Annotated in this window: 107 protein-coding genes, 3 tRNA genes, 3 rRNA genes, 1 other RNA gene, 3 pseudogenes and 1 other annotated feature (2 of these 118 cut by a window edge); of the genes and pseudogenes, 26 read left to right on the top strand and 91 right to left on the bottom strand. The window is 43.6% G+C overall.

Features of this window, described 5'->3' with window-relative positions:
• The 13 genes and pseudogenes from IGI69_RS03485 to IGI69_RS03425 all read right to left on the bottom strand — a co-directional run.
• On the bottom strand, positions 1-222 hold the 5' portion of the coding sequence (locus IGI69_RS03485; RefSeq protein WP_230523965.1) for a heavy-metal-associated domain-containing protein. The gene continues 12 nt to the left of window position 1, outside the view; the window shows 222 of its 234 coding nt (coding positions 1-222); the start codon lies at positions 220-222; its stop codon lies off the left edge, out of view.
• Positions 223-367: 145 nt separating this feature from the next.
• Positions 368-1,221 (bottom strand): annotated as a pseudogene (gene lgt / locus IGI69_RS03480) (prolipoprotein diacylglyceryl transferase).
• Positions 1,206-1,544, bottom strand: a complete 339-nt coding sequence (locus tag IGI69_RS03475) for a hypothetical protein (protein ID WP_431399578.1) — start codon at positions 1,542-1,544, stop codon at positions 1,206-1,208. Before IGI69_RS03475 ends, lgt begins: the two are co-directional and overlap by 16 nt.
• 228 nt (positions 1,545-1,772) lie before the next feature.
• Positions 1,773-2,477 carry a Crp/Fnr family transcriptional regulator gene (locus IGI69_RS03470; protein WP_148131368.1) on the bottom strand — a complete coding sequence of 235 codons (705 nt, stop codon included), beginning with the start codon at positions 2,475-2,477 and terminating at the stop codon, positions 1,773-1,775.
• Between the two features lie 144 nt (positions 2,478-2,621).
• Positions 2,622-3,194 (bottom strand): Dps family protein, encoded by a 573-nt coding sequence (locus tag IGI69_RS03465; RefSeq protein ID WP_002292150.1) that lies wholly within the window; start codon positions 3,192-3,194, stop codon positions 2,622-2,624.
• Between the two features lie 534 nt (positions 3,195-3,728).
• Positions 3,729-3,935 (bottom strand): annotated as a pseudogene (locus IGI69_RS03460) (IS256 family transposase); the annotation flags it as partial.
• 175 nt (positions 3,936-4,110) lie between these two features.
• On the bottom strand, positions 4,111-4,875 hold the full coding sequence (locus IGI69_RS03455; RefSeq protein WP_002318452.1) for an ABC transporter permease: 765 nt from the start codon (positions 4,873-4,875) through the stop codon (positions 4,111-4,113).
• Positions 4,872-5,525 (bottom strand): ABC transporter ATP-binding protein, encoded by a 654-nt coding sequence (locus tag IGI69_RS03450; RefSeq protein WP_002307505.1) that lies wholly within the window; start codon positions 5,523-5,525, stop codon positions 4,872-4,874. The genes IGI69_RS03455 and IGI69_RS03450 overlap by 4 nt, the downstream gene beginning before the upstream one ends.
• 83 nt (positions 5,526-5,608) lie before the next feature.
• Positions 5,609-6,031: a cupin domain-containing protein gene (locus IGI69_RS03445; protein WP_002307506.1), complete on the bottom strand. Its 423-nt coding sequence runs from the start codon at positions 6,029-6,031 to the stop codon at positions 5,609-5,611.
• 773 nt (positions 6,032-6,804) lie between these two features.
• A pseudogene (locus IGI69_RS03440) lies at positions 6,805-7,146 on the bottom strand (DNA topoisomerase); the annotation flags it as partial.
• Positions 7,147-7,352: 206 nt separating this feature from the next.
• Entirely contained in the window at positions 7,353-7,946 is a 594-nt protein-coding gene (locus tag IGI69_RS03435; protein WP_438739724.1) for an HD domain-containing protein, read from the bottom strand.
• Positions 7,947-8,143: 197 nt separating this feature from the next.
• Complete coding sequence (locus IGI69_RS03430; RefSeq protein ID WP_060792976.1) at positions 8,144-8,524, bottom strand: DUF7006 family protein; 381 nt, start codon at positions 8,522-8,524, stop codon at positions 8,144-8,146.
• A 485-nt stretch (positions 8,525-9,009) separates the two neighbouring features.
• Entirely contained in the window at positions 9,010-10,503 is a 1,494-nt protein-coding gene (locus tag IGI69_RS03425) for a helix-turn-helix domain-containing protein (RefSeq protein ID WP_121259908.1), read from the bottom strand.
• A gap of 531 nt (positions 10,504-11,034) precedes the next feature.
• On the opposite strand from IGI69_RS03425, the gene IGI69_RS03420 reads away from it, so the two are divergent.
• Complete coding sequence (locus IGI69_RS03420; protein WP_438739721.1) at positions 11,035-11,502, top strand: hypothetical protein; 468 nt, start codon at positions 11,035-11,037, stop codon at positions 11,500-11,502.
• A 70-nt stretch (positions 11,503-11,572) separates the two neighbouring features.
• Here the strand turns inward: IGI69_RS03420 and IGI69_RS03415 are convergent, their stop codons facing one another.
• The 3 genes from IGI69_RS03415 to IGI69_RS03405 form a co-directional block, all read right to left on the bottom strand.
• Entirely contained in the window at positions 11,573-12,418 is an 846-nt protein-coding gene (locus tag IGI69_RS03415; protein ID WP_270788188.1) for a MucBP domain-containing protein, read from the bottom strand.
• A 54-nt stretch (positions 12,419-12,472) separates the two neighbouring features.
• Entirely contained in the window at positions 12,473-14,452 is a 1,980-nt protein-coding gene (locus IGI69_RS03410; RefSeq protein ID WP_438739719.1) for a MucBP domain-containing protein, read from the bottom strand.
• 395 nt (positions 14,453-14,847) lie between these two features.
• Entirely contained in the window at positions 14,848-15,321 is a 474-nt protein-coding gene (locus IGI69_RS03405; protein WP_010747557.1) for a DUF1456 family protein, read from the bottom strand.
• Positions 15,322-15,580: 259 nt separating this feature from the next.
• On the opposite strand from IGI69_RS03405, the gene IGI69_RS03400 reads away from it, so the two are divergent.
• Positions 15,581-16,030, top strand: coding sequence for a DUF305 domain-containing protein (locus IGI69_RS03400; protein WP_270788186.1), 450 nt, complete (start codon positions 15,581-15,583; stop codon positions 16,028-16,030).
• A 132-nt stretch (positions 16,031-16,162) separates the two neighbouring features.
• Here IGI69_RS03400 and hisIE read toward each other — a convergent pair whose 3' ends face one another.
• From hisIE to hisG, 8 genes are all read right to left on the bottom strand, one after another.
• A complete protein-coding gene (gene hisIE / locus IGI69_RS03395) occupies positions 16,163-16,795 on the bottom strand; it encodes a bifunctional phosphoribosyl-AMP cyclohydrolase/phosphoribosyl-ATP diphosphatase HisIE (RefSeq protein WP_010747556.1) in 633 nt (210 codons plus the stop codon).
• Positions 16,796-16,833: 38 nt separating this feature from the next.
• Positions 16,834-17,592, bottom strand: a complete 759-nt coding sequence (gene hisF / locus IGI69_RS03390) for an imidazole glycerol phosphate synthase subunit HisF (protein WP_005225205.1) — start codon at positions 17,590-17,592, stop codon at positions 16,834-16,836.
• Entirely contained in the window at positions 17,589-18,308 is a 720-nt protein-coding gene (hisA, locus tag IGI69_RS03385; RefSeq protein ID WP_015509107.1) for a 1-(5-phosphoribosyl)-5-[(5-phosphoribosylamino)methylideneamino]imidazole-4-carboxamide isomerase, read from the bottom strand. The genes hisF and hisA overlap by 4 nt, the downstream gene beginning before the upstream one ends.
• Entirely contained in the window at positions 18,305-18,928 is a 624-nt protein-coding gene (gene hisH, locus IGI69_RS03380; protein ID WP_074934506.1) for an imidazole glycerol phosphate synthase subunit HisH, read from the bottom strand. The genes hisA and hisH overlap by 4 nt, the downstream gene beginning before the upstream one ends.
• Before the next feature lie 65 nt (positions 18,929-18,993).
• On the bottom strand, positions 18,994-19,587 hold the full coding sequence (gene hisB, locus IGI69_RS03375; RefSeq protein WP_005225202.1) for an imidazoleglycerol-phosphate dehydratase HisB: 594 nt from the start codon (positions 19,585-19,587) through the stop codon (positions 18,994-18,996).
• Entirely contained in the window at positions 19,584-20,642 is a 1,059-nt protein-coding gene (hisC, locus tag IGI69_RS03370) for a histidinol-phosphate transaminase (protein ID WP_270788185.1), read from the bottom strand. The genes hisB and hisC overlap by 4 nt, the downstream gene beginning before the upstream one ends.
• Entirely contained in the window at positions 20,639-21,919 is a 1,281-nt protein-coding gene (gene hisD / locus IGI69_RS03365; protein ID WP_284592019.1) for a histidinol dehydrogenase, read from the bottom strand. Before hisD ends, hisC begins: the two co-directional genes overlap by 4 nt.
• Positions 21,916-23,475 (bottom strand): ATP phosphoribosyltransferase, encoded by a 1,560-nt coding sequence (gene hisG, locus IGI69_RS03360; RefSeq protein ID WP_010747551.1) that lies wholly within the window; start codon positions 23,473-23,475, stop codon positions 21,916-21,918. Before hisG ends, hisD begins: the two co-directional genes overlap by 4 nt.
• Positions 23,476-23,988: 513 nt before the next feature.
• Here hisG and IGI69_RS03355 point away from each other — a divergent pair.
• Positions 23,989-24,627 (top strand): CPBP family glutamic-type intramembrane protease, encoded by a 639-nt coding sequence (locus IGI69_RS03355; RefSeq protein WP_270788182.1) that lies wholly within the window; start codon positions 23,989-23,991, stop codon positions 24,625-24,627.
• A 157-nt stretch (positions 24,628-24,784) separates the two neighbouring features.
• Here the strand turns inward: IGI69_RS03355 and IGI69_RS03350 are convergent, their stop codons facing one another.
• The 3 genes from IGI69_RS03350 to IGI69_RS03340 all read right to left on the bottom strand — a co-directional run bounded on the left by IGI69_RS03350 (position 24,785) and on the right by IGI69_RS03340 (position 26,514).
• Positions 24,785-24,949: a hypothetical protein gene (locus IGI69_RS03350; protein ID WP_164888623.1), complete on the bottom strand. Its 165-nt coding sequence runs from the start codon at positions 24,947-24,949 to the stop codon at positions 24,785-24,787.
• Between the two features lie 116 nt (positions 24,950-25,065).
• A complete protein-coding gene (locus IGI69_RS03345) occupies positions 25,066-25,908 on the bottom strand; it encodes a Cof-type HAD-IIB family hydrolase (protein WP_074934501.1) in 843 nt (280 codons plus the stop codon).
• A gap of 222 nt (positions 25,909-26,130) precedes the next feature.
• Positions 26,131-26,514 carry a DUF7006 family protein gene (locus tag IGI69_RS03340; RefSeq protein WP_015509099.1) on the bottom strand — a complete coding sequence of 128 codons (384 nt, stop codon included), beginning with the start codon at positions 26,512-26,514 and terminating at the stop codon, positions 26,131-26,133.
• Between the two features lie 229 nt (positions 26,515-26,743).
• Here IGI69_RS03340 and IGI69_RS03335 point away from each other — a divergent pair, with 229 nt between their 5' ends.
• Positions 26,744-26,956, top strand: a complete 213-nt coding sequence (locus IGI69_RS03335) for a helix-turn-helix transcriptional regulator (protein ID WP_015509098.1) — start codon at positions 26,744-26,746, stop codon at positions 26,954-26,956.
• Positions 26,957-26,975: 19 nt separating this feature from the next.
• Positions 26,976-27,452: a hypothetical protein gene (locus IGI69_RS03330; RefSeq protein ID WP_270788180.1), complete on the top strand. Its 477-nt coding sequence runs from the start codon at positions 26,976-26,978 to the stop codon at positions 27,450-27,452.
• 438 nt (positions 27,453-27,890) lie between these two features.
• Here the strand turns inward: IGI69_RS03330 and IGI69_RS03325 are convergent, their stop codons facing one another.
• The 6 genes from IGI69_RS03325 to IGI69_RS03300 form a co-directional block, all read right to left on the bottom strand.
• Complete coding sequence (locus tag IGI69_RS03325; RefSeq protein ID WP_115231884.1) at positions 27,891-28,547, bottom strand: HAD family hydrolase; 657 nt, start codon at positions 28,545-28,547, stop codon at positions 27,891-27,893.
• A gap of 265 nt (positions 28,548-28,812) precedes the next feature.
• Positions 28,813-29,427 carry a hypothetical protein gene (locus IGI69_RS03320; RefSeq protein ID WP_005225192.1) on the bottom strand — a complete coding sequence of 205 codons (615 nt, stop codon included), beginning with the start codon at positions 29,425-29,427 and terminating at the stop codon, positions 28,813-28,815.
• 232 nt (positions 29,428-29,659) lie between these two features.
• Positions 29,660-30,925 carry a CapA family protein gene (locus IGI69_RS03315; protein ID WP_270788177.1) on the bottom strand — a complete coding sequence of 422 codons (1,266 nt, stop codon included), beginning with the start codon at positions 30,923-30,925 and terminating at the stop codon, positions 29,660-29,662.
• A gap of 281 nt (positions 30,926-31,206) precedes the next feature.
• Entirely contained in the window at positions 31,207-31,338 is a 132-nt protein-coding gene (locus tag IGI69_RS03310; RefSeq protein ID WP_010747544.1) for a hypothetical protein, read from the bottom strand.
• Positions 31,335-33,473, bottom strand: coding sequence for a ferrous iron transport protein B (gene feoB, locus IGI69_RS03305; protein ID WP_438739712.1), 2,139 nt, complete (start codon positions 33,471-33,473; stop codon positions 31,335-31,337). Before feoB ends, IGI69_RS03310 begins: the two co-directional genes overlap by 4 nt.
• Entirely contained in the window at positions 33,473-33,940 is a 468-nt protein-coding gene (locus tag IGI69_RS03300; protein WP_010747542.1) for a FeoA family protein, read from the bottom strand. Before IGI69_RS03300 ends, feoB begins: the two co-directional genes overlap by 1 nt.
• Before the next feature lie 357 nt (positions 33,941-34,297).
• Here IGI69_RS03300 and nrdH point away from each other — a divergent pair, with 357 nt between their 5' ends.
• The 3 genes from nrdH to nrdF all read left to right on the top strand — a co-directional run bounded on the left by nrdH (position 34,298) and on the right by nrdF (position 37,842).
• Positions 34,298-34,522, top strand: a complete 225-nt coding sequence (nrdH, locus tag IGI69_RS03295) for a glutaredoxin-like protein NrdH (RefSeq protein WP_005225182.1) — start codon at positions 34,298-34,300, stop codon at positions 34,520-34,522.
• A gap of 97 nt (positions 34,523-34,619) precedes the next feature.
• Positions 34,620-36,779, top strand: coding sequence for a class 1b ribonucleoside-diphosphate reductase subunit alpha (gene nrdE, locus IGI69_RS03290; protein WP_005225181.1), 2,160 nt, complete (start codon positions 34,620-34,622; stop codon positions 36,777-36,779).
• A 97-nt stretch (positions 36,780-36,876) separates the two neighbouring features.
• A complete protein-coding gene (gene nrdF / locus IGI69_RS03285) occupies positions 36,877-37,842 on the top strand; it encodes a class 1b ribonucleoside-diphosphate reductase subunit beta (RefSeq protein WP_010747541.1) in 966 nt (321 codons plus the stop codon).
• A gap of 59 nt (positions 37,843-37,901) precedes the next feature.
• Here nrdF and IGI69_RS03280 read toward each other — a convergent pair whose 3' ends face one another.
• From IGI69_RS03280 to IGI69_RS03255, 6 genes are all read right to left on the bottom strand, one after another.
• A complete protein-coding gene (locus IGI69_RS03280; protein WP_050979035.1) occupies positions 37,902-38,957 on the bottom strand; it encodes an alpha/beta hydrolase in 1,056 nt (351 codons plus the stop codon).
• 90 nt (positions 38,958-39,047) lie between these two features.
• Positions 39,048-39,764 carry an MIP/aquaporin family protein gene (locus IGI69_RS03275; RefSeq protein WP_005225178.1) on the bottom strand — a complete coding sequence of 239 codons (717 nt, stop codon included), beginning with the start codon at positions 39,762-39,764 and terminating at the stop codon, positions 39,048-39,050.
• A complete protein-coding gene (glpO, locus tag IGI69_RS03270) occupies positions 39,757-41,586 on the bottom strand; it encodes a type 1 glycerol-3-phosphate oxidase (RefSeq protein WP_010747539.1) in 1,830 nt (609 codons plus the stop codon). The genes IGI69_RS03275 and glpO overlap by 8 nt, the downstream gene beginning before the upstream one ends.
• A gap of 3 nt (positions 41,587-41,589) precedes the next feature.
• Positions 41,590-43,110, bottom strand: a complete 1,521-nt coding sequence (gene glpK / locus IGI69_RS03265; protein ID WP_005225176.1) for a glycerol kinase GlpK — start codon at positions 43,108-43,110, stop codon at positions 41,590-41,592.
• 131 nt (positions 43,111-43,241) lie between these two features.
• A complete protein-coding gene (locus tag IGI69_RS03260; protein WP_438739710.1) occupies positions 43,242-44,684 on the bottom strand; it encodes a helix-turn-helix domain-containing protein in 1,443 nt (480 codons plus the stop codon).
• Complete coding sequence (locus tag IGI69_RS03255) at positions 44,674-45,981, bottom strand: NAD(P)/FAD-dependent oxidoreductase (RefSeq protein ID WP_201691507.1); 1,308 nt, start codon at positions 45,979-45,981, stop codon at positions 44,674-44,676. Before IGI69_RS03255 ends, IGI69_RS03260 begins: the two co-directional genes overlap by 11 nt.
• A gap of 136 nt (positions 45,982-46,117) precedes the next feature.
• On the opposite strand from IGI69_RS03255, the gene IGI69_RS03250 reads away from it, so the two are divergent.
• Positions 46,118-46,942, top strand: a complete 825-nt coding sequence (locus IGI69_RS03250; RefSeq protein WP_010747536.1) for a DUF92 domain-containing protein — start codon at positions 46,118-46,120, stop codon at positions 46,940-46,942.
• Between the two features lie 61 nt (positions 46,943-47,003).
• On the opposite strand, the gene IGI69_RS03245 is transcribed toward IGI69_RS03250, so the two are convergent.
• From IGI69_RS03245 to IGI69_RS03235, 3 genes are all read right to left on the bottom strand, one after another.
• Positions 47,004-47,714 carry an MgtC/SapB family protein gene (locus IGI69_RS03245; protein WP_008377072.1) on the bottom strand — a complete coding sequence of 237 codons (711 nt, stop codon included), beginning with the start codon at positions 47,712-47,714 and terminating at the stop codon, positions 47,004-47,006.
• 232 nt (positions 47,715-47,946) lie between these two features.
• Positions 47,947-48,648 carry a glucosamine-6-phosphate deaminase gene (gene nagB, locus IGI69_RS03240; RefSeq protein WP_005225171.1) on the bottom strand — a complete coding sequence of 234 codons (702 nt, stop codon included), beginning with the start codon at positions 48,646-48,648 and terminating at the stop codon, positions 47,947-47,949.
• A 156-nt stretch (positions 48,649-48,804) separates the two neighbouring features.
• Positions 48,805-49,407, bottom strand: coding sequence for a LysM peptidoglycan-binding domain-containing protein (locus tag IGI69_RS03235; protein WP_010747535.1), 603 nt, complete (start codon positions 49,405-49,407; stop codon positions 48,805-48,807).
• A 234-nt stretch (positions 49,408-49,641) separates the two neighbouring features.
• Between IGI69_RS03235 and IGI69_RS03230 the strand changes: the two genes are divergently transcribed.
• Complete coding sequence (locus tag IGI69_RS03230; RefSeq protein WP_010747534.1) at positions 49,642-50,031, top strand: YxeA family protein; 390 nt, start codon at positions 49,642-49,644, stop codon at positions 50,029-50,031.
• A gap of 316 nt (positions 50,032-50,347) precedes the next feature.
• Here IGI69_RS03230 and glnA read toward each other — a convergent pair whose 3' ends face one another.
• From glnA to IGI69_RS03200, 6 genes are all read right to left on the bottom strand, one after another.
• Positions 50,348-51,688, bottom strand: coding sequence for a type I glutamate--ammonia ligase (gene glnA / locus IGI69_RS03225; RefSeq protein ID WP_005225167.1), 1,341 nt, complete (start codon positions 51,686-51,688; stop codon positions 50,348-50,350).
• Between the two features lie 59 nt (positions 51,689-51,747).
• A complete protein-coding gene (locus IGI69_RS03220; RefSeq protein ID WP_005225166.1) occupies positions 51,748-52,128 on the bottom strand; it encodes a MerR family transcriptional regulator in 381 nt (126 codons plus the stop codon).
• Between the two features lie 291 nt (positions 52,129-52,419).
• Positions 52,420-53,664 carry a GTPase HflX gene (gene hflX, locus IGI69_RS03215; protein ID WP_005225165.1) on the bottom strand — a complete coding sequence of 415 codons (1,245 nt, stop codon included), beginning with the start codon at positions 53,662-53,664 and terminating at the stop codon, positions 52,420-52,422.
• A complete protein-coding gene (gene miaA / locus IGI69_RS03210) occupies positions 53,661-54,578 on the bottom strand; it encodes a tRNA (adenosine(37)-N6)-dimethylallyltransferase MiaA (RefSeq protein ID WP_010747466.1) in 918 nt (305 codons plus the stop codon). Before miaA ends, hflX begins: the two co-directional genes overlap by 4 nt.
• The gene (locus IGI69_RS03205) at positions 54,575-55,324 is read right to left on the bottom strand and encodes a glycerophosphodiester phosphodiesterase (protein ID WP_010747465.1); all 750 of its coding nucleotides are present in this window, start codon (positions 55,322-55,324) and stop codon (positions 54,575-54,577) included. The genes miaA and IGI69_RS03205 overlap by 4 nt, the downstream gene beginning before the upstream one ends.
• Before the next feature lie 223 nt (positions 55,325-55,547).
• Complete coding sequence (locus IGI69_RS03200) at positions 55,548-56,066, bottom strand: hypothetical protein (RefSeq protein WP_005231097.1); 519 nt, start codon at positions 56,064-56,066, stop codon at positions 55,548-55,550.
• A 175-nt stretch (positions 56,067-56,241) separates the two neighbouring features.
• On the opposite strand from IGI69_RS03200, the gene clpP reads away from it, so the two are divergent.
• On the top strand, positions 56,242-56,832 hold the full coding sequence (clpP, locus tag IGI69_RS03195) for an ATP-dependent Clp endopeptidase proteolytic subunit ClpP (protein WP_005225161.1): 591 nt from the start codon (positions 56,242-56,244) through the stop codon (positions 56,830-56,832).
• Positions 56,833-56,893: 61 nt separating this feature from the next.
• Here the strand turns inward: clpP and IGI69_RS03190 are convergent, their stop codons facing one another.
• The 3 genes from IGI69_RS03190 to IGI69_RS03180 all read right to left on the bottom strand — a co-directional run bounded on the left by IGI69_RS03190 (position 56,894) and on the right by IGI69_RS03180 (position 61,037).
• On the bottom strand, positions 56,894-57,487 hold the full coding sequence (locus tag IGI69_RS03190; protein ID WP_230209426.1) for a gamma carbonic anhydrase family protein: 594 nt from the start codon (positions 57,485-57,487) through the stop codon (positions 56,894-56,896).
• A gap of 62 nt (positions 57,488-57,549) precedes the next feature.
• Entirely contained in the window at positions 57,550-59,307 is a 1,758-nt protein-coding gene (locus tag IGI69_RS03185) for an ABC transporter ATP-binding protein (protein WP_010747463.1), read from the bottom strand.
• Complete coding sequence (locus IGI69_RS03180; RefSeq protein ID WP_010747462.1) at positions 59,304-61,037, bottom strand: ABC transporter ATP-binding protein; 1,734 nt, start codon at positions 61,035-61,037, stop codon at positions 59,304-59,306. Before IGI69_RS03180 ends, IGI69_RS03185 begins: the two co-directional genes overlap by 4 nt.
• Before the next feature lie 401 nt (positions 61,038-61,438).
• Here IGI69_RS03180 and IGI69_RS03175 point away from each other — a divergent pair, with 401 nt between their 5' ends.
• Together IGI69_RS03175 and rnjA are read left to right on the top strand one after the other, a co-directional pair.
• The gene (locus tag IGI69_RS03175) at positions 61,439-61,651 is read left to right on the top strand and encodes a DNA-directed RNA polymerase subunit epsilon (protein ID WP_005225157.1); all 213 of its coding nucleotides are present in this window, start codon (positions 61,439-61,441) and stop codon (positions 61,649-61,651) included.
• A gap of 1 nt (position 61,652) precedes the next feature.
• Positions 61,653-63,332: a ribonuclease J1 gene (gene rnjA / locus IGI69_RS03170; RefSeq protein ID WP_005225156.1), complete on the top strand. Its 1,680-nt coding sequence runs from the start codon at positions 61,653-61,655 to the stop codon at positions 63,330-63,332.
• Positions 63,333-63,476: 144 nt separating this feature from the next.
• Here rnjA and IGI69_RS03165 read toward each other — a convergent pair whose 3' ends face one another.
• From IGI69_RS03165 to ezrA, 10 genes are all read right to left on the bottom strand, one after another.
• The gene (locus IGI69_RS03165) at positions 63,477-63,677 is read right to left on the bottom strand and encodes a cold-shock protein (protein ID WP_005225155.1); all 201 of its coding nucleotides are present in this window, start codon (positions 63,675-63,677) and stop codon (positions 63,477-63,479) included.
• Between the two features lie 199 nt (positions 63,678-63,876).
• Positions 63,877-64,569 (bottom strand): RadC family protein, encoded by a 693-nt coding sequence (gene radC / locus IGI69_RS03160; RefSeq protein ID WP_010747461.1) that lies wholly within the window; start codon positions 64,567-64,569, stop codon positions 63,877-63,879.
• A gap of 82 nt (positions 64,570-64,651) precedes the next feature.
• Positions 64,652-65,326: an HAD family hydrolase gene (locus tag IGI69_RS03155; protein ID WP_121259944.1), complete on the bottom strand. Its 675-nt coding sequence runs from the start codon at positions 65,324-65,326 to the stop codon at positions 64,652-64,654.
• Positions 65,319-66,632 carry a bifunctional folylpolyglutamate synthase/dihydrofolate synthase gene (locus tag IGI69_RS03150; RefSeq protein ID WP_015509046.1) on the bottom strand — a complete coding sequence of 438 codons (1,314 nt, stop codon included), beginning with the start codon at positions 66,630-66,632 and terminating at the stop codon, positions 65,319-65,321. The genes IGI69_RS03155 and IGI69_RS03150 overlap by 8 nt, the downstream gene beginning before the upstream one ends.
• A gap of 147 nt (positions 66,633-66,779) precedes the next feature.
• Positions 66,780-69,425 carry a valine--tRNA ligase gene (locus tag IGI69_RS03145; protein ID WP_016611927.1) on the bottom strand — a complete coding sequence of 882 codons (2,646 nt, stop codon included), beginning with the start codon at positions 69,423-69,425 and terminating at the stop codon, positions 66,780-66,782.
• Between the two features lie 522 nt (positions 69,426-69,947).
• Positions 69,948-70,183: a binding site (T-box leader), on the bottom strand.
• 57 nt (positions 70,184-70,240) lie between these two features.
• On the bottom strand, positions 70,241-70,732 hold the full coding sequence (gene tpx, locus IGI69_RS03140) for a thiol peroxidase (protein ID WP_438739706.1): 492 nt from the start codon (positions 70,730-70,732) through the stop codon (positions 70,241-70,243).
• Positions 70,733-70,797: 65 nt separating this feature from the next.
• Complete coding sequence (locus tag IGI69_RS03135; protein ID WP_005225148.1) at positions 70,798-71,451, bottom strand: redox-sensing transcriptional repressor Rex; 654 nt, start codon at positions 71,449-71,451, stop codon at positions 70,798-70,800.
• A gap of 154 nt (positions 71,452-71,605) precedes the next feature.
• Entirely contained in the window at positions 71,606-72,814 is a 1,209-nt protein-coding gene (thiI, locus tag IGI69_RS03130) for a tRNA uracil 4-sulfurtransferase ThiI (RefSeq protein ID WP_005225147.1), read from the bottom strand.
• 47 nt (positions 72,815-72,861) lie between these two features.
• A complete protein-coding gene (locus IGI69_RS03125; RefSeq protein WP_034695677.1) occupies positions 72,862-74,004 on the bottom strand; it encodes a cysteine desulfurase family protein in 1,143 nt (380 codons plus the stop codon).
• Positions 74,005-74,190: 186 nt separating this feature from the next.
• Positions 74,191-75,912: a septation ring formation regulator EzrA gene (gene ezrA, locus IGI69_RS03120; protein WP_005225145.1), complete on the bottom strand. Its 1,722-nt coding sequence runs from the start codon at positions 75,910-75,912 to the stop codon at positions 74,191-74,193.
• Positions 75,913-76,270: 358 nt separating this feature from the next.
• On the opposite strand from ezrA, the gene IGI69_RS03115 reads away from it, so the two are divergent.
• Entirely contained in the window at positions 76,271-77,620 is a 1,350-nt protein-coding gene (locus tag IGI69_RS03115; protein WP_010747453.1) for an aspartate kinase, read from the top strand.
• A 71-nt stretch (positions 77,621-77,691) separates the two neighbouring features.
• On the opposite strand, the gene IGI69_RS03110 is transcribed toward IGI69_RS03115, so the two are convergent.
• The 3 genes from IGI69_RS03110 to IGI69_RS03100 form a co-directional block, all read right to left on the bottom strand.
• Positions 77,692-78,216 (bottom strand): haloacid dehalogenase, encoded by a 525-nt coding sequence (locus IGI69_RS03110; RefSeq protein ID WP_034695349.1) that lies wholly within the window; start codon positions 78,214-78,216, stop codon positions 77,692-77,694.
• Between the two features lie 95 nt (positions 78,217-78,311).
• On the bottom strand, positions 78,312-79,172 hold the full coding sequence (locus IGI69_RS03105; protein ID WP_005225142.1) for a Cof-type HAD-IIB family hydrolase: 861 nt from the start codon (positions 79,170-79,172) through the stop codon (positions 78,312-78,314).
• An 8-nt stretch (positions 79,173-79,180) separates the two neighbouring features.
• The gene (locus IGI69_RS03100; RefSeq protein WP_010747451.1) at positions 79,181-80,011 is read right to left on the bottom strand and encodes a DUF72 domain-containing protein; all 831 of its coding nucleotides are present in this window, start codon (positions 80,009-80,011) and stop codon (positions 79,181-79,183) included.
• Between the two features lie 88 nt (positions 80,012-80,099).
• On the opposite strand from IGI69_RS03100, the gene IGI69_RS03095 reads away from it, so the two are divergent.
• On the top strand, positions 80,100-81,068 hold the full coding sequence (locus tag IGI69_RS03095; protein ID WP_005225140.1) for an asparaginase: 969 nt from the start codon (positions 80,100-80,102) through the stop codon (positions 81,066-81,068).
• Positions 81,069-81,118: 50 nt separating this feature from the next.
• On the opposite strand, the gene IGI69_RS03090 is transcribed toward IGI69_RS03095, so the two are convergent.
• The 6 genes from IGI69_RS03090 to IGI69_RS03065 all read right to left on the bottom strand — a co-directional run bounded on the left by IGI69_RS03090 (position 81,119) and on the right by IGI69_RS03065 (position 87,875).
• The gene (locus tag IGI69_RS03090; protein ID WP_438739703.1) at positions 81,119-81,877 is read right to left on the bottom strand and encodes an acyl-ACP thioesterase domain-containing protein; all 759 of its coding nucleotides are present in this window, start codon (positions 81,875-81,877) and stop codon (positions 81,119-81,121) included.
• Positions 81,878-81,892: 15 nt separating this feature from the next.
• Complete coding sequence (locus tag IGI69_RS03085) at positions 81,893-82,723, bottom strand: fructosamine kinase family protein (RefSeq protein WP_438739701.1); 831 nt, start codon at positions 82,721-82,723, stop codon at positions 81,893-81,895.
• Between the two features lie 16 nt (positions 82,724-82,739).
• The gene (locus tag IGI69_RS03080; RefSeq protein ID WP_438739699.1) at positions 82,740-83,519 is read right to left on the bottom strand and encodes a tyrosine-protein phosphatase; all 780 of its coding nucleotides are present in this window, start codon (positions 83,517-83,519) and stop codon (positions 82,740-82,742) included.
• A gap of 157 nt (positions 83,520-83,676) precedes the next feature.
• Positions 83,677-85,065 carry an L-cystine transporter gene (locus IGI69_RS03075; protein ID WP_010747447.1) on the bottom strand — a complete coding sequence of 463 codons (1,389 nt, stop codon included), beginning with the start codon at positions 85,063-85,065 and terminating at the stop codon, positions 83,677-83,679.
• 345 nt (positions 85,066-85,410) lie between these two features.
• Positions 85,411-86,739, bottom strand: coding sequence for an aminopeptidase C (locus tag IGI69_RS03070; RefSeq protein WP_005225135.1), 1,329 nt, complete (start codon positions 86,737-86,739; stop codon positions 85,411-85,413).
• Positions 86,740-86,858: 119 nt separating this feature from the next.
• Positions 86,859-87,875, bottom strand: a complete 1,017-nt coding sequence (locus tag IGI69_RS03065; RefSeq protein WP_270788168.1) for an acyltransferase family protein — start codon at positions 87,873-87,875, stop codon at positions 86,859-86,861.
• Between the two features lie 164 nt (positions 87,876-88,039).
• Here IGI69_RS03065 and IGI69_RS03060 point away from each other — a divergent pair, with 164 nt between their 5' ends.
• Entirely contained in the window at positions 88,040-88,429 is a 390-nt protein-coding gene (locus tag IGI69_RS03060) for a GntR family transcriptional regulator (RefSeq protein WP_005225133.1), read from the top strand.
• Complete coding sequence (locus tag IGI69_RS03055) at positions 88,426-89,814, top strand: hypothetical protein (RefSeq protein WP_010747445.1); 1,389 nt, start codon at positions 88,426-88,428, stop codon at positions 89,812-89,814. The genes IGI69_RS03060 and IGI69_RS03055 overlap by 4 nt, the downstream gene beginning before the upstream one ends.
• A gap of 90 nt (positions 89,815-89,904) precedes the next feature.
• Here IGI69_RS03055 and IGI69_RS03050 read toward each other — a convergent pair.
• Positions 89,905-89,978 (bottom strand) — tRNA-Asn (locus IGI69_RS03050).
• Between the two features lie 194 nt (positions 89,979-90,172).
• Here IGI69_RS03050 and IGI69_RS03045 point away from each other — a divergent pair.
• Positions 90,173-90,245, top strand: a tRNA-Thr gene (locus IGI69_RS03045).
• A 94-nt stretch (positions 90,246-90,339) separates the two neighbouring features.
• On the opposite strand, the gene IGI69_RS03040 is transcribed toward IGI69_RS03045, so the two are convergent.
• Complete coding sequence (locus IGI69_RS03040; protein WP_010747444.1) at positions 90,340-90,579, bottom strand: hypothetical protein; 240 nt, start codon at positions 90,577-90,579, stop codon at positions 90,340-90,342.
• A 638-nt stretch (positions 90,580-91,217) separates the two neighbouring features.
• On the bottom strand, positions 91,218-91,652 hold the full coding sequence (locus tag IGI69_RS03035; protein ID WP_005225130.1) for a universal stress protein: 435 nt from the start codon (positions 91,650-91,652) through the stop codon (positions 91,218-91,220).
• Between the two features lie 392 nt (positions 91,653-92,044).
• Here IGI69_RS03035 and IGI69_RS03030 point away from each other — a divergent pair, with 392 nt between their 5' ends.
• Positions 92,045-92,401: an iron-sulfur cluster biosynthesis family protein gene (locus tag IGI69_RS03030; protein WP_438739696.1), complete on the top strand. Its 357-nt coding sequence runs from the start codon at positions 92,045-92,047 to the stop codon at positions 92,399-92,401.
• A 48-nt stretch (positions 92,402-92,449) separates the two neighbouring features.
• Here IGI69_RS03030 and IGI69_RS03025 read toward each other — a convergent pair whose 3' ends face one another.
• Positions 92,450-93,100 (bottom strand): HAD hydrolase-like protein, encoded by a 651-nt coding sequence (locus IGI69_RS03025; protein ID WP_010747442.1) that lies wholly within the window; start codon positions 93,098-93,100, stop codon positions 92,450-92,452.
• Between the two features lie 166 nt (positions 93,101-93,266).
• Between IGI69_RS03025 and IGI69_RS03020 the strand changes: the two genes are divergently transcribed.
• A complete protein-coding gene (locus IGI69_RS03020; RefSeq protein ID WP_438739694.1) occupies positions 93,267-93,959 on the top strand; it encodes a transposase in 693 nt (230 codons plus the stop codon).
• A 26-nt stretch (positions 93,960-93,985) separates the two neighbouring features.
• On the top strand, positions 93,986-94,852 hold the full coding sequence (locus tag IGI69_RS03015; protein ID WP_311776546.1) for an IS3 family transposase: 867 nt from the start codon (positions 93,986-93,988) through the stop codon (positions 94,850-94,852).
• A gap of 245 nt (positions 94,853-95,097) precedes the next feature.
• On the opposite strand, the gene IGI69_RS03010 is transcribed toward IGI69_RS03015, so the two are convergent.
• The 6 genes from IGI69_RS03010 to IGI69_RS02985 form a co-directional block, all read right to left on the bottom strand.
• A tRNA-Asn gene (locus IGI69_RS03010) sits at positions 95,098-95,171 on the bottom strand.
• Between the two features lie 11 nt (positions 95,172-95,182).
• Positions 95,183-95,298 (bottom strand): 5S ribosomal RNA (gene rrf, locus IGI69_RS03005).
• Between the two features lie 80 nt (positions 95,299-95,378).
• Positions 95,379-98,293, bottom strand: a 23S ribosomal RNA gene (locus tag IGI69_RS03000).
• Positions 98,294-98,522: 229 nt separating this feature from the next.
• Positions 98,523-100,081, bottom strand: a 16S ribosomal RNA gene (locus IGI69_RS02995).
• The 16S, 23S and 5S rRNA genes sit together here with 1 tRNA gene alongside, the layout of an rRNA operon.
• A 566-nt stretch (positions 100,082-100,647) precedes the next feature.
• Positions 100,648-101,010, bottom strand: a complete 363-nt coding sequence (locus IGI69_RS02990) for a hypothetical protein (RefSeq protein WP_005227664.1) — start codon at positions 101,008-101,010, stop codon at positions 100,648-100,650.
• Between the two features lie 67 nt (positions 101,011-101,077).
• Entirely contained in the window at positions 101,078-101,458 is a 381-nt protein-coding gene (locus tag IGI69_RS02985) for a CvfD/Ygs/GSP13 family RNA-binding post-transcriptional regulator (RefSeq protein WP_005227662.1), read from the bottom strand.
• Positions 101,459-101,551: 93 nt separating this feature from the next.
• Between IGI69_RS02985 and IGI69_RS02980 the strand changes: the two genes are divergently transcribed.
• Positions 101,552-102,733, top strand: coding sequence for a MalY/PatB family protein (locus tag IGI69_RS02980; protein ID WP_270788099.1), 1,182 nt, complete (start codon positions 101,552-101,554; stop codon positions 102,731-102,733).
• A gap of 90 nt (positions 102,734-102,823) precedes the next feature.
• Here IGI69_RS02980 and IGI69_RS02975 read toward each other — a convergent pair whose 3' ends face one another.
• Complete coding sequence (locus IGI69_RS02975) at positions 102,824-103,411, bottom strand: peptidylprolyl isomerase (RefSeq protein WP_005227659.1); 588 nt, start codon at positions 103,409-103,411, stop codon at positions 102,824-102,826.
• A 140-nt stretch (positions 103,412-103,551) separates the two neighbouring features.
• Between IGI69_RS02975 and IGI69_RS02970 the strand changes: the two genes are divergently transcribed.
• From IGI69_RS02970 to IGI69_RS02960, 3 genes are all read left to right on the top strand, one after another.
• Positions 103,552-104,529, top strand: a complete 978-nt coding sequence (locus IGI69_RS02970) for an NAD(P)/FAD-dependent oxidoreductase (RefSeq protein WP_010748839.1) — start codon at positions 103,552-103,554, stop codon at positions 104,527-104,529.
• A gap of 5 nt (positions 104,530-104,534) precedes the next feature.
• Positions 104,535-105,176 (top strand): bis(5'-nucleosyl)-tetraphosphatase (symmetrical) YqeK, encoded by a 642-nt coding sequence (gene yqeK, locus IGI69_RS02965; RefSeq protein ID WP_010748838.1) that lies wholly within the window; start codon positions 104,535-104,537, stop codon positions 105,174-105,176.
• 108 nt (positions 105,177-105,284) lie between these two features.
• The gene (locus IGI69_RS02960; protein WP_010748837.1) at positions 105,285-105,794 is read left to right on the top strand and encodes a phosphatidylglycerophosphatase A family protein; all 510 of its coding nucleotides are present in this window, start codon (positions 105,285-105,287) and stop codon (positions 105,792-105,794) included.
• Between the two features lie 25 nt (positions 105,795-105,819).
• On the opposite strand, the gene IGI69_RS02955 is transcribed toward IGI69_RS02960, so the two are convergent.
• The 10 genes from IGI69_RS02955 to IGI69_RS02910 all read right to left on the bottom strand — a co-directional run bounded on the left by IGI69_RS02955 (position 105,820) and on the right by IGI69_RS02910 (position 114,304).
• Positions 105,820-106,491 carry a TIGR01906 family membrane protein gene (locus IGI69_RS02955; RefSeq protein ID WP_010748836.1) on the bottom strand — a complete coding sequence of 224 codons (672 nt, stop codon included), beginning with the start codon at positions 106,489-106,491 and terminating at the stop codon, positions 105,820-105,822.
• Positions 106,488-107,258 carry a TIGR01457 family HAD-type hydrolase gene (locus IGI69_RS02950; RefSeq protein WP_010748835.1) on the bottom strand — a complete coding sequence of 257 codons (771 nt, stop codon included), beginning with the start codon at positions 107,256-107,258 and terminating at the stop codon, positions 106,488-106,490. The genes IGI69_RS02955 and IGI69_RS02950 overlap by 4 nt, the downstream gene beginning before the upstream one ends.
• A 1-nt stretch (position 107,259) precedes the next feature.
• Positions 107,260-107,880 carry a YutD family protein gene (locus IGI69_RS02945; protein ID WP_005227649.1) on the bottom strand — a complete coding sequence of 207 codons (621 nt, stop codon included), beginning with the start codon at positions 107,878-107,880 and terminating at the stop codon, positions 107,260-107,262.
• A 90-nt stretch (positions 107,881-107,970) separates the two neighbouring features.
• The gene (locus IGI69_RS02940; RefSeq protein ID WP_010748834.1) at positions 107,971-109,353 is read right to left on the bottom strand and encodes a bifunctional metallophosphatase/5'-nucleotidase; all 1,383 of its coding nucleotides are present in this window, start codon (positions 109,351-109,353) and stop codon (positions 107,971-107,973) included.
• Positions 109,354-109,986: 633 nt separating this feature from the next.
• Positions 109,987-110,073, bottom strand: an RNA gene (gene ffs / locus IGI69_RS02935) — signal recognition particle sRNA small type.
• Positions 110,074-110,102: 29 nt separating this feature from the next.
• Positions 110,103-110,609: a tRNA adenosine(34) deaminase TadA gene (gene tadA, locus IGI69_RS02930; protein WP_438739691.1), complete on the bottom strand. Its 507-nt coding sequence runs from the start codon at positions 110,607-110,609 to the stop codon at positions 110,103-110,105.
• 131 nt (positions 110,610-110,740) lie between these two features.
• Positions 110,741-111,076: a hypothetical protein gene (locus IGI69_RS02925; RefSeq protein WP_005227636.1), complete on the bottom strand. Its 336-nt coding sequence runs from the start codon at positions 111,074-111,076 to the stop codon at positions 110,741-110,743.
• Positions 111,077-111,144: 68 nt separating this feature from the next.
• Positions 111,145-112,512 carry an RsmB/NOP family class I SAM-dependent RNA methyltransferase gene (locus tag IGI69_RS02920; protein WP_270788097.1) on the bottom strand — a complete coding sequence of 456 codons (1,368 nt, stop codon included), beginning with the start codon at positions 112,510-112,512 and terminating at the stop codon, positions 111,145-111,147.
• A gap of 139 nt (positions 112,513-112,651) precedes the next feature.
• Positions 112,652-113,401: a YczE/YyaS/YitT family protein gene (locus tag IGI69_RS02915; protein ID WP_081116963.1), complete on the bottom strand. Its 750-nt coding sequence runs from the start codon at positions 113,399-113,401 to the stop codon at positions 112,652-112,654.
• 99 nt (positions 113,402-113,500) lie between these two features.
• Entirely contained in the window at positions 113,501-114,304 is an 804-nt protein-coding gene (locus tag IGI69_RS02910) for a MerR family transcriptional regulator (protein ID WP_438741488.1), read from the bottom strand.
• A gap of 106 nt (positions 114,305-114,410) precedes the next feature.
• On the opposite strand from IGI69_RS02910, the gene IGI69_RS02905 reads away from it, so the two are divergent.
• On the top strand, positions 114,411-115,343 hold the 5' portion of the coding sequence (locus IGI69_RS02905; protein WP_010748829.1) for an ABC transporter ATP-binding protein. 801 nt of this gene lie beyond the right edge of the window; the window shows 933 of its 1,734 coding nt (coding positions 1-933); its start codon is at positions 114,411-114,413; its stop codon lies beyond the right edge, outside the window.

Genomic DNA, 115,343 nt, shown 5'->3' with positions numbered 1-115,343 from the left:
GACTTTTGTTTTAAGGACCGGATAGCCTACGTTTTCGATAGCTTTTTGAATCTCTTCAATCGAAGTGACAGCTGAATCAAAATTGGTTTTGACTTTGCTGGAGTTGAATAATACTTTAATGCTGTCTTTATCAATACCGTTAACTGATTTCAAGGCACCTTCAATTTTTTGCATACAACTTGGACAAGACAACGTTTCTAATTGCAATATAGCTTTTTCCATAATTCCTATCTCCTTTATGTGTTTTTATTTTATCGCAGCAGATTAATGAACACTGCCTTTTCCTCTTTACAACTGTAGTATAGCTCACTTTTAGCAAACGAAAATTGACGCATATCAAGTTTTGCACTTCTTTTTATCTTTTTGCTCAATTCACCATCTTAATAGTCTTTTTCTGCCCCTTATTGCCATCAGAATAATAAGAAATTGGTGGATAGTCTTGTCTGCGTATAAACCATACTACAATCGCGCCAATAAACAGGGCCAGAGACAAGGCTTGCGAAACGCGGATCCACTCGCCAATCCATAAACTGTCCGTTCGCATACCTTCAATGAAGAACCGACCCACTGAGTACCACAAAACGTAACTCAAAGCGACTTCTCCTTGACGCAAAAGCTGTTTTCGGTTCCGTATAGTGACGATGAGGACAAAGCCCAACAAACTCCACAATGACTCGTATAAAAAAGTCGGATGGTAGTAGGTACCATTGATATTCATTTGTTCAATGATAAATTCAGGTAAATAAAGATTTTCCAAGAATTGACGAGTAACCGGTCCACCATGAGCTTCCTGATTCATAAAATTGCCCCAACGACCAATGGACTGGGCTAACAATACATTGGGCGCTAAAATATCAAGAACGAGTGCCAAAGAAGTACCTTTTTTCTTTGCATACCAATATAGCGTACCCCCTCCTGCAATCAATCCCCATAAATCGCAATGCCGCCATTCCAAATCGCAAGGATTTGTCCTGGATTTTGCAGATAATAACCAAGTTCAAATAACACATAATAAAGCCGAGCGCCGAGGAGTCCAATCGGAATTGCCCATAAGGCCATATCGATAATGGTATCCTCTTCCAGTCCTTTTTTCTTTGCTTCCTTGGTGCTCAACTGGAGAGCCGCTAATATGCCCGCTGCAATAATGACTCCATACCAATGAATCACAACAGAACCAATCTCCACCGCATGGGGATTCAAAACGCCTAATACGAATTCCATTCTATTTGCTCCATTTCTTCAATTTTTCGCGTCATTCTAGTCATGGTGATGCTGAACAAGATTCCGGCTAAGCTCCATGGAAACCAAACGGTGAATACACTTTTATCTCCCTGGTCACTCGCTTCGTAATACGCCACTTTTCCGTGTCCGATTACGCCGGCTCCTTTTACAACTTCCTCTTCTTTTTCCATAGCTAACCTATCTGCCTCAACAACGTTAGACGTTTTTGCTTCGCCGCCAATCGTGTTCTTGGTGAAAGGGACGACAAAGAATGCATCCGCTACTGACAACGTGATGGCAACTATCACCCAAAAATAATGCACATTCACCCCTACTTATTTTTACGTTTTGTTCGACAACCCTATCTTAAAGAAAAATAAAGCAAAAAAACTTGAGGGTTATCATGTTTGTACTTTTATTTTTCCAATGAATGAAGGTCGTTCTGTCTTAAAAAAGCCAAAAACGGACAGATGGAAGCAAAAGCACTGAGTTCTGTCCCGTTGTTAATAAAGAGCGACAGAACACCAACGTGTAGAAAAAAGTGTGTCCGATTATTCGCTGTAAAGCAATAAATCATCTAAATCCTGAATCTTGATCCTTTTCCCAGACAGCTGTTGAATCAATCCCTCGTCCTCCAATTCTCCAAATTTGCGACTGATGGTCTCAGGTGTCGTTCCTAAATAGGAAGCAATGTCCTTTTTTGCCATCGGCAGGGTGATGGTGGGAGAGTTGCCCATTTCAGGTTCCACATTTTCTGCCAAAAACAAAACTAAACGGGTAATGACACTCTCCACGGCTACTTGTGCGGTTTGACGTTCGGAGCTTTCTAACCGCTGCGACATCTCTCCTAGCAGCTTTAACGAAATTGCAGGATACTCTTTTAGAAACTCTTGTACATCATGTTGTTGAATCATGCAGATAGACGTGTCTCGAGTAGCTTCTGCGTATTCCTCGTGCACAGCATCAGGATTGAACAACGTCCATTCTCCCGTAAAGTCACCCGGATTCAAAATACGAACTAGTTGCTCTTTGCCAGAATCAGACAAGCGATAGATGCGGACTTTTCCGCGATTCACAATATACAAGGCATCATCTTTTTCTTGCGAGCGAAACAGAAACTCCCCTTTTTGATACTGTTTCGTGTGGGCTTTTTCAGCAATGTAATTCATCGCGCTATCCTCTAAGTGATTGAATATTGGAACCAAGCGGATACAGGCTGCGTGGTCGCCAATTTCATGATGGGTATGTTTAGTCAATTCATTCTCCCCCTTTATTTATTTTGTTTATATTCGCTGCTTTTATTATATAAGTCTCTTACTACAAAAAAATTGATGCACATCAAGAAAATGGAAAAAGGACTGGAAAGAATTCCAATCCCTAAATCAGCTTCTACTTTTACCTTAATCTTCATCCTCATCAAGAGCGTCATCATCTTCTAATGCTTCTTTACCAATGAACGCTTGCAGCATCCAAATGTTCTTGTCTAAGTCATTTTTAAAAGCAATCAATGTATCTTCTAAAGCATCGTCACCCTCGTCTTGAGCTAAACGAATCGCGCGAATAGTTAGGTCACGAGTGCTTCTGAAGTCCTCGATAATATTTTCAACCATGTCTTCTGCTTTAGCGTATTTATTAACTGCATCTTCCGAAAGCATCGAATATTTTTCAAATTCAACCGTTGTCGAAGCAGGTTTATGCCCAGAAGTAATTAGACGCTCCGCAAGTTTGTCGAACCATTTTTCATTTTCGTTATACAACTCTTCAAATTTTTCATGCAACGTAAAGAAATTGGCTCCTTTTACATACCAGTGATATTGGTGCAGTTTCACATGTAATGTATGCATGTTGCCTAAAAGATGATCCGCAATGGCCGCTGCATTAATTTTCGTATGATGAACATGTTCCTTGTGTTCTTGTTCTTCTTGCAATCTTTCTTGGGGTGTTCTTTCTTGAGTAGCTTTATTTTCAGTCATGATTTATTCCTCCTATAATTTTGGTTTGTTTAAAATAGCTTTCTTTGATTCCTCCTTTTTCTTTACTGAATTTAGTATAGGATAGATTTCCGTTAAAAAAATTGACGCTCATCAAGAAAAGTATTTCTTAATAGACGCCAGGCTTCTCTATTAAATTCAACTGAAATAATCAAAGGAATGAAGTCGTTCCCTCCAAACAAAAATTTCATTAAAGTAGGGCCTAAAAAAAGAATAGCAACTATACTTTGTCAAGAGACCTGAATGCTATTTTTTTGCTTGTTATTCTTCAATTACCAAATGTCTTGCCTTGCAGTATATTTAATGCTCTTTCTCACTAGTGTTGCATGCAACACTAGTGAGAAAGAGTATTAATAAGATTAACCTAGAAGAATAACTTTACTTTATTTATGTCATACCATAAATAAAAATTGAAAAGAATTTTTTATTTATTTTTAGTAGATCGATTAATAGGAGTTTTAGCTTGGGAGCGTCAATAATTTTGTGTAAATGGTTCTTTCCTACTGTAGATTGTTTCTAATTCTCCATCGGTTGACTCAGCATTTGTTCGAGCTCGCCTTCGGCCTGTTGGAAACCTTTATGACTGCGACCTAGGAATTTTTGGTTGTGAGTATCAAAAGACGAGACTAAGAAACGTTCCATCGACTCTTCATTTTGGAACTGTTCCTTGCGGTGGCTGTATTTCTTGATTTGCTTATTAAAGGATTCAATCAATCCAGTTGCTGCACTATATAAAAAATTTCATCATAGTTTCGCCCTAGTTGTTCCAAAGATTCGATGACAAAAATATCCTTCTTCCTTAAAAAATGAAGTTCTTTTTGCAATTATTCTCGTGAGGTCTTCTTTTAACTACATAAAATTGTAACCACTGGTTTTAAGAGTAGTGTATCATCCCAAATCATATAATTAATTGACTGCGATTGTTATAAAACTCACGGTAAGCCATATAACTAGCAATAAACGAAGAAATCGCAGTAACTGAAATCAACATAAACATCACAACAATTTGGTAACGAATCGCTTGAACAGGATCAATTCCCGCAAAAATCAACCCTGACATCATACCTGGTAGGCTGACAAGTCCAACCGTTTTTGTTCGGTCAATAGAAGGAGCCATGCCCGTTTTGACGCTTTCTCTTACAATACTCATGGACGCTTGTTTTTTATTGGCTCCCAATGCCAATTTTTCCAATACCTGTTGGCGTTGGTCCGTAAATTTTGAATTCAAAGACCGATAGGTCACTCCAATCGCAGTCATGGCGTTGCTGGCAATCATGCCTGTAATTGGAACGATTTGGGAAGGGGACCAGTCAATGACTCCTGAAAAAACAAGAATGAGTAAGGACAAGGCTGTTCCTACTCCAATAGCCGTCGTTGAAATTTTAAAAGAGCGGTTGATCCCCTCACTGCGTGTATGGGCGTTATAAGAAGCGTTGAACACAATGAACAAAACCATCGCTAAAGTGAGAAAGTTGTTATCCACTCGTAATACGTAGCTCAATACATATCCAATAAGGAATAATTGAACGACAGCGCGAATTCCCGCAATAAAAATGTCGTTTCCTAATCCCAATTTCTCTTTGTAATCAATCAACAAGGCAACTATCAAGAGGACAGAGGATAAAAGCAAAGAAAGATTACTGATTTCCAAATTGTTTGTCATTTCGATTCCTCCATTTTTCCACCTTTGATAGTAATCAGACGAGAAGCTTGGTCGATTTCTTCCTGGTTGTGAGTGACGGCCAACACCGTAGTTTGTTGGTCTTTCATCATGTCTCGGACTAAATCAAGGACAATCGCTCTGTTTTCTTGGTCCAATGAACTGGTAACTTCATCCAGGAGCAACACTTTCGGTTGATACATCAAATTTCGGACCAATGCAACCCGTTGTTTTTCCCCTCCTGATAGTTCCTTGACCTCTTTCGATAAGTAAGTTTCAGGTATTTGAACTCGTTCTAACAATTTTTTTGCACGTTCCCGATCAAATCCTTCTTCTCTTATGCGGGCAGGAAAAGACAAGTTCTCTTGAACTGTCTCATCGAATAGAGAAGCGTTTTGAAAGAAATAAGAGACTTCTTTTCTATACTCCACAGGATCGATTTTTTGCAGATCCGTACCTCGATAATAAATTTTTCCGGAAGTTGGGGAAAGCAGCGTACCAATTAATTTCAAAAGGGTACTTTTTCCACTTCCAGAAGGACCAGAAAAAACAATCACTTCCCCTTTGTTTACTGTAAAAGAGATATCTTGAAGGATTTGGTTTCCGTTTGCCTGAAAACCAACCTTCTCTAATTGAAACAATGAATCACTCATACCACATCTCTCCTTTATAAAAAAGCCCTGCACCAGTGGACCATCCATACGGGTGCAGGGCTTTTGTTTCATCCTAGTGTACCTCAGTGTTCGTTTGGATCGTTTTTGGCGTCTTCATGAGTAGGGTGAACCGTTCCTTCAAGGTGATCTGGACCAGCATAAATGGTATACAGTCTGAGCGGCTTATCACCGGTGTTTTCGATGTTGTGCCACATGTCCGCCGGAACAAATACGGCGTCATCATCCATCACTTTTTGTTGAACATGTAAGTTATCTTTAGAAGGCCCCATTTTACACACGCCTTCTCCTTCTTCAATACGGATAAATTGGTCAATGCCTTCGTGCACTTCCAAACCGATGTCATCGCCCGGTTGAATGGACATTACGGTGACTTGCAGTTTACTGCCTGTCCAAATGGTCGTCCGGTAATTATCATTTCCTGTGGTGGCGTCTTCAATATTAATGATATACGGCTTCTTCCCATGATCCTTGTAGTCTATTTCCATCTTCCATTCCTCCTAGTCTTTTTACTAAAACAATGATACCTACTTCTTATTTATAATAATTCTAATTAATGGTACCACATCTAAAATTCTATGCAAAAAATTGGCTTTTTGGAGAGCGATTCTAAACAAAGACCATATAACGCGCAATTACAATTGGTACCCCTTAATCCTCAGCACATAAAGGAAAAAATATGGAATCAAAAAATAACCGATATGTACTCTGGTTATGACTTGAATCAGGGAGAATTTCAGAGACGACACATCATACTTTTTTAGTTTGCACTTGTAAACTAACTAGCGTATATTAAGTTTATGCTCACTATCAAGCGTTGTCAATCCTTTAGAATCTTATCAATTTCGAAAGAAAGTAGCAAGGTTATTGATTGTGACTGTAAAAGTGGGGTGGTCCTATAAGCACATTAAACTATCTTCTCTAATTTATCATGCTATTTAAATTCTGTTTTTTCATGAGAATTTTTGTCCAAAACTTGTTAAAATGATTTTAAAAAATACTTACATACACAATCCCCAAAAAACACTAATGTCATTTCAGTCAAAAAAGATACCGCAGAAAATTTCCACCTGAGATTCAATACGATATTACTCTCTTGACAGCCAGCTTAATTCCTTAGTTGAATAGATTATTAAAGTGCACAAAAAAACAATGCGGCGTTTGTTATATTTTCTGGTATAAGCGACGGTGCTATAAACTTTTTTGCAGATTAAAAATCATATGAATTTAACTCCAGTAATAAGAGTTTAAGTGCCAATGCATGTTTGATTTCTTCGTTGCGTTGGTAAATCAAGAACAAAGTCGGGGTTTGGACGCGTCCAACGCTAAACACGCCTCTCATGCCGTTTTTCTGCATATAAAGCGTGTAAAGACGGGTGAGATTGATTCCTACCAGCCAATCAGCGATTTGTCGGGTTTCTGCTTCTTTGTAAGTGGAATAAAACGCCTGTCCGTCCTTCAGATTTTGAAATCCTTTTTTGATTTCGCTAGTTTCAAGCGAGTTGATCCATAAACGTTTAATGGTTTTCCGGCTATTTCCCGAAAGGTTGATAATCAAGCGGGCGATTGCTTCACCTTCTCGGTCGCTGTCGGTCGCAATCACGATTGTTTCCGCTTCGTCTAAATGCTTTTTGACGATCTTGTATATATTGATGTAAGAATAGACACTGTTACGATAAAATACTTTGTAAAAATATACCCTACTTCCCCGATACTCATAACCATTCCTTCTCTTCTAGTACATTTGGTGTTCATTTTGATGATGCTCTTCTACTTCGGCTCATGTTTAGCAGCTTATTGATTTTTGCTTTATTGCTTCAGCCAACCTTTATTTACGGCATCATCTATAAGTTTTCTAACATAGTCCCAAACTTCTGGCATAATTTCTTTGATGACCTCGTTTCGTTTTAATTCGCGTTCACCATCAATGTTATTTTCTAACCAGGTATTCCCGTCACAGTAGTATATCTGCAAGACAGGCTGTAACCTATCGATTGCCGCTGCATATTTTGCTTCTACGGTTGCCATCTCCTCAAACTCTTCCCACAAATCCATAAATTCATCATATTGTTCTCTCGGTAATGTAGAAAATAAACTTGTAGCTGCTTCCCGTTCTCGCTGTACTTTATCCAGGTACCCAGCTTCATCATAACAATAGGTATCACCTGCTTCGATTTCTACCATATCATGAATAATTAACATTTTGAGTACTCGCAACAAATCCACTTGCCCTTCGGTTGCGACATGTTCTGCAAGCAATAGTGCACATAATGTCAAATGCCAGGTGTGCTCTGCATCATTTTCCCGTTGGTTTCTATCATAGATCAGTGTCGATTGTCTAAGGATGGCTTTAAGCTTGTCAGCTTCGACAATAAACTGGATCCTCTTTTCTATTGCATTCATCTGTGACCTCCAATTATTTGTTGAATGAATTTATATCAAAGGTACAGCTTTTTTCCACAATGCCTCCAAAGTTGCATAAAAAACTGCAGCCTTTTCTTTTGGTAAAACAATTACTCCTGCACAAACCTTAATGAAAGGCTCCTTTCAAACTTCCTATAACACTTTTTCCTCACGAATGATCTTTGTTGTTACTTCAACTACTCCACGGAAAAATGCAATGAATGGGGCGTAGGCGCGATCAATGTCAGCCCACATCTTTCTTTAAAATAGGTTTTTCTATCTTGTTTCGCCACTTGCAAAATTTCTGCCTCAGCAAAAGGGACCACATTGTCACTCCCCCGCAATTCACTGCATTCCAAAATAATCAAAATCTCTGCTTCTAATGTATTGATTCTCGCATACTGTTCAAAAAAGTTTTCGTGATTGATTTCTTGGATCGCTCGTTTGATTTCGAAGCAATTGGCAAGAATCTTTTCTTTGAGTTCTGGAAACTCTTCCTTGAAAAAAAGCCGCTCCGTTTCTTCCATGTAGAAGTTTAAATATTCTTCCATTGAATGGATCTTAAATGCTGACTCCATCTTTAGTCCTCCTGTTCTATTGATTGGTGAATCTTATGTAAAATCCTGTTTATGTGTTTATCGTTGGAACGAATACGTCGATGCGTACTCTATGGAAATATTGAAAGGAAATCGACCTTTAGGCTGAAATCACTAGCATTACGTTAAATAGAGGATTCGAACACTCTTTCTTACCTTCGCTTTTTCGTAAAACGTTTCTGTTGACCGAGATCTTTATGCCTGCATTATTACATGTTTTTTAGGAAAGGAGACGCCAATCATTTGTTTGTTAGAAGCAAATAAAGTCCTGTTAGATACCTTCGGGTTGGATCGTATCAATTTTAGTTTCATAAAAGTAAACAAGCCCAATAGCCGATTGAGCGATTGACAAACTACATAGGAAATCTGAGAAACGCTGTGCAAAACTTTTCGCTTCCTACTAAAAAAAGGGAGGATTCTCTGGTTTTGAGAATCCTCCTTTTTTTCATACTGTGAAATCCACAGTTTTACGTATGTTTTTGACTAAACTCATTCTGGAACTTTTCAACTGCTTCAATCAGTTCAAGCCAGCGATCCCCCGTTGGAAAACTATTCCATTTAAAAAATTGGACGTTGGGATTTTGGTCAATAAAAGCTTGCCGATTGACGGGATAATCTGTCACGACAAAATCGGGATTTTCGGAAACAAATGAAAGTGTGTACCCAAACCAGCGCTTCAATCGTTCCTTTTGTCTGATTTCTTGGATTTTTCCGAATTTTGATTCGTGAAAAATACGAACCGTAGAACGATCAATTTTCGCTACCAGAGAAAGAAGCATACTATATTGAAAAAGCAAGCGATTGTTCGCTTCATACATGGTTGAAAAAATTGGTGATTGTTGCGCTAACGATTCGTACATCTCCTGAACAAACGGAAAAATCTTAGGAAAGACACGGCGATAATCTTTGTCCGTGGTGCTTTTTCCAAAGGCATCGATCTTATTTTTCGATGCAAAAAGAAGCGAAACCGAATGAATATTCAAGGCATTGACCAACAGATAATCAATATTGCTTTCAGAAACGAGAAAAACTTTCTGAGCGTTTTCCGCAAATAGCCTTGCTGCAGCGATTGCTCGTGGAGAAAAATGATCCCCAATTGTTAACTGACTAGGAATCTCTTCAGGTAAGTACGTCGTCATGACAGAAAACATATAATACAAGAAGAGAAATTCTGTTTCTGGAAGCCCATTTAGAATCAAATTGTCTCTTAGCAATGGCTTGATCAGCTCTTCTTTAAATTCTTCAAAGGAAATCGTCAGATGCCTCATCTCCCTCATCTCTTGAGGAATCTCTTTTACAGGAAAGCCTCTTTTAAAACGATAAATACTTAACGCCAACAATTGAACAAATTTCTCCTGATCAATCCCGCGATAAAAACTGGGATAACTTGTCAACTTTTTCTTCAATGTACTGACACTTTGTTTCGTCAATCCACTATAACGCACGTTCGTTGCATCATAGATCTGCCAATACATGATGTGGAAAAAATGCCGAATGCGGTATTCTTCGCCCACAAAAAGCGGTTTTCTTTTTAGGTTCAATCGAATGTGATAATTTTCAAGAATCGTTTCTACTTCCTTTAGTTTTCTTTGAACCGTGCGATTGCTGACATAATGTTGTTGGGCGGTTTCTTCCAGCGACACATACTTATCACTAAAGAGTCTGTCTAAAATTTGAAATGGCATGCTTTCTTCTAGCATGACCGAATAAAGCTTAGACAAAAGAAAATTCGGCGCAAAATAAAGCGTCATCTCTCTACCTTCATGCAACGCAATCTCAAAATAAGGATACGCCGTTTGCAAATCGAGTGCTCGCTCAAAAACTAAGACGATTCGTCGTTTTGATAAGTTTGTCTTTTCAGCAAGAACATTTAGTTTTTCACGCTCCACAGCCTGCTCAAAAAAATGCGCAAACAATTCATAAACATCTTGGTCTAATTTAGTTAAAAGAAATTTATACATAATAATACCTCTTAACTTTATTTTTAAGGTAATTATACTCCTTTCACGATCTATTTTCATTCAGTGTGTATTCATTGACTACTTATTTCATTTTATAAGAAGCTGTCTCTGAAACTATCACCTTCTGAATCATTTAGGATAAGCAAAATCATGGCTACAACTACTTAGAACTACGAGTTACTACGTCTGGAGAACATTGCTCTTTCTAACAGCTAGTTTAAGACGACAAAACAGTCCAAAGCGCTATTTATCAAAAAATTATTTTATAATAATAAAAGTAAAAAACCGTATATTTTGCTACGATAATAAGAGAGTCGGTTTTTAGGAGTATTTACAATCGAAGAGTTAGGTAGCCTTTGAGCATTTCAACAATTCCAAAAGCTTTTACTTTCTATCAATTACGCTTATATAAAGTTGAAAATTAGTACAGTTATTTTTAAAGTATCTTCGCCATAATCAAGCTAACTTCTTACATTAATTAAAAAGAATGGGGGGACAGGTGTTCATGCTTCGCTGAATGAACTGAAATCAATGAAAATATCAAAAAAAATAGTATGGTCAAGTGTTGCTAGTATTCTCGTTCCAATTTTAATAAGTCTCGCTGTCTTTGTCTCCCCTAGTAATAAACCTGGGATCGTTGTCTCAAATGACTTTGGAAAGATCACAGTTCCGTTGCGAATAAGTAGAATCTATTTAACTCAAACAAACACTGTCTTCTATCAGCCTGAAATACGCTCAGCCAAAACAGTTCTGGAGGAGGCGAATTTATTAGGAGAAAGCACACTTTCGATAAAAATCGGTGAGGAAGAAAAAGAAATTGTTTCTTATATTGATGCCAATGTTAAGAACTTCTCTCTAGAACTAAACGTGGAAGACTATGACAAAACAACAGGAAAATTAGTCTTGACTATTGCCTATCGTGATGGCTTGAATGATGAATTCAAGAACGTAACATTCGAAAGATTACTGATAAAAACCTATATTCTCGCTCATATTTAAATAGGGTTAAACAAAGAGTATCCAGAAAACAATCAATTCTGGATACTCTTTCCTCTCTATTGAAAAGCTTTTAATTTTCAGTTTTTCTTTTTCGTCTCAAAATTACTACGAAAGAAAACAGAACAGTGATGACTCCCAAAAAGCCCATGATTCGTTGACCTGTAAGTTGTTCTCCTGTTGCAGGCAACTTATTTTTTGATTTGGTTTGTGTGTTTGTTTGCTTGCTGTTATTTCCTGAGCTATTCCCGTTCTCTTCGTCCGGCGTCTTGTTTTCTGATTCTGGTGTATCTTTTCCTGAATCTTCTCCCGGTTCATTCTCTTTATCAGCACTGTAAACATAAATAACTTCTTGGACGGCATCACTGAAGGTACCTTTTGCATTTTTAGGCGTCTTTGAAACCCGCCAGCCAGATATTTCTTTGGCGTTGCTTTCATAAGACAAGCCAACTTTTCCATTAAGGATCGTTGGTTCAGCTAATTGATTTCCTTCCATGTCTTCATATCTTACGATAACCAGTGCTGCATCACTACGTTCATAAACATAGGTAACTTCTTGCGCATTTTCACTATAAGTCCCATTAGCGTTAGTTGGCATTTGGGAAACGTACCAGCCTGGGATGGCTTTAGCTTTACTTGTATAAGGTAAACCTATTTTGCCACTCAATACCGTCGGTGCAGATAGTTGATTCCCTTCTGTATCTTCATACTTGACCGTCACTGGCGCTGCATCACTACGTTCATAGACATAAATGACTTCTTGTGCCGTTTCGCTAAATGTACCTGTAGCATTGCTTGGCGTTTGAGCTACAAACCAGCCTGGGATCGCTTTGGCTTCACTTTCATATGGCAACCCTATTTTGCCATTCATTACGGTTGGTGCTGCCAATTCATTGCCTTCTGTATCTTCATACTTCACAGTAACTGGCGCTGCATCACTACGCTCATAGACATAAACGACTTCTTGTACCGTTTAGCTGTAAGTCCCGTTAGCGTTAGTTGGTGTTTGAGAAACGTACCAGCCATTGATTGCTTTAGCTTCACTTGTATATGGCAGACCTATTTTGCCACTTAATACCGTCGGTGCAGATAGTTGATTCCCTTCTGTATCTTCATACTTGACAGTAACTGGCGCTGCATCGCTACGTTCATAGACATAAATTACTTCTTGTGCCGTTTCGCTAAATGTACCTGTAGCATTGCTTGGCGTTTGAGCTACAAACCAGCCTGGGATCGCTTTGGCTTCACTTTCATATGGCAACCCTATTTTGCCACTCAATACTGTCGGGGCGGATAGTTGATTCCCCTCTGTATCTTCATACTTCACAGTAACTGGCGCTGCATCGCTACGTTCATAGACATAAATTACTTCTTGAGCACTTTCACTGTAAGTCCCATTGGCGTTTTCTGGCATTTGGGATACGTACCAGCCTGGGATTGCTTTGGCTTCACTTTCATATGGCAAACCTATTTTGCCATTCATTACGGTTGGTGCTGCCAATTCATTGCCTTCTGTATCTTCATACTTCACGGTAACTGGCGCTGCATCACTACGTTCATAGACATAAACGACTTCTTGCGCGACATCACTGAAGGTCCCTATCCTATCCCCTTGGATCTCTTTCAGTGTATAGCCTGAGATATCCTTTTCTTCCGTAGTAAAGGGGTCGCCTACATACCCTGATAAAGTGACATTTGGTGCAAGCGTCTGTCCGTTTTCGTCAAGATACTTGACCGTAACATCTTCTGCAGTATTCACATACTTCACAGGTACTTGATAATTCACTAAATATTGAATGGTACCTGTACTAGCAGCTCTCTCGGTGGATAAACGATTAGGAACCAGAGAAGTGATTGACAAATAGTCAACATTGGCGGGAATATTTTTAAATTGAATCCCTTCTTCAGTCAGTTCAAACCCATCATTTTCATATAAGGGAAAGATATAGCCATTTTTATCTATCCCCCGAATCGAATAAGAATACTTTTTGTTGGACAAAGAAGAGAGCAACGCATTTCCTTGGGTATCAACCATCATACGGTCTTTATAAAGAACATCAGATTGGCCATCTTTTACTAGCATTGGCTCTAATAGTATTTTCTCCTGAGTCATAATAGATAGTTGGGAATTTTGATGGTGTTCTGGAGATAGCTCTAACTTAGAAAAATCCGTCATGCTACTTGCATAGACCGTCAGATAATCTGTTACCCATCCACTAAGATATTGACCAACCCCAATTAATTCTTGGGCTGTCAAATAGGCATCATAATTTCCTATGTGGATATTTGAAAAAGATCCTTTTGGAAGAACGTGTGCTAGTACATTAGGACGGGTAAACAATGTTGCATTTTCCGCCATAGTGATTTGGGGAACATTCGTAGCAATAATAGACGTCGTGTATAACGCTTGCAAGTTGCTAGCGTATTCTAAACCAGTAAAATCGACTACTGTGTCTTTGACTAAAGAAGAAAAATCTAACTGTTTTAGATTCACCATATCTTCTTGAGTGATCGTATCAACTGTTTTGTTTAGCCCTTTCGCTACCTCATTTTGCAAATTCTTATCCGGCATCCAAGCGTCTAATGAAACGCTTCGATTAGAGAATGCCTCTTTCATTTCCGCTGATGATTCAGTTGCCGAGCTAGCTGTGTCTTTACTTGAATCAGGGAGGTTTTTTTCTGTACTTTCCGTCGAGCCACTTTTCTCATCATCATTAACCACTTCTTGCGATTCTGAGTTACTTGTGGTGTCACCGTTGATTTCTTCTTTTATACGAGAAGAATCGACTGTTTCAGTAGTCTCCTCCACTTTTTCTAATGTTCCTAATGTCGTGATTTCTTTGTTTGATGGAATGGTTTCCTGTTCCTCAGCCATAACTTGTGCCAAAGGTGCCAACACAGGCTGACTTAACAAGATCGCCAATGACAAATAGCCCCAAAATTTCCTTTTCATAACATTCTCCTTTTATATTCGTTTAAATACGATACGCTTTCCTATCTTTCACCTATCGACAAACTTCCCCTTCTGATGATGGTGACGACTTGTTAATTACAATCTTTAGACACAGGATACCCCTGTTCATTTTGATAGTATTACATGGTTCATCATTCTGAACACGTCAACATTTGTATCAGAAATGACCAAACTTGTCAGGTTTTAACAAACAGGTTATTCAAGCAAACAGATCGCTCACTTCACCTGCTCCTTCATGCTCCAAGCTTGGCCTCAGTTAGCGTTATAATCACTGATTTAAATTGTTTTTTTTAATTTACACACAAAAAAAGAGACACATAACATGCATCTCTTTGGGCGGCCCATTGTAAGTTCAGCCTATTATTGATTTTTTACTAGTTATCCCGATACTCGATCGTCAATCCTTTTAAAAAGTTGCGGGCATATTTGTCTAAACATGGTTTGTAATTGCGATGGCCTTCTTTTCGTAAAATGGCGCCTAATTCACCTTTTGAAACTTTAACTCCCGCTTGCTCGAAAATGTCCAGCATTTCATCTGTTGTTAGGGAAAGGGCGATTTTTATTTTCTTCAGCATCAAATTATTTACATTGCCATTGTTCAACTCTAGGACAGGTTCTGCAGCATCTGGCTTTGTTCCTCGTTGCGAGCGAATCAAACCATTTAAGAAACGCTCAAAGGCTTCATTGGTACACTCAATCTCGTAGGTCTCAGGATCTTTTTTCTTCAATAATTGTCTTACTTCTTCTTTTGTGAAAGAAGCGCCGCCAAGTTCAAAAATTTTCACCATGTCGGTATCCTTGATATCCAAAGCATAGCGTAAACGCGTCAAGCGATCATTGTGATTCATTCTATACACCATCCATTTCTTAGGTTGATTATAACAAATAAACCTAGACGAGTAATCCCGTTTTCGCTTTTTTACTCTAAGAACCCATTTGTTTTCGTTCAAATGTATATCGCTTCTCTCATTCTACTTCCTCCGCTATACTTGATTTAGGGAGTAAATTTATTCTAACAAAACAATAAACGAAAAAAAGCATCTGTTCCGATGATGTTTTGGATTGCTTTATTGTTTTTATTTTGTACACAAAAAGGAGAGGAAAGAAATGAGGAAATACGGGAAATTTTTGGTAATGATTGGGGTATCGACGGTGATTATGTTTTGTATGATGTATTTCAATGTCTACGCCCTCGATCATATCTTTTTCAGCCAAACCCGCCTATTTATGGCACTAATGATGGGCGCGATGATGGCGATCATCATGCTGTTATTTATGTGGAAGATGTATGACAACAAGAAAATGAATATCGGAATTTTAGTTGTCAGTGTTGTACTCTTTTTTGGTTCACTGTTTATGGTCAGAAGCCAAACCGCCGTGGGAGATACGGCCTGGATGAAAGCCATGATTCCCCATCATTCGATTGCGATTCTAACCAGTAAAAATGCCGATTTGTCTGATCCAAGAGTAAAAGAACTTGCAGAAAAAATCATTGACGCACAGGAAAAAGAAATCAAAGAAATGAAAGAATTGATCGAAGAGTTGGAAAACAAATAGCCAGTTTGTGTGCTCACTCAAAGTACCAGCAGATCAACTTTATCGCCACGGTTGCGAAGCCCTTCAAACAATGGCTGAAGGGCTTCTTTTTTTATCGTCAGTTGCTTTCTTTCTACTGAAAACCCCTGACCGTTATTGCATCCGTTCTTGTTTGACTTTCTTATCCACAACATGACGCTTGGCAAGCTCTTGGCGAATAGCCGCTAAATCAATCCCCATTTCTGCCATTAAAACCAATGTATGATACGCCAAATCAGCAATCTCATAAACGGTTTCTTGGCGGTCTTCCTTCATCGCCCCAATCACGACCTCGGTTGCTTCCTCGCCGATTTTTTTTAAGATTTTCTCACTGCCTTTTTCAAACAAGTAGCTGGTATAGCTGCCTTCTTGCGGCGTATCTTTACGACCTTTTATCAGCTCATACAACGCATCGATGGTCGGAGAGGATTCTGTACCATAAAGCACCTCTGTAAAGCAGCTTTCTGTGCCTGTATGGCAAGCAGGTCCGTCTTTTTTTACTTTGGCGACTAAAGCATCTTGATCGCAATCTGCGGTCAATGATACTAAATGCTGGTAATTGCCGCTGGTTTCTCCTTTGCGCCACAATTCTTGGCGACTGCGGGAATAAAAGGTCATCAATCGGTCTTTCAAGGTCAAGGTCAAACTTTCTTGGTTCATATAAGCCAAGGTCAAAACTTCATTCGTTTCCACATCCTGCACGATCACTGGAACCAATCCTTGTTCATCAAATCGTACTTGCACCATGTTATCCACTCCTTCTATTGCCTATCAAAACGCCAACGCTATACGATTCGTACGGGAATATCGACGGCCTGTAATTGTTTTTTCAGTTCTGGGATTTTTACCTCGCCATAGTGAAAAATCGAGGCCGCCAACCCTGCTTCAATATTTGGCAATTGAAACAGCTCGATAAAATCGGCACTTTTGCCAGCACCACCCGATGCGACGATCGGTAATTTGGTGATTTCGCTGACAGCTTTCAGCAAGTCTAAATCAAACCCCTGCTTCACGCCATCGGTATCCATGCTGTTGATGACTAGTTCACCAGCACCTAACTGCTCAGCTTGGCGAATCCACGCCAATGCTTCTAAGCCTGTATCTTCCCGTCCGCCTTTGGCAAACACATGCCAGTTCTCACCGACACGGCGAACATCAACGGATAAAACAACGCACTGGCTGCCATAGCGTTTCGCGCCTTCTGCAATCAACTCTGGTCTGCGAAGTGCCCCCGAATTGACGCTGACTTTGTCGGCGCCACAGTTTAAGACTCGTTCAAAATCTGCTACTTGATTGATGCCACCGCCCACCGTCAAAGGAATAAACACTTCTGACGCCACGCGCTGCAAAATGTCCGTGAATAAGCCGCGTTCTTCTGCAGAAGCAGTAATGTCATAAAAAACCAGCTCATCGGCGCCTTGTTCATTGTAAAAGCGCGCCAAAGTCACTGGATCATTGACATCTTTTAAGCCAGCAAAATTGACCCCTTTCACGACTCGCCCATCTCGCACATCAAGGCAAGGAATGATTCGTTTGGCGATCATGCTTCTGCCTCCCCTGCTGCTAAGACATCCGCCAATTGGAGACTGCCGTTATATAAGGATTTCCCAACGATCACGCCAGAGATGCCCAACTGTTTTAATCCTTTAATATCTGCCAATGAAGCCACGCCGCCAGAAGCCACGATGTCGCAATCCAATTGATTGAGTTTTTCGTATAGCGGCAGATTGATGCCTTCTCCTGTACCGTCACGTGAGATTTCGGTAAAGATGATCGTTTGCGCGCCCCATTCCACCAATTGTTGGCAAAAAGTAAACGCGTCTGTTGCCGTTTTCTCGAGCCAGCCTTCCACGGCCACTTTTTCTTCCTTGGCATCGACCCCAATCGCGATCTTATTGCCGTATTTCTTAAGCATCGCTTTTGTGAATGCTGGGTCTTTCTGGGCAATCGTGCCGAGGATCACCCGATGAACGCCTGCTGCCAAACAATGCTGGATCGTTTCTTCCTCACGAATCCCGCCGCCAACTTCGACAAACAGATTGGTTTGCTGGACGATTTTTTTTGCGACATCAAAGTAATGGAGTTTGCCAGCTTTGGCACCATCTAAGTCGACGAGGTGCAGATAGTTGGCACCTTCTTCTTCAAATGAACGAGCAAATGCCACTGGATCGTCTCCAAACACTTCTTTTTGCTCATAGTCTCCTTGGTACAAACGGACCACTTTTTGATCTAACAGATCGATTGCTGGAAAAATTTTCATAGCGGCACCTCCGTAAATGCTTTTAAAATCTTCAACCCGACAGCCCCACTTTTTTCTGGGTGAAACTGAGTGCCGAAGACATTGTCTTTTTGCACGATACCGGGAATTGCTAGACCATAGTCACTGTCTGCTATGACATACTCTTGGCAATCAGTAGCAAAATAACTGTGGACATAGTAGACAAAGTCTTGTTCCCCTAGCCCGCTGACGAGAGGACTTTCCTTTCTGACAGTCAGCCGATTCCAACCAATCTGCGGCACTTTCAGATTCAGTTTGGCTTCTTCAAAGGCGCTTTGCATGGAAACGATCCGTCCTGGAATCAAACCGAGCCCCACATGTGTGCCAAACTCCTCGCTGCTGTCGAACAACAGCTGCATCCCTAAACAAATGCCTAAAAAGGGTTTGCCAGCTGCTGCCAATTCTTGGATCGGTTCGATCAGCGACAACTCTGCCAACTTTTGGCGGGCATCGCCAAAAGCGCCTACGCCAGGTAAAAGAATGCGGTCGGCAGCTTTTAATTCTGCTAGTGAACGCGTGATTCGGCAGTCAACCCCCAAATAATCCAGCGAACGAGACAAGCTGAACAAATTGCCGACCCCATAGTCGATGATTGCTAACATAATACGCCCCTTTCCTTATCTCATCCATCTGTGTGGAAGATACGTAATCATTTTTCCCTCATGACTCACTGGATCGTCCCTTTGGTTGAAGGAATCTCATCTGGGGCTGCTTGATTGATCGCTACTGCTTCACCTAAAGCACGCCCAAATCCTTTAAAACAAGCTTCCACAATGTGGTGGCTGTTTTTGCCAGCGATTTGATGGAGATGGATCGTAGCACCTAATTCACGGGCAAAAGCAATGAAAAATTCTTCAACCAATTCCGTATCAAACTGCTGCCCGATTTTTTCACTCGGTATCGCCAACTCTACGACTGCCATGCCGCGACCGCTGATATCGATCGCTGTCATGACTAAGGCTTCGTCCATCGGCAGCAGCATACTGCCATAACGTTTGATGCCTCGTCGCTCCCCAAGACTTTCTGAAAACGCTCGGCCAATGGCGATGGCAACGTCTTCTGTTGTGTGATGGGCATCTACTTCTGTATCACCATCACAGACCAACGTCAAATCAAAGCGACCGTGGCGGACAAATAATTCCAGCATGTGGTCTAAAAACCCCACACCAGTCTTGATTGATTGCTGACCAGTACCATCGATCGTCAACTGCAGGTGGATCTTGGTTTCAGTCGTATTGCGGGTAACTTCTGCTTTTCTCATTCCTTCACCTCTTCTATGATCGTTGTTAACACCGTCATCAATCGTTCCATCTGGGCCTTCGTTCCTACCGTGATCCGTAAATACTCTTTGATGCGGGGCTGATTAAACCAGCGGACGAAGATTTTCTGCTCTTTCAGTGCCTGATACAACTCTTCACCAGCAATCACAGGGTGCCTTGCAAACAAAAAATTTCCTTGGCTGTCGGTCTGCTCAAAGCCGAGTTTCGCTAGGGCTTGCTTGCTCCACTCACGCACGTGGATCGTTGCTTGGATCTTCTCATCGACATACGCTTGTTCCTGCAAAACGGCTGCACCTGCGGCTTGGGTCAAACTATTGACATTGTAAGGATTCAAGCTAAATTTCAACCGATTCAAGTCTTGGATCAGTCCTTCATTAGCAACCGCAAAGCCTAGGCGTGCCCCTGCCAGCTGCCGAGATTTCGAAAACGTCCCCACAACCAAGAGATTTGGGTATTGATCGATCAAAGAAACCATTGAAGTGCCGCCAAAATCGATATAGGCCTCGTCGACAATCACTAAGCGATCGGGATGCCGTTTTAGAAAGGCACAAATTTCGCTTTGTTCTTGATAAACCCCAGTCGGCGCATTGGGATTGGCAAAAATGACAGTCCCTTTGAGCGAATCGTAGTCCGTTAACGCGATCGAGAAATCTTCTTGCAGCGGAACAACGGTGGCAGCGACTTGGTACAAGGCACTATACACTTGATAAAACCCATAGGTCACATCGGGAAAGGCGATGCCGTTTTCCGTGAAGCCTTGAAAGAGATAGGACAAGACTTCGTCACTGCCATTACCGAGAAACAGCTGGGCTGGTGTAACGCCAAGATAAGCAGCCAGAGGGGTTGTCACCACTTCAGCAGCAATATCCGAGTAACGATTCAGCTTGTGGGCGGCATCGGCAACCGCTGCTTGAACACTTGGCGCTGGCGGATAAGGACTTTCATTGGTGTTCAGTTTAATAACGGCTTGCTCGTCTACTTGTTCCCCTGGTGTATAAGGAGTCAGCTTGTGATACTTTTGATGTAAAAAGGTCATTTTTCTCCCTCTCTTCGTACATTGATCGAACGGGCATGGCCGATCAAGTCTTCGGTTTCTGCGAACAACGCTACGGCTGGACCAGCCGCCTTCATGGCTGCTTCTGGGTAATACAAGTAGCTGCTTTTCTTAATAAAATCATCCACTGATAACGGCGAGTAAAAACGGGCGGTCCCTTCCGTCGGTAGGGTATGATTTGGTCCAGCAAAATAATCTCCCAGCACTTCTGGTGTATGATGTCCTAAAAAGACACTACCCGCATTTTCTACTTGTCCCAACAAAGCAAAAGGATCTGCCACTGCTAATTCAAGGTGTTCTGGGGCGATTTGATTGGCAATGGTAAGTGCTTCGGTCAAATCTTTGACTAGGATCAGCTTTCCGCTAGATTCAAGCGCCGCAGCAGCAATGTCTTTGCGGGGCAGTTCCTTCAGCTGCAAATCAAGCTCTACTTGGACTTGTTCAATCAAGGCTGCTTCTGTCGTGACTAAGATGGCTTGCGCTAAGATATCATGCTCGGCTTGTGCCAAAAGATCCGCTGCCAGCCAGCGAGGATTTGCGCTGGCATCGGCGATGATCAGCACATCGCTGGGCCCTGCGATCATATCGATATCAACTTCGCCGTACACCATTTTTTTCGCTGTGGCGACATAAATATTTCCTGGTCCGACGATTTTGTCGACTTTGGGAATCGTTTCTGTCCCATAAGCCAATGCCGCTACGCCATGGGCACCACCGACTTTGTAGATTTCATCCACTCCAGCAACGGAAGCTGCCGCTAAGATAGCAGCTGGAACTTTTCCTTGGCTGTCCGTCGGTGTGATCATAACGATTTTTTTGACCCCGGCGATTTTTGCTGGCAGGACATCCATCAAAACCGTACTAGGATAAGCTGCTGTGCCGCCAGGAACGTAGACCCCGACTTTTGCTAGTGGCAAGACCCGCTGTCCCATCACAACGCCATTTTCCTTCGTCAAGACAAAGCCTTGCTGGACTTGCTTTTGATGAAATGCCAAAATGTTTTCCTTCGCCTGTTCCATCACCTCAAGCAGCTCAGGGGAGACGGCTTGGACAGCCGTTTCAACCTCCTCAAGACTGACGGTTAAGGAAGACAAGGTCACTTGATCGATTTCTTCAATTAATTGAAACAACGCCTGATCTCCTTGCTGCTGAACACGGGCAATGATTTGGGCGACAACGGTTGAAACATCCTTCGTTTCCGACTGTTTCCTTGCCACAATCGTTTCGATCGTATCTTTTTGGGTCGAAAAAATTCTCATAATTGCTCCCTCACCTTCTCAATCACTGTTTGAATGCGTTCTTGCTTGAAACGCCACGTGGCGTGGTTGATCACTAAACGCGCTGAAGACGGCGCGATGTCTTGGATCACTTCTAAATCATTTTCTTTTAGTGTCGTCCCCGTTTCGACGATGTCAACGATCACATCGGAGAGACCTAACAAAGGAGCCAATTCAATCGATCCATGCAGTTGGATCAATTCCACCGAGCGACCTAACCCTTGATAAAATTGGCGGGTGATCTGCGGATATTTTGTGGAGACCCGCAGCGGGCGGGAGAAATCTTCCTCGAAATCCGTACGCGCAGCTACTGCCAAACGGCAGACCCCCATATGCAAATCAAGAAATTCGATGACTTCTGCCTTGCTTTCCATTAAAATATCTTTGCCTACGACACCGATATCCGCCACTCCGTGCTCCACATAGATCGCCACATCGCTCGGCTTGACTAAGAAAAAGCGCAACTTGTTTTCTTCATCACAAAAAATTAGTTGGCGATTGTCTTTGAAGACGCCTTGCGCAGCAACTCCAGCTTTCGTGAATAAATCGTATACGGCATCCCCCATGCGGCCTTTAGGTAGCGCAATGTTCAAATAGCCTGAACTTTCGTTGTCAGTCGGCACCTTTTGCCCTACATGGTTGAGCTTCATACCAAACCCGATCGCCCCTTGCTCTTTGCCTTGCCGACTCATCAAGCGATCATAACGGCCGCCATATAAAATCGTCTCTCTTGCTTCTTCGATGAATCCTTGAAACAGCAAGCCACTGTAATAATCGGCATCATTTAAAATTGAAAAATCCAGCCTTATCCGAATGGAGGCTGACAGTTGTTCTTTTTGCAATGCTTGATACAGTTGTTTTAGTTCTGCTAAACCAGCTTGTGCTTGGGGATACTCTGCCAGCAGCTCTTTGGCTTTTTGATACTTGGTTTCAAAATCACCTGACAAACGTACCAGTTTCGCCAATTTTTCAGCTTCTGTTGCTGACAAGCCAGCCTTTTCAGTCAGTGCATCCATGCCATGGGAACTCTTGTCCCGCAGGCAGTGCAGTACCTTTTGTCGATCCGCTTCGGGGAAGCGTTGGCAGATGCCATCCAAAATCCCCATATGAGACAGATCCAAGGTCCCTTTTCCCACCTGAGCCAAACTTTCCCAAGCCAGTTTTACAACCTCCAGTTGATCTTCCCATGTGATTTGGTCAATGAGCTCCAAACCGATTTGATCGATCTTTTGGTATTCCCCTGCTTGACGATCCTGTCGATAGACATCCTCCACATAATACACTCTGCGCGCTTCTCCAGAAGGTGTATTTTTGGCAATCGACAAGGTGACATCGGGTTTTAGCGCCATCGTCCTGCCATCCGTGCCTGTAAACGTGATGATGGAAGAACCACGCAAAAACTGATCATTTTGCTGATAGTTGCGATACTCTTCAAAATTGTTCGAGTGATAAGGTGAAAAATGATGCTGCGTATACAATTTTCTTAATTTCAGTTCGACTTGTTCGGCTGGTTTTAATACATTCCATAACTCTTCCACACTTATCACTCCTATTTCATGCCACTGATTCGGCTTTCTCACTGTTAAAGGCTCGCTTTATCATCGATTCACCATCAGTTTTTCTAATAATACTAATGGTTTTGCCATAAATAAGCAATGGTATTTTTCGAAATATTCTGGAATTTTTAGTCGATTTCAAGAGAACATAGCGATGTCGTTTCTTTGTTGACGATTATTCCATCGAATCTGGAAGTCAGTTTTCCTTTCTTAATGAAGTAACTTAGTACTTGTGCATCCGCCATCACTTAGTTGCTCAACCATAAAAAAGTCCGAAATATACGACCATCTTGTTTCAGAAACTCGTTATCGATTACTCTATCTTTTGTACCGTACAAAGAATTGGCGCAAATGAAGCGATGATATGAAAATCACCCAAAACGTTCATTGTTGTACTTATCGCTTATATTACGGCACAAAAAGCACACTGCAGAAGAATCAGAGAAAACAGCTAAATAGTACATGCTCTATAGCTTAATAAGGAGAGAAAAGTAAATGAACAAACTTATAGGAAAACAAATCTCATGGAACCACGCTTTACTAGGAACGGTCCTCGCAGGTATCGGTTTGATCGGTCTTTTGTATGCCCCTGCCATCGTCAGCATCTTCTCATTGTCGATTGCCAGCTATTGGGCATTACGGCTAGTTTACGGTAAAGAAGCAGTCAAGCAGCTCTTTGGAAAACCCATCGCGCCAGTGAAGACGATCAGCAAGTATTTTTTTCTAAACATCCTGATCAGCTTCCTCGTTTCTCTCATTTTGCAATATGGACTAAAGTGGGATCTTCACGGAAATCCAGTGAACGAAGGCTTTCAATGGTTGACTCTGCTAGTTATTCCAATCATGTTACTTGGAGAAGAACTCTTTTCCATCTTCTTTTTAGCGATCTTTTCTAGTAAATGTACCTTGCCAGTTGCCAGCATCCTTTCCGCGATCATCTTTGGCTTGGTTCATTACAGCACTTATGACAACGGCAATGTTTTCCATACCTTGGTCCATATTCTTTTCATTCAAGGGGTGGCGCGCTTGCTATTTAACCAAGCTGCCATCAAGAGCAACTCGATCCTGACTAGTTGGGGCACACATGTCTTGTTCGACCTGTTTGCTATTTTAGTGGCTTATCTGACTGCTTGAGAAAAACGAAAAAGACTGATTCAATTGAAATCAGTCTTTTTTGATACAACAACTAGTTACCTGAGTATCCCTCCCTGAAAAGAAGCATTGATCGCTTTTGTGCCTTTCACGAGGTTGGGTGTTTGTTCTATTCGCTGTGTTTCATAAGAAAATGTCCTTACTTTTTAAAGGGATCCTCTTTTACTTTCTCACAAATTTCTGCTTCACTGTACACCTTCATCAGCCGCTTGACTTCGCCTTCGATATTAAAACGCAGGGCTTCTGTCGCCTTCAGGTTTTTCAAAGCTTGTTCAAGATAACAAAAAAAGGTCGTTTCCTTCATTTACCCAGCCTCCTTGTCAATCGTTGGTTTTACAGGTCACTTTAACAACGTCGCTCAACTCCTGATCAATTCCTCTAGGAAACAAAAGAATTGTGCAGACATCTGCTTCTTAGTGGTTACACCAGACCGTGCTTTTGGAGCGCTTGCGCAATCCCGCCGTCTTCTGGTCGAGCCGTCACCTCGTCAGCTACTGCCAATAGCTGTTCACAGGCATTGCCCATCGCAATTCCTGTCGCAACGGCTTCAAACATTTCGACATCATTATGGCCGTCACCAAACGCCAAGGTATCTTTGTTATCGATCCCTAGATGGTTCAAGAGAAAATCGATGGCTGTTTTCTTGTGGATATTCTTGATGCCGATCTCGCCACTGTCTTTGCCAAAAACAGGAACTGTACTGCGAATCATTTGGAATTGTTCGTGGTATTGGTCATGGACCTGTTCATAAGGAATGGAATGATTGATGAAGGAAACTTTGTTCACGTCATCGTAATCGATTTTCGCTTCGTCCTCGATCAATAAATCAAGGAACCACTGAATAGTTTGAACACGTTGTTTTCCTGCTTCACTTTCAACAGGCTCACCTGCTAAGACAATCTCAATCAACCGATTTCGTAAATTGGTACTTGCAAATAATCCTTGATTCGATTCCAAGTAATACTCGATTTGGTTTGCTTTTAAGAAATCGATCAGTCTTAATAAGGCTTCCTTTTCAAAAACTTTGTGCAAAATCACCTCATCGTGCACCTCGCAATAACCGCCGCCGGCACCAATCATTCCACTTAAAGGCAGTGCCAGTACATCTTCTGTGATTTCGGCTTTTGAACGACCCGTACACAAGAAAAATTCATGCCCCTTCTTATGTGCCGCTGTGATCGCTTGGCGAGCACTTTCAGGTACGTTTCCCGCATCATCGCACAATGTTCCATCTACATCTAAAAAGACAATTTTCTTCGTCATTTCATTCCCTCTTTCCTAACCCAATCAATAAAGCGCTCACATGAACATATTTGCTGAATCCAAGATGTCACCATCAGCCGCTTGCTATTAGTATAACAAATCACAAGATAACCTCGCTAGATTTTTTTCTTTTTAAAAAGATTGCCCTTTTTACGTCTTCTTGTGACTCCTATATCATTCGCTAAACAGCTGCTCTACTTGATAGCCTCCGCAACAAATAGATCACTCCTCGCTCAAATAGATCAAGCACCACCGAGGGTCCTGATCTCGCGATACTCCTGTAAGTTCGCGATAATAATACTTATGGTCGTTTCGGATCATACTGATAACTTCTTCTTCATTCATACCGATTTCCTGACATAAATCTGTTCTCGTAGTTTCAGTCAAATCTAACAAAATTTGTATTTGGGCATCTATCGACAACAATGCACTCATTTGGTCAAAAAACGGTTTTGATCGATCTTTATAAACAGAATTGAACGCCCTGCACAACTCGAAGTAATATACGGCAAGTTTAGGATAGGTCACCAGTATCCCGGATGTTGTTAAGACTTTTTTTGAATAGGCTAGGTAGTCATTCGGTTCACTGATTTTTTTTGCTAACATTAGATCACTCCTTTTAATAATATTCTTTCATCCTTATTTCTTTTAGCTTTACTTTAATTATAAAATTTTATCCTACTCTTTTTTAATTATTTTTTATAACTAAAAGAAAAAAAGTGAGAGATGAAGGAGGCTGTCTCTTCTTAGTATAAAAAAAGAGAAGTTGACTTCTCTTTTTTAAAAGTATACACTAAAATGTGTAGTTAACTACACATTTGAAGGAGTTTCTATAATGATCATCAACAAAGTACAATTTTTTCGTAAAAATAAAAAGCTGACACAAGCAGAATTGGCAAATAGGGTTGGGGTTTCTCGCAAGACGATTGTCTCTTTAGAAAAGGGCAGTTATACCCCTTCCCTTTTACTGGCTTTTCAAATTGCCAAAGCATTAAATATGGATCTGACAGAAATTTTTTCTCTTGATGAAAATAAAGAACAAATATGATTAATTTGAGGGGTGTCTTATGAGAAAAGTACTATTTGAACAAATCGGCAATATGATTGTCGCAACTCTATTCATCATCGCAGCTTGCCAGACAGTAGCTGCATCCACTTTCAGCACGGCGGATAAAAGTTTTTCTATTGATGTGACTTTTCCTTTTTCTTGGCTTATTTTCCTTTTGGCTATTCTTTTCTTTTCGATTGCCAGAAAGCTGTATGAAAAGAAAATCGGCGCTGCAGATGGCTATACCCAAAAAGAAGGAGAATTAAGTGCACAAGATGAACGGGAGAAAATCGTTGGATTAGAAGCGTCAAAAACGACTTATCGAATTCTTCTTGTTTATTTAGCGTTCGTGCTGCTCTTTTTCCTGTTTGGCAATGGCTTTATCACTTCTGCCATTACCTTGAGAATTATGACTATCCTGCTGTTCGGAAGCTGTCTGGTGTTTGCTTTTTTGACTTATCTGATTTCATGGATTGTCTATGATCACAGGATGTAACATTAACACCTATTTCAAAATAATACGGCAGAAATCTGCTCTATGCCCAACGCTCATAGAAGGAATCTTTGAGCGTTATATTTTATACCTCTGTTTAGAGCCTTTTTACCGTCTTTTAGCAATGCTCATCGATTGGAAAACCTGACTTTTTTCTCGCAGCTAAATTCTCAACAATTCAGCTTGCTTTTTTAAAAATATTGCTTCACCAAAGTTTACGAAAAAATGAATCCTATTGTGGGCATCTCTAAAATCGCCTCAAAAAAAACCTCCTAATAAAAAACTTAAGAGGTTTCGATCAAATATGCTTTGCCGGTAGTATATCGATAGGTGCAACTTATTTGCATACAGTTTTTGTTAGGTTTTCTGATTCTAAAAAGCGAATGACTCTCCAGCATAGATCGTTTCATTGATAAATACTGTCATTTTGCAACAGATAGTTCATGCATACAGAAAATCTAAAATCTCACGTGGCGCATCTACCAAAGCATCTGGGTTTTCTTCAGAAAGCTTTTTCGGATCGTGGCTGCCCCACGTAACGGCGATCGTTTTGACACCCGCGGCTTTTCCCATCTGGATATCAAAAATAGCATCTCCTATCATGATCGTCTTTGTCGGGTCAAATTGATAGTGTGCCACGACTTTATTGATTCCTTCGGGATGAGGTTTGTAGTGGGTCACCGCATCAGAGCCGATGATTTCTTCAAAGAACGCCACAAGGTCCTGAGCAGCTAGGTTTCGTTTGACGACCGCTGTCTTCTTACTTGAAACGACGAAACAAGGTACCTTTCGTTTGTTTAAGATTTCTAAGACATGGGGAATTTCTGGAAATACTTTCAAGGTACTTTCTTCATAGGTTTGGTAATAGGCTCGGAAAATCCGAATCAATTCCGCTGCGGTTTCTTGATCTAATGGCTGTTCAGACATTTTAAAAAATGATTCTTCGATCGGTATTCCCATATAATGTTCAATGACTACTTCACTGGGTACTTTGAGTCCCATCTCTTTAAAAGCTGCTTTTGTCGCCTTCACACTACATTCTTTTGAATCCAATAAAGTTCCATCCAAATCAAATATCACACATTCAACCTGCTTCACGATATTTCCTCCTCCAAAAGGTATTCCATCAATTTTCTACAAATGCTTTTTTCATTTACGCAGTATTTCTTTCCATTACTGATTATCTCTATTTTATCACTAAAAAAAACATTATCATATTTTTCCATAACCTTCTTCATTTATTGCTAATATAATTATATAAAAAACGACTCACTTTGAAAACAGAGTCGTTTCTACAAGATAGGCAAATTTACCTGAAGGCCTATTTGTCAGACATAAAAAGTTAAACCCATTTTTAGCTTTTTTATTGCAAGATATATCCTTTGCCCCAAGCGGTACGGACGCGTTTTTCAGTATAGTCGTATTCATCTAATTTCTCATTGATTCGTTTCGCCAAAATCGATAGCTGCGATTTTCGGGAATTCGTGCCGCCGTTGCCCCAAATTTTCCAGCAAAGGTCCTCTCGGTTGATAAATTGCTCTTCTGCTAGATTATTGAAAAAGATCTGTTCTTGCAGACTAAGAAATTTAGGGAACGATTCCTTCGTTACTGATGCCTTTTCTAACTTGCGAGTATTTGGTGGCAAAGCCGCCAAAAATTCTCTCAACTCGACAAATGACCGATTAAGATAGGTCGCATTTTCCGCTTTTTCCAGTATCATTTCTTGTTCGTCATTCCCTGGCAAGATTCGAACGATCCGCTGTTGATAATAAGGAGCCAATGTCTGATTGAGCAATAAAAATTCTGGATCAGCAATTGTTTCACTGACAAATAAACAGTCAAATAACTTGGCGCTTTCTATCAACCATTCCTCCTCTTCGGTACTTCTGCCCACGAACACTTCATGGCTCAAAATCTGCAGCTCCCGCTGCAAATCAATCTCATATGATATGTTTTTCGTCAATATGATAATTCTCATGACACACCCTACTTTCCTTTCTTATTTATTCAGAAATGAGTTGGAAATGATTTCTGAATACTTTATGTTGACATTATTACTTATTTTTATCAGCTTGAGGTGTCATTTTTTGTTCATAAATGGTGATCTGGTGTCATGTTTTAAAAAATAGATTGACTTTCATTTCATGGTTCATACTCTTCGATAGCCAATAAAAAAGCAACCTGTTAGCCAGATTGCTTTCTTGTCCTCACTACTCCCACTTCAAATCCAACAGCTCCAGCATTTCATGGTAGGCGGTTTCGATCCGCTGGCGTTTTTCTTCAGGGACATTTTTGGCATATTGCCCATCTGGCAGATAATCTTCGGCAAGGTAGACTTGAAAATCAAAGGCCTGCAAGACGCCGTATTCTGGATCATAATAGGTACGATCAGGGATCGGTTCTTTGGACACCCAAGTCGGATGCATGGCAATCTTGCTTAAATAGGTCCGCTGCCCTTCTTTGGAGATTTCAACTTCTGGGATGACGCCTCGTTCGGTCCAATAGTCGTTATTGACGGTTTCATAACGTTGATTCGACAATAAGTTTCCCATTGAATAAATGATAAATTTCTTTTCACCGTCCTTTTCGATGATTTCGGTTGGTTCTGCTACATGCGGATGGCCGCCGCAGATAATATCAGCACCAAAATCGATCATCTTCCGATAAACAGTTTGTTGTTCTTCCGTTGGTTCTAAAGAATACTCGACACCAGACTGAGGCATCACGATGGTGATATCCGCCAAGCTTTCCGCTTCTTTGATCTCTGCTTCCACTTTATCTAACGACAAGTCTTTCAAATAGGTGTCATACTCTGCTTGAGTTAAGCTTTCTTCAAGGCCATTGAAGCCATAGGCATAGGCCAAGAGAGCAACTTTGATCCCGTTGACTTCTTTGACCAGGATTCCTCTATTGTCGACCGTGACACCAATCGTTGCCAAGCCTTGGTCGTGAAAAGCAGCCGCCGTTGTTTTGATTCCTTCGATCCCTGTATCTAAAATATGGTTATGGGCAAGATCAATCACATCAAAGCCCGCGTCTTTGATACTGGCAACAGCATCGATAGGGGCGTTGAATAAGGGAAAACCGCCAAGCGGTTTATTAGGATTGATGGTTCCTTCAAAATCACCTAAAGCAAGGTCCGCCGATGCAATCAGCGGTTTGACTTGCTCAAAATCATTGTCAAAATCATAACGCTTCCCATCGTAAGCGCTTAAATAAACAGGTGTATGATAAAGCATATCGCCACTAGCTGTCACTGTGATGGTTTTTACTGCTGGCTTTGTTTCGGTAGAACTACTCGTTTCTTGCATTGGCTTTGTTGCCTTTGTCGATTCTGCTGTAAGACGCTGTTCAGGGATGCTTGTCGCTTGAATCACTAGATAAATCACTCCAAGTATGATTGCCAGCAACGCCGTACTTAACCCCACAATGATCCGCTGGTGTTTCTGACGCTCCCGTCTTCGTTGTTGTCTCATGCCCTCACCCTTTCACTCTGCTTTATCAAAAACCTATCTTCGTTTACGTTCTAACGAAATTCCCTGCTCCCTTTCCTGCGAACCTCACTAAATAATATCTTTTTATTAAATAATTATACTATATTTGAGATTCCTTTAATAGGTCGTTTTGTAAAGAATAAAAAAAACAGCCCGATCGTGATCGAACTGTTTTATTCGCTTCTGAGTTGTTTGATTCGCTTCTTTTATTCTTTTCTATAGTAGCTCTGACCTCAGAAATTTTTGCTTCCTGAAGCTATTTTCTACTTTGCTTCCTCATGCTTCACGGGACAACTGCTATGACAATCAGAACAATGATCCTTTTTCACCATGCGGTACACTACACGGGTGCCATAGCCAAAAATCAGGCCGCTTAGAATTATTGTAGCAATCATTTTTCGCCTCCTACGACTTGGATCAAGGGTACACTCCCTCGGAATGGTTTCTTCAACAGAGCAAATACCAATAGCCCAGCAATGAGGATTGCCGCGAAAACACCGAGCGTGAGGTGTCCGCCTTCAAAGATGACGTGCCCGAATTGGTAGACCAACAAACTAGCGCAGTACGCCAAGCCACATTGATAGCCGATGGCTAACCATGTCCACTTGCTGTCCCCCATTTCACGGTGGATCGCACCGATAGCAGCAAAACAAGGGGCACATAGTAAATTAAAGACGAGAAAAGAGTATGCCGCCACAGCAGTGTAATCGCCGCGCAACACTTGCCAAATCTCCGTCCCGCTTTCTGACAACTCCCCGGTTTGTCCGTAGAGGATCCCAAAGGTGCCGATCACATTTTCTTTGGCGACCAGGCCAGTGATCGTCGCCACGGCGCCTCGCCAGGTTCCCCAGCCTAGGGGAGCAAAAAGCGGCGCCAAAAGTCGTCCGAAAAAGGCCAAAATGCTTTGGTCTTCTGTGACCCGCTGCAAGGCAAAGCTGTAGCTGGAGGTAAACCAGACAAAGATACAAGCCACAAAAATTATCGTCCCGGCTTTTTTCACAAAAGCAATGGCTCGATCACAGGCACTTTTCAAAATCGTTGTGAGCTGCGGCAAGTGATACGCTGGCAGTTCCATAATAAATGGTGCCAGATCACCTGCAAACAGCGGTGTTTTTTTCAAGACGATCCCTGAAAAAATCACAGCACCCATGCCGACAAAATAGGCCGATGGGGCGACCCAACTATACTGAGGGAAAAAGGTTCCTGAAATCAATGCGATGATCGGCAATTTGGCAGAACAAGGCATGAAGGTCGTGACCATCACCGTCAACCGACGATCCTTTTCATTTTCAATCGTTCGGCTTGCCATCACCCCCGGCACCCCGCAACCGGTAGCGATCAACATGGGGATAAACGACTTGCCAGATAGACCAAACTTGCGAAACAGGCGGTCCATGACAAATGCCACCCGTGCCATGTATCCGCAGTCCTCCAAGATAGCCAAACAAAAAAACAGCACGAAGATCTGTGGCAAAAAGCCTAAGACCGCACCGACACCTGCCACGATGCCGTCTAAAATCAGTTCTTGCAGCCACTGGGCGACTTGCAGCTGTTCTAGCCAGTGCGCTGCTGTTTCGGGAATCCAGCTGCCAAATAATACATCATTGACCCAATCAGTACCAATCGTACCAATCGTCTGAATCGATAAATAGTAGATTCCCCACATAATGAAGGCAAAAATCGGTAGTGCCAATACGCGATGGGTCAACACACGGTCGATTTTGTCGCTGAAGGCTAAGTGCTGATCTGTTTCCTTGATGACTGCCAGCGCCAACAATTCTTCAATGAAGCCATAGCGCTCATTGACGAGAATGGCGTCACTGCTGTCTTTAAAGATCAGCTCTAAAATCGAAATCGTCTCCTGAAGGACTGCCTGCTGGGAATCAGTCAGTTTACACATCGTCTGAATCGCTTCATCTTTTTCAAAGAGTTTTATGGCAAACCAGCGTTTTTGCTGCTGAGGGATCGTCTCTGGCAAAATCGCCATGATCTCGGTCAAGCCAGCTTCTAGACGAGCATCGTAGCGGGGAGGAAGCGGTTGTGTATTGGCTACATGCTTCGCTGCCTCGATCATTTTGGTTAAGCCGCGTTGCTTCAAAGCACTGATCCCTACTACGGGAACCCCTAGACCGTAAGCCAGCTTTTCGAAATTGATCTGCAAGCCTTTTCTCTTTAATAGGTCGATCATGTTGATGGCTGCCACAGTCGGGACATTCATTTCTAATAATTGCAATGTTAGATACAGGTTGCGCTCCAGGTTGGTTCCATCGATAATATTGATCACCGCGTCCAATGATGCTTCCATCAAATAATTGCGAGAAATCAGTTCTTCTGGTGTGTACGGCGACAAGGAATAGATCCCTGGTAGATCTTGGATCAATACTTGTCGGTCTTTTCGCAGTCGCCCCGCTTTTCGTTCCACGGTAACGCCTGGCCAATTCCCCACTGTTTGTTTGGCACCGGTCAATTGATTGAAGGTACTCGTTTTCCCGCTATTGGGATTTCCTGCTAATGCAAAGTGATAGGTCATTACGCTTCGACTCCTTTTTCGACAAAAACCAACGCTGCTTCTTGCTTTCTCAAAGACAATTCATAGCCGCGGAGCCGAATCTCCATCGGATCACCCAAAGGAGCCAGCTTCACCACTTCCAAATGGACGTTTTTCGTAAGTCCCATATCCATCAATCGACGGCGCACCGCACCTTTGGCGGCGATCTGATTGACCTTCCCGCTTTCACCGACTTGCAGCTGATCCAAAGAGGTAATGATGGTTTGCTGCTGGGTTTCTGTGACATCGATTTGTTCCATGATCCGTTCATCTAAAGCGATCCGCGTCCCTTGGTGTAAAATGATGCCGCCTTTGCGATCTTTTTGTACCACAACGATTTCAACGCCCGTGCGAATACCAAGATCATTTAAATGAGCCGTGATTTCTTTGGTGGTTGCCAACGAGTCGATTTTGTATGTTCCAGAAGCCCGAGTTTGCGCCATTTTCATTGCTTCTTACTCCTTTTGTGAAATGTTGTTTTAATTAACCCGCTTTAATTGAGAATGATTATCATTATAATAGAGCCATTTCCATAAGAAGTCAATCTGTTTTGGGCCTCACTTTGAATCTTCCTTCACAATACGGATTTTTTTTACTCATTTTGATTGCATATCCCCTGTATTAATTACGCAAAAACCTTGTAATTCTAAGTATTTTCCGCTTTTTCCCCTTGCATAAAAAACACAGAAACACTATAAATTGTGTATGTCGAATTCACAAGCACAAGATATAGTGTTTTTTCGTTGACTTTCTCCGAGACTTATTTATACTAGGTTTATAACTATTACAACTCGGAGGAAACAATTATGAATATCAAACTATTTTCTAAAAACAACTGCATGCAATGTAAAATGGCGAAACGCTTTTTAAGTGAAAATCAGATTGCATTTGAAGAAATCAATATTGATAATGAGCCTGAAGCATTAGAATTTTTGAAAGAACAAGGATTCCAAAGTGTGCCAGTCATTACCTCTGATGCGCAAACGATCATCGGTTTCCGTCCAGATCAACTACGTCAATTAGCGAGCTAAGATTTTTCTCAATGTGATGCTTTTGAGGGATTTGTCAGTCGTCCAGACCGCAAGTCCTTTTTTATACGAACAAAACAAGAAAAGAGGTTAGCCATTTATGAGCTTGAAAGAAATCAAAGATGTCAGTTATTTCAAATTGAATAATGAGATCAACCGTCCAGTAGATGGCCAAATTCCATTAAATAAAGACAAAGAAGCCTTAGCGGCATTCTTTAAAGAAAACGTTGAACCAAATACCTTAACCTTTGCGACTGCAATGGACAAAATCAATTATTTGATTGAAAATGATTATTTAGAAGAAGAATTTATCAAAAAGTATCGCCCTGCCTTTATTGAGCAATTGTATCAATTCTTAGATGAGCAACACTTTACTTTCAAATCATTTATGGCTGCTTACAAGTTTTATTCACAATACGCATTAAAAACGAATGATGGTACCGCGTATCTAGAACGTTACGAAGATCGGGTCGCTTTCAACGCCCTTTACTTTGCGGATGGCAATGAAGAGTTAGCAATGAGCTTGGCAGATGAAATGATCTACCAACGTTACCAACCAGCAACCCCTTCTTTCTTGAATGCAGGACGCAAACGTCGCGGTGAGTTGGTTTCTTGTTTCTTGATCCAAATCACTGATGACATGAACGCGATCGGTCGTGGGATCAACTCCGCGCTGCAACTTTCACGAATCGGTGGCGGTGTCGGGATCACGTTATCAAACTTGCGGGAAGCCGGCGCGCCTATCAAAGGCTACGAAGGGGCAGCAAGTGGTGTGATGCCTGTAATGAAATTGTTTGAAGATAGCTTCAGCTACTCAAACCAATTGGGTCAACGGCAAGGGGCTGGCGTGGTCTACTTGAACGTCTTCCACCCAGACATCATCAGCTTTTTATCAGCGAAAAAAGAAAATGCGGATGAAAAAATCCGTGTCAAAACCTTATCATTAGGCGTGATCGTACCTGACAAATTCTACGAATTGACGCGCAAAAATGAAGAGATGTATCTCTTTAGTCCCTACAGTGTCGAAAAAGAATATGGCGTACCCTTCTCTTATGTCGATATCACCAAGGAATACGACAACTTAGTCATGAACCCACGGATTCGCAAAACCAAAATCAGAGCCCGTGATCTAGAAAACGAAATTTCTAAATTGCAGCAAGAATCTGGTTATCCTTATATCATCAATATCGATACAGCAAACCGCAGCAACCCAATTGATGGCAAGATCATCATGAGTAATCTTTGTTCCGAGATCCTTCAAGTCCAAGCACCATCTGAGATCAACGGCAAACAAGAATACGAAGTTTTAGGAACAGATATCAGCTGTAACTTAGGTTCCACCAATATCGTGAACTTGATGGACAGCCCTGACTTTGGGAAATCTGTTCGAGCAATGACTCGTGCCTTGACCTTTGTTACTGATGCGTCTGACATTGACGTAGTACCATCGATCCAAAATGGGAATGCCTTGAACCACACGATCGGTTTAGGCGCAATGGGCTTGCATACCTATTTTGCAAAAAATCAAATGGAATACGGTTCACCAGAATCCCTTGAATTTACTGATCTTTATTTCATGTTGTTGAACTATTGGACATTGGTTGAAAGCAATGCCATCGCCAAAGAAAAAGGCGAAGTTTTCCATAACTTTGAAAAATCAGCGTATGCAGACGGCAGCTACTTCACCGATTATATCCAAGGTGACTACCAACCAAAATCGGAAAAAGTCAAAGCATTGTTCGAAGGCGTCTTTTTACCAACTGGTGAAGATTGGGCAGCCTTGGCACAAACCGTCAAAGAAACTGGCTTGTATCACCAAAACCGCCTAGCCGTTGCACCAAATGGTTCGATCTCTTATATCAATGATACGAGTGCCAGCATCCACCCAATCACACGGATGATCGAAGAACGCCAAGAAAAGAAAATCGGCAAGATCTACTATCCAGCACCTTACTTGAGCAATGAGACGATCGGCTACTACAAATCAGCCTACGATATGGATATGCGCAAAGTGATCGATGTTTACGCAACTGCTCAAAAACACGTCGATCAAGGTATGAGTATGACCTTGTTTATGCGTTCAGATATTCCAGAAGGTCTTTACGAATGGAAAGAAACGACAAAACAAACCACCCGTGATTTGAACATTTTGCGTCACTACGCTTTCCACAAAGGCATCAAATCGATCTACTATGTACGGACCTTTACAGATGATGCAGAAGAGATCGGCAGCAACCAATGTGAAAGCTGCGTCATCTAATCCAACTTTTGCCTGAAAACGAACCAACCGCCTGCCCCTGCTCTTTCTTGACAGCGGGTCGGCTGTTGTCTTGATACGATTATTGGAGGAACCGACTATGGGTAAGACTTACTATGAAGCAATCAACTGGAATGAGATCGAAGATATCATCGATAAATCCACTTGGGAAAAATTAACAGAACAATTCTGGTTAGATACGCGGATCCCTTTATCAAATGACCTTGATGACTGGCGGACGCTATCTCCATTAGAAAAAACAACGGTGGGCTACGTCTTTGGCGGCTTGACTTTATTAGATACCGTTCAATCAGAAAGCGGTATGGATCAACTGCGTAAAGATGTCCGCACCCCACATGAAGAAGCGGTCTTGAACAACATCCAATTTATGGAATCTGTCCATGCAAAAAGCTATTCATCGATTTTCAGCACCCTGAATACAAAAGCGGAGATCGCTGATATTTTTGAATGGACCAACACCAATCCATATTTGCAAAAGAAAGCCGAACGAATCAATGAGATCTACAAAAATGGCACACCGCTAGAGAAAAAAATCGCCAGTGTATTTCTAGAGACCTTCTTATTCTATTCAGGTTTCTATACACCCCTTTACTACTTAGGCAATAACAAACTAGCGAACGTAGCGGAGATCATCAAATTGATCATTCGTGACGAATCCGTTCACGGCACGTATATCGGCTACAAATTCCAATTAGGTTTCAACGAATTACCAGAAGACGAACAGCAAAAGCTGAAAGACTGGATGTACGACTTGTTGTATGAGTTGTATGAAAATGAAGAGCGTTATACCGAAGAATTATACGATGAGATCGGCTGGACCGAAGAAGTCAAAACCTTCTTGCGTTACAATGCCAATAAGGCTTTGATGAATCTAGGTCAAGACCCGCTTTTCCCAGATACCGCCAACGATGTCAATCCAATCGTCATGAACGGTATTTCAACTGGTACCAGCAACCACGACTTCTTCTCACAAGTTGGGAACGGGTATCTGCTTGGTTCCGTAGAAGCGATGAAAGACGATGACTACTACATCGGACTTGATTGATCTGCTGACAAATAAACACCTTGTTTCTCGCCAATTGAGGGTGAGAAACAAGGTGTTTTTTAGTGAGCCAACTGGTCTTTGATAAAGGTCAACGTTTCTGTCAAACAGGCCTGTGCTTGGGGCAAGCTATAATCAAATTGGTATTCGTGGGTCACCGTTTCCGAATCCCCTTTGTAAAAGCGACTCGTCACGGGAATATCAAGAGCTTGCAGCTGGTTGGCAAAGGCAATGCCTTGGTCTTCAAAGGAATAGGCATTGCCATCCGTGATATACGTTGGTGGAAAATCAGCCGTCAATTTATCCACCAGTGAGATCTCCTGCAGTTGGGGACTATCTTGCCATTCTTTTTTTCCTAATAACGACCAAGCCACCGTTTTGACAAAGAATTTCATAAAGCGATCATCTGAAGAAGTCCCAGCGATCTGCTTCAAATCAAGCGGTCCGCAATAGGAAATAAACCCTTTCAGGGCCGATGCAGGAATGTCTTGATCAAAGGACATTTCCTTCGCATACGCTGGATTGGTTTGCAGCGCCACATATTGCCCAGCGATTTGGGCTCCTGCAGAATCCCCGCCGAAGAAGAGTTGATCGAAATCCAGCATGGGGTATGCTTGGGCATCTGCTTTGATCGAGTCTACCGCTTGGGCTAATTGTTTGACCTGTCCAGGATAATGCAGACTTGGTGCCCATTCATAATTAATCGAAATCACAGCGGCTTTGGTTTCATCGACGACATAGGTCGCAAACTCTTTGACCCCTTCTTTGTCTCCGCCGACATAGCCGCCCCCATGGACCCAAAAAATGACTGGAACAGGGCCTTGTGCCTCTTTGGGATAATATAGATCAAAGGTACTGCGTTGATAATCCGATTGATACGTCAAGTCCTGTTTGACCGTCACATTCGGCAAACTTTTTTGATAAGCTGCCTCATCCTTGATGGTCACTTCTTGGTTAAACAGATGACCGATCAAAAAAGCCCCCGGTCGTGGGGAGAGTTGAAAAGCCAGAAAAACGGCAGCTAAGAGTCCGATCAGGACAATCGCCACCCACATGAAAAAGCGCAGAATTTTTTTCAAGTAAAAGCTCCTTCCTTCTTTCTGTTTCAGCTTTTTCATTTAACCATGTTTTTTTAGCAAATTCAATGACAATCGCTAAAGATTAAAAAAGGATGATACCAATAGGCATCACCCTTAAAATAACATCGTTTATAATGGCAACATCATAAACAAACCAGCTGCGATCGCTGCCCCGATCATTGGACCGATGATTGGTACTAACGCATAGCCCCAATCGGAAGTCCCTTTGTTTTTGATTGGCAAGATTTGGTGAGCGATCCGTGGTCCTAAGTCCCGTGCCGGGTTGATGGCATAGCCTGTTGGTCCACCAAGCGACAGCCCGATCGCTAAGATCAAGATCCCAACGACGATGGGATTTAATCCATCCGTAAAGGTATTGGCACCAAAAGCCAATAAGCCAAAGACTAAGACAAAGGTACCAATCACTTCAGTGATGGTATTCGATACTAAATTACGAACTGCAGGCCCTGTTGCAAAGGTGCCTAAAATCGCGCCTTGGTCTTTTGTTTCATCCCATAATGGCAAGTAGTTGAGCCAAACGAGTATCGCCCCTACGATCGCACCAGCAATTTGTGCCAGCATAAACGGTACAGCCAAGCTCCAAGAAAAATTCCCCGTCATCGCCATGCCTAATGTAACGGCTGGATTCAAGTGAGCAGGTCCCATGTACCCTGAAACGTAAACGGCAATCGTTACCGCTGTCGCCCAGCCCATTGCTATCACGATCCAGCCAGAGGCTTCTGCTTTACTCTTTTTCAGATTGACAGCCGCACACACACCATCCCCTAACAAAACCAAAATAGCCGTTCCTAGAAATTCACTAAAGATCTGGGTTGTTTCATTCATCTTTTTTTCCTCCTTTTAAGGCTGTTAAATCTGATTCTGCGATCACTTGGTTCAATTCTGCTACATGGGCTGCTTTTTCTTCCTCGCTCCAGCCAAAGAAGTCGGTCATAGCTGCAACGACACCGGCTTTGACTTCATCTAAGGTGTCTCGCATAAATAGGATATGGTTGGTCCGACGCAATAGATAATCGACAGGCGTCAGAACCATTTCTTCATGCAAGGAATAGTTCAAGGCCGTACTTTCTTTTTCATCTAAGCCCTCAAACTTCGTCTTGTAGTTCAACACTTGGGGAAGATTCGACCCATAAAGATGAGCCAAATACGTCGCAGCTGCTTCATCGAATCCAGCGGCTTGCGCTTGGTCAGCCAGCTTCGCTAAGTCTTCCTCTACATTGGCTGCATCAAGCTCACCACCAGAAACTGGGTACGTGGTTGAATCCACTAACTCGAAGAATGCACCGCTTTCTTGGAGCAATTCATTGATCCATTTAACTGCTCCTTCCGCCATCAAGCGATAATCGGTGATTTTCCCCCCTGCCAACGTCAATAGTCCGTCTTTTGAGCGTTCCAAACTGCTGCCGCGAGAAACTTGCGATGGATCCACTTTGCTGGCTTCTACTCGTTCTTGTGCTTGTTTTACAGCTTTTTCTACGACTGGTCGCTGCCGCTCATCTTCAAGATACTCTTTGACGCTTTCAACGATCTGCTCAAAGCTTTCATCCGATAGTTTGCCTTTACCGCCGCCATTGTAATCAGACCCGCCATTATTCACAATCAACGGACGCAATCCTGCCCAGCTCGCTTCGATATCATCAAGGGTGATCTGAGCGTGAGGGAAGCGTTCATTCACGATGGTCAGTAGATAATCAACATCTTCTTGCGTGACCGTTGGATGAGCAAAATCGCCTGTATAATCCGTATCGGTTGTGCCAAAATAGGTCTTATTTTCTCTTGGTACCACGAAAACCATCCGACCATCATTTTTCCCAGTATCAAAATAGGTTGGTTGCGGCACTTTTAGTTTTTCCCGATCGACCACTAAATGGACACCTTTCGTCGGACGCATTTGTGGCGGCAACTCATCATTCTTGTCTAATTGACGAACGATGTCTGACCAAGGGCCTGTCGTGTTGATCACGACTTTGGCGTGAACCTCAAAGCGCTCGTTTGTCAGTTGATCCTCCACCTCTACCCCATTGATGATGCCTTGCTCATCATGTAAGATGCCGACGACTTTGGCTTTACTGATCATTGCTGCCCCATCGGCTTGTGCTCGTTTGATGTTTTCGATCACCAAGCGGGCATCGTTGTTGCGAAAATCAAGATAGACACCGCCACCGACTAAGTTTTCCGCCTGCAGCTGAGGTTCGCGTTCTAAGACCTCTTCTTTCGTCAGCAGATAATTTTCGTATTTACTGCCTGTCACATTCGCTAAGCGATCATAAAGATCCATCGCCACTTTGACAGAAAACAAGGAGAAGGTTGCCCCTGGTTCATCATAGATTGGCAAAAGCATTGGATCTGGTTTCGGGATATGCGGAGCAATTTGCTGCACGATCGCCCGCTCCCGCACGGTGTCAGCGACCACTTCCACGTCAAAGGTTTTCAAATAGCGAATACCACCATGAACGAGTTTGGTGGACCGCGAAGACGTTCCTTCGGCAAAATCCTGCATTTCCAAAAGAACCGTCTTCATCCCAGCGGCTGCGGTTTGAACAGCAACCCCCGCGCCAGTGATCCCACCACCGATGATCAATACATCATAGGTGGTCTTTGCCGCTTCTTGAATGGTTTGCTTCCGATCTTTATGTGAAAAGGTCATGGCTTACTCGCCTTCTTTCTTCGCTTTGAATTTGAAGGTCTGAGTAGCTGCTACCGCTTGTTTCCAGCCTTCGTACAAATTGTCTCTTTCTTCTGCTGGCATTTCTGGTGTAAACATTTGCCCTTCTTCTGCCATTGATTTCAATTCATCCAAGTCTTTCCAGAAGCCAACCGCTAGCCCTGCCAAGTAAGCTGCACCTAATGCGGTTGTTTCCAGATTCGCAGCTCGTTGCACGTCAATGTCTAAAATGTCCGCTTGGAACTGCATCAATAGATCGTTTTTGGCTGCACCGCCATCGACTTTCAGCAATGGGATATCGATGCCAGAATCTTTTTTCATCGTGTCGATGACATCTTTTGATTGATACGCAACAGCTTGCAATGTTGCCCGAACAAAATCTTCCTTCGTCGTCCCACGAGTCAAGCCAAAGACGGCTCCTCTTGCATCTGAATCCCAATAAGGTGCACCCAATCCAGTAAAGGCAGGCACCACATACACTTCATTATCGCCTTTTGCTTTGGCAGCTATCTCTTCTGATTGCGGAGAAGACTCGATCATTCGTAGACCGTCCCGCAGCCATTGGATCGCTGATCCAGCAACGAAGATACTTCCTTCTAAGGCATAATAGACTTTGCCGTTGATGCCATACCCGATGGTCGTCAGTAGGTCATTGTCAGACAATTGTGGTTCTTCACCCGTATTCATGACGATAAATGCCCCAGTGCCGTAAGTATTTTTGATCATGCCTTTTTCAAAGGCCATTTGTCCAAAGAGGGCGGCTTGTTGGTCCCCAGCCATTCCAGCGATTGGTACTTCACTGCCGTAAAAATGGTAGCTGCGGGTGTGACCATAGACTTCTGAGTTGCTTTTGACTTCTGGCAACATCGAGCTTGGAATGTTCAAAAGATCCAAGATTTCTTGATCCCACTCTAATTTATGAATGTTGTAAAGCATCGTCCGACTAGCATTGGAGTAATCGGTGACATGGACTTGCCCATCTGTCAGTTTCCACACAAGCCATGAATCGATCGTTCCGAAAAGTAGCTCGCCATTATCCGCCTTTTCTTGTGCCCCTTCGATATTGTCTAAAAGCCAGCGCACCTTGGTCGCTGAGAAATACGCATCAATGACTAACCCAGTTTTTTCATGAATCATCTCTGTATGGCCATCTGCTTTTAATTGGTCAGCGATCGGTGAAGATTGGCGGGATTGCCAAACGATTGCATTTGCGATCGGCTGGCCTGTCGTTTTGTCCCAAACCACTGTCGTTTCACGCTGGTTAGTGATCCCGATGCCGGCGATTGCTTCTGGTCGGATACCTGATTCAATAAATGCCCCTGCGATGACTGATTGGACAGAGTTCCAAATTTCATTGGCGTTGTGTTCTACCCAACCCGATTTTGGAAAGTATTGCGGAAACTCTTTTTGTGAACTGCCGATTTTTTTCCCGTTACGATCAAAAATAATTGCTCTTGAACTAGTGGTTCCTTGGTCGATCGCCATTACATAATTTTTTTCTGCCATTTGATTCGCTCCCTTTAGTTTTTTATACGCTCTTCTTGTTAGCGCTTTCTGACTTGCTTTTATTTTAGCCGAACTTTCGCTATGTGGTTCGTCAATTTTTTTTCAAATTTCTAAGAAATTGACGAAATCCACTATTGAAAGCGTTCGCGGATCATTTTTTTGATCGTTTCCCGATCATAAGCGGTACCTAGTTCACTGATTCGATAAGTCGGTGTTTTCGTCTCGATAGCATAATTTGCCAAGATCAAATCATATTCTTGTTCCGGGCGATAGCGTTCCACGACTACGCCATTCAAATTTTTGAGATACAGCAGCCACATATAGTAGAGGGCTTCTTTAAACAGTTCATCCATTTTCAAAGCGATCCCGACGCGAAACTCCCGATTGATTTGATAATCGATGATCGTGATCACGCTCAAGTATTTGACCATCGTCATCATCAACAAACTATTTTTATCAGATGGCTTGATATCAAGCTCTGCTAAAGCCTTATCCAATAGTTCGTGACTGATTTGCTGGATGTTACGACTGGATAGCTGCGCTTCTAACTGCCAAATATTTTCTCGATCAAAAACCTCCACATCCCCTTTGAAAAAATACACGCGGCTGTGGATCTGCAGCAGGTGACCATAACAAGTGGCTTCGATTTCACGGGGAACAAACGATGGGCGGTAGAGATGCAAAATATGTTCCAAAATCAAGGTATCCGTCAAGGCAGTTGGCGTAAACCGAGAACGCTGCAGCATATACACTTGCAGATCGTGTTCGTATAACACCGAGAACGACAGTAAAAAGACAAAGTGCAGCATCGCCTCCTCTTCTCTGACTTCTAATGCATAATGGCCAAACCCACGAAATACCAACTCCCGTAATTGCTGAAACAAAGGATCTTTCGTGTAGGGTACCATTTTCTCCCGTAAGACTTGAAAGGATTGAGTAGCAATTTTCAGTCGCGCCTTCATGATCCTCAGCCATAGGGACAAGCGCTGTTGGGCTTCTTTCGTGAAGGTCATGTTCAGACCTCGTGTGATCAGACCGACGTATTTTTCATCGATCGGCAGCGGCTGACTGTCGAAAGAATGGACATACCAAAAGAGTTCAAAATAGAAATAACGAATTTGCGTTTCTTCCCCAATCAGCTTTCCTTGCCAGATCTCTAACTCGAATTCTGCTAGCAAGCCATTTAGCTCTTTGATTTTGCGAAACAAGGATGACTCGCTGACCGCTAATTTTTGTGCCAGCTGGACAGTGGTCACCTCTTGATGCTGCAAAAGATGCTCGAGGATTTGAAATTTCAATGCTGAACGATAAAACGCCCATTCGATTTGATTGAGGGAAAAAGTGGGACTCATTTCAAAGACCAGGACACCTTTTCGATAATACAACCGACACTGCTCTTGGTAGTGAGCCAGCTCATCTTGCAACTCCTCCACATATTTTTCCAAGGAAGGCTTACTGATGCCAAGATAGCTCGCCAGCTCGTGCAGCTCCATTTTTCCGCCCACCAGTAAAAGCTTTTTGAGCAGCTGCAATTGCTTTGCTTCTTTTTTTTCTAATAACTGATCAAGTCTCATCGGCATCACTTCCCGACCACAGAAAAGTTTCGTCGATTACATTAGTGAATCGTGGATGGAAGAAAAAGTCTTTTTGGGTCAACTCCTCCATCGTTGCCTGCTGCTCGATCGCAAACGCTAGTAAATTGATTTTTTCCAAAATATTGGCTTTTGATAAAAGCTGCGCACCAACGATTCGGCCGCTGGCTTGTTCGATCATCACTTTTCCATGAACCTGTGTTGGATCAAACAAGGAACTGGCGGCAGTAAACGCATGACAGACGATCGGAGATTCGAAGAAAAACCGATCCGACTCGGTCAAGCCGGTGCTTGCTAAGTACCACCCAAACAGTTGCGTTCCGACTGTCCGCAATCCGCCACGAAACGGGGTGGTTTTACTTGCCAGATTACGAGCTGCTGCGATTCCTGAGCGAACAGCATTGTTGACTAAGGGCATATAGACCGTGTCTTTCGTAATAGCATTCGGAATTTGGATCAAATCGCCGACCGCAAAAATATCCGTGGCAGAAGTTTCCAAGTAGGCATCTGTCCAGATGGTTTGATCACTGTGTAATTCAAAGACCGCAAATGCCTCTGGCAAGCGAGGATGAACGTTGACTGTCGTCAATACCAGATCGCTTTCATAGCCTTGATCGGCGGTTTCGATCCGAAAGCCTGTTTCCGTTTTAACGACTGCCAAAGTTGGCTTGGACCAATGCAGCTGCAAGTTGGGGATTTTTTCGATCTCCGTTAAAAAGGGCTGCAAAAAATCGTGATCAAAGTACTTGAATAAAGGATATGACATTGATTCGATCACACTGACTTTTTTTCCGATCGCAGTCAAGGTATTCGCCGCTTCCATCCCCGCTTGACCAGCACCTACGATGGTAATCGACTCTGCTTGGGGCAATTGCTGCAAGAAATGCTTGGCTGCCTCATATTCCTTGTAGGTCAGTAGTGCTTCTTCTGGTTGTGGCAAAACAGTGGAATCTTGACTGGAGCCTGCTGCCAAGACGAGTCGATCATAACTTAGTTCTCGCTTATCCGTTCGAATCCGATGATCCGAAGGAAAAATCTCCAGAAGCGTTTCTTCTAAAGCAACGTCGATCGTTTCTGCCTCCAGCTGCTCCTTCGTACAAAAGAATGCTTCTTCCAGCGATGCGATCCTGCCTTCGATCAGCAATAACAAACCGCTTGGAACAAACCCAAGATGGGCTTTTTTTTCTATCAATAAAATCTCTGCGTCAGGGTATAATCGGCGTGCTTCACGGGCGCAGCTGACACCCCCAAAGGACCCGCCTATGATAATGATTTTCATTGGATCACCTCTCTCCCTTAGCTTAAATGAAACGCTCTCATTTGACGAGTAAAAAGCTATCAGGCTGACTATTTTTTTGTTAACTGCGGTAAAATAAATGAGACCTATGCTACACTATACGCAAAGGAGTGTTCAAATGGTTTTCTTTTATCAATTCATGCTGGGATTGTTTGCCAGCATATTCGTTGCAGCGGCAGCATTCGTCTTTCAGTGGCTGACTGTTTCTGGCGCACTGGCTGCGATTCTTTGCGGCACACTGGTCATTGGCTTTGGTCCGTGGTACAGCATCTTTTTGATTGGCTTTTTCTTTGCCAGCTCTGGCATCATTGGTCTTTTAAAGAAAATGCGCAGTCAGCCAGAGTTAGCTGTGCTTGCCAAAGGTGCTCGCCGTGATGCAAAACAAGTCTTTGCGAACATCACACCAAGCATCTTTGCTCTACTGCTTGCCTTTTGGACGAAAGAACCGCTATTCCTTTGGGGATTTGTGGCGGGAATCGCTAGCTGTACGGCTGACACTTGGGGCTCAGAAATCGGCGTGCTAAGTCCAAGTCAACCGCGTCACTTACTTACGGGAAAAAAATTACCACCAGGACTTTCCGGCGGTGTCAGTTGGTTGGGAACTGCCGCTTCCCTAGCAGGGAGTCTCGCCATCACTGGTTTATTCGCAACAGCCTTATGGTTGAACGGCAAGCCGTTCTCATTTGATCTCTGGTTGACCTTGACTGCCTTAGGCTTTGGCGGTAGTCTCTTGGACAGCTTACTGGGCGCAACGATTCAGGTGCGCTATCAATGCCCTGTCTGTCACCAATACACCGAAAAAAAAGTCCATCACGACGTTGCCACCAAGCAAGTCGGCGGTCTTTCCTTTGTAACGAATGAAGGGGTCAATTTGCTGACTTCAATAGTGATCGTTATTTTGACTGTATGTTTCTTTTACTTAAAAATGTCTACCGCATCATAAAAAAAGCAGCAAAGCACGTCACTAATGTGAGGTGTCTTGCTGCTTTTTGACTCAATACCGATTAAGCAATATCCACTAAGCGGATCTTCGTGACATTTTTGTAGACAGACAATTCTTCGATCACTTCAGAAAAGCCTAGTCCTCGCGGGAGATCAATCGTATAAATGTTGGTATAAATGCGATAGTCTTCCATGAATTTGACATCAAAATTGACATCTTCGATCACGATATTTTTCTCTTGGAAGTACTCCGTCAAAAACTCTTTGGTCTCGGTGCGGTGGATGTACTGGATCTCTAATTTCTTTGCTGTTGGTACGCGGACGATCCGCTTAACGATCGTCAATGCAAAGAAGATCCCGATAAAACTGCTTAATGCGATGGTGTAAAAGCCCATCCCGATGGCAATTCCTAAACCGGCGATCGCCCATAAGGAAGCAGCCGTCGTCAACCCCGTCACCGAGCGCTTCGTCACAATGATCGTTCCGGCGCCTAGAAAACCGACCCCGCTGACGACTTGCGCAATCAATCGTGCTTCGTCCGAACGAATCACCCCTGCTAAATCTGGATGATCCAGCGCATCTCGCATGGCACCTGTGGCGATCTCCACTTGGATCAAAGCAATGACACAAGCCCCCATGCAAACCAAGATATGGGTTCTAAGACCAGCTGGTCGGCTTTTGTACTGCCGCTCGTACCCAATCGCGCCACCCATGACCATCGCCAACAGCAACCTCAGTGCTACTTCAGGAATGGATAAATGCATATCAACCATTTGCATCCCTCTTTTCTTCGTATTCTCTCTTTTAACTATAGCATCTCTGATGAAAAAAAGAAAAAAACAGCGCCGAATCAGTCAAATAAAAAAAGCCCCCTCAGAAAATAAGCAAGTAAGCTACAAACCATTGCTCGCAGCTGCGCTGGCGCTACTGCACAAGCGCAGGGGGAAGCTGCAAGGATGGCTCATTTTTCCTTCTGACTTATTTCTGAAAAGGGCTGATTTTGTTTTACAGGTTGCTGGCAGCAGCCTCATCGATGATCACGATCACGTCATCATGCTTTTGTAAAACAGAAGCTGGTAATTCGTTGGTTACGGGTCCTTCAATCATTTTTTGGATCGCATCCGCTTTGACTTCGCCAAATGCCATCAAAATGATTTTTTTGCTTTGCATAATCGAACCGATTCCCATTGAAATTGCCGTCGTTGGGACGTCTTCGACTTTATCAAAGTAGCGTTTGTTGGCATTGATGGTTGATTCAGTCAAATCAACGACTGAGGTCGTTCCTTCAAAAGATGCACCAGGTTCGTTGAAGCCGATATGTCCGTTTTGACCGATACCCAAGATTTGGATATCAACTGGGTGATCCGCAATCACGCTATCGTAGCGTTGGCATTCTGCTTCTAAGTCTTCCGCTTTGCCGTTTGGTACGAAGGTTTCTTTGAATGGTTTTTTATTGAATAAATGAGCATTCATGAAGTAACGATAGCTTTGTTCGTCTTCGCCGCCTAGTCCTACGTATTCATCTAAGTTGACTGAAGTCATTTCTGAAAAATCAACTTCACTGGCAGTCATTTCTGCATAAAGGGTCTCTGGCGTGCTTCCTGTTGCTAAGCCTAGGACCTTGGCGCCATTTGCCATACCTTCTTGAATCAATTCAAAAGCTTTCTTTCCGCCTTGAGCAGCATCTTTAACGCGAATAATTTCCATGATCAGCGCTCCGTTTCTATTTGGTATAGTCCAATAATACCACAGGTTGTGTTTGATTACAATAATTAGTCTAGACCAGATGACGATTATTTTTTCTCGCCGATCAAAAAAAGACGAGCTCTAAAATGCGCTCGTCTCTACTCGTATTCTACTTGCTTACCAATTCGTATAAACATCAATACCGCTATGACCGACACCTGTGTCATAGACTTTATAGGCACCTAAAGATGATTGACCAGTCGATCCTTTCGGTTGATTATCACTGGCAACAACGATGTACCCATCGGCATCACGGATGGTTCCGTCTGATGCTACATGGCGACCAGGGATATTCAATCCGCCTCCTGGCAAGACTTTTTGTGAGTAGTACGATTCTCTCACACCATTGAAATAGTTGATCCCATCCACTGGATTCAAGACACCAGAACCAGCACCAGGAACGCTTGAACGAGTTTGACTCACGTTAGCAGTCGCTGTGGATTCACTTTTTTCTGTGCTTTCTTTCGTACTTGTTTCTTTGTTTTCTACTGATTGGCCATCGTTAGAAACCAACAATGTTTCGCCATCAAAAATCATATTTGGATTTTCGATCGAATCATTTAAAGCTAAAAGGTCTTCGACCGTTGTTTGATAAGTAGCAGCGATCCCAGATAGAGTGTCTCCTGGTTCGACAACACGGGTTTGTTCTGCTGCTGAAACAACTGTTCCGCCAACGAATAAACCAAATCCTGCAACAACTGTAAATGCAAATTTTTTCAAATGAAAAAACCTCTCTTTTGATTATTTGTCCCGCTATCGGGCACAAGTAAGAGAATAACATTACAATATTGCAGGAAGGTTTCAGAAATATTTTTCATTATCACAATTGTTAAACAGAAAGTTACAGGATTTTTATTCAAAAATGCTAAACTTACAATATTGTTATCCCTTTCGATGAGTGCTTTTAGTGACCACATGCTATAGTGATGCTAGTAATGGAAAGGAATGACACCCATGAAAAAACTACTATTAACGCTTGGCGTTTTGATTATTGTCGTAGCCGGCTATTTCGGCTACACGTACTATGCAACAACGTATCGCGGCATCACGGCTTATGCTATCACGCCCAACAAAGTCCCTGAAAAGACACAGACCTACAGCGATTCTGGTGAAAAAATCGATGGCTCTTTTACCTACAAATACACCTTTGAATTCGTAAAGAAAAATGGTGAAAAAGAACTCATGACCTATGACCTGACGGGCGAAAATGTAAAACCATTGGCTCCAAATACTTTAGTCAAAGCAGAAATCAGTAAGACCCGCATCATTTCTGGTCCCAACGAAATCCCTCAATCAGAAGTCCCCGCAAAAATATTGTCTGAGCTGGAATCCTTTGACGAATGAGAACTTCTTACAAGAAACTTTCTACTTTTTAAGGTTCATTTTACTTTGACCGACTATGCTAGCTTTATACCAAAACTATTTTTCTTCCTCTTACCAGTCCTCGCCCGACTGGTATTTTTTGATTTTTCCCAATGGTCAAGAGTTACGCTTCTTATAGACAGAACCGCTCTAGCTTTGCAATGGTTTTTTTCTCAAATTTTGATCAAGCAGCTATTGACGATCGGAAATAAATAAAACCAGAATCAATAGGATAAACGCTGGTTTCATCATAAAAAAACCGCTAGATTGTTTATCTCTAGCGGCTTTTTTTGCGATTTTAATAGAGTTCCAAGTATTGTTCTCTTTCCCACTCGGAGACTGTTTGGCGGAAGGCTGCCCATTCTAATCGTTTTGCTTCGACAAAGTTGGCATAGATGTGTTTGCCTAAGGCATCGATCATCACTTGGTCTTTACGCAATGCTTTGATGGCATTGTGGATCGTTGATGGCAGATCTTCGATTTGTGCTTCTGCCCGTTCTGTTTCGTTCATGATGTAGATGTTGCGGTCGACAGCTGGTGGTGGTGTCAACTCACGTCTAACGCCATCAAGTCCTGCTTGTAATAAAACAGCCATTGCTAAGTATGGGTTAGCAGATGGGTCAACTGAACGCAATTCCAAACGCGTTGACAAGCCTCTTGATTCTGGCACCCGAATCAATGGTGAACGGTTGCGTCCTGACCATGCCACGTATACAGGCGCTTCGTAACCTGGCACTAAGCGTTTGTAAGAGTTGACGGTTGGGTTGCAGACAGCCGTGTAAGCACGGGCGTGTTCGATCAAACCGCCTAAGAAGTGATACGCTGTTTGGCTTAATTGCATTGGTCCTTCTTCATCAAAGAAGACATTTTCATCACCTTTGAACAAGGACATGTTGCAGTGCATGCCTGAACCGTTGATACCGAATAATGGTTTTGGCATAAAGGTCGCATGCAAGCCGTGTTTACGAGCAATGGTTTTCACGACAAGCTTGAAGGTTTGGATGTTGTCACATGCTTCCACTGCATCCGCATATTTAAAGTCGATCTCGTGTTGCCCTGGTGCCACCTCATGGTGAGACGCTTCAACTTCAAAGCCAAGGCTTTCTAATTCTAATACGATATCGCGACGGCAGTTTTCCCCTAGATCGGTTGGGGCAAAATCGAAGTAGCCGCCTTTGTCGTTTAATTCAGTTGTGATTTCGCCTGCTTCATCTAATTTGAATAGGAAAAATTCTGGTTCTGGTCCAAGATTGAAAGAAGTAAAACCAAGGGATTGCATGTCTGCTAATGCCCGTTTTAAGTTGCCGCGAGGGTCGCCTGCAAATGGGGTGCCATCTGGATTGTAGATATCACAGATCAAACGAGCCACTTTGCCATGTTCACTTTCCCAAGGGAAGATCATCCAGGTCGACAAATCAGGATACAGATACATGTCACTTTCTTCAATACGGACAAATCCTTCAATAGAAGAACCGTCAAACATCATTTTGTTTTCCAGTACTTTATCTAATTGACTTACAGGTACTTCAACGTTCTTGTTCGTTCCTAAAATATCAGTAAACATCAAGCGTAAAAAGCGCACGTTCTCATCCTTTACGATTTGTTTGATGTCTTCGGCAGTTCTTTCAAATTTTGGCATAGTATCCCTTCCTTTTTCCCAATTCTTTTTTTATATCACAGCAATGATCTACAAGTGCTCTACATTCGTGGACCTTTTTGCTGGTATGGCTGTTGTTGATTCAATCCACCTTGAGCCAAGAGTTCATCATAAAAAATTCGACGTACATCTTCATCGGTCAGCGGCGGTTTGTTCTTCGCTTCTTTTTCTTTGGCAACTTTCATTTCATAAACTCGTTTGATTCCCGCCATGTTCAGTCCATCGGAAAGATAGTCTTTGATCTCAAGCAAGGTATCAATATCATTCAGCGAGTACATTCGTCGATTGCCATCGCTGCGTTCCGGGTGGATCAATTCTTGTTCTTCGTAATAACGAATTTGACGGGCGGTGAGATCGGTCAATTTCATGACTGTTCCGATAGGAAAGACTGACATTGAGCGCCGCAATTCTTTTTCCCGCATAACTTGGCTCCCCTCCGTTTCAATGATGCTGCGTAACTTTATGGAAACTATACCAATTCTTTTTTTGCGTGTCAACCCCTCATGTTAGAAAAAGTGACATGAATGCATTTTTTTTTGATTTTTCCACTGAGTCCTTGATTTGATCGCATGTTCAAGCAGTCCTTTTTCTGGAAGAAATGGTGCCTTAGCCAAAAATGTTCGGGTTTTGCACTTGAAGGAAGTCAAACCACTTATACTTCCATAATTTTGTCACCACAAAAAAAACGGTGCATCAGCTGCACCGTTTTCTGTTTATTCCTGTTCTTGCGCCATTCTGCGTAGTGGATAGGTATCTTCCAGCGCAAATCCTTTGATATGATAGGTCTGTGTTGCTTCATCGAAGGCATTGCTCAACACTAGCGACTCCCGTTTTAAACGATTCAGCGCATTGCCTTCATCGGCTTGCAACACCAGATGATAAGGCTGCATGATCTGCATCAATTCCATTTTGATCGCCTGAGTCAAGCGCTCTTTGCCTTTGGTACTCTTTGCTGAGATCAAGACATTGGGAAATAGTGTTGGGACAAACTGATCGGCGTCGATGCGATCCGCCTTATTGTAGACCGTCAACATCGGTAATTGGGTCAAAGAAAGTTCCTCCATTAATTTTAAGACCGTCTCCTCTTGCTGGACCCGTTCTTCGGAACTGGCATCGACGACATGCAGCAAGAAGTCCATGTTTTGACTTTCCTCCAGTGTGGAATGAAACGCATCGATCAATTGGGTCGGCAATTCTTGGATAAAACCAACCGTATCGGTAATGGTGACTTCGAATCCTTCTGGCATCCGCCAGCGTTTCGTCAAAGGATCGAGTGTCGCAAACAACTGGTCTTGCTCATACGTATCCGCACTGGTCAAAATGTTTAAAATAGTTGATTTTCCAGCATTGGTATAACCAATCAAGCCCATTTGAAAGACTTGGCTGTCTTTGCGCTTTTGGCGTGTTCGGTCTCGATGGGCTGCCACTTCCTTCAATTCCCGTTTGATGATGGTGATGCGGTTGCGGATGTGTCGACGATCGGTCTCCAGCTTGGTTTCCCCTGGCCCTCTCGTTCCGATTCCGCCCCCTAGCCGAGACATGTTCTTTCCTTGCCCTATCAAGCGTGGAAGCAAATAATCCAGCTGCGCCAATTCTACTTGCAGCTTTCCTTCTTTGGAACGGGCACGCATCGCAAAAATATCAAGGATCAGCTGAACGCGATCAATCACTGGCACTTCTAGCGCATCACCGATCAACTGGCTTTGCCTTGGTGTCAGTTCATGATTGAAGATCACTAGATCTGCTTCATGTGCTTCTGCCAACTGCTGCAATTCCGCAACTTTCCCCTTGCCGATCACGGTTTGTCGATCGACTTGCTGCCGTTTTTGCACCAGTGAAAAAACAACTTCACCATTGGCGGTTTTTGTTAAGCTTTTCAATTCTTTCATTGACGAATCAAAATGAAGATAGTTTTTCTCCGTTTCAACTCCGACAAGAATCACACGTTCTTGGCTCATCTTTTCTCCTCCAACCATTGGTCGATTTCTGTTTCAAGGGTACGTTGTTCTTCAGGTTGCCTCACTAAATCAATCCATCGGGGCTGTGCTCGGTTATTGAACCACGTCAGCTGCCGCTTGGCGTAGCGGCGTGAGTTTTGCTTGATTTGCTCAACGGTCTCCTCCAATGTGGCCTGCCCTTGAAAATAGGGCAAAAATTCCTTGTAGCCGATCCCTTTGGCGGCTTGCGTTTCTGGATACTGCAAAACAGCTTTTGCTTCTTCGATCAAGCCTTGATCCATCATCAAGTCCACCCGCTGATTGATTCGCTGGTATAACACTTCTCGCTCAGTGGTTAACCCGATCATGAAGAAATCGTACAAAGCTTGTGGTGTCTCTTTTGGTGCAGCGATACTTTCGCCAGTCGTTTCAAAAACCTCCAACGCACGAATCACTTTCCGCTCATTGTTGTAGTGGATCTTCGCTGCTGCCAAGGGATCGACCGCCTGCAGTTTTTGCCATAAAGCTTCTTTGCCGATGGCTGCTGCTTCTTGTTCGTAACGCTGACGAATCGTTGGGTCGCCTTCTTCTGCCCCTAAACGAAAGTCATACAGCAGCGCTTGGATGTATAACCCTGTTCCCCCTACAACGATCGGCAGCTTTCCTTGCTGCTGGATCGTCTCGATGGCTTCACGCCCCATTTGCTGGAAATCAGCGGCAGAGTATGCTTCCGTCATCCCCCGAATATCGATCAAATGATGAGGAATCCCTGCCATTTCTTCCTTCGTCACTTTGGCGGTACCGATATCTAACTGACGGTAAATTTGCATGGAATCCCCGCTGATGATCTCCCCTTGGTATTTTTGGGCTAACTGGATACTCAAGGCGGTTTTGCCAACTGCGGTCGGTCCCACAATTACTAAGACTTTTTTCATCCTTTTGTTTCCTCGCGGACCTGCTGCACAATTGCCCGAGCTTTTTCTGGAAAATCGGTGATGATCCCCGTCAACCCCAGAGCCAAGCAGGTGCGAATCGCCGCTTCTTCGTTGACAGTCCACGGACGGATCGCGATCGGAAAATCAGTTAAGACCGTTGCTGTCTCTTGAACCCAGCGATAGGCAGGATGAATTCCTTCGATATACGGTCGGCTGAGCGCCAACGGTGGTTTGTCTTCCCCGCGTCCCATAATAAAATCAAGGGTCGCATCCGGTTCGATCGCATGCATCCGATCCAAGGTCTCGATATTGAAGGAACAATACCAATGAGTAAAGGGCCATTCTTGACTATTCATTAAGTCGGATACTTTGGCTTCGATTCCTTCATACTCATAATGATCGGTTTTTAATTCGATCGTCAAAATGCCACGATAATTCTTCGCTGCAAGTAAATCCAACACTTCTTTTAGCGTGGGGACTTTGGCGGCTTGGAATTCCTCAGAAAACCAGCTGCCAGCATTGAGGTCTTTTAGTTCAGCAACCGTCAGGTCACAGATCCGACCTTTGCCGTTGGTCGTTCGATCAACCGTTTCATCATGCATGACGATCAAGCCGCCATCTTTTGATAGATGTACATCTAACTCAATGATATCAGCTTTGACCCGCACCGCTTCCGCAAATGCTGGTAGCGTGTTTTCAGGTCGGTTGCCGCTACTCCCGCGGTGGGCAACTATTTGTACCATCATTCTTTCACTCCATTCTCACTCTTTATTTTACCATGGAATCTACTAGAACCAAAAAGCCTCTGTTTGTTTCGATCCTCTTAATGAATAATAACGCTTTGTTTCGGTCAAAGAAAAACACCCTTACTATGATCGCAGTAAGGGTGTGTGTGATCAGTTAAAAAAGCGCAACCGTCCATACTCTGGTTTGGTTGCCTTAACCAAGGAAAACGGCTGACCAGTAGAATCAAATCGTTTTTGAAAAATAGGTCAACGGTTCGCTCGTCATGTTTTTCATTTGGGTTTTACGCTCATTGACCATTTCGACTAATTGATCAAGGAAATTTTCCATAATGATCCGACCGCCTTTATAGGTATACCCACCGATTTTAACAGTTTCCTCTGGGGATAAAATCACCCGACGTGTCCCGATTTTTTTGAAAAATTCTTCCAAGAAAAAATTCGGTAGATAAAAACTGTTTTGCGCCGCAAAAGATTGTAGATAGGCAAAATCATCGATGGTGATATAACAGTCGTCAAAGGCATCAAAGCTGACATACTCATCCATCAGCATGACCCGTTTTTGTAGAATCTCACTGATTTTTTGATTCAATAAAACCAACGTTTCGATTTCTTTGACTTTATGCTCCAACAAACGGCGTTGTTTTTCTTTTTGCTCCTCATACCGAATGCGTAAATTAAAAATGATGGTTACTAACAATGCGCCCACTAAGACGCCGATCAAACCTGCTATTGCTACTGCCATTCTTCGATCCTTCCTCATTCCTTTTTTCATATTGTATCATATTTGAAAGTTTCGCAAAAAAGATAACGAACTTTTTATTTGACCTTTCTTGACCTAATCGGTATACTATCTCTTAGATATTGCGAAAACTTTATGCTAAACTATATCTATAACGATTTTTAGGAGGACTATCACTATGAATTTAATTCCTACAGTCATTGAACAATCATCTCGCGGTGAAAGAGCGTATGACATCTATTCTCGTCTATTAAAAGACCGGATCATTATGTTGAGTGGTCAAGTAACCGATGACTTAGCAAACTCGATCATTGCTCAGCTTTTATTCTTGGACGCGCAAGATTCTGAAAAAGACATCTACTTGTACATCAACTCGCCTGGCGGAAGCGTTACTGCTGGTCTAGCGATCTTTGATACCATGAACTTTATCAAAGCCGATGTTCAAACCATCGTTATGGGGATGGCTGCTTCTATGGGTTCATTCTTATTGACCGCTGGTGAAAAAGGCAAACGCTTTGCGTTACCAAATGCAGAGATCATGATCCACCAACCATTAGGTGGCGCCCAAGGTCAAGCAACTGAGATCGAAATTGCTGCCCGCCACATTTTGGCAACCCGCGAACGTCTGAACAAAATCTTGTCAGAACGTACCGGTCAACCAATCGAAGTGATTGAACGCGACACCGATCGTGACAACTTCATGACCGCACAAGAAGCCAAAGATTACGGCTTGATCGACGAGATCATGGAATCAAACAAATTGAAATAAGCTTGCATAAAAAAGGTGTACGAAGCAATTCGTACACCTTTTTGCGTCTTTTGGTTCGGCGTCAGACTTCACCATATTCGCACTGTTGGTAAGCATACCCATTTTCCACGTAATGCGTGATGTTTGCCTGATTTTTGGCGATTTCTTCCTCTGTCAACGGGCGGATCACTCGTGCAGGACGACCAAACGCCAACACATTGGGCGGAATGACGGTTCCTTCCGTTACTAACGAACCAGCACCTAACAAACTATTTTCACCGATCACTGCATGATTCAAAACAATCGAGCTCATGCCGATCAGCGCCCCTTTTTTGATGGTACAGCCATGAAGCATACACTGATGCCCAACAGTCACATCGTCTTCCACGATCGTCGGGGCATCGTGATCAACGTGAATGATCGTTCCATCTTGAATATTGGTACGCGCGCCGATTTCGATGCGATTGGCATCGCCTCGAATCACTGCTTGAAACCAGACCGTACTCTCTTTTCCTAGAGTCACGTTTCCTACGATCGTCGCATTTTTTGCCACAAAACAAGGTGTTCCTTGCAACGAGGCTGGCGAAACTGTTTTGTGGGTTTCATTCCCTGATTGTTCTTTGTCCATCAACTTCTCCTTCCAATCCATAAACGGATCTGCGCTTTCTTTTTTCACTATAGCACCACCCTTGCGACAATGCAAAAAGAGCGCCAGTCAGACTGGACGCTCTTTTGGGTTTACTCGGCTTCTTCTGAAAATTGACTTTGGTACAGTTGGCTATAAAAGCCGCCAGCTGCCAACAAGGTCTCGTGATTGCCTTTTTCAATGATCGACCCTTGATCCATCACTAAGATCAGATCTGCTTCACGAATCGTTGACAAACGATGGGCGATCACAAAGCTGGTACGACCTTCCATCACTTTATCCATTGCTTTTTGAATCAGCGCTTCTAAGCGGGTATCCACCGAACTGGTGGCTTCATCGAGAATCAAAATCTTCGGATCAGAGATGACTGCCCGAGCGATGGTCAACAATTGTTTTTGCCCCAAGGAGACATTGTCCCCTTCAGAATTGATGATCATTTCGTAGCCGTCTGGCATCGTGCGAATGAAGTGATCGACGTTGGCGGTTTTCGCAGCATCAACGACTTCATAATCGGTGGCATCTAATTTCCCAAAGCGAATGTTGTCGCCGATCGTGCCTTCGTACAACCATGCATCTTGTAAGACCATCCCAAACAGTGACCGAACATCATGACGTTCCATTTTCTTTGTGTCGATGCCGTCGATCTTGATCGCCCCTTCATTGACATCATAAAAACGCATCAACAAATTGATCAAGGTGGTTTTCCCAGCACCTGTTGGTCCCACGATCGCCACGGTTTGTCCAGCTTTGACTTCAAAGTTCAAGTCTTTGATCAACGGTTTTTTCGGATCATAGGCAAAGCCGACATGTTCAAAGGTCACGTCGCCTCTGATTTTTTCTGGCAATTGGATATCCGTTTGATTAACTGGCTCTTCTTCCTCATCTAGGATTTCAAAGACCCGTTTTGCTGCTGCTGAGGCACTTTGCAAGACGGAAGACAGCTGGGTAATATTCCCCATTGGCTGACTGACTTGCCAAATGTATTGAATGAATGCTTGCAGCTGACCAACAACGATTACGCCGCTGATCACATAAAAGCTCCCCATGACTGCCATTGCGATATAGGTAAAGTAAGCGGTCATTTGCACCAGCGGCATCATCAATCCTGACACAAAGGCAGAACGAAAGCCGTAATAGCGCAACTGGTGGTTAACGTTTTTAAACCCTTCAAGTGTTTGCTTTTCCCGTCCATACACTTTCAACACACTGAATCCAGTCATGTTTTCTTGTACGTAGCCGTTCAGATCCCCTAACGCATTTTGCATGCCTTGGAAGTCTTTTTGCGACTTTTTGACGATCGTGCGAGAAATCAATAAGGAGGCTGGGATCATGATCAATGAAACCAACGCCATGTAGGTATTAATGTAAAACATCATGGAAACCGCCATAACGATTCCTAAGAAGGCATTGACGATCCCGATCAAGGCTTGCTGCATTGCACCGCTGACGGCATCCACGTCATTGGTCACCCGTGACAAGATATTCCCTTGTTGGTTGCGGTCGAAGTAAGAAACGGGCAAACGATTGATTTTTTCTTCAATATCTTGCCGCAAATCTCGCATCGCAGATTGGACAACGTTGGTGATCAGCAACCCTGACATCAATTGTGAGAAACAGTAACCGACACCGACGACTGCGATCCAGATCAAGCAAAGGATCACGTAATCAAAATTAACGCCTTCGCCAGCGGCGATGTTGCGGCTGATCTCTGTCGTCGGTAATCCAGAAACATACGGCATTGCCGCATTGAAGCCGACGGTTGCAACAGTAAACAACAAGACTAGGATAAATTGTACTTTGTACGGTTTGATGTAAGCACCTAACCGTTTTAAAGAAGAGATTGCTTTCATTGTGCCAACTCCTCCTCTGATAATTGTGACGCCGCAATGTCGTAGTATACTGGACAAGTTTGCAGCAGTTCTTTGTGGGTGCCGATGCCAACCACATCGCCTTCGTTCAAGACGACGATCTTATCGGCATTCATGATCGTTCCTACTCGTTGAGCAACGATCAAAACGGTCGATTCTGTGGTTTCTTTTTTCAAGCGTGCCCGCAATTTTGCATCCGTTTGGTAATCCAATGCAGAAAAACTATCATCAAAAATATAGATCTCTGGTTGGCGGATCACCGCACGGGCAATCGCTAGGCGTTGTTTTTGTCCGCCAGAGAAGTTGGTTCCGCCTTCTGCCAAGTGAGCATCAAAGCCATCTGGTGTGCGAGAAATGAAATCTGCCGCTTGCGCAATCTCGGCTGCTCGTTCCAGCTCTGCTTGCGTGGCATCTTCTTTGCCATAGCGTAGGTTTTCTGCGATCGTCCCTGTAAATAGCAACGCTTTTTGAGGGATAAACCCGATCTTGTTGCGCAACGTCGTTAAGCTGTAATCCCGAACGTCAACACCATCCACCAAGACTTGGCCTTCACTGACGTCGTAAAAACGTGGGATCAATTGGATCAAGGTTGATTTTCCACTTCCAGTACTACCGATAAACGCCACGGTTTCCCCTGGTGAAGCGGTAAAGCTAACATTACGGATCACTGGACTTTGAGCATGTCCTGGATAAGCAAAGGTAACATTTTTGAATTCCAAGAAGCCTTTCGTCTTAGTTTCTGTCACTGGCTGTTCTGGCTCTTTGATTTCAGAAGTCGCATCTAACGCTTCTTGGATTCGACGAGCAGAAACGGCCGCTCGTGGATACATCGTAAAGACAGTCGCAAACAGCATGAAAGAAAACAGCGCATGGAAGATGTATTCGATAAATGCAATCAAGTCACCGACCTGCAGTTGCCCTTGATCGATTTGAATACTTCCCGTCCAAATAATCAAGATCATCACGATATTGAACAAGAAGAAAAAGCCCGGTTGTGCCGTTGCCATCAAGCGAAACAAGCTGCGAGAACTAGAAGCATAGGCTTGGTTGACTTTGCCAAAGCGTTTTTCTTCAAATTTTTCATTGACGAAGGCACGGATCACTCGTAAACCAGAGAGATTTTCCCGCAAGATGCCATTGATTTTATCTAGATTGGCTTGTTGTTTGGTGGATAATGGTTCCGAGATTTTGGCAATGGCGATGACGGCCATCAGCAATATCGGCAATGCCCCCAAAACATACAACCCTAGTTGTGTACTTGTCCGCATGACCATGTACAAGCTGACCACAAACATCATGGGTGTCATCAAACCTGTCCGTAAGATGCTTTGCATAAACAGCATGATTTGATACGCATCATTGGTCACACGGGTGATCAATGATGAAACCCCGATTTTTTCATATTCGGTATGTGAATAGCCTTGGACTTTTTCAAAAAGATCGTCACGAATATCTGCCACAATGTTAGTGGTGATACGTGACGTGAAATAGCCTAACAAAATGTTCATCGTGATCCCCACAATGGTGATCGCGATCATCGCCGCACCCATTTTCCATATGTAGTCGCGATCACCAGCGGCGATCCCTTTGTCGATCATTCTTGCCAATAACGTCGGCAAACCTAATTCAATCAAAATAAAACCAAAAACACAGATGAAATTAAAAACCAGCAGTTTCTTGTTTCTCATCGTGTAGTGCCACATTAATTTCAAAAAATCCCCTCCTTTTTTACTTCATTACTTCTACTATAGCATAGGAATATTCTTATTGTAATGCACTTTCAACGAAAAAAAGCAAACTTCAGCGATAGTCCTTTCATTTTCTTTCAGTAAGCCTTTTCAAAATGACGTGTTTCTATACTTATTCGTTTTTCTGTGATAAAATAGGGATACTTGTAGTGGAACGACTTACAAACCCGGTGAATTTTTTATGACGACATTTGGAAAGCAAAGACGAGGCTTTCTCTTTTTTCTCACAACGATTGTCTGAAAAAAGCATGCAGCGGCTCTCGAAGCCTTCTTTTCAGGTCACTTTATTCGGACCTCGATTTTGTGATGCAGCGAATTCATCAACCAAATAGACTACTGCGAAAAGCAGATAAAGGAGAAAAGATATGATTTACAAAATTTATTACCAAGAAACAAAAGACCGCAACCCAAAGAGAGAACAAACCCACTCTTTGTACATTGAAGCAGACGATGCAGTGATCGCACGCCGTCTGGTTGAACAAAATACCCCATACAACATCGAGTTCGTTCAAGAACTAGATGAAAAACATTTAGCTTACGAAAAAGAAAACGCTGATTTCAAATTAGCGGAGTTTTAAGATGAAAGTTTCGCTGAAAAATAATGAGACTGGCGTATTCGGCGTCGGTGGACTTGGCGAAATCGGAAAAAACTGTTATGGGGTTCAATTCCAAGATGAGATCATCTTAATTGACGCGGGAATCAAATTCCCCGAAGATGAACTGCTTGGGATCGACTATGTCATTTCCGATTATAGCTACATCGTTCAAAATTTACCGAAAGTCAAAGGCTTGATCGTCACTCATGGTCACGAAGACCATATTGGCGGAATCCCTTACTTGTTGCGGGAAGCCAATATCCCGATCTATGCGGGACCCTTGGCACTTGCTTTGATCACCAACAAATTAGATGAGCATGGCTTATTGCGGGATGCGGAATTACACGAAATCAATGAAGATACGGTGATTCGTTTCCGTAAAACATCCATCAGCTTCTTTAGAACGACTCACAGTATCCCTGATGCTTTAGGTGTCGTTGTCAAAACGCCTTCTGGCAATATCGTCGCAACTGGCGATTTCAAGTTTGACTTTACGCCTGTGGGCGAACCAGCAAACTTGCACAAAATGGCAAAAATTGGTGAAGAAGGCGTCCTTTGCCTCCTTTCCGATAGTACCAATGCAGAAATTCCGACCTTTACCAAATCAGAAAAAACGATTGGCAGCTCGATCCAAAAGATTTTTGAAAAAATCGATGGTCGGATCATTTTCGCCAGCTTTGCCTCCAACATTTTCCGTCTCCAACAAGCTGCAGATGCGGCGGTTGCGACTGGACGTAAAATCGCCGTTTTTGGACGCAGTATGGAAAATGCAATCGTCAACGGACAGCGCCTTGGCTATATCAAGGTGCCAGATGGAACCTTTGTGGAATCTCATGAGATCAATCGTTTGCCTGCAAACGAAACCATGATCCTTTGTACGGGTTCTCAAGGAGAGCCAATGGCTGCTTTAAGTCGGATTGCCAACGGGACTCACCGTCAAATCCAAATTCACCCAGATGATACCGTGATTTTCTCAAGCTCACCAATCCCAGGAAATACCACGAGTGTCAATCAGCTGATCAACTTGTTGTTGGAAGCTGGCGCAAACGTGATCCATGGCAAATTGAACAACATCCATACTTCTGGTCACGGTGGCCAAGAAGAACAAAAACTGATGTTACGTCTAATGAAGCCAAAATTCTTTATGCCTGTCCACGGGGAATTTCGGATGCTGAACATCCACACCCAGCTGGCACAAGATGTCGGTGTACCAAAAGAAAATTGTTTCATTATGGAAAATGGTGACATGTTGGCCTTAACAGCGGATACCGCTCGCTTGGCTGGTCATTTCAATGCCAATGATGTTTATGTCGACGGCAGCGGTATCGGTGATATCGGAAATGTCGTCCTACGAGATCGTCGCATTCTTTCAGAGGAAGGCCTCGTCTTAGCTGTCGCGACAGTCGATGTGGCGAAGAAAGAAGTCCTTGCTGGACCAGATATCCTTTCTCGTGGGTTTGTTTATATGCGGGAATCTGGCGAGATGATCAACGAAGCACAGCAGATCCTCTTCCGTGCATTGCGGGAAGTCTTGAACCAACCAGACCCAACAGAACACAAATTAAGAGAAGCGATGTCTTCGGCGTTACAGCCATTCCTATTTGAAAAAACCGAGCGTCATCCAATGATCCTTTCGATGATCATGACGCCGGACGATTTATAGTCTCACATGCGAGGGTAGTTCTCAGGTTACTGAGAACTACCCTTTTTCCTTTCCGTTATAAAAAGCAAAAAAAAGACCATCGAATCGATGGTCTTTTGGGGTTTTTGATTTCAAAGTGCTCTTACTGGCAGTTTGTTTGAAAGCTTACGCTTTGTTTACGTTAACTGCTTGAGGTCCACGATCAGAATCTTCCACGTCGAAAGTTACTGCTTGACCTTCTTCTAAAGTTTTGAATCCTTCACCTTGGATCGCTGAAAAGTGTACAAATACGTCTGTACCGTCTTCGCGAGAGATAAAACCAAACCCTTTTTCAGCATTGAACCATTTTACTGTACCTTGTTCCATTAAAAAAAACCTCCTCGTGCATAAGCACTTAATTGTGTGTAACATTGCCTTTGTGCGATAGAGGCCTAACGTGCGTTTCAACATCTATTCAGCAAACAAAATTACAATAATATTTTACACTTGCCCGTATTTTTTTGCAAGACAGACGATTAGACAATTCACCTTTATTTTTAATAATGTTCGCAAACTCGGCTTATTTTCACACGTCTTCCTGTTGCCACAGCCCCTCTTCTCGCAAACTGACATAGGCATTGTCGCCAATGATCAAATGATCCAGTATGTCGATCCCCATCAAGTCTCCGCACTTGATCAAGCGGCGTGTAAACAGCAGATCTGCCTCTGAGGCTTGGGGACTGCCGCTGGGATGGTTGTGGACGACAATCACTCGGGCGGCACTGTAACGTACCGCCCAATGAAAAATCTCCCGTGGGTGAGCGATCGACTGATTCAACGATCCGATGAAGATCGTTTTTTTCTGAATGATCTCATTTTTCGTATTCAAATAAAGCCCTAGTAAATGCTCTTGACGACAATCCTTCAACTCTTGGATCAACTGATGGGCGATCGCCATACTAGAGTTGACCTTACCGTACTTTGGTTGAGCGGAGCGCTGGATTCGCACACCTAATTCAACCATCGCTTTGATCTCGATGGCTTTGATTTGTCCGACGCCGCGAATTTCTTGTAATTCATCGATCGTCGCTTGCTTTAATTCATACAATTCTTGAAAACGATTCAAGACACTGGCCGCTAACTCGAGGACATTCAGAGGACGTGAGCCAGTTCGCAGCAAAATGGCCAATAATTCTTGATTCGAAAGGGCATCGACTCCATATTCTACTAAACGCTCTCGGGGAAACGAACTTTGGGGAATCATTGTTTCATTGATCATAAAAAAACTCCTTTGCGTCGGTCTAATAAAAGATACGCAAAGGAGAGAGTATTTCATGAATCAGGTGCGCAAAAAATCACAGTTAGATTGAAAAGGCGGTTTCTAGAAAATCTGGGACATCCTCTAGTGATGGTAAGACTTTCAAGACTTTTTCTTCAATGATAGTCGTCGGCGCGATCAAATCAGGAATCATAATGACTGAGATCCCTGCCCCATGAGCAGCATGAATACCGTTAGCCGAATCTTCAAGAATTACCAATTCTTCTTTTGGTACCGCCAGTAATGCATGGGCTTTTTCAAAAATCTCAGGATCTGGTTTTGCCCGTGTGACATCATCAAAGCAGACGATCTCAGGAAATTCCGCCTTTAAGCCTGCGGCTTCCAGCAAGGTATCGATCACTTTGCGCTGGTTGCTAGACGCCAACACTCGGGGAATCTTTTTCTCATCAAGATAATGCAATAACTCGTGGATACCTGGCTTCAATTCAGCCTCGCCCCGTTGGAACATTTCCAGCGTTTGATGAAAAGCCGCTTGGATAAAGTCTTCGATCATTTGATGGCCAAAGGCTTCGTCGAACCGCTCATGGTAAGCTGCCCAGACTTCTTCATCCGAGACCCCCACATAAGCTAAATACAACTCTTTTGTATAGGGAATCCCCATTTGATCCGCCACGATTTGAGTAGCCTGGTAATAGAGCAGCTCCGTGTCAAAAATCAAGCCGTCCATATCGAAAATCACACCACGTAACTTAGCCATTTCTTCCTCCTATTGCCAACAACAATTCACGAACTTCTGAAACAAAATACAACGATCCTGTCACCAGCAGCAAATCTTCATTGGTCATTTTTTCTAATAATTCTGCCAAGCCAAACTGCCATAAAGAGACGGTTGAGATTCGTTTTTCATCGAGTTCCTGATAGCCGTCTGCTAAATGCAATGCTTTTGGGAAATCAAAGGTCGTTAAATAAATCTCGGCTTGCGGAATTGCCAGCAATTGCTGAAGCATCTCATTGACGTTTTTGGTTTCTAAGGCTGAGAACAGCACATGGATGCGATAGTCGCTGAACTCTTCTTTCATCGTATCCACCAAGCGAGCCATGGCATGCACGTTATGGGCGCCATCGATGATCACCAGTGGTTCACTGCTGATTCGTTCCATTCGGGCGGGCCAATAGGCTTTTCTTAGCCCATTGCGAATTTCTTTAGCTGAAAATGGCAGCTGCCGTAGGTCGCAATACAGACTGTACAATTGGATCGCAACACCGGCATTTTCTGGTTGATGGCGGCCTAACATCGGTGTTTTCAAGCCTTTGATTTTGCCATGCTCATTTTCAAAATCAAACAATTCGCCCCACTCTTCATCAGGATGACGATAGGTCACACGGTACTCTTGCCCTGCATGATACGCAGGTGCCTGTGCTTCTGCAGCTTTCAAATCGATCACCGAAAGCGCACTTTCAACGATATTGCCAGTCACAAGGGGAATTTGTGGTTTAATGATCCCCGCCTTATGGGCAGCGATTTTTTCAATGGTATCGCCTAAGACATCCATATGATCCATGCCGATCGTCGTGATCGCTGTCAACATCGGGGAAATAACGTTGGTACTATCTAAAAGTCCCCCTAGGCCAACTTCCATTATCGCAACATCGACGTTTTTTTCTTCAAAATAGCCTAATGCCATGGCAGTAATGATCTCAAACTGAGTGATGCCCGTCAAGGTTTCATCACGATCGATTTCAGCAACCAGCGGCTGGATTTTCTCCACCCAAGCGACCAAATCCTCATCTGATATAAATTGTCCATTGATTTCGATCCGTTCATTGAACGCTTCAATGTGCGGGGAAGTAAAAGTCCCCACTTGCTGCCCAGCTTCTTCTAAAAGACTGCGCAAATAGCTGACGGTTGATCCTTTGCCATTCGTGCCGGCGATATGGATCATGGTTATGTTTTTTTCAGGATTGCCCATTCGTTTTAATAATGCTTCGACACGCATCAATCCGGGTCTTTGCCCAAATGCCAAACGCGAATGGATCCACGCTGTTGCTTCTTCGCTTGTCATCTCCTTCACCTCGCTCTTATTTTATCAAAAATCACACAGCTTTCCCAATTTCTTTCCTTTAAACGAGAAATTTGTTTGACGGTTTCTATTGATTACGCAAAAACAAGCATCTACAAGAGATGCTTGTTTGCAGACAGTCGACGCTTCCTATTGAATCGTGCGCAATTGCTCGATCCGTTCTTGGACTGCTTTTTGTTTTTCAAGATAATCGGCTTCTTTGCTGCGTTCTTGTGCTACAACTTCCTCTGGTGCATTGGCAACGAAGCGTTCATTCGCCAGTTTGCCTTGTACCCGTTGAACTTCTTGGGTGAACTTCGCTAGTTCTTTCTCCAAACGCGCGATTTCTTCTTCAATGTTGATCAACCCAGCTAACGGCAAGTAGATCGTCGCACCTGATAGGATGGCTGACATCGCCAATTCAGGGGCTTGTAAGCTGTTAGAGATTTCTAGTTCTTCTGGATTACAGAAGCGTTCGATATAGTTTTTGTTGGCGATCAAGAATTCTTCGATCTCAGGCTCATTTGCTTGGATCAGCAAAGTGATTGGTTTCGAAAGTGGTGTGTTTACTTCTGCACGGATGTTTCGAACCGAACGAATCAATTCTTTCAACACTTCCATCCCTTGCGCCGCTTTTTCATCGGTCCATTCTGGTGCCACTTGTGGATACTCAGCAACAACTAATGATTCCCCTGTATGCGGCAGTTTGCTCCAGATTTCTTCTGTAACAAATGGCATGATTGGGTGCAATAAGCGTAAAATTTGATCAAGAACATGGACTAAGATGCTCTTATTGACTTGTTTCGCTGCTTCATTGTCACCGTATAAGGTTTCTTTCGACATTTCAATGTACCAGTCACAGAAATCATCCCAGATAAAGTTGTATAATTGACGACCCGCTTCCCCAAATTCGAAGCGTTCAAAAAGGTCAGTGACTTTTTCAATCGTTTCATTCAAGCGCGTCAAGATCCAACGATCCGCCACTGATTTTTCACCAGAAAAATCAATGTCTTCGGCAGTCATTTCGCTGACATTCATCAAGACGAAACGGGAAGCATTCCAAATTTTATTGATGAAGTTCCAAGCGGCATCCATTTTTTCATAGCTGAAACGCACGTCTTGTCCCGGTGCAGAGCCATTTGATAAGAACCAACGCAATGCATCGGCACCGTATTGTTCAATGACTTCCATCGGATCGATCCCGTTTCCAAGCGACTTACTCATTTTGCGACCTTGTTCATCACGGATTAATCCGTGGATCAAGACATTTTCAAATGGTCGTTTGCCAGTAAATTCCAAGCTTTGGAAGATCATACGGCTTACCCAAAATGCGATAATGTCATAGCCAGTCACTAATGTATTGGTTGGGAAGTAGCGTTGGAAATCTTCATTGTTTTCATCTGGCCATCCCATTGTTGAAAACGGCCATAAAGCAGAACTAAACCAGGTATCCAATACGTCTGGATCTTGCTGCCAATTTTCGGCATCCGCTGGCGCTTCAAGTCCTACATACATTTCTCCCGTTTCTTTGTGGTACCAAGCTGGGATTTGATGGCCCCACCACAACTGACGAGAGATCACCCAGTCATGGACATTTTCCATCCAACGTAAGAATGTTTGGTTGAAACGTGGCGGATAAAAGTCCACCGCATCGTCGGTTTCTTGGTTGTCGATGGCTTGTTTTGCTAATGGCTCCATTTTTACGAACCATTGTGTCGACAAACGAGGTTCGACTACTACGCCTGTCCGTTCTGAGTGCCCTACACTATGGACCATTTTTTCGATTTTGATCAGACGACCTAACGCCTCTAAGTCTTTCACGATTTGCTTACGAGCAGCAAAACGATCCATGCCTGCATAAGTACCTGCTAAGTCGTTCATTGTTCCGTCATCATTCATGACATTGACCCGTGGTAGGTCATGGCGGTTACCAACCTCAAAGTCATTCGGGTCATGGGCAGGAGTGATTTTTACGACCCCAGTTCCAAATTCTTGGTCCACGTACTCATCTGCGATGATTGGGATCTCTTTATTGACCAAAGGCAAGATCACTTTTTTACCGATCAATGCTTGATAACGTTCATCTTCTGGATGAACCGCGACTGCTGTATCCCCCAGCATCGTTTCTGGACGAGTCGTTGCGATCTCCACCACACCGCTGCCATCTGCTAATTCGTAAGACATATGGTAAAAAGCACCTTCGATGTCTTTGTGGATCACTTCAATATCAGATAATGCCGTGCGGGCTTGCGGATCCCAGTTGATGATGTACTCGCCACGATAGATCAAGCCTTTTTCATATAGCGTCACGAAAACTTTGCGAACTGCTTCGGATAATCCATCATCTAACGTAAACCGTTCACGGCTATAGTCTAGAGATAAACCTAGTTTCGCCCATTGTTCCCGAATGTGACCGGCATATTCTTCTTTCCAATCCCATACTTGTTCAACGAATTTTTCCCGACCAAGGTCATAGCGAGAAATCCCTTGTTCCCGCAGCTTTTCTTCTACTTTGGCTTGGGTAGCGATCCCGGCATGGTCCATACCTGGTAGCCATAAGGTGTCATACCCTTGCATCCGTTTTTGACGAATGATGATGTCTTGTAACGTGGTATCCCAGGCATGACCTAAGTGCAATTTTCCTGTTACGTTTGGTGGTGGAATCACGATAGAATAAGGTTTTGCTTCTTTGTTGCCGCTTGGTTTAAAACGGTCATGTTCTAACCAATCTTGGTAACGCCCCGCTTCTACTTCTTGGGGATTGTACTTGGTGGATAGATTTTCAGTTTCTGTCATAGTTGGTCCTCCTAAAGTTACGTTTTTAAGCGTAATGGTTGGTGTGGTTTTTTTGTGCCTGTTGCTGGGTAAAGCGTGACAATGTTTGAATCGTTCAGGATTAGTGCGTCGGTAGAGATGATTATCAGCTGTTTGTTGACGCCTCGCTTGTTATTCGTAAAAAAAACGTTGCTTACAGAGGTCAAGGCACACTTCCGTGATCCGCTATTGTGTCTTAGGGCTTTTGGCAAACGATCTGGCTCGCTTCGTGAACCAATTTTGATGACTCCTTGTACTGTTCATCATCTATTCTGTCTTGCTCCGCAAGCCACTCAATGTGATTCCTAGTTTGGTTACTACGCTCCCTATGGTCGCCTAGTACTGTTCATCATCTATTCTGTCTTGCATCGCAAGCCAATCATTGTGATTCCTAGTATGGTTACTACGCTCCCTATGGTCGCCTAGTACTGTTCATCATCTATTCTGTCTTGCTTCGCAAGCCAATCATAGTGATTCACAGCAAAAAGCGCCCTAATGCCGAGGCATTAGGGCGCTGATACGCGGTACCACCTAAATTGCAGATTGCTCTGCCACTTTGACGTGAGGTAACGTTCACGACGCGCTTGATCTTACTGTGCGGCTTTGTCTGCAAGAAACAAACCGTGGTTCGGATCAAAGACCTTCAAGCTACCTTTTCAGTGTCTGGGGAAGTCTTGCACCGACCGACTTCTCTCTTGACCGCCAGGGTCACTGATACTCCTCTTGAACATTGTCTTGCTATCATAGATTCTTGTTTCATCTTGCTACATTCTACAATGAACTTTTTTGAAAGTCAATCAGAGGTTTGTTTTCGCAGCATCAATGGCTGCTTGATAATCCGGTTCGTGGGAGATCTCAGGCACGATCTCAACGTGTTGGATCACGCCTTCACGGTCTAAAACGAAAATTGCTCGGGCAAAATGACCGAAGTCTGGGATCATGATTTGATAGGCCTCACCGAAGGTATTCGCCGGATCATGAAGCATGATCATGTCGACACCTTCTTGGCCGCACCATTGCGCTTGTTCTTCTTTTGTATTGTTAGAGATCGTGACAAAATGGATGTCATCCAATTGACTTGCCTCTTGGTTGAAACGCTTGGTCTGCAATGCACAGACGCGTGTCACGATATCGGGAACCACGCTGATGATCGTTGGTTTTCCTAAAAAATCAGTCAGTGTGTATTCCTTGTCCTCTAAACTTTTCAAGCGAAAATCAGCTGCTTTATCCCCTACTTTTGGTTGGTTGCCAGGCATCTCATAAACCGTTTCTTTGCGTGTAACTTGCATAACATCTCTCCTATAGCATTTTCTCCCAGTATAAGAAAGATTGTCAAAAAACGAAAAGGATTTGCTCAGACTTTCGATTTTTGCGAGTAGGTCGTATCAAAAAAGATCAATGTTTGTAATTCTGTCGTCAAATCAATGTATTGGATATTGACGTCTTTTGGCACGATGACGGGATCAGGGGCAAAATTTAAAATCGCTGTGATCCCAGCATCCACGATCGCATCGATCGCCATTTGCGAATAACGACTAGGAACGGTCGAAATCGCTACGGTGATCCCTTTTTCTGCTACGACTTCCGCCAATTGATCCATTCCATAGACATAACGCCCACTAATGGTCTGACCAATCATTTCTGGATCATTGTCAAAAACCGCGACCACGGAAAGATTTTCATTTCTGCGAAAATTGTTGTTGGCTAACGCTTTTCCTAAATTTCCATAACCAATCAAGGCGATTTTTTTCTCTTCATTGGTTTCTAAGATATAGCTCAATACCTCAATCAGATAAGGAACATCATAGCCATAGCCACTTCTGCCCAATTCTCCTAGATGAGAAAAATCTCGGCGGATCGTGGCTGAAGGAACTTGCGTGATTTCTGCAAACTCTTTTGATTTGATTCGCTGAATACCAGAGGCATCCAGTAATTTTAAGTGTCGTAAATAAGCTGGCAAACGTTTTGCCGTCGCTTTCGGAAGTTTTTTATCTCTTAATGCTTCCATCCTGTCCACCCTCCTTGTTAAATGATTCACATATTGAGTGTAGCATGTTCCATTTTCAATAGCAAGAAAATATTCACAAACTCTCTCACTCGATGAAAAACGACCACAAATGTTCAAAAACAGTTGTGGTCGTAGCATTAAAATCGGGGTTTTATTATAAAAATTCAGCGAATTCCGTTGCTGCTTTTTCTTGATTTGCCGTGATTGCTTCCAGTTTCAACCCAGCCATCGCACGTTCCATCATCCCTTCGATATCGAGACGTTCTTCATATTGGTGGACCTTATCCAGTCTTGGGCGCGTCTTTGGTTGAGGAGGTGCAAAGATTGTGCAGCAATCCTCAAATGGCTGAACTGATAATTCAAAGGTATCAATGGCTTCGGCAACTTCAATGATTTCCAATTTGTCCATCGTTGCCACTGGGCGCACGATCGGCGTATTGGTTACTTCATTTATGGCGACCATGCTATGCAAAGTTTGTGAAGCCACTTGTCCTAATGATTCACCATTTAAGATGATCAAGCCATGACGAGCTTCCCGAATCGCATCCGTCAAACGCAGCATCATCCGACGGGTGATGGTCATCCAATAGCCTTGTGGCACACGATTTTTGATTTCTTCTTGGATTTCTGTAAACGGAACTTCGATAAACTGGATGCTTCCCACATAAGGCGCAAGCTTCTTCGTTAAATCTTTGGCTTTTTGCAACGCTTGTTCACTCGTATAAGGAGGACTTGCGAAATGGACCGCTTCGATCTCAACGCCGCGTTTCATGGCAAAGTAGCCTGCAACTGGCGAATCAATACCGCCAGAAAGCATCAACATTCCCTTTCCGCTGGTGCCCACTGGCAGCCCAGCGGCTCCTTGGATCGTTTCATAAGACAAATAAGCGCCATCGATCCGTATTTCTACACGCAAATTGATGTCTGGTTTTTTCATTTGGACTTTGATATCAGGAAAACGGTCGATCACCGCATTACCTAAGGTCAAATTCAACTGGTTGCTATCTTGCACAAACGAATGATCACTGCGCTTGGCTGTGATTTTGAAGGTCTCAACGCCCGTATAGATCTCTGCCATGACGTCTTGAACGGCTTTCTTTAATACTTCGATATCTTTTTCGACCCGAATGCTGGGGGAAAAGTTTTGAATCCCAAAGACTTTTTGCAGCTTAGGAATGATCTCTTGGCTGTTTTCACCGTTCAATAGCAAGTGCATGCGATCTCGCTCAGCATGAACTTTGACATGGGGATAATCTGCTAAGGTACGTTTGACGTTTGAAGCTAATTGCATAATAAAACTACGACGATTTTTGCCCTTTGTTGACAGTTCGCCATAACGAACCATGATTTCTGAATAATTCACGAGAAAACTCCTTTGATTTGGATTGATTTTATAGTGGTCTGTCGTGCTTAATTGATTTTCGAAAATTTTTGGTACAACTGGTGGAAGACGATCAGAAACTGCTCGACTTCTGCCATTGTATTGCTCTCATCTAAACTGATACGAACAGCCGATGTTGCTAACTGTTCTGGAACGTGCATCGCATGAAGCGTACTGCTGGCCATCTTTTTACGGGAGGAACAAGCACTCGTCGTCGAAAGATAGATCTGCTTTTCTTCAAAGGCATGGACTAAGACTTCTCCTCGGATCCCTTTTAATGAAAAACAAAGTATGTGCGGCGCAAACCCTTCTGTGCCAGAAAAAAGCGTAACTTTCTCGTACCCAGCCAGTGCTTCTTGCAAATAGCCTTTTAATGATTGAACATGGTTCGGCTTTTCAGCCTTTTGTTCTGTCGCTAAACGTAGGGCTTTTGCCATAGCAACGATTGCTGGTACATTTTCGGTGCCGCTCCGCTGGTTTTGCTCTTGCCCACCGCCGGTCATCAATGGCGCCAGCTTACGGCCTTGTTTCCAATAGATAAAGCCTGCGCCACGAGGTCCATGAAATTTATGCGCAGAGAACACGGCAAAATCGACCCGCTCATTGAACCATTGTTCTTGCGGCACCTTTGTGATGGCTTGGACGGCATCTACATGGAAATGGATCGTTGGATGGTCCGCTAGCACAGCTGCGATCTCATGGATCGGTTGGATCGACCCTACCTCATTATTGACCGCCATCACCGAAACCAAAATCGTTTCTTTGCGAATCAGGTTTGCTAATTCAGACACGTTGACAAAGCCTTGGGCATCGACAGGCACAACACTGACCTCAAACCCTAACTCGGCTAATTGAGCCGCTGTTTCACTGACGGCAGGGTGTTCAATACTGGAAATAATCAGGTGATTCCCATAGGCTTTTTTCGCTAAAGCAGTCCCTTTGATGACCCAGTTGTCTCCTTCAGTCCCCCCACTGGTAAATGCGATCTCTTTGGAAGAAACGTTTAACAGATCGGCGATCTGCTGACGAGATTGCTGCAGCAGACGATTGGCTTGATTTCCTAAATCATGCAGGCTTGAGGGATTGCCGATAATTCGCTGACTGACTTGGACATATGTATTTAAAGCTTGTGGATAAATAGCGGTTGTTGCACTGTTGTCAAAATAGATCAATGATAGGACCCTTTCTCTAAAAAAATTCTTTCCCATTATAACTGCTCTTGAGCTGAGTTTCAAGGTGACTCGTCGGCTTTGGCTTTTTTTAAAGGAAACTTTTCCTTCCTTCGTAAGCGGTACTCATGCAGCGAGCCATTCTTTCCATGAAAAAAGCCAGTCAGTTTTTCACTGCTGGCTTTCGTATTATACTAAGTCGCGGTTATTGAAGTAGAAGTTTTCGATCCGTTTGAAGGCACCTGGTTCTACTCGTTCCAACGCTGTGCCGATTTCATCTAGCGCATCTTGATAGCGATATTCTTTACTGAACAAGTAAAGTGATTTGTCGATCGCTGCCTTGATATCTGGATGAGAATGACGATAGCGGTTGGCATATTGCATCATTTGCTCAGTCAATGCCGCAGCATCCACTAAGTCTTTTGTTTGTTCATCTAAAAGATCAAGATCTTCTTCACAGACAGAAACCAATTTATTGATTTCTTGCATGTTAATGCGAATCTTGTTCAATTCTTTGCCTAATTCTTCGACACGATCCGTTGCCACGAAGAAGAATTCTAAATACTCGCCTGGCAAACCAGGTAAGCGTTGTTTCTCAACAAACCGTTTCAAGTTGCGTAGACGGAATTCGAAGCTTTCCACTTTTTCTTGTGCAACTTTTTCGCCACGACGTAATTCCGCAAGAGAATCATCGATTTCAACTTGCTGGCTTTCCACATCATCCAAAATCTTGTAGGCATCTTTGTAGAAGCTTTGCACTTCTGAATAAGGAATCTCATGTTTTTCCAATTTCGGTAAGTACTCGTTGTTGCGGCGAGCCAATTCGTCCACTTCGGTTTGGAAGCCGCGAACGCGACCCAATTCATTATGATTCAAAGTATAGCTTTGCGCCGTATGATCCAACTCGATCAACAACTGACGGTTGTTCTTCGTTGCGTGGTCAATGTAGTCTTCGATGATCTGACGATTTTTCATGACATATTTCTTGGCATTGATCTCACGTTCCATCACCGTATACAAGGCATCGATATCACTTGCAGTATCACGGCTTGCCACTTCAACGGAAGCGACTTCTGTTTTCGCTAGATCGTTCATGGAGTTTTCAACCCGTTTTTTCACACGGTTGATTTCTTCTTGGAAGTTTGCTTCTGGGAACACATATTTTTGTTCTAATAATTTTTTATAACCTTCTTGGATTTCTTTCAACTGATCAGGGAAGGTACGATTTAATTCTTCGTACGCCGCTGGGATCCGTTTCATTAGGTCTTCCACTTCATAGGTGTGTTTTTCCGCTTGGTCTAACACTTCCCGTGCTTCCACAGGATCGCCTGAAGTATTTAAGGTAACAAATTGGGTGAACTCAATTTCAATGTTTTTGATTTGTTTTTGCAGCTCATTGTAAGCAGGACCGAATTCTTCGCCTTGATCCCGCAGCTTCTTCTTCAAGTCTTCGTAAACGTCCAGCGCTTTTTGGACTTCCAGTGAATTTCGTTCTTCACTTTCTCGTAATTCTTTCAGGCCTGCGCGAATCTCTTCCACTTGGCGTTCCATCTCGTCCATGGTCGCTTCGGCTTGGACGATCGCCCCTTTTGCTTTAAAAAAGCGGATGCGTTCGTTCAGCTCTTCCACTTCAAAGATTTGACTTTCAAGTTCAGCAAAAGATTTTGTGGAGATATCTGTCCATTGTTGGTTCCACTCACGGAAGGTGTTTTGACTTTGACCAACCAAGTGCATTCTTTTTACTTCATCGACTTCTTCGATCACCGGCAAGTCAAACAGATTTTCTTTGCGTTTTTCCAAGTCATTCAGCTTTTCTTGGTTTTTCTTCCGCATGAAAAAGCCAATTGCATACAAGACCGCCGCAATGATGATGATGGCAATGACAATTCCAAAGATGATATTAGTTCCCATTTTGTGGTTCCTCCAATTTTCAAATATACATGTTTCGTCTAAAACCTGCTGATCAGCAGATTGATTGATAAGTTCGTTGAGTATAAAAAGGACAGATAGTCCCTTTATAAAAAAGCATCTACGCTAGATTATAGCATAAAGAAAAAAATCAAGCATTAGATTGAGGCAAAAAAGATCGACTTTTTTCGCATCGAATAAAATAAATCACGGCTTTTCCAGCGATAATGAAAACAAATCGTGAAATTTACATCAACAAGTGACTTTTTTTCTGATTTTTCCGATTTTTTTCAAGAAACCGCTTGATTTCTCCCTATTGAAACTGTACTCTAGTAAAAAGCTTGAACAGGAGTAATGTCAAATGAAAGTAGCAAAATTCGGAGGCAGTTCCCTTGCCTCAGCCGAACAAGTCGAAAAAGTTGTTGCGATAATTGAAAGTGATCCTAAAAGACGGTTTGTTGTTGTTTCAGCGCCTGGTAAGCGTTCCAGCGACGATCAGAAAGTCACCGATCTGTTACTAGCTGTCTGTACCCGTCTGTGTGCCCAAGAAGAAATCACTGATTTAATAGAAGAAATCTATGCCCGCTATACAGCGATCGCCGCCCCCTTTGGTATCGAACAAGTCCATTTAGATCGCATCTGGCAATCATTGGCGGCTTTTCAAACACTGCCTACCCAAGACAATCCGCATCTTTATGATACAGTCTTGGCAAGCGGCGAAGACAACAACGCCAAATTGATCGCAGGGATTTTACAAAGCCGTGGGTTAGCTGCTCGCTACATGAATCCGCAAGAACTTGGGCTGCTGGTGACGGATGAACCTCAAAACGCCCGTATCTTGAACAAGTCGTACGCCAAGATTGCACAATGGCGCGACAGTCCTGAAATCTTAGTGATTCCTGGCTTCTTTGGCTACACAGAAGCGGGCAAGATCTGTACCTTCTCTCGAGGAGGATCAGATATTTCTGGTGCCATCGTGGCGGCTGGTCTGCAAGTAGAATTGTACGAAAACTTTACCGATGTCGATGGGATTTTTTCTGCTCATCCAGGCTATGTTCATCATCCAGAGTCCATCAAAGAAGTGACCTACCGAGAAATGCGAGAGCTGTCTTATGCAGGCTTTACTGTGTTGCACGATGAGGCGTTGATGCCTTCATACCATGCGAAAATTCCCGTGGTGATCAAAAACACCAATAATCCAAGTCATCCTGGTACCTTGATCACCAACCAGAGAGACAATTTGGATCAGCCCGTGATCGGCGTTGCCAGTGACGAAGGCTTTTGTATGATCTATATCCGCAAATACTTGATGAACCGCGAAGTTGGGTTCACGTTACGGGTCTTAGAGATTTTCCGTGAATTTGATTTAAATTATGAACACATGCCTTCAGGAATCGATGATATCTCGATCATTATGCGCTCCAACCAGTTGAATCCAGTATTGGAAGAAGAACTGCTGCGCAAGATCGCCTACGAGATCGATCCCGATGAACTGCGAATGACCCACGATCTATCCATGGTCGTCGTCGTTGGTGAAGGAATGCGTCAACGAGTCGGGATCACTGCCGACAGTACCGCTGCCCTTGCGCGGAAAAATATCAACTTAGAGATGATCAACCAAGGGTCCTCTGAGGTCAGCATCATGTTCGGTATCCACAAAGAACAAGAAAAAGCCGCTGTCAGAACCCTTTACTACACTTTCTTTGATTAAACCAAACGTGCCAGTTGCACCACTCCTTTTGCTGATAAGCAATCGGAACAGGCAACTGGCACGTTTGGTTTTTATTCTGACGATTCTTGGGCTTGTTTTTGTGCCAATTGGCGGTTGATTTCTGCCTTGATTCGCGGTTCAGGAGCAAACCGTTCTTCCCAATCGCTCGGCTTCATGACTTTGTGGGTCTCAGGATCATAATGAGGCTGCCCATCTGGAAAAAGTTTCCCCATGTTGGCGTCATGAACGATAGCCAGAATCGGCGCTGGATCGACCCCTAACAGTGAAAAAGAGCCATAGGTAAAATACAGTAGATCACAAAGCGCATCGACTTGTTCTACTAGAGAATCACTGACAGGCTGTTGTTTGGCAGCCAACTTGGCTTGGGCTTGATCGATCGCTTGATGCAAATGCTCCAGACCTGCTTGAAAGGTCTCTTCGTCATTGTTGCTGGCAGCATAAAGGAACTCAACTAATTCTTCAATTTTAAAACCAGCACGAAACTGGGCTTTTTCCGCTGAAAAAGCTTGTGGATATGGCGGTCGCGTTGGATCAAAGGTTTTATGAAACTCTTCCGTCATTTCAAATGGACTCATTTTGCTCGCTTCTTTCTGCTTTTTCTCATGGTTCTGTTTTATGGTTCTGCGCTGTCTTCTACGTTGCTTCATAGATTGGCTACTTGCTTATTTTTTTATTCCCTGGCTTGGGCATCCTCGGCAATAATGCCAAAATGGATTAAGGCTTTCTTGATGCCGTCATGATCGTTGGTATCCGTCACAAAGTCAGCACTGGCTTTAGTGATGGGCTGGGCATTGCCCATCGCAACGCCGATCCCCACGCCTTCTAACATTTCCACATCATTAAAATGATCCCCAAATGCCATCGCTTCTTCCATCGCGATCCCTTCATAGGCCAAAAACTCTTTGATGCCTTTGATTTTCGAACCGTTTTTCGGCACGATGTCAACAGAATAGGCATTGGATCGCTTAAAATCACATTGCGGCAGCTTGGACCGTAATTTTTCGCGCTCTGATTCAGGGCTCAGCATAATGCACTGATAGATGGGCTCTCGTAAAATGTCCAACGATTCATAGCGCTTGGCGTTGCGATTGGGACTAAAACGCTGCAAGACTTTTTTTAAAAAACCGACGGGAAATTTTTTGGGCACATAGCGTAAGTAGCGCTGCATGACGGGTGATTGGCTTAAGCGGATCGTTAAGCTGCCAGCCACTTGGGTTTCTCCGCCAAACATGACTTGGCGGTAATTTTCATCTGCGTATTCTACGATCGCTTCCAGTGTTTGTTTTGGAAAAGGTTTGGCATAAATCAAGTTTTCCTTCGTGTAGACATATTGGCCGTTATAGGTGATAAACATGTCTAACGACAAGTAATCAATCACCTTCTCTAAATCAACCGGACCACGTCCGGTGGCAATGCCGCAGAGGACGCCATTGGCTTGGGCTTGTTTGATGGCTTCACGGGTACTGGCAAGCGCCTTGCCGTTGCTGGCAATCAGCGTGCCATCAATATCAAAAAAGATTGCTTTTATCATATGACTCCTCAAAATAATTTCAACTGATTAGGATTTAATGCTTCGTAATCGATCTGCAGCGCATCGATCAATGCGCGAGCATTGTCAGCGGCATCACGACCGGCATTATTATTGAAGACCACTGCGACTTCTTTGGCATTGGCTTCGATGGCTTGGACTGCGTGTTTTAACTCCGTTAGTTCGGCTTGGTCATAACGATACAAGGTCCGCAGATTTTTGGCATCTGGTCCCGTCGCTGTCCAGCCGCTGTCGTTGCGTCCGTGAAAACGGCACAGGACAAACTCTGGATTGGTCACGGTTGGATCAAGGGGAATGGTGGTCGATAGCTTTTTTGGCTGATCAACAACTACTAAGGAAAACTGCTTTCGCTTCATATAATCGATCATTCCCGGATACAGTTTCGGCTGATACCAGCTGCTGTCTCTCAGCTCGATCGCCACTGGATAGCCCGCAAACCATTCTCGCACTTGGTCTAAATAGGCAACATTTTCTTTCGTACATTTAAAGCTGTTGGGAAACTGCGCCAATAGGCAAAAGAGTTTGCCTGCTTCTACCATTGGCGCGATCGCTTCTTTATAAAGCTGCAGTGCTTCGGTCATGGTCAACTGATCTGGCAAATCCCCTTGGGTGGTCACACTTTGATGGACTTTCAACACAAAGCGGAAATTTTCGGGAATCTGGGTCAACCAGTTGCGCACGTCTTTTTCTTTTGGCAAAAAATGATAGGTGGTATCCAGCTCAACTAACGGAAAATAACGGGCATACTCAAATAATTTCGAGTTTTTTCTTTGCACGAGACTGCCATGTTCACTAAATGTGGTACAACCAATTCGAATCATTTTTTCCCATCGCTCCTTGTTTTCTTATTTTAATAGTATACAATAGTTTTGAGTTAAGAGTAAATAAATCATTGCAGGTGATGAAAAAATGAAACGAATTCTCGTGTTGCACACTGGCGGCACCATCGCCATGAAAGAAGACACCCTGACAGGCGGCGTCAGCCCTGATGTCAGCAATCCGCTGATGGATGCACCGATCCACATTGACGACGATGTTGAATTGATCGTCGAAGACATTTTTAATATTCCCAGTCCTCATATGACCCCAAAAGAAATGCTGCAGCTGAAAGAACGTATCCAGCTGGCGCATTTAAGCGGTGTCGATGGGGTCGTGATCACTCACGGAACCGATACGCTGGAAGAAACAGCCTTCTTTTTAGATACCACGATCGGCGGTCAGTTACCGATCGTGGTGACTGGCGCCATGCGCTCAAGTAATGAAATCGGCAGTGACGGGCTTTATAACTTTGAAAGTGCGATTCGGGTGGCGAAATCACCTGATGCCTTAGGAAAAGGCGTCTTAGTCGTGATGAACGATGAGATCCATTCCGCACGTTATGTTACGAAGACCCACACCACCAATATTGCGACATTCCGCACCCCGACATTAGGTCCGATCGGCTTAGTCACAAAGCACCGTATCTTGTTCATGCAAGAGCTGTTAAATAACCGCCATTTGGATGTTGATCGTGTCGATGGTCTGTTTCCGATCGTCAAAGCCTATGCGGGAATGACTGGGGAATTGTTCGATGCTTTAGCCGACTCGCTGATCGATGGACTAGTGATCGAAGCTTTAGGCGCTGGCAATCTGCCGCCGCAGACCATAGAGCCTTTGAAAAAACTGATTGCTAGAAACATTCCAGTCGTCTTAGTTTCTCGCTGCTTCAACGGAGTTGCCGAGCCGGTCTATGACTACTTAGGCGGCGGGATCGAATTGCAAGCTCTTGGGGTGATTTTCTGCAATAGCATCAATAGCCAAAAAGCCCGCATCAAATTGCTGATAGCGAAAAACCGTGGGTTGACCATGGATGAACTGCCTGATTTCATGGAGAATTAACCAAACAAAAACCCTTTTGCCGTTCCGCTAATGGAGGCAAAAGGGTTGTTTTATTTTTCTCGCCAAGTAAAGATGGCTTCGCAGTAAGTATCCTCACCGATCTTGATCTCGTGGATCGTTTGCAGCGGCACAGCCTCGCCGGCTTCATCGACTGTCTTCTCATTGATTTGAAAATGGCTTTCGATCAAATGGCCGTAAGCCACTTCCCGATCAAAACGGATCGTCACTTGTGTCACTTCATGTTTTGTTAAAAACTCATAGCCTAAGACGTCCATCAGCCAATTGAAATACATGGCATTGTTGACATGCTGATTGCTATCAATATCGTAGAAACGCACCCGATACGGCAAAAATTGTCCTTGCGTGATAGGGGTGATCTTCGGATAGCGTTTGATTCGCTTGATTTTTTCACTGCCAAAAGGCGCCACGATCTCATCTGGTACACTGCTGACTTTGCGCGTCTCAGGGTCCATCAACGCAAAAACCGCCTCGATTTTGACCAGTTCCGTTCCATCTTCTGCCAATAACCAAAAGTAACGGTAGCAGAAAAATTTATTGTATTCTCTCGCCTGGGTCGCCACTTGGATCTGCTCCCCTACGCGCGGCAAACGAGTCACCGTTATGTGATAGCTGGTGATGATCCAGGTCAAGCCATAACTAGTGATGACTTCTGGTCCGCGGTTTAACGCCGCACTTTGTTCTTCTGATGTCTTGATGGCGATGCCTAGCATGGCCGGAAACGTCATCGTTTGGTTGACATCACATTCATAATACGCCACTTCATGCGTGGTTTGATACTTTGCTGCCATAGTTCTAATTGCCTCCTAAAAACGACTCAATATTTCATCGACAGTTGGTCCATAGCTTTCGCCAAATTGATTCAAATGGACCAATAAATAATACAATTGATACACTGGCAGTCGCTCTTGCCAATCCTCATCTAATGGATAGACTGCTTGATAGCCTTCCAAAAATTCCTGACGAAAACCACCGAAGAGCTGGGACATCGCAATATCCATTTCTCGATCCCCATAAGTGACTGCTGGATCAAGAAACACTGGTTCTCCTTGTTGATCAAACAGCACATTCCCCCGCCAAAAATCACCGTGTAATAAAGCAGGTGTGACGCTGCGATCACGCCAATCCTCATGCAAAAATTCTTTCAAACGCAGATAAGCGGCTTCCCGTTTGGCATGCCAGCGATTACCCAGCTTCGCTAATTCGACTTGCACATCCAAACGGCAGACTGTATAAAAATCAAGCCAATCGGTGGTTTTCGGATTGACTTGCGGCAAAAAGCCGATGTAATTGTCTTCGTAAAACCCAAAAGACTCCTGCGTCTGCTGATGAAGCCGAGCTAAGCTTTGACCTAAGCGTCGCTGCTGTCCTTCCCCACCATCGATCCATTCCATCAATAAAAATGCCCTCTCTTTAGTCTGACCGAGATGTTCGATTTTTGGCACCCGCACGAAAGGGGCTAATTCAGCTAAGCCGTTGATCTCTGCTTGAAAGAACACCGATGAAACATGAGGATGGGTCTTTAAAAAAAAGCGATTTTCTGCTGTAGTGAAACGATACGTTTGATTGACATCCCCACCACTGATGGGCGTCAGCGAGCCGGTCATCCCGATTGCTGCGAACAATGCTTCCTCCATACGGATCTCCCTTTCTTTACTCAGTCAGTTGGGCATTCAAATACGCTTGCTCTTCTTTCGTCAGCCCTAGTCCCTGCAGGAGATACTGATCGACCGAACCGAAGTGCTGATCGATCGCAGCCAAGCTTTCATCAAGAAAACTCTCTTTGGCACTCATCAAAACCGTAATCGCCGTTAACAGCTCTTGCGGCAAATGCTGGGTCATTGGGGCAAATTTTTCTTTTAGCATTGGGGCTAAATAGCGATTGGTCGCTAAATAATCTTCTTTGATCGTCGCTGGTGCCACAGCCAACACATGCAGCAATAAAAAGGCGCCAAAGCCTGTGCGATCTTTGCCGGCGGTACAGTGGAACAAGGTTGCTCCTTCGCCTTCCGCATTGTCGATCACATGATCAAAGAACTGCCGATATTGTTGGCGGGCATAGTCGCTTTCAACAAAGTGACGGTAGACTTTTTTCATCTGCTCTTCGGCATCTTCCCCATCTTCCAAGCGCTGCTTCAAGCTTTCTGGCGACAAGGAAACCATCGTTTCGTCTTCTTTGAAAATAGGTAAAAAAAGCTGCTTTGCTGTGGCGATCGGTCGATCAGGTTGTGCATTGGCTTCAGCGATGGAGCGAAAATCAATGACCTGATTGACCCCATAGTTTGCCAGTACTGCTTGATCTGAAGCAGTCAATTCATTGATCGCCGCACTGCGGATCAATTTTTTTCGTTTGATCGTCGTGCCGTTTGTCGTTTGATAGCCGCCAAGTTCTCTGACGTTTGCTGCTCGTTCTAGTTGAATCAATTGTGTCATTGCTTATCCCTCCCGCGATGTTCTAGTTAAAAGTATAGCAGAAACTTCGCTATTAAGGGCACTGAAACCTAGATTTTTCTATGAGCTGAGCTTTAACGGACAAAAAAAGAAAGACCACACGCAGTCTTTCTTTGCTTTCGCTTGTTACAAAACGTTTCTATTCGGCTTCGATCACGGCGGCGGAATCATCTAAGATCGAACGATCCAGTTCGTTGATACGACTACTGGTCACCATTCCTGCAACCATACTGTCGCTGACATTAACGAGTGTCCGTGCCATATCGATCAATGGTTCAACAGAAATAACTAAGCCTACGATGGCGATCGGCAAGTTCATTGAGCCTAAGACGATCAATGAAGCAAAGGTTGCGCCACCGCCGACACCAGCAACACCGAATGAGCTGATCGTAACTACTGCAACTAGCAGCAGGATAAACTGCCAATCAAAGACATTGATCCCAACCGTTGGTGCAACGATCGTTGCCAACATCGCTGGATATACACCCGCACAGCCGTTTTGACCAATCGATAACCCAAAGCTGCCTGCAAAGTTAGCCGTGGCTTCATCAACACCTAACGCTTTGGTTTGGGTTTCGATGTTCAATGGCAAGGCTCCCGCACTTGAACGAGAAGTAAAGGCAAAGCTCAAGACTGGAAAAGCCTTTTTGAAATACGTTACTGGATTGACCCGAACAGCGATCAGCAATAATGAATGAACAAGTAAGACCAAAATCAAAGCCGCATAAGAGGCGATGATAAATTTGCCTAAGTTCAAGATGGCTTCAAAATCACTTGAAGCTAATACGTTTGTCATCAATGCCAAAACGCCATAAGGTGTCAGGCGCAAAACTAACGTGACGATACGCATCACGATTTTATATAAGCTGTCCATCAAATTCGCAAAAGTTTCCGCTTCTTTCGGTGATTTACGTTTGACACCAAGAAAGGCGATCCCCACAAAGGCTGAGAAAATCACGACCCCGATCGTACTTGTCGAACGAGTACCCGCAAAGTCGGCGAAGACATTGCTTGGGATGAAGGAAACGATTTGTTGTGGGATCGATAGGTCTTGGACTTGTGTCGAACGTTCCGCTAATTCTGCGATCCGCGCTGTTTCCGTTGCCCCTTCGGTAAAGCTGGCACCGTCAAGACCAAAGACCATGACCATCACGATCCCGATCAAGGCAGCGATCGCCGTTGTCCCTAGCAAAGTCGCAAGAACCGTAAAACTGATCTTCTTGATTTTTTCGCTTTCTTTCATCTTGGTGAAAGCACCAACGATCGAAACGAAGATCAAGGGCATGATCAGCATTTGCAAGAGAGCTACATAGCCGCTACCGACCATCGTGATCCAGTCAAGAGCTTGCGTGACAACGTCAGAGCCTGTCCCAAAAATCAGCTGCAGCACGCCACCAAAAACGATCCCGACGAACAACGCCGCAAAGACCCGCGTAGAAAACTTCACGTGACGCTTTTGCAATAAGTAGAACCCATAAATAAGGGCAGCAAAAAGTAGAACAACAATAATAGTTAACAGATTTGTCATTTGAATCCTCCTTTTGTTCAATAAACATGACAAAGTCTGTCAGAGGAAGTAAAGGTTCCCAGTGACCATTCTTCAACAGTTCACTCTAATGAGACGTGTGGCATCATTAGTGACTATTCCATTTTAAAGAAGTTTGCTTCATCTTACAATAAATAAGTTCCCACTTTTCTAGGATGGTACCGCTTTTTTGTCAGAAAATAAAAAAAGAACCGTTACCGCAACCCCACACTGTTAGGATTTCTACTTTCCTAACGGTTGGATTGCGGCAACTGGTTCGTTATTTTTTCATTTCATTTTTTTGAAAAGTTTCAGAGAATATTCAAGAGGTCAATAGAAATTGCTGACTTACGCCAATGCCCCCATTGGGTCCCAAGGTGCTAAGACTGTTGGTTCTGCTTCAAAGGCAGCCAATTGTTCTGCTGTCAGGAACTCTTTGCGAACCACGATTTGATAGGTGTATTCATCCATCCACGCATCGCTCATAACGAAGAAGCCATTCGTTCCGACTTTTTCACCCCAGCTGTTTTCGACTTTCCATTTGGTTGATTCGCCGTCGATCAAGTCAACGCCAGTCAAGACCATCGCGTGGGTCATTAAGCTTTCGCCAAAATCTAAGCGTTCTGCTTTGGTCATCGTAAAGTCGATGTCAAATAGGTCGTTGATATCATACGCATCTAATGCCATGATCCCAGTATCTCTGGTAGAAGATTGACCGACATCACAACCGAACCACACGGACTCCCCTTGTTCCAATTGAGCGATCGCTAATTTTTTGAAGGTCGGCATATCGACGTTCAAGTATTTGACTTCTTTGCCGCCAACCACGTTGCCTAGCATTTCTACGGTATACGATTGATTGTAAGGCTTGTCGGCAGTTGGTGCGTTGATGATGCTGACATAATCGTCAAGGTCCACCCCGACATATTTTTCATAAAAGCTTTGCGGTGTTAAGTTGCGATCAATGTGATAGTTTTTGTCTTCATCACGGTATTCAAAATCAAAGGTTTCTGGCGGTGTGCCTAAAGAAGTCGCTAAGAAACGATAAATGTCTTCCAACATCGCTTCTTTGGCTGTTTGGATGTCTTCAGCTGTTTTGCCTTCAGCCACTAGCTGACGCAAAGCAACCGCATCTTTACGCAGTTTTTTGTTCAAGTAATTGTTTAGGTCACGAGAATTGGAAGAGTTGCTGCTTTCTGGCATGACCGTTTTTGGTACGACACCATATTTTTGGAAAATCGAAACGATCATGTCCCATTGCCCACCATCTTGTTGTGGTGTTTGCAATAAGAAAGCAACTTTGCGACTTGTTAAAGGCTCGTTGGCAGTTGCTAAAATATTTTCGTAGAAATAGTTGGCTTTTTCGTATTTGTCCCAAAAGAAGGTATGGTTTTGCGACAATTCAAATTCTTTTAAATTGAAATCATTCAGCATCTTATGACGGAATGTATTCAATGCGGCAAACATCCAGCAGCGGCCTGATTGTTTTTGGTTTGAGACTTTCCCGGTTGTCACATCAACTGAAAAAACTGGCACATTGTTGACTTTTGCTGACACGTTTTCCGCAGAAGCGGTGATCCCATTTTTCACAACACTCCGTTGCAGTGCCGTTTGTTTATTATTGTCTTGATACGCTTGCGCAAAGGCAGCGGTGGTCTTTTTTGAAATTTCTGACATATTTCTTCATCCTTTCACTTTCCGTTCCTTCCATTTTACGCCTCTGCCTCTCAAATAACAACCGCTCCTAGAAAAATGAAAGGATCATCTTTCTAAGAGCGGTTGCTCGTATCAAGGATTTAAAGAGTTAGCATCAAAAGCAAAAAGCCAAGTAAAACAAAGGATAGTCCTCGTTCAAATCGTGCATAAAGGAAGCGGATCGGACGACTAGCTAGCAAGATCGTCAGTAAAACACTGGCTAACACCAACGTCACAAAGCCTAATACCGACAGGTTCAAGTCGGTGATGGCTAATGCCCGCAAGCCCTTGATGAAGATCCCCTGTAAAAGATAGACCAGCAGGGTGTTTTTGCCCCACTTCGTAAAAAAGAGGTGCTCTCTGGGCACGAGGCTCAGAAAGCCGATGATCCCCATCAGCCCGATCACGAAAAAGACCGCACGCAATGGACCGCCGAACAACGGATAGCTCAAGTAATCGTCATAAGGCTTGGAACCAAAAACCATGTACTTGTTCATCCCATGAAAAAACGCGATAAAGGTGTAGATGATCGGTAAGAAAAGCAAACTGATAGTCCGAATCTTTGGTTTCAATAAAAAGCGCATCTCATTTTTGGGAAAATAAAACCCGATGATGAAAAACGGCAAAAAGACAAAGGTCCGCTGCAAGGTCAACACTTGATTTAAAAATGGCACGTAGCCAGCGAAGATACTCAAGCCGATACTCAGCAAGATCGCCTGCTTTTTGGACATTTTTCGAAAGACCAGCAAGGAGAGCTGCCAAAAGAACATGCTAAGCAAAAACCAAAGTGCCCATTGCGGATTCAACAGTTGGATTTTTAACGACTCCCGTAGACCGATCAACCAGTAATAGACGGTGTAAAACACCTGAAAGAAGACATAAGGCAGCAAGAACTTTTTCATCAGCTCACGTAGCTTGTGTCCCTTCGTCAACGGTTTGGCAAAGTACCCAGCCAGAAAAACAAAAGCTGGCATATGGAAAGTGAAGATAAAATAATATAGGTCATGATAAAACTTCTGATCGCCGATAAAAGGCTGTAGTAAGTGACTGAAGACGACCAAGATCATCAGTAAAAATTTTGCATTATCAAAGTAAGCCGTTCTTTGCGATTGGCTCATAAAAAGTTCCTCCTCTAAGTTGTATCTGTCAAAGGATACCTGATCCATGAAACAGAACTGTAACAAGCTATTTACTTTTTCCTAACGATTCTTGTTCATTTGATTACCAGTTGCTATTTTGTATACTTTGTATTAATATATATAATACAAAGGAGCTGTCTTCGATGATATTTGATATTCAAACTCAAAGCAACCAACCGATCTACCAGCAGTTGCGGGAACAGATCATTGTCGGTATCGCAAAAGGCGATTTATCCGCTGGCGAATTGCTACCATCCGTCCGTCAATTAGCCGAAGAGATCGGCATCAATACCATGACGATCTCAAAAGCCTACAATTCCCTCAAAGAAGAAGGCTTGTTAGTCACGGATCGCCGTAAAGGAACCGCCGTTGCCGCACCACCACCGTTTACTTCTGGACAAGAAGCGGAGTATCGCCAAAACTTGCAGCTGCAGCTAGCAACCGCTCTCTTACACGGCAAAAGCAAGCAAGCGCTTTTAACGGATGTTCAACAACTGCTGGACCAATTTCCTGAAAGGAATGAATGCAAATGACCTATCTTTTTTTCATTATTGCTCTTGTCCTCTGTGGGACGACCGCATTTGGTTTACGCTTGATCAGTAAACCCCACAAAAATGTTTTACTCGAAAATACCCTTGCCCCTGAGCATCTGGATGATCCTAGCGTCCACAGCTTGATCACAGAATTTCGCAAGCGTATCTTACAAATCGTTGGTACATTTAGTGTAGCAAGTCTCCTTTTTTTGTTCAATTTATCTGACTCCATCATCCTTACCCTGTTCTGGCTTTATATGGCCGCTTTGCTTGGGACAGCTTACCTGGTGCAAGTGCATTACATTGGAAAAATGCGGCAATTGATCCTTGCCAAAGGATGGGAACTACCTATCGATCCGATTCGGATCGATACAAAACTCGTTCAAGCCAAAAATAAACGGATGCTGCCGTGGTATAGCCTCGTTCCTGCGGGGATTTTGTTGATGATCAGTTTGTACCAAGCATGGCAGTTGCCTGATCTTTCTACAGGATACTTGATGGGCGGCGTCTCCTTAGCAACTTTTGCGCTGTTCGTCTATCTCTGGGTGATCATCAGCCACTTACCCGTTCGCGGGATCAGCGGTGATTCAGCTATCGACCAGCACATCAATGATTTAACAAAGCGCTATTGGTCCTTATTGATCGCTGTCACTTGTACCATTACGCTACTCTTGTTGACTGTCCCGCTGGCATCCATGTCCGCTACTGGAGCATTCAGTACTATCCTCTTAGTGCTCTTTGTTGTTTTGGTTGTTTTCTTGATCGTCTTTACCTTCTTCTTGTTGCTAGATCTGCGTAAAAAACAAGATCAGCTCTTAGAACCAGCAGGACAACCGCGCTATTATGGTGAAGATGCTTACTGGCGATATGGTTGTTACATCAATCCTAATGATGCGCGACTGTTCGTTCCTGACCGTGTCGGGATGAATATCGGCATCAATCTAGGCAAACGTAGCGGACAAATCGTCTCAGGTATCACCGCTGTCTTCTTACTTGTATTAATGGTCGGTACCATCATTCCGATGTATCGCTTAGATTTCGCTCCTGATGCGATTACCGGTGAAGTGCAAGGACAAGAAGTCACCTTCGATGCACCAATGACTGGGAAAACAACGGTCTCTTTGGCAGATATAGAGACGGTGGAATTGATCGAAGCTTTGCCATCGCCTCGTGTTCGTACCATGGGTGTAGGAACCGCCAGTTACCAAATCGGTAAATTTACCGTTGCTGGTGATCCTGCCAGAATGTTCGTGGACATAAACTCGACACCTATTTTAAAAGTCACCACCAAAGATGGGCCAACCGTTTTTTACACAAATAAAAAAGCCGCCGAAACGACGGATTTATACGAGGAACTAATACAAAAGATTTCCTCAGCGAAGTGAGTGTTCTGGAGAAAAAACTGGGGAACCCATTATCCCCAGGCTATCCACAACCAAAAAAACGACCTTCCGAAACGAAGGTCGTTTTTGATACTCCGGCAGTAGGACTCGAACCTACGACATCATGATTAACAGTCATGCGCTACTACCAACTGAGCTATGCCGGAAGAATCTATCTGTACTATACCAAATAGTCAGATAATTTAGCAAGAGCAAAAATCAATTTTTTGTTCCTTTTTTTCAAGAAAATCCCCTTTTAGAAACTTCCCTTCCCGCAAAGTGTTTTTCTCAAGAAATATCCGAAAATCTCATTGACAAAGCAGCACCTTTACGGTATTCTATATCTTGTGTTAAATAACACGCCGCTTTAGCTCAGTTGGTAGAGCGCATCCATGGTAAGGATGAGGTCGACGGTTCAAGCCCGTCAAGTGGCTTTGGTAGGACAATGTTTCTAGGACGTTGTCTTTTTTTGTGCATCTAATTCCCAAAGTATAGCGATAATTTCTGAACTTAATCATTCGTACGCCCCTAATTTCCTGCGATATACAAAAGAAATAAGATCGTAAAACCCAATAGTAGGACCGATACAACTGCTTTCACTATCCTCGCTGCATCTTTAAATTTAAACAAGAGCGTATATAGATTAATAAAGTAAATGATCGACAGGGCTGCTTCTTGCGAATATTCTTTCACTTGGATCAAGCCTAGCCATATAATCAGCAAAAGAATCGAAAAAACAACCAAATAGTTTTCTGCAACACGCTTCATTTCATTCTCCTTTTTTATTGTTTACAATTGATATAACAAGATTTATTCCAACATCCTCTCAATGTCCCTCATTATTTAAACAAGAATCTGAAATACAAGGTTTAATTCCGCAAGTCAAACTTGAACAATTACCACGGGGTGAAGGTTCAATTCAATTTAACCAATTCATTTCAAATGCCTTCTTTCTATTTAATTATGAAAAGTATAATAGTAGGCAGAAAAATAATTACTATAAAAATAACAAACATGATCATTAAAATTTTAAAAATCTTTTTCATCATTTATTTCTCCTTTCCAACAATATTCGATTGTATTCTGCTGCATCCTGTAAAGTCGATAAATTATCAGCCCCTCTCTCCAATACTTTTCCTACAGCCTTTGCTTATTAAAAGTGTAACAAACTATCTCTTCTAATAGTCAATTTTCAATAATTTAAATAAATATCTTTTTATAAAACGAACAAAACGGATTTTTCAATTGGTGCTCACAGCTCCATTTTAGACACATCTTTTTTGCAACAAAAAACCCGCTCTCCTAAAGCTAAGAGAGCGAGTTTTTCAACTACAGTGAATTTTTTTAAAGGATACGCTTTATGCTGACTTAAAAAATAACATACTGTTTCCGTTTGATTCAACTTCTTACTTCACGACCAACACCGTACATTTCGAATGATTGACGACATAATCGGTAGTTGAGCCTACGACAGCTCGGGTCAATGTGCCTTTACCAGTTGCACCGATAATGATCAAATCAATCGGGTACAATTCTGTTGCTGCATGAATGATAAAGCGTTTTGGATCGCCGACTTCAACGATTACCTCAACATCTTCTACCCCATGCTGATTGGCATCATAGATTTTTTTCAACATGTCCGTTTCCACACGCAATTTTTCTTGGTCAAAAATTTTTGCAAAAGCATAGGCACTTGTGGATAACTCAGCATTGTTGATAACAGAGAGGACATACAATTTGGCTTTGTTCATACGACAAATCGCGAGTGCTTCTTGGAACGCTTTTTCTGACTGATCCGACCCATCCAAGGCAACAAGTACATTTTGACAATTACGTAACATCCAAATCGCCTCCTTTTCTTTATTTTACCACAAAAAATGGAAGCGTTACAAAAAAGGACAAGGTCTACTCTTAAGAGACCTAAAACTTCTTTTAAGATTTGTGAAGTTCCTTACTTGTCTCTGTGATTATGCAGTAAAATAAAGAGAAGAATGATTCGAGGTGAAAGAAATGCGCTCTTTTTTCCAGGCTGCGGTCACTGTGCTCTTGTACTTAGGGCTTTTCTTGCTGATAATCGGTATTATCGCCTTTTTCTTGCTAAAACTTTAAGCTTGGTTTGTTGAAAAGCAAGTTGCTGTCACATCCCTAAGAGGAGTGATACACTTGGTTTATCAACAATTATCGAAACGAAACAGTTTGCTGCTCACTCGTTTCAAAAAGGAGATCATGCAAAATGGACTTACATATTACCCCTACTGCCGCTGCTCGCTTTCCAGAAGGACACGACTTATATATTCTGACGAGTAATGACGGATCGAACCAATTTTCTTCAGCAGCTGGATGCTGTATGATCGGCGAACGTTTTTTGATCACACCGATCGACGAACCGTTAGCCCCATATAATGAGTTAGTCTCAAGCAATCAGTTTACTTTCTTTACATCAACCTATGATCAAATGTTCTTGACTGGTCATCTGATTCTAGATGTTCACCCAACTTCAGGAACCTTGATTTTGAAAAACGAAAGCGGCTATTTGGATAACAATCTTTTATTGGAAGCCTCTCCGCAGCTGAAACAAACGAATGCGTAACAAAAGAGCTGACAAACGCCTTGTAAGGTGCTTGTTAGCTCTTTTTCTCTATAATGAATCTGGAATCAACGCTAAGAGTTCTTGTGTCTCAGCGGCTAAAGCGATCGCACCAGCATCAAGCAATTCTTCTTTTGACCCAAAACCATATAAAACGCCGATTGCCGGTAACTGGTTTTCTTTTGCCCCTAAAATATCATGCTCGCGGTCGCCGATCATGATGGCTTGCTGCGCTTTTTGCTCCTTTTCGATCTCAGTTAACGCGTAGCGGATAACGGCCGCTTTTTCCCCACGTTTATTCTCAAGATCCGCCCCATAGATTCCTTTGAAATAGCCATCATACTTGAGATGGGTCAGGATCTCTTTTGCAAAAACTTCTGGTTTCGACGTAGCGATATACAAATCGTGATCCTGCGCCAGCTCCTGCAATGTTTCTTCGATCAACGGATATGGTTGGACTTGAAACATGCCCGCTTGACGATAATTTTCCCGGTAGAAGGCAACGGCTTGCTGGGCAGCAGCTTCATCGAAGCCCAAGCCACGGAAGGATTCAACCAAAGGCGGCCCCACAAAGCTCCGCAGTACGTCTTGCGCTAATTGCTCTTTTCCCATTTTTTCCATCGCATATTGAATCGATCCATAGATTCCTTCACTCGAATCAATGATCGTTCCATCTAAATCAAAAAGTACTTTTTTTCTCACGCCATCGTCTCCTTTTCTAATAGTATAGAAAAAAACAGCAGTACAAGCAACACTTCTTCCTTTTCGTTCTGATTTCATCTAAATAAAAAAGACGCTGCCCCATCATGATATGCTCCCCCTATATAGGACACTGAAATATAAAGTGGCTTATATAGGGGGAGTTTGTATGTCTAGAGGAAAAATGAAATTAAGTTCAGAAGAACGGCTAGCTTTTGTAGAAAGAGCTTTAAAAAATGAAGCTAGCATAAACAGCCTGGCCAAAGAAGCACAAGTAAGTTTCAGTACGATAGAAAGGTGGATCACTCTTTATGAGAATGAAGGACCCACAGGTTTACTCCCTACAAAAAGGAATCAATCATACTCAACAGAGTTGAAACTGAATGCGATCCATGATTATTTAGCTGGAACATATGGTAGCTTAAGAGCTGTCGCCAAGAAATACGGGCTTCGTAACAAAAAACAATTAGAAGACTGGTTAAAGATATATAATACTCATAGAAACTTCAAATCAGAAAGTGGTGGAAGTAGAATGAGTAAATCCAGAAAAACAACATTGAATGAACGAATTAAAATTGTGCATGACTGTATTATCAACGGTCGAGACTATGGGAAAACCGCAATTCAGTACCAAGTCTCTTACCAACAAGTTCGGAACTGGGTGTTGAAATACGACGAGATGGGAGAAAAAGGCTTAGAAGACCGTCGAGGGCAACGAGCGGGAAGTAAACCTGCCAGAACACCCGAAGAAGAAATGCGCGATAAACTGGCTCAACAAGAACGACGGATCAAGTTGCTTGAAATGGAAAATGACCTGTTAAAAAAAGTCAGCGAGTTAGAAAGGAGGCGGGATTTGAATTAGTTCGTCATACGTTTGAATACCAATCGATCAAAGAGCTGCACGAGACAAAAAGCTATCCAATTAACACCATGTGTACCCTGCTCCATGTCACAAGATCGGCCTATTATCGTTGGTTAAAAAATCCCAAACTGCCTGAAGTGGTATTGAATGAACAGTTGGCAGACCTTGTTCGTTATATTTATGAAGCAGACAACGATAAAGGATATCGCAGAATCTGTGAAGATCTCGTGAATGATTATGGCTTTCAAGTGAATGACAAGCGTATTCTTCGAATCTGTCGCAAACTTCAAATCCAATCAACCATCAAGCATTCAGGCAATAGTATCACTAAGGCATCCAAGACTCCGTATCATATTGCGAAAAATTATTTGAATCGAAAGTTCTATGCGGATCAACCGAATCAAAAATGGCTAACAGATGTGAGTGAATTCAAGTATTATGAAGGGGCCGAAGTGAAGAAAATCTATTTGAGCGCTATTCTCGATCTCGCCGATCGTCGCATTGTTTCATTTGTCATCAGCGACAAAAATGACAATAAATTAGTCTTTGATACCTTCGATCAAGCAGTCGCCGCCGAACCAACCGCTCATCCGCTATTTCATAGCGATCGCGGATTTCAATATACAAGTAAAGTTTTTTGCACAAAGCTAAAGAAAGCGAAAATGAAGCAGAGTATGTCTCGTGTCGCCCGTTGTACCGATAATGGTCCAATGGAAGGCTTCTGGGGAATGCTTAAGCGAGAAAAATATTATCGGCGAAAGTTTATCAGTAGAGAAAGTCTCGTTGAAATGATCGAGAAATACATGAACTATTACAACAATGGTCGCTATCAACGATGTTTGAAGAGCAAAACACCGATCCAAGTTCATCAAGAATTATTAATGGCAGCTTAATCACTCCCCCTCTTGGACAAGCGAATAGAATAAATCCGCTTAACCAAGAAGGAGGCCAGTCGAGCAAAGTTGAGGTTAAACAAAGTAAAAAACATAAAAACTGCCTACCGAATTTCGGTAGACAGTCGTCAAAATAATTTTATTCTATTTCATTGTCCACTTGACGGGGAGCCCAGCAATCAAAGGCAACGTCTTTATTTTTGTCATTTTATGCAAAAAAAAAGATAGCAGATGCTATCAAGCAACTCCGGCAGTAGGACTCGAACCTACGACATCATGATTAACAGTCATGCGCTACTACCAACTGAGCTATGCCGGAAAAATTGAAATGCGTGGCGACGTCCTACTCTCACAAAGGGAAACCCTTCACTACAATCGGCGCTAAGAAGCTTAACTTCTGTGTTCGGCATGGTTACAGGTGTATCCTTCTTGCTATCGCCACCACACTATTCAATTGAGTAAGTGTTGCTCACTCAAAACTGGATCGAAGAATCAAAACTCTACGAGTTTACATGTTTTTTTCTTTTTGGTTAAGTCCTCGATCGATTAGTATCAGTCCGCTCCAACCATCACTGGCCTTCCACTTCTGACCTATCTACCTGATCATCTCTCAGGGATCTTACTTTCTTAAAGAAATGGGAAATCTCATCTTGAGGTGGGCTTCACACTTAGATGCTTTCAGCGTTTATCCCTTCCCTACATAGCTACCCAGCGATGCCTCTGGCGAGACAACTGGTACACCAGCGGTAAGTCCATCCCGGTCCTCTCGTACTAAGGACAGCTCCTCTCAAATTTCCAACGCCCGCGACGGATAGGGACCGAACTGTCTCACGACGTTCTGAACCCAGCTCGCGTGCCGCTTTAATGGGCGAACAGCCCAACCCTTGGGACCGACTACAGCCCCAGGATGCGACGAGCCGACATCGAGGTGCCAAACCTCCCCGTCGATGTGGACTCTTGGGGGAGATAAGCCTGTTATCCCCAGGGTAGCTTTTATCCGTTGAGCGATGGCCCTTCCATGCGGAACCACCGGATCACTAAGCCCGACTTTCGTCCCTGCTCGAGTTGTAGCTCTCGCAGTCAAGCTCCCTTCTGCCTTTACACTCTTCGAATGATTTCCAACCATTCTGAGGGAACCTTTGGGCGCCTCCGTTACCTTTTAGGAGGCGACCGCCCCAGTCAAACTGCCCATCTGACACTGTCTCCCAGCCCGATAAGGGCTGCGGGTTAGAGTGGCCATAACGCAAGGGTAGTATCCCACCATTGCCTCCATCGAAACTGGCGTCCCGATCTCTACGGCTCCTACCTATCCTGTACATGCGGTACAGACACTCAATATCAAACTACAGTAAAGCTCCATGGGGTCTTTCCGTCCTGTCGCGGGTAACCTGCATCTTCACAGGTACTAAAATTTCACCGAGTCTCTCGTTGAGACAGTGCCCAAATCGTTACGCCTTTCGTGCGGGTCGGAACTTACCCGACAAGGAATTTCGCTACCTTAGGACCGTTATAGTTACGGCCGCCGTTTACTGGGGCTTCAATTCGTACCTTCGCTTACGCTAAGCACTCCTCTTAACCTTCCAGCACCGGGCAGGCGTCAGCCCCTATACGTCATCTTTCGATTTTGCAGAGACCTGTGTTTTTGATAAACAGTCGCTTGGGCCTATTCACTGCGGCTGCTCGTTAGAGCAGCACCCCTTCTCCCGAAGTTACGGGGTCATTTTGCCGAGTTCCTTAACGAGAGTTCTCTCGCTCACCTTAGGATTCTCTCCTCGACTACCTGTGTCGGTTTGCGGTACGGGCCGTTGTTTTCTCACTAGAAGCTTTTCTTGGCAGTGTGACATCAGAAGCTTCGGTACTATTATTTCCCTCCTCATCACAGCTTGTCCGTATAGGTAGAAGCATTTGACTCCTACCAAGACTTACTGCTTGAACAGACATATCCATCAGTCTGCACTTCTTAGCCTCCTGCGTCCCTCCATTGCTCAAACAAAAACAACGGGTACAGGAATATCAACCTGTTGTCCATCGCCTACGCCTGTCGGCCTCGGCTTAGGTCCCGACTAACCCTGGGCGGACGAGCCTTCCCCAGGAAACCTTAGTCATTCGGTGGACAGGATTCTCACCTGTCTTTCGCTACTCATACCGGCATTCTCACTTCTAAGCGCTCCAGCAGTCCTCACGATCTGCCTTCAACGCCCTTAGAACGCTCTCCTACCAATGCACCTAATGGTGCACTCCACAGCTTCGGTAAACTATTTAGCCCCGGTACATTTTCGGCGCAGGGTCACTCGACTAGTGAGCTATTACGCACTCTTTAAATGGTGGCTGCTTCTAAGCCAACATCCTAGTTGTCTGTGCAACCCCACATCCTTTTCCACTTAATAGTTATTTGGGGACCTTAGCTGGTGGTCTGGGCTGTTTCCCTTTCGACTATGGATCTTATCACTCACAGTCTGACTCCCGGATATGAATGAATGGCATTCGGAGTTTATCTGAATTCGGTAACCCGAGATGGGCCCCTAGTCCAAACAGTGCTCTACCTCCATCATTCTCAATTCCGAGGCTAGCCCTAAAGCTATTTCGGAGAGAACCAGCTATCTCCAAGTTCGTTTGGAATTTCTCCGCTACCCACACCTCATCCCCGCACTTTTCAACGTACGTGGGTTCGGTCCTCCAGTGCGTTTTACCGCACCTTCAACCTGGACATGGGTAGATCACATGGTTTCGGGTCTACGACAACATACTCATTCGCCCTATTCAGACTCGCTTTCGCTACGGCTCCGTCTCTTCAACTTAACCTCGCATGCTATCGTAACTCGCCGGTTCATTCTACAAAAGGCACGCTATCACCCATTAACGGGCTCTAACTTGTTGTAGGCACACGGTTTCAGGATCTATTTCACTCCCCTTCCGGGGTGCTTTTCACCTTTCCCTCACGGTACTGGTTCACTATCGGTCACTAGGGAGTATTTAGCCTTGGGAGATGGTCCTCCCGGATTCCGACGGAATTCCTCGTGTTCCGCCGTACTCAGGATCCTCCTAGGTGTTATCCAAATTTCGCCTACGGGGTTTTTACCCTCTTTGACATACTTTTCCAAGTATTTCGACTATCTGAATAGACTACCATATCGGAGTCCTACAACCCCAACAAGCAAGCTTGTTGGTTTGGGCTTTTCCCGTTTCGCTCGCCGCTACTCAGGGAATCGAATTTTCTTTCTCTTCCTGCAGGTACTTAGATGTTTCAGTTCTCTGCGTCTACCTCGACTGCGCTATGTATTCACGCAGACGTAACATCCTATAAAAGATGCTGGGTTCCCCCATTCGGAAATCTCTGGATCATAGCTTACTTACAGCTCCCCAAAGCATATCGGTGTTAGTCCCGTCCTTCATCGGCTCCTAGTGCCAAGGCATCCACCGTGCGCCCTTATTCACTTAACCTTTGACCTTACGGTCGGTTTTGAGTACTTCTTCTAGCGATAGAAGGTTGCTCAAGAAAATAAGCGTTGAACTTATTAAAAAACTCTTTTAACATTTCAACTCGGTGTGTGTTACTTGTTTTGATTATTTCTTCGATATCCAGTTTTCAATGAACAAATTTTGTTTGAGAGTAAACCTCTCAAAACTGAACAAAGGCAAACGATGTGTAGTCTTCCGAAATATTCCTTAGAAAGGAGGTGATCCAGCCGCACCTTCCGATACGGCTACCTTGTTACGACTTCACCCCAATCATCTATCCCACCTTAGGCGGCTGGCTCCAAAAGGTTACCTCACCGACTTCGGGTGTTACAAACTCTCGTGGTGTGACGGGCGGTGTGTACAAGGCCCGGGAACGTATTCACCGCGGCGTGCTGATCCGCGATTACTAGCGATTCCGGCTTCATGTAGGCGAGTTGCAGCCTACAATCCGAACTGAGAGAAGCTTTAAGAGATTAGCTTAGCCTCGCGACTTCGCAACTCGTTGTACTTCCCATTGTAGCACGTGTGTAGCCCAGGTCATAAGGGGCATGATGATTTGACGTCATCCCCACCTTCCTCCGGTTTGTCACCGGCAGTCTCGCTAGAGTGCCCAACTAAATGATGGCAACTAACAATAAGGGTTGCGCTCGTTGCGGGACTTAACCCAACATCTCACGACACGAGCTGACGACAACCATGCACCACCTGTCACTTTGCCCCCGAAGGGGAAGCTCTATCTCTAGAGTGGTCAAAGGATGTCAAGACCTGGTAAGGTTCTTCGCGTTGCTTCGAATTAAACCACATGCTCCACCGCTTGTGCGGGCCCCCGTCAATTCCTTTGAGTTTCAACCTTGCGGTCGTACTCCCCAGGCGGAGTGCTTAATGCGTTTGCTGCAGCACTGAAGGGCGGAAACCCTCCAACACTTAGCACTCATCGTTTACGGCGTGGACTACCAGGGTATCTAATCCTGTTCGCTCCCCACGCTTTCGAGCCTCAGCGTCAGTTACAGACCAGAGAGCCGCCTTCGCCACTGGTGTTCCTCCATATATCTACGCATTTCACCGCTACACATGGAATTCCACTCTCCTCTTCTGCACTCAAGTCTCCCAGTTTCCAATGACCCTCCCCGGTTGAGCCGGGGGCTTTCACATCAGACTTAAGAAACCGCCTGCGCTCGCTTTACGCCCAATAAATCCGGACAACGCTTGCCACCTACGTATTACCGCGGCTGCTGGCACGTAGTTAGCCGTGGCTTTCTGGTTAGATACCGTCAAGGGATGAACATTTTACTCTCATCCTTGTTCTTCTCTAACAACAGAGTTTTACGATCCGAAAACCTTCTTCACTCACGCGGCGTTGCTCGGTCAGACTTTCGTCCATTGCCGAAGATTCCCTACTGCTGCCTCCCGTAGGAGTCTGGGCCGTGTCTCAGTCCCAGTGTGGCCGATCACCCTCTCAGGTCGGCTATGCATCGTTGCCTTGGTGAGCCGTTACCTCACCAACTAGCTAATGCACCGCGGGTCCATCCATCAGTGACGCAAAAGCGCCTTTCAACTTTCTTCCATGCGGAAAATAGTGTTATACGGTATTAGCACCTGTTTCCAAGTGTTATCCCCTTCTGATGGGCAGGTTACCCACGTGTTACTCACCCGTTCGCCACTCTTTTTCTTTCGGTGGAGCAAGCTCCGGTGAAAGAAAAAGCGTTCGACTTGCATGTATTAGGCACGCCGCCAGCGTTCGTCCTGAGCCAGGATCAAACTCTCATAATGATTTGTTTGAATGACCATACGGTCATTAAGCTCATAAAAATTAACTTTGCTAGCTATTGCTTGCATGTATTTGTTTCAATAAATTGAAACGTCCTACACATTGGTTCGTTTGCTTGCTTTGTTCAGTTTTCAAAGGTCTACCGTGCTGCGTTAGCAACTTTTATATCATATCAGAGCGACGTTTGATTGTCAACTCTTTTTTAAAAGTTTTTTTCGCTCGTTGTTTTTCAACTTCGTAGCGGCTGTCTCAGCGACTTAATTAGAATAACAAATGATTTGTTATTTGTCAACAACTTTTTTCAATTAATTTTGTTGATGTATCAACATTGATTAACTGTTTTATTATTGCGACTTAGTTATAATATCATCTGTTGCATTTTTGGTCAAGTCTTTTTTTTGAAGTTTTTTCAACTGTTGTTTTGACCCGCTGGCTCAATTGCCAACGTTGACTAATTTACCATTCTTCTTGACTCAGGTCAAGGAAATATTTCATTTTATTTACAAAAAGTTTTCAATAAAAAAAGACCGTCGTAACGGTCTTCAGTTTTTTCGCTAATATTCAGGTGCTAAAAGAACGGAACGCCTTCAATCTCGTAGTCTTCAATGATCTTACGAAAGATATTAGGCTCTTCCCACGCATACCCTTCTGGCAGCTGTTGCGTTTGTCCTGCTTCTTGTGTTTCAAAAACAAATAAAGGAATGTTTTGCGTATCAATATTGCCATTTGTGAGTTCAACGAGTTCGATCGCTGTCACATCAAGGTGGATACGGTCTTTAAACAATTGTAAGATCGTAGCCAAGCCGGTTTTATCTTCAGAAAAATCCGTTGACGCTAATTCCGCAGTGCCTTCGTGTATTTGCATCAAAAATCGTTTCGAACCATTTGCTAAGTGCATCATAACTGTACCCGCTACTTTTTTGGATCCCAAAATACCCACCTCAGTTATTCATCTGTTTGTAAACTAATTTTAGCACATTTTCAGAAAATATGCACGATTATCTGCTGCTGTTTTCTTTTTCTAACATTTCTTTGGCCTCTTTCACCCACACTGGTAAAGCTTCTCCAATCGTACGAAAACCGATCCGCTTATTCTTATTTGTAAAGTAGCGTTTACGCTTAAAGGGTGGCTGAACAAAACTCGTTTCCAATGTACGGCGGGACAAACTGATCTTTTGGCTGTATTCGTCAATATCAATGATTTGTACACGGATCTTTTGCCCGATCTGTAAGACTTCATGGATATTTTTGGTAAACCCAGATTGGATCTCTGAAACATGGATCAATCCTTGTGTTTCCTTATCTAACGAAACAAATGCACCATAGGGTTGAATCCCAGTGACTGTTCCTTCTATAATGTTCCCGATTTGATAATTCATAGTCTTTCCTCTCTTTTCCACTTTCATTATACTTGAACTAGTGGTAGATTTGAAGCATCAGAAACAACGTTGCACAATATAGGAGGGAAACGCATGATCAATTTTGACAAAGTTCATCCGCGCTTAAATACCAATAGCGTCAAATGGGATACCATTGCAAAAACCTATAAGGAAGAAAACTTGTTGCCGCTTTGGGTAGCCGACATGGATTTTCTGGCACCAGAACCTGTGAAAAAAGCGTTAGAAAAAGCAGTTGCCCAAGGGATCTATGGGTACTCTACCATCCCTGATTCGCTGCTTGAATCCATCATCGATTGGCAGCAAAGACGTCATGGTTATACCATCAATAAGGAAGCGATCCTTTTTAACAGCGGTGTCGTCCCTAGTATTGCACTGGCGATCCAAAGTTATACGCAAGAAGGAGATGCCGTATTGATCCACGATCCGGTCTACCATCCCTTTGCCCATGTTGTCAAAAACAATCAGCGGACCTTAATTCAAGAACCATTATTGGAAAAAGATGGCCACTTCGTCATCGATTTTGAGGCGATGGAACAAACCATCATCGAAAAGAAGGTAAAATTGTTTCTTCTATGTAATCCTCATAATCCTGGCGGTCGCGTGTGGTCAAAAGAAGAACTGATGACGATCGGCCGTATTTGTCAAAAGCACCGGGTGGTCGTTGTTAGTGATGAGATCCATCAAGACATCGTTTTTGCACCAAATCAATTTGTCTCTTTCCAAACAGTCGAGCCAAGCTTTGCCGATTTTTCGATCATCTTGACCTCAGCAACCAAGACCTTTAATTTAGCTGGGATCAAAAATTCGATGGTCTTCATCAAAGACCAAACCTTGCGCAGCCAATTTGCAAAAACACAAGAACGTAACGTTCAAGGGGAAATCAATACGTTTGGGTTGGTCGCTACTGAAGCAGCGTATCGTGAATCTGAAGCATGGTTAGAAGAACTTTTGTCCTACTTAGAAGCAAATCGCACCTTTGTCTGCGACTTTTTGACTGAACAACTCCCAGCAGTGACCTTTCAAAAACCCGAAGGTACTTACTTGATCTGGCTGGATTTTTCTGCCTATGGCCTAACGGACAATCAGCTGCAGCGCAAACTGATCAAAGAAGCCAATGTCGTATTGAATCAAGGAAGTATCTTTGGTCCTCGCGGCAGTCACCATATGCGGCTAAACTTTGCCTGTCCTAAAGAGCTATTAGAAAAAGCACTCAATCAAATCGCCGCCGCGTTTAAAGACCAACCCATCGGTTAACTCTTTCTTATGAAAAAAAGAACCCTAAAGCTGCCATTTCAACGATCTCCTTGAGGATGACCGTTGAAACTGCTTTTGGGTTCTTTTGTTTTATTCGCTGATTTCGATCGTTTCGATCACTACATCATGCACTGGACGATCTTGTGGTCCTCGTTGCACGCCAGCGATTTCATCAACGACTGACATTCCTTCGATCACATGACCGAAGACTGTGTGACGGAAATCTAACCAAGGAGTACCACCTGCTTGATACGCTTCGATGATTTCAGCTGGATAACCAGCACCTTCTAATTGACCTAACATGTTGCTAGGAACATTTTGATTGTTTACGATGAAAAACTGGCTGCCGTTAGTATTCGGACCAGCGTTTGCCATAGATAAAGCGCCACGAAGATTGAACAATTCTTTTGAAAATTCATCTTCAAAGCTGCCACCATAGATGCTTTCGCCGCCCATCCCTGTACCAGTTGGATCGCCACCTTGAATCATAAAATCAGGAATGACACGGTGGAAGATGATCCCATCGTAATACCCTTTTTTCGCTAATTCAACGAAGTTCTTCACTGTTTTTGGCGCCAATTCTGGGAACAATTGTACAACTACATCCCCACGATTGGTTTTGATGACTGCTTTATGGCCAGTTTGTTTTTCTAATGCTAACTGTGGAAATTCAGACACATTAACTCCTCCTTCTCTCTCATAAATCCATGATAGCAGAAAATTGAAAAAATGCTAGTTTGGATAATTTTTGCTATAATGAAGCTATTCGTACACTACGAACACGCTTCACCCCAACGTGGTTAGAAAAGAGGAATAACATGGATATTTTTGATATAACGATTATCGGCGCGGGACCTAGCGGGATGTTTTCTGCTTTCTATGCCGGTATGCGTAACGCCAAAACCAAGATCATCGACAGCTTGCCGCAATTAGGCGGTCAGCTTGCTACTTTATACCCAGAAAAATACATCTACGATATCCCAGGTTATCCGAAAATCAAAGCGGGCGATCTTGTCCAAAACCTGGAAAAACAGTTGACGACCTTCAATCACCAATATTGTTTAGAAGAAACCGTCTTGTCGGTCGAAAAACAAGAAGACTATATCGAAGTCACCACCGACAAAGGAATCCATTACTCGAAAGCCGTGATTTTGGCTTTAGGAAACGGCTCCTTCCAGCCGCGCAAACTGACTTTGCCAGAAAGCGAGCGGTTTGAAGGATACGGCCTAGACTATTTTGTCACCGATTTGATGAAGTATGCTGGACGCAAAGTAGCGATCGCCGGTGGCGGCGATTCTGCCATCGATTGGGCATTGATGCTGGAGCCAATCGCTAGTGAAGTCTACTTGATCCATCGCCGTCCTGAATTTCGTGCCCATGAACATAGCGTCAGCAAATTACAGGCTTCTGCCGTCAACATTTTGACTCCTTATGTGATCCAAGAAATCCAAGGAGAGCAACGTTTGACTGGTGTCTCGTTGCAACAAGTCAAGGGTGATGAAACGGTCAGCCTTTCATTGGATGCTTTGATCGTCAATTACGGTTTTTCTTCCACATTGAACATCAAGGATTGGGGCATGAAAAGCAGCCGCCAAGGAGTCTTCGTCTCTTCAGATATGAGCACGTCTGTTCCTGGGATCTATGGCTGTGGGGATGTCGTTTTATACGATGGAAAAGTCGACCTGATCGCTACTGGTTTCGGGGAAGCCCCAACTGCGGTGAACAATGCGCTCCACTACATTGATCCCAAAACGCGGACACAACCTGCCCATAGTACAAGTCTTTTTAAGGAGTAGCTGAGATGAAACAAGCTGGTCAACACCAACTTGCCGCCTATATCCTCCCTTTGCAGGGCAAGACCCTCACTGAGCAAATGGTTCAGTATCTGGAAGCCTTCGATCATGCCGAAACGGCGGTCCACAATCTAGCCGTTGCCCAAGAAGCCAAACGATTGGCAGAACGGTTTCAAGTCAATGCGGATAAAGCTTATTTGGCAGGACTGCTGCACGATGTCAGCGTCGTCATCCCTCATGACCAGCGAATCGCCTTGCAGATAGCAGTAGGCGAACCGATCTTAGACGCGGAGCGGCAAGCACCTTTTTTGCTGCATCAGCAGCAATCCGCTTTGTTGGCAAAAACGGTTTTTCAGGTATCTGATCCAGACATTCTGTCCGCCATCAGCTGTCATACCACCTTAAAGGCCCATTATCGTCGTCTCGATCTACTCGTTTTTTTAGCCGACAAAATCAAATGGGATCGTAAAGATCAAGCGCCTTTCTTAACCGGCTTATTAGACCGCCTCGATGATTCCTTGGAAGCCGCCGCTGGGTATTATATGGACTGGCTTTTTGCTGGTGACTTGGTGGTCCCCCATCCTTGGGCAGTGGCAGCCAAAGCAGAACTAGCCAACAACTGTGCTTCAATGGATGTCAGAAGGGATTAAGACCCAAATGGCATGGCCTGCAACTGGAATAGGGCACTACTTATGATCGCAATCCATCAGTCGCACGTTGACTTTTGAATAAACTATTTTTACATGGAGGGGAACTATATGGTATTAGAAAGCAAAACACTTGAAGACAAAGCAAGAGAATTGTTGGCCGACCGCGGCGTCTCGCTGCAAGACATCGGTGAACTGGTGATGTTCTTGCAAAAAGACTACATTGAAGGCATCACCTTGGAGATGTGTATCGAAAGCGTCAACGCTGTCTTAAGCAAGCGGGAAGTCCACAACACGATTTTAACGGGGATCCAATTGGATATTTTGGCAGAAGAAAATCAACTGCTGCATCCACTGCAAGAAATCGTTAAAGAAGACGAAGGGCTTTATGGGATCGATGAGATCCTCGCTCTATCCATCGTCAACGTGTACGGCTCGATCGGCTTTACTAACTATGGATACATTGATAAAGTCAAACCGGGTATTCTGAAAGAACTGAACAAGCACGACGGTCCCCGCGTTCACACCTTTTTAGATGATATCGTAGGTGCCATCGCAGCTTCTGCCGCAAGTCGCTTAGCCCATCAACACCCAAGTAAATCTCATTACATTACGCAATAAAAAAAAGACCGACGATTCGCCTCCCTCAAAGGAAGGGGATCGTTGGTCTTTTTTTCATTATGCTGTTTTTTTTCAAGCCTCGTTTGCCCCACCAATAGAAGGCAAAAAAGAAGACTTCAATCAAGACGAAAAAGAGAATAAAGCAATGCATGAAAAACGTTTCTGGCAGCACGTTGATGATCGGATCGGTGGCTGGATTAAACAGCCAATCGTCGTTACTGAAGAAAATCTCATGGAACGTAACGAAAAAGCGGTCAAAGCCGACAGCCATCAAAAACCCGAAAATCAGCGGCAAAATCATCCCCCATTGAAAGGGACGAATCAAGCGCCATTGCTGTTGTTTTTGCCGTAACCGATTGACGAACCAGATACTGGGCAGCAAAGTGACGATCATGACGGCATAATTTAATAGAAACAACTGTTTCACATCGTAAAAATGCCCAGCGCCAGCTTCAGACATTGGAAAATCTGGCAAGGCGAGCGTACTTGCAAAGGGATTGTTTAGAAAATCTAACAATAAGCCATAGTTCTTCAACAACTCTTCTCTTGTTAGCGAGGTATAATCCAGCAGATTCAAGTGATCGACATCAAACCAATATAACGGTCGAAAATTGATCGTTAGGGTGATCGCTAGACTGACCAAAAACAAAAACAAGCAGACAAATCCTAAGCGTTCAAGCCACACTTGTTTTTTCATTGTTCAAAATCCCACTCATCTAAAGAATCCACCACATAGGTTGGTGCTACTGGTAATGTCGGAACTGCCGCTTTCGGGGTAAAGCCAGATAATACGAGCAAAGAATCGATCCCGTTTTGGATCCCCGAGCGAATATCAGTTTCGTAATTGTCCCCCACCATCAAGACCTCTTCTTTTGATAAGCCGATGTGTGCCACCGCTTTTTCCATAATGATGGCTTCTGGTTTGCCAATAAAGATCGGTTGCGTTTGGGTGGCAGTCTCCACCATTGCGATCAGTGAACCTGCACCAGGTAATAAACCTCTTTCCGTTGGGATATTTTTGTCGGGATTGGTCCCGATAAAGGTTGCTCCTTTTTGGATCGCTAACGTTGCTAGAACAAATTTTTCATAGGTCACGTGGTTGTCTAAGCCAACCACGACATAATCTGGGTTGGTTTCCTCCCACTCAAACCCAGCAGCTAAAATCAAATCGATCAACCCCGCTTCGCCGATCACAAATACTTTGCGGCCTTTGCCATGGTCTTTCATAAAATCGATTGTCGCCAAGCTTGCGGTATAGATCGTTTCTGGTGCCACATGGATCGAAAATTCATCCGCTAATCGCTGCGCCACGACTTCAGGACTGCGGGTCGTATTATTGGTCACAAATAAATAGGGCAGTCCTTTTTCTTGTAAGGACTCTACGAAGCGTTTCCCAGCAGGGATCGGCGCTTTTCCTAAATAAATCGTGCCGTCTAAATCAATCAAATAGCCTTTATATTTCATCTTATTCTTCCCTTTGTCGAATCGTAAACTCTTTTTTGCCTTTTTTCACCGTGGTTGTCTCGGTTTTTTTGACGTTCTTTTCTTTTGGTTTACGATTTTTGATCGTTGGTTTGCTTTTTTTCTGCGGTACGGTGTCACGCTTTTCTTCTATATGGGCGTTTTGTTGTGCGTTTTGATTTTGATTGTTTTGGGTTGGCTTTTTCTTGCGTCGGCGGGAGGTACTTTTTTCTTTTTTGCCGCCAACTCGTTGGATCACGAAATAGGCACAACCGAAGTTGCAATACTCATACAAATAGTCTTCCAACATGTCGATGCGCTGATCAGGTAATGCTTTGCGGTTATCTTTTTCAAAAAAACCTTTCAAACGCAGCTGCTCATAACCCCAATCGCCTACGATATAATCATAACGTGCCAACACTTCACTGTAACGCTCGCCAAGCTTTTCTGGATTGAAGCCTTCACGATAATCCATGACCAATTTGTATTGTCGATTGCCAATCATTAATTCTTCATCATTTAACAAAGTCACCAACTCGCCTTTTTGCGGTTGTTTCGCTGGTTCTTCAATAATTTCTTCTAGTACAGATGTCATTTCATCTGTGATCGTTTGTTTTTCGGTCATTTTTTCACCACCTGTTGTTTATTATACCTTGTTTTATTCCCCAATGATAGTCGCGGTTTTCTCGCAAAATCCAGCTGGAGGAGTGACGAACTACTGGATGGGGTATTTCTGACTCAGGTAATCACCGACCACTGTGCGAATAAAGTCTGGAAAAAGAAACTCAACGGTTCCAGCAATCTCGATCGTCGGGAAAAACGGAATAAACAAGTAGTGATCCACAAGGGTCAACGTGTAGCTTTGAGCAGGATCGACGGGCTCTTGTTTCCACAATACTTGGTGGTTTTTTTCATCAAAGCGGATGCCTTCATAAACCAGTTCGCCAAAAATCTTCCCTCGAAAACCCATTCCCATAATTGGGAAATTGCGCAAAAAGTTGCGATTTTTTTCCATCTCTAAGACCAATCGAATGACATCCGCGCCTTGCAGCGTCACCCGTATCAAATGCATCGGATGGGGTAAAATCGTGTGCAGCTGATCTTGATCGACCCGCCCTTGTGGCAAATCATCTAAGAATAGCCCCGTATTTAAGATGGCGGCATCCGTCTGTCCTTTGGCACATAATGCCAAAAGCGCCTCCCGAACCAAGGAATGTTCACTTTGCCAATCCCTCGTAAACGCTGCTGGAATTTCTGCCACCTGATTTGCCCGCAGCAAGCGATGGCCGATCGATAGATATTCGGCGATCTCTTCCTCATCTTGCGGAAAAGCCACCAACGAATCCGTCGGAATCACACGGGCGCGATGCTTGATCGGTCGGTGGTGATCATCTAAGACCACTTCGACTTCGCCAATGTTAAAACCAAACTTGCCAGCTGCCCCAATTTGAACCCCATTGATGACTTCGCCCTTTTCAAACAAATGGTGCGTGTGGGAACCTAATATAACATCTAGTTCTGGAAAGTCCCTCGCAATCTGGCGATCAGCATTGATGCCTAGATGGCTCATCAAGACCAACAGATCGACCTCGGGGCGCAAATGCTGCACCAATGAAGGCAAAATCTCCAAGGGTTCGCGAATGTCCCAGCCGTTTGGGGCATATGTCAGCGGAAACGGTGCTGTAAAAGCGATCAGGCCGATTTTGGCGCCTTGATTGCTTTCCATGATTTTGTATTCTTGTGCCCACTTCGGCGGACGTAAATCCTGTTTATCAAATAAATTGCCTAAAATGACAGGAAATTCTGCTTGGTCATATAAATGCTGCAAGACCTCTTTGGGATTGCCGACCCCTTCATTGTTCCCAATCGTCACCGCATCGTAATGTCCTTGATTCATCAAATCGACATTCGCCTTGCCGTCAGTTGCTTCTGTCAAAGGATGCCAGCGATCGACAAAGTCGCCTAAGTCGACTGCGATCACTGTCTCTTCGGTCGTATCCGCTTCTCGTTTTCTTTGATCCAAATAACGCCGCATCTTCGGCCAATGTTCTAGGTGGGAATGCAGATCGTTGGTATGGATAATCGTAATTTTTTCCATTGTGCGCCTCTTTTCAAATACGTCGCCTGAAATCACTATCCATTTCTATTGGCATCAAGGGTTGCCAGTAGAAAGACGACGGAAGTCTCTACAAAATAAGCATAGCATAAAATCTCTGGGAAACCATTGGAATGCTTGGAAAAGAATGGTGACTTTTTGTAAAAAAGAACCAGCTGCAGTGACAGTTGTTCAAAAGAAAAAATCACTTTTCTGACTGTAAAAAGGAAAGTGATTTTTTCTGGTTATTTTTGGAAAGTTCTATCGATAACATGACGGTGGCAATTCGTTGAAGCGAAAATAAAGAGTTCTTGAAACGAAGATTCTATCGAATATCGAGAGCAGGTAATCCATGTTTCAGTTCGTCAGAACTACTGATTTTTTGAGAGTATAAAAATCGCCAACGCAAAAGTTATCAGAGTAAGGTTCTAAACAGGAATAAAGCCTTTGTATCAAAAATACAACTTAACCCTCTGAGAGCTGCTATCGATTGCCTAGATTTAAAGCAGAATACAATTAGAATAGTCCTTGGTGTCACAAAGAATTTCAAAAATAAAAAAACCTAAGACAGTCTGTCTCAGGTTTGAATGATCATCGATTCAATTAGTACTACTGCTTTCTTCAATAGCAGGCAGTTTTTCAATCAGACACATGGAGAATCCTGCTTAGTGCTGCTTCCTTCCGGATCTGACACGCTTCACAAGACCTCCATTGTCCTAGCCTTTCGGCAAAACTTAGTATAACGTATTTCGTTAGAGATTGCCAGCCCTTTTTTGTTTTTTCTTTTCTCGTAATGCTCGGAAAAAATCTGTTAGCAGCTGGCCGCATGCTTCTTCTAAAATGCCGCCTTCCACATAGGACCAATGGTTGAAGCGCTCATCTTCCAATAAATTCATCAATGTACCAGCAGTGCCGCCTTTGGGATCGTAGGCACCAAAATACACTTCTTCCACCCGTGCCAATAACATCGCCCCACTACACATCGGGCATGGTTCCAAGGTCACAAACAGCTGCGCTTGTTCTAAGCGCCAACTTCCAACAGTGCGACAGGCTTCTTCGATCGCAAACATCTCCGCATGCGCTGCAGCTTGCTGCTGCGTTTCTCGTAGATTGTGTCCACGACCAATGATTTTATCATCCAAGACGACGACAGCACCGATCGGTACTTCTGCCAACCCTTCTGCTTTTCGGGCTTCTTTGATTGCTTCTTCCATAAAGAAGGCTTTTTCCTCGGCAGTCAAGGTACTTGTTTTTTCCACGACTTCACTCTCACTCCTCTACCTCGCACCATTTCGTGCATTTCCTTGTTAGTATAACGAAAAACGCTTAGAAAGACGAGAAAAACTCGCAAAGACCGATGTCCCTGCGAGTTTCAAATGGAATGATTGGCTTAAAAGACGGAATCAACAAAGCTCGTCAACTTGTCTTTGACATGTTCTGTCGAATCTTTGATGTTGTCTCCGTAAACAGAGATTTTGTTGCGGCCCTCATTGACTTTTTTCATCACACCTAACAACGAATCCAATTCATTGTCGGACAAGCCGTCTACGACATCCAGCAATTTTTCATTGCCGTTGAATTTGTCATCGACAAATTTCTTTACTTTGTGTCGGTTGCAAGCGAAGCGTACTTTATTGAATACTTTGTCTGATACAACGACGGCAGTAGTGATCCCAGCGATCGCTGCAATGCTTAATCCAATCGTTACTTTTGATGATGTTTTCATATCGATCAGCTCCCTTATTTTGCTACTTCCATCATAGCACGAGGACTGAAATAAAAACACTATTTCGTTTAAATCGCTTTGAATCTTAATCCTTTAGGAAAGAAGTTTTTCACGGTTCCTTGGACTTGTTTTCCAAAACCGACTGGGATCTCATCGACTGTCAAAATCACCCATCCAGCATTTCCTGGCACGCTCAAGGTTTCACCTGCCACATAATGCTGCCATTGCGGCAAAGTGATTGGCACTGTCGGTGCCCCTTCTTCTGCATGGATCGCCAATGCCAACGCATAACTTGGCTCGATCCGATTCTTCTTAACGACGCCGACGTGCAAACCTGGGCGCATAAACTTGATCCCTTTTAAAGAAGGCATTTCTTCAGGAACGAGCCAGAGGTTTTCTCCTAGCAGCTGAGGCGTCGCATTCAGTGCCTGTAAAAAAGGAAACTCCTTGCGAAAGGCTTGCCACAACTTTTGAGTCGCTGCATCCAATGGACTCTTGGCTGTCGCTCCTTTGCCTTTTTTCTTCTTTTTCACTGGCGCTGCTTCTGCTAGCGAGGTCAATTTCGCAGCGAAATGACCTTCTCCTTGGTTTAAATGCGGCCATAAGCGGATGGTTTTCTCAATCCCAGGTGCAGCTCCCCACTCCCTGCGCCCATGAGATACATTGTCCAAGTCGATCGCTTCGATCGTGAAGGGGTACTCCTCCATTAACCAAGCCATCATCGCTTCGTTTTCTTCTGGGGCAAAGGTACAGGTGGAATAGATCAGCTGCCCCCCCGGTTTTAGCATCGTAACGGCTTGTGCCAAAATGTCTTTTTGTCTGATCGCACACTGATCAGGTGTTTCTGCTTGCCATTCTTCTAAGGCGACGGGATCTTTACGAAACATCCCTTCACCAGAACATGGGGCGTCCACCACGATCTTGTCAAAAAACTGAGGAAAATGGCGGCTCAATTCTTGCGGTGCCTGATTGGTGACGACTACATTCGCAAAGCCCCAACGCTCCACATTTTCTGATAGGATTTTGGCACGCTTGGGGAAAATCTCATTTGCTACAAGCAGTCCTTTTCCTTGTAACTGGCTTGCCAGCTGCGTTGTTTTGCCCCCTGGTGCCGCACATAAATCTAAGACCAGCTCCCCTGGTTGAGCGGCTGCGATCGTTGCTACGATCATCGCACTAGGTTCTTGGCTATAGACATAGCCAGCTTGATGGAGCAGCGAACGGCCTTTGACTTCGCCAATATAAGCAGCTTCTGCATAGGGGGCAGGTACAGCGGCTGGCCCATATTTTGCCAGCATCGCTTGTGCGTGCGGCTTAGCAACATTCAAGCGAAAGCCTTTGACTGGCTGATTATCGGTTAAAGCGGTAAAAAAAGCTGGTGCTTCTTCTCCTAGCAACCGTTGGTATTTTTCAATAAATGGTGTTGGTAATTGCATACTTACCCCTCCTCGGCTTTTTTATTCTAGCGACTGAGAAGCAATTATGCAAGAATTCCTTGATCAAATGGCAAAAAAACTGCAGCTGAGTGAAGTGGGCGACTAAATCGCTTCGACTTCTCTTTGCTGCAGACCTTTTTTATTTAAAAATCGCTTTTTTGACACTGCTTTCGATGAATGGCTGAGAGACACGGTTGTCCCAGAATTTGATCAGTGGGCCCACTAAAAAGGCACTGATGAAGGTTCCGATTCCAATAGGCCCGCCTGTGAAGAGCCCAATCAAGGCAAAGGCAACGTCTTGAATCACCCGCACCACTCGATAGTTGGCTTTCGTCTGATCGACGATGGTTGGGGCGATCGCGTCATAGGGGGCGCTGCCCAAATTCGCTGACATATAAAACGAAGCACCGAAGGTAAAGAAGATAATACCGATCAACAAGAACAAGCCTTGCTGCCACCAGTTATTGGGACCGACGGATAACCAATCAAAAACATTGGTATAAAAGTCGATGAAAAATCCTGTCAGCACCATATTGATGACCGTCCCGATGCCGATATGGCGACGGCCAAAGATAAAAATCAATACTAGGACAGCGATATTGATCATCAATTGATAGACCCCAAGGGATAACCCTAGTAGCTCGCCGACACCGATATTGGCAGCTGTGTATGGGTCTAGCCCTACTCCGCCGACCCGCAGCAATGCCGCCCCGAATCCTAAAATGGCGACACCAATCAACGCATAAAGCGAGCGTAATCCTGTTTCTTTTTTCATTAAAATTTCCCCTTTTTTCTCATCTGTTCTTTCAAGTATAACGAGAAAAAAGGAAAATGGGAATTTCAACGCTTCCCAGGGCTCTTTGTAGGGATAAGATCTGGCTTCGTCCATCTCCTTTGCTTCTATTTTGCTTCCATTGAAAAGCCCGCAACAACCATTGCGATTGCGTATCTTGATTTTCGGTTCCTACAGATACGCGTGCCTCGTCCATTACTCGGGCTTCGCTGGAACCATCACTTCAAATATCTGCAATTCTTTTTGGGCGGTAAAGACTTCATCTTGCCATAACAATTCCCAAACATCGCCATCGATCTTTAAATGATTCTCTTTTAGAAAGGATTGGATGCGATGGGTAAAAGCAGCAATTTGTTCCTCTCCCTCACTGACAAACCCAGACACATACGTGCCAGTAGGACGCGTGATGATCAGCTTTTCAGGATAGAGATGCAGCCGATCTTGTGGAATCAAGATCAGTGCCCGATAAGGCGATGCGTGAAAGGTCTGATCCTCTAATGTCGTTCCAGCACTTAAAAAGCCGATGGGGTAGCCACTGAAAGCATCTTTATAATCCACTAGCGGATAAAAACGGGCGTACACTTGATAAGCAGATTCTGGATCATCGCCAGCGATCTCTTCGGAAACGATAAACGCCTCTGCTTCGTGGTGCGCTATCGTAAAGGTCTCAAAATCGGCTTTCTGTACTTTTTCATAGCGCTGGATGTAGCGATCGAAGGTTCGTTCCAATTCTTGCAGCGCAGCGATTTTGGTACGAACTTCTCCTCGCCGTTCCACAAGTTCCTTTTGCGTGTATTCAGGGTTGCGGTTTTTCAAAAATTGTCGAATGTCTTGCAAGGGCATGTCTAAAGAACGCAAGAGCAGAATCACGTCTAACTCAAGGCATTGTTCAAAGCCGTAGTAGCGATAGCCGTTTTCACCAATCGATTGCGGTTTGAACAAATCGATCTGATCGTAATAAATCAATGTGCGCCGACTCACGCCAGCATAAGCGGACATCTCACTGATGGTCAATTGTTTTTTCAAAAAAATTTCACTCCTTGCTTGACTGTAACGTAACGTTACAGTTTATTCTACCATAGAACGACATTTTTGGAGGGAAATCATGAAACAATTACAGTTATTTTATAAAGAAGAACGACGCTTCTTTTTCAGTTTATTTCTTTTGATGCTGGTCCAATCCTTCGGCACACTCTTGTTGCCGTATTTTTTGGCAAAAATCATTGATGAAGGGATCTTGAAAGTCGACACGACAGCCATTTGGCACAATGGCTGGTGGATGTTTGCCATTGCCATCGGCACCGTGATCGTCTCTGTAGGCGGTAGTTATTTATCTGCCCACCTCTCAGGAAAATTCGGGCATTTTTTGCGGATGCGCCTTTTCAAAAAAACACAAGAACTCTCTGTATCCGCCGTTGATGGCTATGGTACGCCCACTTTGCTGGCACGTACCACCAGCGACATCAACAACATCCAACAAATTTTGATGATGGCGCTGCAAATGATTTTGCCAGCCCCAATGATCGTCGCTGCTTCAATTTTTCTAACCGGCACCGTCTCTTTACGGATGATTTGGGTCCCAATCGTAGCGATCCTATGTTTTTCAATGATCGCTTATGGAGTGATTCGCAAAGCGATCCCATTATCACAAATCACGCAAAAACTAGTCGATAACATGATGCGGATCTTACGAGAAACCTTTACTGGCGCTCGGGTGATTCGAGCATTCGACAAAGCTGCTTACGAAAAAGAACGGACAGATCAAACACTGACGGAATATGCGAAAACCATGATCCAAGTCAATCGCCTCTTTGCTGTCTTGAATCCGACCGTCAATTTAGTAATGGGACTCTCGATTTCGACTATCCTTGTCTACGGCGGCTATCAAAGTCTGCAGGGCCACCTTGCTATTGGTAGTATTACTGCCATCATCGAATACACGATCCTGAGTCTCTGGTTTTTGACTATGGCAGCGATGGTGATCGTGATGGTGCCTAAAGGCTTGACTTCCTTGCAACGGATCACAGAAGTTTTGGAA

This window comes from Enterococcus sp. DIV1083b, from assembly GCF_051713705.1.
Classification (GTDB): domain Bacteria; phylum Bacillota; class Bacilli; order Lactobacillales; family Enterococcaceae; genus Enterococcus_D; species Enterococcus_D casseliflavus.
Note: the sequence above shows the minus strand (reverse complement) of the source record. Positions and strands in the feature narration are given on the sequence as shown.

Excerpts from the sequence above, each read along its gene's own strand:
- IGI69_RS03465 (WP_002292150.1), bottom strand. The coding sequence starts at position 3,194 with ATGACTGAAAATAAAGCTACTCAAGAAAGAACACCCCAAGAAAGATTG.
- IGI69_RS03455 (WP_002318452.1), bottom strand. The coding sequence starts at position 4,875 with ATGACAAACAATTTGGAAATCAGTAATCTTTCTTTGCTTTTATCCTCT.
- IGI69_RS03450 (WP_002307505.1), bottom strand. The coding sequence starts at position 5,525 with ATGAGTGATTCATTGTTTCAATTAGAGAAGGTTGGTTTTCAGGCAAAC.
- IGI69_RS03445 (WP_002307506.1), bottom strand. The coding sequence starts at position 6,031 with ATGGAAATAGACTACAAGGATCATGGGAAGAAGCCGTATATCATTAAT.
- IGI69_RS03435 (WP_438739724.1), bottom strand. The coding sequence starts at position 7,946 with ATGAATGCAATAGAAAAGAGGATCCAGTTTATTGTCGAAGCTGACAAG.
- IGI69_RS03430 (WP_060792976.1), bottom strand. The coding sequence starts at position 8,524 with ATGGAGTCAGCATTTAAGATCCATTCAATGGAAGAATATTTAAACTTC.
- IGI69_RS03425 (WP_121259908.1), bottom strand. The coding sequence starts at position 10,503 with ATGTATAAATTTCTTTTAACTAAATTAGACCAAGATGTTTATGAATTG.
- IGI69_RS03420 (WP_438739721.1), top strand. The coding sequence starts at position 11,035 with ATGAAAATATCAAAAAAAATAGTATGGTCAAGTGTTGCTAGTATTCTC.
- IGI69_RS03410 (WP_438739719.1), bottom strand. The coding sequence starts at position 14,452 with ATGAAAAGGAAATTTTGGGGCTATTTGTCATTGGCGATCTTGTTAAGT.
- IGI69_RS03405 (WP_010747557.1), bottom strand. The coding sequence starts at position 15,321 with ATGAATCACAATGATCGCTTGACGCGTTTACGCTATGCTTTGGATATC.
- IGI69_RS03400 (WP_270788186.1), top strand. The coding sequence starts at position 15,581 with ATGAGGAAATACGGGAAATTTTTGGTAATGATTGGGGTATCGACGGTG.
- hisIE (WP_010747556.1), bottom strand. The coding sequence starts at position 16,795 with ATGGTGCAAGTACGATTTGATGAACAAGGATTGGTTCCAGTGATCGTG.
- hisF (WP_005225205.1), bottom strand. The coding sequence starts at position 17,592 with ATGATCGCCAAACGAATCATTCCTTGCCTTGATGTGCGAGATGGGCGA.
- hisA (WP_015509107.1), bottom strand. The coding sequence starts at position 18,308 with ATGAAAATTTTTCCAGCAATCGATCTGTTAGATCAAAAAGTGGTCCGT.
- hisH (WP_074934506.1), bottom strand. The coding sequence starts at position 18,928 with ATGTTAGCAATCATCGACTATGGGGTCGGCAATTTGTTCAGCTTGTCT.
- hisB (WP_005225202.1), bottom strand. The coding sequence starts at position 19,587 with ATGAGAAAAGCAGAAGTTACCCGCAATACGACTGAAACCAAGATCCAC.
- hisC (WP_270788185.1), bottom strand. The coding sequence starts at position 20,642 with ATGACCTTTTTACATCAAAAGTATCACAAGCTGACTCCTTATACACCA.
- hisD (WP_284592019.1), bottom strand. The coding sequence starts at position 21,919 with ATGAGAATTTTTTCGACCCAAAAAGATACGATCGAAACGATTGTGGCA.
- IGI69_RS03355 (WP_270788182.1), top strand. The coding sequence starts at position 23,989 with ATGAACAAACTTATAGGAAAACAAATCTCATGGAACCACGCTTTACTA.
- IGI69_RS03350 (WP_164888623.1), bottom strand. The coding sequence starts at position 24,949 with ATGAAGGAAACGACCTTTTTTTGTTATCTTGAACAAGCTTTGAAAAAC.
- IGI69_RS03345 (WP_074934501.1), bottom strand. The coding sequence starts at position 25,908 with ATGACGAAGAAAATTGTCTTTTTAGATGTAGATGGAACATTGTGCGAT.
- IGI69_RS03340 (WP_015509099.1), bottom strand. The coding sequence starts at position 26,514 with ATGTTAGCAAAAAAAATCAGTGAACCGAATGACTACCTAGCCTATTCA.
- IGI69_RS03335 (WP_015509098.1), top strand. The coding sequence starts at position 26,744 with ATGATCATCAACAAAGTACAATTTTTTCGTAAAAATAAAAAGCTGACA.
- IGI69_RS03330 (WP_270788180.1), top strand. The coding sequence starts at position 26,976 with ATGAGAAAAGTACTATTTGAACAAATCGGCAATATGATTGTCGCAACT.
- IGI69_RS03320 (WP_005225192.1), bottom strand. The coding sequence starts at position 29,427 with ATGAGAATTATCATATTGACGAAAAACATATCATATGAGATTGATTTG.
- IGI69_RS03315 (WP_270788177.1), bottom strand. The coding sequence starts at position 30,925 with ATGAGACAACAACGAAGACGGGAGCGTCAGAAACACCAGCGGATCATT.
- IGI69_RS03310 (WP_010747544.1), bottom strand. The coding sequence starts at position 31,338 with ATGATTGCTACAATAATTCTAAGCGGCCTGATTTTTGGCTATGGCACC.
- feoB (WP_438739712.1), bottom strand. The coding sequence starts at position 33,473 with ATGACCTATCACTTTGCATTAGCAGGAAATCCCAATAGCGGGAAAACG.
- IGI69_RS03300 (WP_010747542.1), bottom strand. The coding sequence starts at position 33,940 with ATGAAAATGGCGCAAACTCGGGCTTCTGGAACATACAAAATCGACTCG.
- nrdH (WP_005225182.1), top strand. The coding sequence starts at position 34,298 with ATGAATATCAAACTATTTTCTAAAAACAACTGCATGCAATGTAAAATG.
- nrdE (WP_005225181.1), top strand. The coding sequence starts at position 34,620 with ATGAGCTTGAAAGAAATCAAAGATGTCAGTTATTTCAAATTGAATAAT.
- nrdF (WP_010747541.1), top strand. The coding sequence starts at position 36,877 with ATGGGTAAGACTTACTATGAAGCAATCAACTGGAATGAGATCGAAGAT.
- IGI69_RS03280 (WP_050979035.1), bottom strand. The coding sequence starts at position 38,957 with ATGAAAAAGCTGAAACAGAAAGAAGGAAGGAGCTTTTACTTGAAAAAA.
- IGI69_RS03275 (WP_005225178.1), bottom strand. The coding sequence starts at position 39,764 with ATGAATGAAACAACCCAGATCTTTAGTGAATTTCTAGGAACGGCTATT.
- glpO (WP_010747539.1), bottom strand. The coding sequence starts at position 41,586 with ATGACCTTTTCACATAAAGATCGGAAGCAAACCATTCAAGAAGCGGCA.
- glpK (WP_005225176.1), bottom strand. The coding sequence starts at position 43,110 with ATGGCAGAAAAAAATTATGTAATGGCGATCGACCAAGGAACCACTAGT.
- IGI69_RS03260 (WP_438739710.1), bottom strand. The coding sequence starts at position 44,684 with ATGAGACTTGATCAGTTATTAGAAAAAAAAGAAGCAAAGCAATTGCAG.
- IGI69_RS03255 (WP_201691507.1), bottom strand. The coding sequence starts at position 45,981 with ATGAAAATCATTATCATAGGCGGGTCCTTTGGGGGTGTCAGCTGCGCC.
- IGI69_RS03250 (WP_010747536.1), top strand. The coding sequence starts at position 46,118 with ATGGTTTTCTTTTATCAATTCATGCTGGGATTGTTTGCCAGCATATTC.
- IGI69_RS03245 (WP_008377072.1), bottom strand. The coding sequence starts at position 47,714 with ATGGTTGATATGCATTTATCCATTCCTGAAGTAGCACTGAGGTTGCTG.
- nagB (WP_005225171.1), bottom strand. The coding sequence starts at position 48,648 with ATGGAAATTATTCGCGTTAAAGATGCTGCTCAAGGCGGAAAGAAAGCT.
- IGI69_RS03230 (WP_010747534.1), top strand. The coding sequence starts at position 49,642 with ATGAAAAAACTACTATTAACGCTTGGCGTTTTGATTATTGTCGTAGCC.
- glnA (WP_005225167.1), bottom strand. The coding sequence starts at position 51,688 with ATGCCAAAATTTGAAAGAACTGCCGAAGACATCAAACAAATCGTAAAG.
- IGI69_RS03220 (WP_005225166.1), bottom strand. The coding sequence starts at position 52,128 with ATGCGGGAAAAAGAATTGCGGCGCTCAATGTCAGTCTTTCCTATCGGA.
- hflX (WP_005225165.1), bottom strand. The coding sequence starts at position 53,664 with ATGAGCCAAGAACGTGTGATTCTTGTCGGAGTTGAAACGGAGAAAAAC.
- miaA (WP_010747466.1), bottom strand. The coding sequence starts at position 54,578 with ATGAAAAAAGTCTTAGTAATTGTGGGACCGACCGCAGTTGGCAAAACC.
- IGI69_RS03205 (WP_010747465.1), bottom strand. The coding sequence starts at position 55,324 with ATGATGGTACAAATAGTTGCCCACCGCGGGAGTAGCGGCAACCGACCT.
- IGI69_RS03200 (WP_005231097.1), bottom strand. The coding sequence starts at position 56,066 with ATGGCAGTAGCAATAGCAGGTTTGATCGGCGTCTTAGTGGGCGCATTG.
- clpP (WP_005225161.1), top strand. The coding sequence starts at position 56,242 with ATGAATTTAATTCCTACAGTCATTGAACAATCATCTCGCGGTGAAAGA.
- IGI69_RS03185 (WP_010747463.1), bottom strand. The coding sequence starts at position 59,307 with ATGAAAGCAATCTCTTCTTTAAAACGGTTAGGTGCTTACATCAAACCG.
- IGI69_RS03175 (WP_005225157.1), top strand. The coding sequence starts at position 61,439 with ATGATTTACAAAATTTATTACCAAGAAACAAAAGACCGCAACCCAAAG.
- rnjA (WP_005225156.1), top strand. The coding sequence starts at position 61,653 with ATGAAAGTTTCGCTGAAAAATAATGAGACTGGCGTATTCGGCGTCGGT.
- IGI69_RS03165 (WP_005225155.1), bottom strand. The coding sequence starts at position 63,677 with ATGGAACAAGGTACAGTAAAATGGTTCAATGCTGAAAAAGGGTTTGGT.
- radC (WP_010747461.1), bottom strand. The coding sequence starts at position 64,569 with ATGATCAATGAAACAATGATTCCCCAAAGTTCGTTTCCCCGAGAGCGT.
- IGI69_RS03155 (WP_121259944.1), bottom strand. The coding sequence starts at position 65,326 with ATGGCTAAGTTACGTGGTGTGATTTTCGATATGGACGGCTTGATTTTT.
- IGI69_RS03150 (WP_015509046.1), bottom strand. The coding sequence starts at position 66,632 with ATGACAAGCGAAGAAGCAACAGCGTGGATCCATTCGCGTTTGGCATTT.
- IGI69_RS03145 (WP_016611927.1), bottom strand. The coding sequence starts at position 69,425 with ATGACAGAAACTGAAAATCTATCCACCAAGTACAATCCCCAAGAAGTA.
- tpx (WP_438739706.1), bottom strand. The coding sequence starts at position 70,732 with ATGCAAGTTACACGCAAAGAAACGGTTTATGAGATGCCTGGCAACCAA.
- IGI69_RS03135 (WP_005225148.1), bottom strand. The coding sequence starts at position 71,451 with ATGGAAGCATTAAGAGATAAAAAACTTCCGAAAGCGACGGCAAAACGT.
- ezrA (WP_005225145.1), bottom strand. The coding sequence starts at position 75,912 with ATGGGAACTAATATCATCTTTGGAATTGTCATTGCCATCATCATCATT.
- IGI69_RS03115 (WP_010747453.1), top strand. The coding sequence starts at position 76,271 with ATGAAAGTAGCAAAATTCGGAGGCAGTTCCCTTGCCTCAGCCGAACAA.
- IGI69_RS03110 (WP_034695349.1), bottom strand. The coding sequence starts at position 78,216 with ATGAGTCCATTTGAAATGACGGAAGAGTTTCATAAAACCTTTGATCCA.
- IGI69_RS03105 (WP_005225142.1), bottom strand. The coding sequence starts at position 79,172 with ATGATAAAAGCAATCTTTTTTGATATTGATGGCACGCTGATTGCCAGC.
- IGI69_RS03100 (WP_010747451.1), bottom strand. The coding sequence starts at position 80,011 with ATGATTCGAATTGGTTGTACCACATTTAGTGAACATGGCAGTCTCGTG.
- IGI69_RS03095 (WP_005225140.1), top strand. The coding sequence starts at position 80,100 with ATGAAACGAATTCTCGTGTTGCACACTGGCGGCACCATCGCCATGAAA.
- IGI69_RS03090 (WP_438739703.1), bottom strand. The coding sequence starts at position 81,877 with ATGGCAGCAAAGTATCAAACCACGCATGAAGTGGCGTATTATGAATGT.
- IGI69_RS03085 (WP_438739701.1), bottom strand. The coding sequence starts at position 82,723 with ATGGAGGAAGCATTGTTCGCAGCAATCGGGATGACCGGCTCGCTGACG.
- IGI69_RS03080 (WP_438739699.1), bottom strand. The coding sequence starts at position 83,519 with ATGACACAATTGATTCAACTAGAACGAGCAGCAAACGTCAGAGAACTT.
- IGI69_RS03075 (WP_010747447.1), bottom strand. The coding sequence starts at position 85,065 with ATGACAAATCTGTTAACTATTATTGTTGTTCTACTTTTTGCTGCCCTT.
- IGI69_RS03070 (WP_005225135.1), bottom strand. The coding sequence starts at position 86,739 with ATGTCAGAAATTTCAAAAAAGACCACCGCTGCCTTTGCGCAAGCGTAT.
- IGI69_RS03065 (WP_270788168.1), bottom strand. The coding sequence starts at position 87,875 with ATGAGCCAATCGCAAAGAACGGCTTACTTTGATAATGCAAAATTTTTA.
- IGI69_RS03060 (WP_005225133.1), top strand. The coding sequence starts at position 88,040 with ATGATATTTGATATTCAAACTCAAAGCAACCAACCGATCTACCAGCAG.
- IGI69_RS03055 (WP_010747445.1), top strand. The coding sequence starts at position 88,426 with ATGACCTATCTTTTTTTCATTATTGCTCTTGTCCTCTGTGGGACGACC.
- IGI69_RS03040 (WP_010747444.1), bottom strand. The coding sequence starts at position 90,579 with ATGAAGCGTGTTGCAGAAAACTATTTGGTTGTTTTTTCGATTCTTTTG.
- IGI69_RS03035 (WP_005225130.1), bottom strand. The coding sequence starts at position 91,652 with ATGTTACGTAATTGTCAAAATGTACTTGTTGCCTTGGATGGGTCGGAT.
- IGI69_RS03030 (WP_438739696.1), top strand. The coding sequence starts at position 92,045 with ATGGACTTACATATTACCCCTACTGCCGCTGCTCGCTTTCCAGAAGGA.
- IGI69_RS03020 (WP_438739694.1), top strand. The coding sequence starts at position 93,267 with ATGTCTAGAGGAAAAATGAAATTAAGTTCAGAAGAACGGCTAGCTTTT.
- IGI69_RS02985 (WP_005227662.1), bottom strand. The coding sequence starts at position 101,458 with ATGAATTATCAAATCGGGAACATTATAGAAGGAACAGTCACTGGGATT.
- IGI69_RS02980 (WP_270788099.1), top strand. The coding sequence starts at position 101,552 with ATGATCAATTTTGACAAAGTTCATCCGCGCTTAAATACCAATAGCGTC.
- IGI69_RS02970 (WP_010748839.1), top strand. The coding sequence starts at position 103,552 with ATGGATATTTTTGATATAACGATTATCGGCGCGGGACCTAGCGGGATG.
- yqeK (WP_010748838.1), top strand. The coding sequence starts at position 104,535 with ATGAAACAAGCTGGTCAACACCAACTTGCCGCCTATATCCTCCCTTTG.
- IGI69_RS02960 (WP_010748837.1), top strand. The coding sequence starts at position 105,285 with ATGGTATTAGAAAGCAAAACACTTGAAGACAAAGCAAGAGAATTGTTG.
- IGI69_RS02955 (WP_010748836.1), bottom strand. The coding sequence starts at position 106,491 with ATGAAAAAACAAGTGTGGCTTGAACGCTTAGGATTTGTCTGCTTGTTT.
- IGI69_RS02950 (WP_010748835.1), bottom strand. The coding sequence starts at position 107,258 with ATGAAATATAAAGGCTATTTGATTGATTTAGACGGCACGATTTATTTA.
- IGI69_RS02945 (WP_005227649.1), bottom strand. The coding sequence starts at position 107,880 with ATGACCGAAAAACAAACGATCACAGATGAAATGACATCTGTACTAGAA.
- IGI69_RS02940 (WP_010748834.1), bottom strand. The coding sequence starts at position 109,353 with ATGGAAAAAATTACGATTATCCATACCAACGATCTGCATTCCCACCTA.
- IGI69_RS02925 (WP_005227636.1), bottom strand. The coding sequence starts at position 111,076 with ATGAAAACATCATCAAAAGTAACGATTGGATTAAGCATTGCAGCGATC.
- IGI69_RS02920 (WP_270788097.1), bottom strand. The coding sequence starts at position 112,512 with ATGCAATTACCAACACCATTTATTGAAAAATACCAACGGTTGCTAGGA.
- IGI69_RS02915 (WP_081116963.1), bottom strand. The coding sequence starts at position 113,401 with ATGGACGAAGCCAGATCTTATCCCTACAAAGAGCCCTGGGAAGCGTTG.
- IGI69_RS02910 (WP_438741488.1), bottom strand. The coding sequence starts at position 114,304 with ATGTCCGCTTATGCTGGCGTGAGTCGGCGCACATTGATTTATTACGAT.